The 97499-nt window shown below is 60.7% G+C and carries 97 protein-coding genes and 3 tRNA genes; 57 read left to right on the top strand and 43 right to left on the bottom strand.

Annotation, left to right across the window (positions count from 1 at the left end; translation table 11 throughout):
- Positions 1-461: 461 nt before the first annotated feature.
- From dnaN to ACTJJW_RS12490, 9 genes are all read left to right on the top strand, one after another.
- Positions 462-1607 carry a DNA polymerase III subunit beta gene (dnaN, locus tag ACTJJW_RS12450; RefSeq protein ID WP_462645117.1) on the top strand — a complete coding sequence of 382 codons (1146 nt, stop codon included), beginning with the start codon at positions 462-464 and terminating at the stop codon, positions 1605-1607.
- Between the two features lie 3 nt (positions 1608-1610).
- Positions 1611-2507 (top strand): phosphogluconate dehydrogenase (NAD(+)-dependent, decarboxylating), encoded by an 897-nt coding sequence (gene gnd / locus ACTJJW_RS12455; protein ID WP_462645119.1) that lies wholly within the window; start codon positions 1611-1613, stop codon positions 2505-2507.
- A gap of 12 nt (positions 2508-2519) precedes the next feature.
- Positions 2520-3683, top strand: coding sequence for a DNA replication/repair protein RecF (recF, locus tag ACTJJW_RS12460; protein WP_462645121.1), 1164 nt, complete (start codon positions 2520-2522; stop codon positions 3681-3683).
- Positions 3676-4176 carry a DciA family protein gene (locus ACTJJW_RS12465; protein ID WP_462645122.1) on the top strand — a complete coding sequence of 167 codons (501 nt, stop codon included), beginning with the start codon at positions 3676-3678 and terminating at the stop codon, positions 4174-4176. Before recF ends, ACTJJW_RS12465 begins: the two co-directional genes overlap by 8 nt.
- Before the next feature lie 165 nt (positions 4177-4341).
- Positions 4342-6336, top strand: coding sequence for a DNA topoisomerase (ATP-hydrolyzing) subunit B (gyrB, locus tag ACTJJW_RS12470; RefSeq protein ID WP_462645124.1), 1995 nt, complete (start codon positions 4342-4344; stop codon positions 6334-6336).
- A 59-nt stretch (positions 6337-6395) separates the two neighbouring features.
- Positions 6396-8972, top strand: a complete 2577-nt coding sequence (gyrA, locus tag ACTJJW_RS12475; protein ID WP_462645126.1) for a DNA gyrase subunit A — start codon at positions 6396-6398, stop codon at positions 8970-8972.
- Entirely contained in the window at positions 8965-9375 is a 411-nt protein-coding gene (locus tag ACTJJW_RS12480; RefSeq protein WP_462645128.1) for a DUF3566 domain-containing protein, read from the top strand. Before gyrA ends, ACTJJW_RS12480 begins: the two co-directional genes overlap by 8 nt.
- Positions 9376-9423: 48 nt before the next feature.
- Positions 9424-9497, top strand: a tRNA-Ile gene (locus tag ACTJJW_RS12485).
- A gap of 29 nt (positions 9498-9526) precedes the next feature.
- Positions 9527-9599 (top strand) — tRNA-Ala (locus ACTJJW_RS12490).
- A gap of 295 nt (positions 9600-9894) precedes the next feature.
- Here ACTJJW_RS12490 and ACTJJW_RS12495 read toward each other — a convergent pair.
- Both ACTJJW_RS12495 and ACTJJW_RS12500 read right to left on the bottom strand, forming a co-directional pair.
- The gene (locus ACTJJW_RS12495) at positions 9895-11067 is read right to left on the bottom strand and encodes an ice-binding family protein (RefSeq protein ID WP_462645130.1); all 1173 of its coding nucleotides are present in this window, start codon (positions 11065-11067) and stop codon (positions 9895-9897) included.
- A gap of 241 nt (positions 11068-11308) precedes the next feature.
- Complete coding sequence (locus ACTJJW_RS12500) at positions 11309-11854, bottom strand: hypothetical protein (RefSeq protein ID WP_462645131.1); 546 nt, start codon at positions 11852-11854, stop codon at positions 11309-11311.
- A 133-nt stretch (positions 11855-11987) separates the two neighbouring features.
- Here ACTJJW_RS12500 and ACTJJW_RS12505 point away from each other — a divergent pair, with 133 nt between their 5' ends.
- Positions 11988-12527: a peptidylprolyl isomerase gene (locus tag ACTJJW_RS12505; protein ID WP_462645133.1), complete on the top strand. Its 540-nt coding sequence runs from the start codon at positions 11988-11990 to the stop codon at positions 12525-12527.
- 125 nt (positions 12528-12652) lie between these two features.
- A complete protein-coding gene (locus tag ACTJJW_RS12510; protein WP_462645135.1) occupies positions 12653-13369 on the top strand; it encodes a rhomboid family intramembrane serine protease in 717 nt (238 codons plus the stop codon).
- A 59-nt stretch (positions 13370-13428) separates the two neighbouring features.
- On the opposite strand, the gene ACTJJW_RS12515 is transcribed toward ACTJJW_RS12510, so the two are convergent.
- Positions 13429-13659, bottom strand: a complete 231-nt coding sequence (locus tag ACTJJW_RS12515) for a cell division protein CrgA (protein ID WP_462645137.1) — start codon at positions 13657-13659, stop codon at positions 13429-13431.
- An 81-nt stretch (positions 13660-13740) separates the two neighbouring features.
- Between ACTJJW_RS12515 and ACTJJW_RS12520 the strand changes: the two genes are divergently transcribed.
- The 3 genes from ACTJJW_RS12520 to ACTJJW_RS12530 are packed head-to-tail and all read left to right on the top strand — an operon-like array spanning position 13741 to position 15304.
- Positions 13741-14514 carry a class E sortase gene (locus ACTJJW_RS12520; RefSeq protein ID WP_462645139.1) on the top strand — a complete coding sequence of 258 codons (774 nt, stop codon included), beginning with the start codon at positions 13741-13743 and terminating at the stop codon, positions 14512-14514.
- Positions 14514-14672, top strand: coding sequence for a hypothetical protein (locus ACTJJW_RS12525; protein WP_462645140.1), 159 nt, complete (start codon positions 14514-14516; stop codon positions 14670-14672). The genes ACTJJW_RS12520 and ACTJJW_RS12525 overlap by 1 nt, the downstream gene beginning before the upstream one ends.
- Positions 14669-15304, top strand: a complete 636-nt coding sequence (locus ACTJJW_RS12530; protein WP_462645142.1) for an anthranilate synthase component II — start codon at positions 14669-14671, stop codon at positions 15302-15304. The genes ACTJJW_RS12525 and ACTJJW_RS12530 overlap by 4 nt, the downstream gene beginning before the upstream one ends.
- Before the next feature lie 78 nt (positions 15305-15382).
- On the opposite strand, the gene pknB is transcribed toward ACTJJW_RS12530, so the two are convergent.
- From pknB to ACTJJW_RS12570, 8 genes are all read right to left on the bottom strand, one after another.
- Entirely contained in the window at positions 15383-17107 is a 1725-nt protein-coding gene (gene pknB / locus ACTJJW_RS12535) for a Stk1 family PASTA domain-containing Ser/Thr kinase (protein ID WP_462645143.1), read from the bottom strand.
- Positions 17108-17177: 70 nt separating this feature from the next.
- Complete coding sequence (locus ACTJJW_RS12540; protein ID WP_462645145.1) at positions 17178-18860, bottom strand: protein kinase domain-containing protein; 1683 nt, start codon at positions 18858-18860, stop codon at positions 17178-17180.
- On the bottom strand, positions 18857-20311 hold the full coding sequence (locus ACTJJW_RS12545; RefSeq protein WP_462645147.1) for a peptidoglycan D,D-transpeptidase FtsI family protein: 1455 nt from the start codon (positions 20309-20311) through the stop codon (positions 18857-18859). The genes ACTJJW_RS12540 and ACTJJW_RS12545 overlap by 4 nt, the downstream gene beginning before the upstream one ends.
- Complete coding sequence (locus tag ACTJJW_RS12550) at positions 20308-21753, bottom strand: FtsW/RodA/SpoVE family cell cycle protein (RefSeq protein ID WP_462645148.1); 1446 nt, start codon at positions 21751-21753, stop codon at positions 20308-20310. Before ACTJJW_RS12550 ends, ACTJJW_RS12545 begins: the two co-directional genes overlap by 4 nt.
- Positions 21737-22981 carry a Stp1/IreP family PP2C-type Ser/Thr phosphatase gene (locus ACTJJW_RS12555; RefSeq protein WP_462645150.1) on the bottom strand — a complete coding sequence of 415 codons (1245 nt, stop codon included), beginning with the start codon at positions 22979-22981 and terminating at the stop codon, positions 21737-21739. The genes ACTJJW_RS12550 and ACTJJW_RS12555 overlap by 17 nt, the downstream gene beginning before the upstream one ends.
- 4 nt (positions 22982-22985) lie before the next feature.
- Positions 22986-23495, bottom strand: coding sequence for an FHA domain-containing protein FhaB/FipA (locus ACTJJW_RS12560; RefSeq protein WP_462645152.1), 510 nt, complete (start codon positions 23493-23495; stop codon positions 22986-22988).
- The gene (locus ACTJJW_RS12565; RefSeq protein ID WP_462645154.1) at positions 23492-24208 is read right to left on the bottom strand and encodes an FhaA domain-containing protein; all 717 of its coding nucleotides are present in this window, start codon (positions 24206-24208) and stop codon (positions 23492-23494) included. The genes ACTJJW_RS12560 and ACTJJW_RS12565 overlap by 4 nt, the downstream gene beginning before the upstream one ends.
- A 79-nt stretch (positions 24209-24287) precedes the next feature.
- Positions 24288-24980: a M23 family metallopeptidase gene (locus ACTJJW_RS12570; RefSeq protein WP_462645156.1), complete on the bottom strand. Its 693-nt coding sequence runs from the start codon at positions 24978-24980 to the stop codon at positions 24288-24290.
- A gap of 240 nt (positions 24981-25220) precedes the next feature.
- Between ACTJJW_RS12570 and ACTJJW_RS12575 the strand changes: the two genes are divergently transcribed.
- Positions 25221-25304 (top strand) — tRNA-Leu (locus tag ACTJJW_RS12575).
- Between the two features lie 220 nt (positions 25305-25524).
- Here ACTJJW_RS12575 and ACTJJW_RS12580 read toward each other — a convergent pair.
- Together ACTJJW_RS12580 and ACTJJW_RS12585 are read right to left on the bottom strand one after the other, a co-directional pair.
- Positions 25525-27471: a hypothetical protein gene (locus ACTJJW_RS12580; RefSeq protein ID WP_462645158.1), complete on the bottom strand. Its 1947-nt coding sequence runs from the start codon at positions 27469-27471 to the stop codon at positions 25525-25527.
- A complete protein-coding gene (locus tag ACTJJW_RS12585; RefSeq protein ID WP_462645159.1) occupies positions 27468-28772 on the bottom strand; it encodes a hypothetical protein in 1305 nt (434 codons plus the stop codon). The genes ACTJJW_RS12580 and ACTJJW_RS12585 overlap by 4 nt, the downstream gene beginning before the upstream one ends.
- A 341-nt stretch (positions 28773-29113) precedes the next feature.
- Here ACTJJW_RS12585 and ACTJJW_RS12590 point away from each other — a divergent pair, with 341 nt between their 5' ends.
- Complete coding sequence (locus tag ACTJJW_RS12590) at positions 29114-29887, top strand: hypothetical protein (RefSeq protein WP_462645161.1); 774 nt, start codon at positions 29114-29116, stop codon at positions 29885-29887.
- Here the strand turns inward: ACTJJW_RS12590 and ACTJJW_RS12595 are convergent.
- The 4 genes from ACTJJW_RS12595 to ACTJJW_RS12610 form a co-directional block, all read right to left on the bottom strand.
- Positions 29884-31095 (bottom strand): hypothetical protein, encoded by a 1212-nt coding sequence (locus tag ACTJJW_RS12595; protein WP_462645163.1) that lies wholly within the window; start codon positions 31093-31095, stop codon positions 29884-29886. The two genes, ACTJJW_RS12590 and ACTJJW_RS12595, sit on opposite strands and share 4 nt — an antisense overlap.
- A complete protein-coding gene (locus ACTJJW_RS12600) occupies positions 31095-31940 on the bottom strand; it encodes a serine/threonine-protein kinase (RefSeq protein ID WP_462645165.1) in 846 nt (281 codons plus the stop codon). Before ACTJJW_RS12600 ends, ACTJJW_RS12595 begins: the two co-directional genes overlap by 1 nt.
- A gap of 616 nt (positions 31941-32556) precedes the next feature.
- Positions 32557-33408 (bottom strand): pyridoxal kinase PdxY, encoded by an 852-nt coding sequence (pdxY, locus tag ACTJJW_RS12605; protein WP_462645167.1) that lies wholly within the window; start codon positions 33406-33408, stop codon positions 32557-32559.
- 185 nt (positions 33409-33593) lie between these two features.
- Positions 33594-34253, bottom strand: a complete 660-nt coding sequence (locus tag ACTJJW_RS12610; RefSeq protein ID WP_462645168.1) for an alpha/beta fold hydrolase — start codon at positions 34251-34253, stop codon at positions 33594-33596.
- A gap of 38 nt (positions 34254-34291) precedes the next feature.
- Between ACTJJW_RS12610 and ACTJJW_RS12615 the strand changes: the two genes are divergently transcribed.
- The 3 genes from ACTJJW_RS12615 to ACTJJW_RS12625 are packed head-to-tail and all read left to right on the top strand — an operon-like array spanning position 34292 to position 36266.
- Positions 34292-34750, top strand: coding sequence for a helix-turn-helix domain-containing protein (locus tag ACTJJW_RS12615; RefSeq protein ID WP_462645170.1), 459 nt, complete (start codon positions 34292-34294; stop codon positions 34748-34750).
- Between the two features lie 23 nt (positions 34751-34773).
- Positions 34774-34989, top strand: coding sequence for a helix-turn-helix domain-containing protein (locus tag ACTJJW_RS12620; protein ID WP_462645172.1), 216 nt, complete (start codon positions 34774-34776; stop codon positions 34987-34989).
- Positions 34986-36266 (top strand): HipA domain-containing protein, encoded by a 1281-nt coding sequence (locus ACTJJW_RS12625; protein WP_462645174.1) that lies wholly within the window; start codon positions 34986-34988, stop codon positions 36264-36266. The genes ACTJJW_RS12620 and ACTJJW_RS12625 overlap by 4 nt, the downstream gene beginning before the upstream one ends.
- Before the next feature lie 96 nt (positions 36267-36362).
- On the opposite strand, the gene ACTJJW_RS12630 is transcribed toward ACTJJW_RS12625, so the two are convergent.
- Positions 36363-36989 (bottom strand): hypothetical protein, encoded by a 627-nt coding sequence (locus tag ACTJJW_RS12630; protein ID WP_462645176.1) that lies wholly within the window; start codon positions 36987-36989, stop codon positions 36363-36365.
- A gap of 188 nt (positions 36990-37177) precedes the next feature.
- Between ACTJJW_RS12630 and ACTJJW_RS12635 the strand changes: the two genes are divergently transcribed.
- Genes ACTJJW_RS12635 through ACTJJW_RS12650 form a run of 4 tightly spaced genes read left to right on the top strand, consistent with a single transcriptional unit; the run spans position 37178 to position 40530 of the window.
- On the top strand, positions 37178-37699 hold the full coding sequence (locus ACTJJW_RS12635; RefSeq protein ID WP_462645178.1) for a DoxX family protein: 522 nt from the start codon (positions 37178-37180) through the stop codon (positions 37697-37699).
- Between the two features lie 29 nt (positions 37700-37728).
- The gene (locus ACTJJW_RS12640) at positions 37729-38790 is read left to right on the top strand and encodes a type III polyketide synthase (RefSeq protein WP_462645180.1); all 1062 of its coding nucleotides are present in this window, start codon (positions 37729-37731) and stop codon (positions 38788-38790) included.
- A gap of 13 nt (positions 38791-38803) precedes the next feature.
- Positions 38804-39334, top strand: coding sequence for an isoprenylcysteine carboxyl methyltransferase family protein (locus ACTJJW_RS12645; RefSeq protein ID WP_462645292.1), 531 nt, complete (start codon positions 38804-38806; stop codon positions 39332-39334).
- Positions 39331-40530, top strand: a complete 1200-nt coding sequence (locus ACTJJW_RS12650) for an NAD(P)/FAD-dependent oxidoreductase (RefSeq protein ID WP_462645182.1) — start codon at positions 39331-39333, stop codon at positions 40528-40530. Before ACTJJW_RS12645 ends, ACTJJW_RS12650 begins: the two co-directional genes overlap by 4 nt.
- 33 nt (positions 40531-40563) lie before the next feature.
- Here the strand turns inward: ACTJJW_RS12650 and ACTJJW_RS12655 are convergent, their stop codons facing one another.
- The 5 genes from ACTJJW_RS12655 to ACTJJW_RS12675 all read right to left on the bottom strand — a co-directional run bounded on the left by ACTJJW_RS12655 (position 40564) and on the right by ACTJJW_RS12675 (position 45087).
- Positions 40564-41226, bottom strand: coding sequence for an HAD hydrolase-like protein (locus ACTJJW_RS12655; RefSeq protein ID WP_462645183.1), 663 nt, complete (start codon positions 41224-41226; stop codon positions 40564-40566).
- A 30-nt stretch (positions 41227-41256) separates the two neighbouring features.
- Entirely contained in the window at positions 41257-41952 is a 696-nt protein-coding gene (gene nucS, locus ACTJJW_RS12660; protein ID WP_462645185.1) for an endonuclease NucS, read from the bottom strand.
- Between the two features lie 74 nt (positions 41953-42026).
- Complete coding sequence (locus ACTJJW_RS12665) at positions 42027-43319, bottom strand: type II toxin-antitoxin system HipA family toxin (RefSeq protein WP_462645187.1); 1293 nt, start codon at positions 43317-43319, stop codon at positions 42027-42029.
- Complete coding sequence (locus tag ACTJJW_RS12670) at positions 43312-43608, bottom strand: helix-turn-helix domain-containing protein (RefSeq protein WP_462645189.1); 297 nt, start codon at positions 43606-43608, stop codon at positions 43312-43314. The genes ACTJJW_RS12665 and ACTJJW_RS12670 overlap by 8 nt, the downstream gene beginning before the upstream one ends.
- Before the next feature lie 102 nt (positions 43609-43710).
- Positions 43711-45087 (bottom strand): MFS transporter, encoded by a 1377-nt coding sequence (locus ACTJJW_RS12675; protein WP_462645191.1) that lies wholly within the window; start codon positions 45085-45087, stop codon positions 43711-43713.
- A gap of 74 nt (positions 45088-45161) precedes the next feature.
- Here ACTJJW_RS12675 and ACTJJW_RS12680 point away from each other — a divergent pair, with 74 nt between their 5' ends.
- Together ACTJJW_RS12680 and ACTJJW_RS12685 are read left to right on the top strand one after the other, a co-directional pair.
- The gene (locus ACTJJW_RS12680; protein WP_462645193.1) at positions 45162-47129 is read left to right on the top strand and encodes a M13 family metallopeptidase; all 1968 of its coding nucleotides are present in this window, start codon (positions 45162-45164) and stop codon (positions 47127-47129) included.
- The gene (locus ACTJJW_RS12685) at positions 47123-48037 is read left to right on the top strand and encodes a serine hydrolase (protein WP_462645195.1); all 915 of its coding nucleotides are present in this window, start codon (positions 47123-47125) and stop codon (positions 48035-48037) included. The genes ACTJJW_RS12680 and ACTJJW_RS12685 overlap by 7 nt, the downstream gene beginning before the upstream one ends.
- 83 nt (positions 48038-48120) lie before the next feature.
- Here ACTJJW_RS12685 and ACTJJW_RS12690 read toward each other — a convergent pair whose 3' ends face one another.
- Positions 48121-49353: a glutamyl-tRNA reductase gene (locus ACTJJW_RS12690; protein ID WP_462645197.1), complete on the bottom strand. Its 1233-nt coding sequence runs from the start codon at positions 49351-49353 to the stop codon at positions 48121-48123.
- Between the two features lie 17 nt (positions 49354-49370).
- Here ACTJJW_RS12690 and hemE point away from each other — a divergent pair, with 17 nt between their 5' ends.
- The 11 genes from hemE (at position 49371) to ACTJJW_RS12745 (ending at position 58807) form a co-directional block, all read left to right on the top strand.
- Positions 49371-50429, top strand: coding sequence for a uroporphyrinogen decarboxylase (hemE, locus tag ACTJJW_RS12695; RefSeq protein ID WP_462645199.1), 1059 nt, complete (start codon positions 49371-49373; stop codon positions 50427-50429).
- A 4-nt stretch (positions 50430-50433) separates the two neighbouring features.
- On the top strand, positions 50434-51711 hold the full coding sequence (locus ACTJJW_RS12700; protein ID WP_462645201.1) for a protoporphyrinogen/coproporphyrinogen oxidase: 1278 nt from the start codon (positions 50434-50436) through the stop codon (positions 51709-51711).
- A 57-nt stretch (positions 51712-51768) separates the two neighbouring features.
- Complete coding sequence (hemQ, locus tag ACTJJW_RS12705) at positions 51769-52449, top strand: hydrogen peroxide-dependent heme synthase (RefSeq protein ID WP_462645203.1); 681 nt, start codon at positions 51769-51771, stop codon at positions 52447-52449.
- Positions 52446-53597, top strand: a complete 1152-nt coding sequence (locus ACTJJW_RS12710) for a ferrochelatase (protein ID WP_462645205.1) — start codon at positions 52446-52448, stop codon at positions 53595-53597. Before hemQ ends, ACTJJW_RS12710 begins: the two co-directional genes overlap by 4 nt.
- On the top strand, positions 53594-54508 hold the full coding sequence (gene hemC / locus ACTJJW_RS12715; RefSeq protein ID WP_462645207.1) for a hydroxymethylbilane synthase: 915 nt from the start codon (positions 53594-53596) through the stop codon (positions 54506-54508). Before ACTJJW_RS12710 ends, hemC begins: the two co-directional genes overlap by 4 nt.
- Positions 54505-55500, top strand: coding sequence for a porphobilinogen synthase (gene hemB / locus ACTJJW_RS12720; RefSeq protein ID WP_462645209.1), 996 nt, complete (start codon positions 54505-54507; stop codon positions 55498-55500). The genes hemC and hemB overlap by 4 nt, the downstream gene beginning before the upstream one ends.
- Entirely contained in the window at positions 55497-56909 is a 1413-nt protein-coding gene (gene hemL / locus ACTJJW_RS12725; RefSeq protein WP_462645211.1) for a glutamate-1-semialdehyde 2,1-aminomutase, read from the top strand. Before hemB ends, hemL begins: the two co-directional genes overlap by 4 nt.
- Positions 56910-56988: 79 nt before the next feature.
- Positions 56989-57348 carry a YtxH domain-containing protein gene (locus ACTJJW_RS12730; RefSeq protein WP_462645213.1) on the top strand — a complete coding sequence of 120 codons (360 nt, stop codon included), beginning with the start codon at positions 56989-56991 and terminating at the stop codon, positions 57346-57348.
- A 7-nt stretch (positions 57349-57355) separates the two neighbouring features.
- Positions 57356-57784 (top strand): phage holin family protein, encoded by a 429-nt coding sequence (locus ACTJJW_RS12735; RefSeq protein ID WP_462645215.1) that lies wholly within the window; start codon positions 57356-57358, stop codon positions 57782-57784.
- Complete coding sequence (locus ACTJJW_RS12740) at positions 57784-58011, top strand: DUF3618 domain-containing protein (RefSeq protein ID WP_462645217.1); 228 nt, start codon at positions 57784-57786, stop codon at positions 58009-58011. The genes ACTJJW_RS12735 and ACTJJW_RS12740 overlap by 1 nt, the downstream gene beginning before the upstream one ends.
- 43 nt (positions 58012-58054) lie before the next feature.
- Positions 58055-58807: a uroporphyrinogen-III synthase gene (locus ACTJJW_RS12745; protein WP_462645219.1), complete on the top strand. Its 753-nt coding sequence runs from the start codon at positions 58055-58057 to the stop codon at positions 58805-58807.
- Here ACTJJW_RS12745 and ACTJJW_RS12750 read toward each other — a convergent pair.
- The 4 genes from ACTJJW_RS12750 to trhO form a co-directional block, all read right to left on the bottom strand.
- Positions 58804-59211, bottom strand: coding sequence for a DUF1304 domain-containing protein (locus ACTJJW_RS12750; RefSeq protein WP_462645221.1), 408 nt, complete (start codon positions 59209-59211; stop codon positions 58804-58806). The genes ACTJJW_RS12745 and ACTJJW_RS12750 overlap by 4 nt on opposite strands.
- An 83-nt stretch (positions 59212-59294) precedes the next feature.
- Positions 59295-60284 carry an MDR family oxidoreductase gene (locus ACTJJW_RS12755; RefSeq protein ID WP_462645223.1) on the bottom strand — a complete coding sequence of 330 codons (990 nt, stop codon included), beginning with the start codon at positions 60282-60284 and terminating at the stop codon, positions 59295-59297.
- Positions 60285-60318: 34 nt separating this feature from the next.
- Entirely contained in the window at positions 60319-61344 is a 1026-nt protein-coding gene (locus tag ACTJJW_RS12760) for a 6-phosphofructokinase (protein ID WP_462645225.1), read from the bottom strand.
- A 50-nt stretch (positions 61345-61394) separates the two neighbouring features.
- On the bottom strand, positions 61395-62282 hold the full coding sequence (gene trhO / locus ACTJJW_RS12765) for an oxygen-dependent tRNA uridine(34) hydroxylase TrhO (RefSeq protein WP_343923292.1): 888 nt from the start codon (positions 62280-62282) through the stop codon (positions 61395-61397).
- Positions 62283-62310: 28 nt separating this feature from the next.
- On the opposite strand from trhO, the gene ACTJJW_RS12770 reads away from it, so the two are divergent.
- Complete coding sequence (locus tag ACTJJW_RS12770; protein ID WP_462645227.1) at positions 62311-62562, top strand: helix-turn-helix domain-containing protein; 252 nt, start codon at positions 62311-62313, stop codon at positions 62560-62562.
- Positions 62563-62578: 16 nt separating this feature from the next.
- Here ACTJJW_RS12770 and ACTJJW_RS12775 read toward each other — a convergent pair whose 3' ends face one another.
- Positions 62579-62980 (bottom strand): hypothetical protein, encoded by a 402-nt coding sequence (locus tag ACTJJW_RS12775; protein WP_462645229.1) that lies wholly within the window; start codon positions 62978-62980, stop codon positions 62579-62581.
- 212 nt (positions 62981-63192) lie between these two features.
- On the opposite strand from ACTJJW_RS12775, the gene ACTJJW_RS12780 reads away from it, so the two are divergent.
- From ACTJJW_RS12780 to ACTJJW_RS12840, 13 genes are all read left to right on the top strand, one after another.
- Complete coding sequence (locus ACTJJW_RS12780; RefSeq protein WP_462645231.1) at positions 63193-64470, top strand: ABC transporter substrate-binding protein; 1278 nt, start codon at positions 63193-63195, stop codon at positions 64468-64470.
- 155 nt (positions 64471-64625) lie between these two features.
- The gene (locus ACTJJW_RS12785) at positions 64626-65600 is read left to right on the top strand and encodes a carbohydrate ABC transporter permease (protein WP_462645233.1); all 975 of its coding nucleotides are present in this window, start codon (positions 64626-64628) and stop codon (positions 65598-65600) included.
- The gene (locus ACTJJW_RS12790) at positions 65597-66442 is read left to right on the top strand and encodes a carbohydrate ABC transporter permease (RefSeq protein ID WP_462645235.1); all 846 of its coding nucleotides are present in this window, start codon (positions 65597-65599) and stop codon (positions 66440-66442) included. Before ACTJJW_RS12785 ends, ACTJJW_RS12790 begins: the two co-directional genes overlap by 4 nt.
- Positions 66443-66480: 38 nt before the next feature.
- Entirely contained in the window at positions 66481-67896 is a 1416-nt protein-coding gene (locus ACTJJW_RS12795; RefSeq protein ID WP_462645237.1) for a GH1 family beta-glucosidase, read from the top strand.
- Positions 67897-67951: 55 nt separating this feature from the next.
- Positions 67952-68980, top strand: a complete 1029-nt coding sequence (locus ACTJJW_RS12800; protein WP_462645239.1) for a LacI family DNA-binding transcriptional regulator — start codon at positions 67952-67954, stop codon at positions 68978-68980.
- An 82-nt stretch (positions 68981-69062) separates the two neighbouring features.
- Positions 69063-69998: a DNA-3-methyladenine glycosylase family protein gene (locus ACTJJW_RS12805; protein WP_462645241.1), complete on the top strand. Its 936-nt coding sequence runs from the start codon at positions 69063-69065 to the stop codon at positions 69996-69998.
- A 210-nt stretch (positions 69999-70208) separates the two neighbouring features.
- Positions 70209-71294: a hypothetical protein gene (locus tag ACTJJW_RS12810; protein ID WP_462645243.1), complete on the top strand. Its 1086-nt coding sequence runs from the start codon at positions 70209-70211 to the stop codon at positions 71292-71294.
- The gene (locus ACTJJW_RS12815; protein ID WP_462645245.1) at positions 71287-72126 is read left to right on the top strand and encodes a hypothetical protein; all 840 of its coding nucleotides are present in this window, start codon (positions 71287-71289) and stop codon (positions 72124-72126) included. Before ACTJJW_RS12810 ends, ACTJJW_RS12815 begins: the two co-directional genes overlap by 8 nt.
- 9 nt (positions 72127-72135) lie before the next feature.
- Positions 72136-73044 (top strand): endonuclease/exonuclease/phosphatase family protein, encoded by a 909-nt coding sequence (locus tag ACTJJW_RS12820; protein ID WP_462645247.1) that lies wholly within the window; start codon positions 72136-72138, stop codon positions 73042-73044.
- A 67-nt stretch (positions 73045-73111) separates the two neighbouring features.
- Entirely contained in the window at positions 73112-73660 is a 549-nt protein-coding gene (locus ACTJJW_RS12825) for a thioesterase family protein (protein WP_462645249.1), read from the top strand.
- Positions 73661-73727: 67 nt separating this feature from the next.
- Positions 73728-74453 carry a response regulator transcription factor gene (locus ACTJJW_RS12830; RefSeq protein ID WP_462645251.1) on the top strand — a complete coding sequence of 242 codons (726 nt, stop codon included), beginning with the start codon at positions 73728-73730 and terminating at the stop codon, positions 74451-74453.
- Positions 74450-75421 carry a sensor histidine kinase gene (locus tag ACTJJW_RS12835; RefSeq protein WP_462645253.1) on the top strand — a complete coding sequence of 324 codons (972 nt, stop codon included), beginning with the start codon at positions 74450-74452 and terminating at the stop codon, positions 75419-75421. The genes ACTJJW_RS12830 and ACTJJW_RS12835 overlap by 4 nt, the downstream gene beginning before the upstream one ends.
- A gap of 160 nt (positions 75422-75581) precedes the next feature.
- A complete protein-coding gene (locus tag ACTJJW_RS12840; protein WP_462645255.1) occupies positions 75582-75926 on the top strand; it encodes a hypothetical protein in 345 nt (114 codons plus the stop codon).
- Between the two features lie 113 nt (positions 75927-76039).
- Here the strand turns inward: ACTJJW_RS12840 and ACTJJW_RS12845 are convergent, their stop codons facing one another.
- Positions 76040-76933 carry a LysR substrate-binding domain-containing protein gene (locus ACTJJW_RS12845; RefSeq protein ID WP_462645257.1) on the bottom strand — a complete coding sequence of 298 codons (894 nt, stop codon included), beginning with the start codon at positions 76931-76933 and terminating at the stop codon, positions 76040-76042.
- Positions 76934-77060: 127 nt separating this feature from the next.
- On the opposite strand from ACTJJW_RS12845, the gene ACTJJW_RS12850 reads away from it, so the two are divergent.
- Together ACTJJW_RS12850 and ACTJJW_RS12855 are read left to right on the top strand one after the other, a co-directional pair.
- Positions 77061-80531, top strand: a complete 3471-nt coding sequence (locus tag ACTJJW_RS12850; protein WP_462645259.1) for a proline dehydrogenase family protein — start codon at positions 77061-77063, stop codon at positions 80529-80531.
- Between the two features lie 72 nt (positions 80532-80603).
- A complete protein-coding gene (locus ACTJJW_RS12855) occupies positions 80604-81416 on the top strand; it encodes an aldo/keto reductase (protein ID WP_462645261.1) in 813 nt (270 codons plus the stop codon).
- 20 nt (positions 81417-81436) lie between these two features.
- Here the strand turns inward: ACTJJW_RS12855 and ACTJJW_RS12860 are convergent, their stop codons facing one another.
- The 6 genes from ACTJJW_RS12860 to ACTJJW_RS12885 all read right to left on the bottom strand — a co-directional run bounded on the left by ACTJJW_RS12860 (position 81437) and on the right by ACTJJW_RS12885 (position 86431).
- Positions 81437-81832: a GntR family transcriptional regulator gene (locus ACTJJW_RS12860; RefSeq protein WP_462645263.1), complete on the bottom strand. Its 396-nt coding sequence runs from the start codon at positions 81830-81832 to the stop codon at positions 81437-81439.
- Between the two features lie 35 nt (positions 81833-81867).
- Entirely contained in the window at positions 81868-82542 is a 675-nt protein-coding gene (locus ACTJJW_RS12865) for a hypothetical protein (RefSeq protein WP_462645265.1), read from the bottom strand.
- 278 nt (positions 82543-82820) lie between these two features.
- Positions 82821-83705, bottom strand: coding sequence for an ABC transporter permease (locus ACTJJW_RS12870; RefSeq protein WP_462645267.1), 885 nt, complete (start codon positions 83703-83705; stop codon positions 82821-82823).
- Entirely contained in the window at positions 83702-84613 is a 912-nt protein-coding gene (locus tag ACTJJW_RS12875) for an ABC transporter ATP-binding protein (protein WP_462645269.1), read from the bottom strand. The genes ACTJJW_RS12870 and ACTJJW_RS12875 overlap by 4 nt, the downstream gene beginning before the upstream one ends.
- A gap of 106 nt (positions 84614-84719) precedes the next feature.
- Positions 84720-85151 (bottom strand): hypothetical protein, encoded by a 432-nt coding sequence (locus tag ACTJJW_RS12880; protein ID WP_462645271.1) that lies wholly within the window; start codon positions 85149-85151, stop codon positions 84720-84722.
- Positions 85148-86431 carry a serine/threonine-protein kinase gene (locus ACTJJW_RS12885; protein WP_462645272.1) on the bottom strand — a complete coding sequence of 428 codons (1284 nt, stop codon included), beginning with the start codon at positions 86429-86431 and terminating at the stop codon, positions 85148-85150. Before ACTJJW_RS12885 ends, ACTJJW_RS12880 begins: the two co-directional genes overlap by 4 nt.
- Before the next feature lie 298 nt (positions 86432-86729).
- On the opposite strand from ACTJJW_RS12885, the gene ACTJJW_RS12890 reads away from it, so the two are divergent.
- From ACTJJW_RS12890 to ACTJJW_RS12905, 4 genes are read left to right on the top strand one after another with little or no spacing between them, the layout of a single operon-like run.
- Positions 86730-87143: a luciferase domain-containing protein gene (locus tag ACTJJW_RS12890; RefSeq protein WP_462645274.1), complete on the top strand. Its 414-nt coding sequence runs from the start codon at positions 86730-86732 to the stop codon at positions 87141-87143.
- A gap of 27 nt (positions 87144-87170) precedes the next feature.
- Positions 87171-88358 (top strand): MFS transporter, encoded by a 1188-nt coding sequence (locus ACTJJW_RS12895; protein ID WP_462645276.1) that lies wholly within the window; start codon positions 87171-87173, stop codon positions 88356-88358.
- 52 nt (positions 88359-88410) lie between these two features.
- Positions 88411-89559 carry a zinc-binding dehydrogenase gene (locus tag ACTJJW_RS12900; protein WP_462645277.1) on the top strand — a complete coding sequence of 383 codons (1149 nt, stop codon included), beginning with the start codon at positions 88411-88413 and terminating at the stop codon, positions 89557-89559.
- A gap of 51 nt (positions 89560-89610) precedes the next feature.
- Positions 89611-89976, top strand: coding sequence for a cupin domain-containing protein (locus tag ACTJJW_RS12905; RefSeq protein WP_462645278.1), 366 nt, complete (start codon positions 89611-89613; stop codon positions 89974-89976).
- Between the two features lie 99 nt (positions 89977-90075).
- On the opposite strand, the gene ACTJJW_RS12910 is transcribed toward ACTJJW_RS12905, so the two are convergent.
- The 5 genes from ACTJJW_RS12910 to ACTJJW_RS12930 all read right to left on the bottom strand — a co-directional run bounded on the left by ACTJJW_RS12910 (position 90076) and on the right by ACTJJW_RS12930 (position 94502).
- Positions 90076-91269 carry a Fic family protein gene (locus ACTJJW_RS12910; protein WP_462645280.1) on the bottom strand — a complete coding sequence of 398 codons (1194 nt, stop codon included), beginning with the start codon at positions 91267-91269 and terminating at the stop codon, positions 90076-90078.
- Positions 91270-91474: 205 nt separating this feature from the next.
- A complete protein-coding gene (locus ACTJJW_RS12915) occupies positions 91475-91837 on the bottom strand; it encodes a hypothetical protein (protein WP_462645282.1) in 363 nt (120 codons plus the stop codon).
- Between the two features lie 74 nt (positions 91838-91911).
- A complete protein-coding gene (locus tag ACTJJW_RS12920) occupies positions 91912-92337 on the bottom strand; it encodes a cupin domain-containing protein (RefSeq protein WP_462645284.1) in 426 nt (141 codons plus the stop codon).
- Positions 92338-92343: 6 nt separating this feature from the next.
- On the bottom strand, positions 92344-93771 hold the full coding sequence (locus ACTJJW_RS12925) for an NAD(P)/FAD-dependent oxidoreductase (RefSeq protein ID WP_462645294.1): 1428 nt from the start codon (positions 93769-93771) through the stop codon (positions 92344-92346).
- 293 nt (positions 93772-94064) lie between these two features.
- On the bottom strand, positions 94065-94502 hold the full coding sequence (locus ACTJJW_RS12930; RefSeq protein ID WP_462645286.1) for an Lrp/AsnC family transcriptional regulator: 438 nt from the start codon (positions 94500-94502) through the stop codon (positions 94065-94067).
- Between the two features lie 103 nt (positions 94503-94605).
- On the opposite strand from ACTJJW_RS12930, the gene ddaH reads away from it, so the two are divergent.
- The gene (gene ddaH, locus ACTJJW_RS12935; protein WP_462645287.1) at positions 94606-95442 is read left to right on the top strand and encodes a dimethylargininase; all 837 of its coding nucleotides are present in this window, start codon (positions 94606-94608) and stop codon (positions 95440-95442) included.
- Between the two features lie 117 nt (positions 95443-95559).
- On the opposite strand, the gene ACTJJW_RS12940 is transcribed toward ddaH, so the two are convergent.
- Together ACTJJW_RS12940 and ACTJJW_RS12945 are read right to left on the bottom strand one after the other, a co-directional pair.
- Positions 95560-96000 (bottom strand): nitroreductase family deazaflavin-dependent oxidoreductase, encoded by a 441-nt coding sequence (locus ACTJJW_RS12940; RefSeq protein ID WP_462645289.1) that lies wholly within the window; start codon positions 95998-96000, stop codon positions 95560-95562.
- A 32-nt stretch (positions 96001-96032) separates the two neighbouring features.
- Positions 96033-97241 carry an MFS transporter gene (locus ACTJJW_RS12945; RefSeq protein WP_462645290.1) on the bottom strand — a complete coding sequence of 403 codons (1209 nt, stop codon included), beginning with the start codon at positions 97239-97241 and terminating at the stop codon, positions 96033-96035.
- Between the last annotated feature and the right edge of the window lie 258 nt (positions 97242-97499).

Here is a 97499-nt window from a genome sequence, read left to right on the forward strand (position 1 = left end):
AGGAAGAAGCCGAGCCGAGCTACTACGACACCAACACAACAGCCGAAGAAGGCCTTTGGGCCAGATCAGGATGGGCCGGCCGGGCATGACACGCCCAAAGCCATCCACACGTTTTGGCCTATAAGCCAAAATTAGCTATTTCTACTTGGGGATAACTTGGGGATAACTCCTCCAACTCGCCGGAAACATTGTTGATCACCAGACTCGTTCTGTGGAATCGAGAATTCTTGTTGTTCGAGTTTCCACGACTGAGTGAACATTTCTCCCCATGTCGTCAACAACTCACACGGTTGTAGTTTCCAGTAGTTACAGGAAATCCGATGAGTTATTCACAGAATCCACAACGGTTAAGAGTGTGACCTTTAACTAATGAAATTTGAATCCCCAATAACCTGTGGTTCGCAAGTGGATGGGCTGTGCCAGTATTAACGGCCAGAGCTTAATCCGGTTAGGGGTAGTTCATGAAGTTTCAGGTTAATCGTGATGTCTTCAGCGAGGCGGTTTCGTTTGCAGTCAAGCTGCTGCCGCAGCGTACGACGCTGCCCATTTTGAGCGGTGTGCTGATCGAAGCGACCGATGAAGGTCTGACGCTGTCGTCGTTTGACTACGAAGTTTCCGCTCGAACCCAGATTACAGCTGAAGTTGATGAGCCTGGTCGTGTGTTGGTTTCCGGCAAGCTCCTTGCAGAGATTGCAAGCCGACTTCCCAATGCCCCCGTGCGTTTTAGTACAGAAGACAACAAGATCACCATTGCCTGTGGCACCGGTCACTTCACCCTGTCGAGTATGCCGGTCGAAGAGTATCCGACACTTCCTCAAATCTCCGACCGTGTGGGAACGCTCAAGGCAGATCTCTTCTCAGCAGCCATTGCCCAAGTCGCTGTTGCCGCATCACGAGATGATGTCACCCCGGTCATCACCGGAGTACAGCTCGAAGTCTCACAAAATAATATTTCGCTCGTCGCCACCGACCGTTACCGTGTCGCCGTGCGTGACATCGAATGGGATGCCGGCGAATCCGGTGTCGAGTCGGCTACCGCACTTGTTCCCGCAAAGACTCTCGTGGAGGTCGGAAAGACGTTCGGAAACAGCGGAGAGATTTCAGTCGCTATTACGAGCACTGACGAACGCGAGCTAATAGCGTTCCAGGCGGACAAGAAAACAGTTACCTCGTTGCTCATCAAGGGCAACTTTCCACCGGTCCGCAGGCTCTTTCCCGAGACTGTGGATAACTTTGCCGTGATGAACACGGCCGAGCTCATCGAAGCGGTTCGACGAGTGTCGCTCGTGCTAGAGCGTGAAGCTGCTCTTCGGTTTACCTTCACCACGGAAGGTGTCACCCTCGAAGCCATCGGATCCGAACAGGCCCAAGCATCCGAGACCATCGATGCGTTCCTGACTGGCGATGACACTGTCGTTTCGCTCAAGCCTCAATTTTTGATCGACGGTCTCAGTTCGGTGCACTCCGAGTTCGTACGCATTTCGTTCACGAAGACGGAAAATCCGAACAAGCCTGGCCCTGTTCTCATCACAAGCCAGTCGTCAAAAGACCAACCAGGCAGCGACAACTACAAGTACTTGCTGCAACCCAACCTGTTGTTGAGGTAACTCATGGCTGACACCACACACGTAGGAATAATTGGGCTCGGCAAAATGGGCGGAAACATGCGTGAGCGCATGCGGTCCAAAGGTCTTACCGTCACCGGGTATGACCCCAACCCCGAGGTTAGCGATGTCGCGAAACTCTCTGACCTCGTGGATGCGCTGCCGGTACCGCGAATTATCTGGGTGATGGTTCCCTCCGGCGCTGTTACAGATTCTGTAATTACAGAGGTGGAAGCCTTGCTCGATGCCGGTGACCTTGTGATCGACGGCGGAAACACGCGCTTCACTGACGATGAGATTCATCGTGAACAACTTGCTGCCCGCGAAATAGCATTTGTGGACGTTGGAGTTTCCGGCGGAATCTGGGGCCTCGAGAACGGTTATGGGCTCATGGCTGGCGGAGCAACATCCGATATCGAGCGAGCAATGCCGATCTTTGATGCGCTTCGCCCCGAAGGACCACGCAACGAAGGATTCGTTCATGCCGGCCCGGTTGGTGCTGGACACTATGTGAAGATGGTGCACAACGGCATCGAATATGCCCTCATGCAGGCGTGGGCTGAGGGATTCGAACTCCTCGACAGCCGCAAGGACCTTGTAAAAGACGTGCCCGGGTCATTCAAGGCCTGGCAGCGCGGAACAGTTGTGCGCTCCTGGTTGCTCGAGCTGCTAGTCAAGGCGCTCGAAGAAGATCCAGATTTTGCCGATATCGCGGGCTATGTCGAAGATTCGGGGGAGGGCAGATGGACTGTGCACGAGGCACTGAATCAGGCCGTCGCTGTGCCAACAATCAGTGCCGCAATCTTCGCTCGGTTCGTTTCACGCCAAGACGATTCGCCGTCGATGAAGGCGGTTGCTGCTCTCCGCAACCAGTTCGGCGGGCATAGCGTCCGCGAGAGTTAAGCTTTCGTTGCGATGCTTATAACCCATGTTGAGCTTAAAGATTTTCGTAATTACGAGACTCTCGGGCTAGAACTCAGTTCTGGCCCGACCTTGATTATCGGCTCTAACGGTCAAGGAAAAACGAATCTCGTCGAAGCGTTGGGGTTTCTCAGCAGTCTAAGTTCACACCGGGTCTCTACCGATCACGCGATGGTTCGGCAGAACATGGATGCGGCGATCATCCGAGTGCGACTGGAACATAACGAGCGAAAGTTCTTGGCTGAAGTGCAGATCAACCGCACCGGTGCCAACCGTGCACAGATCAATCGCTCGGCAATTCGCACGCGAGAACTTCCTCGCTACTTCTCGAGCGTATTGTTTGCTCCCGAGGATCTTTCTCTAGTTCGCGGAGAGCCATCGGGGCGCCGCAGGTTCATCGACGACCTTCTTGTGCTGCGCTCTCCTCGGTTCAGTGGTGTGATGTCTGATTACGAACGTGTGGTCAAACAGCGAAATATGCTACTGAAGTCGGCGCGAGCATCCGGTGTGCGTGATACCCAACTCAGCACTCTCGATGTGTGGGATGAGCGGCTCGTGGAATTCGGCGCGGAAATCATTAGCGCTCGCAGTGCACTTGTTGCGGATTTGAGTCCCGAGGTATCCAACGCATATGAACGAATCGTTGGTGCGGATCATGGTGCCTCACTGGCTAATTCACTCAGCATCATCTCGCGCCAGGATGATTCCGACAGCACTGTAGCGACTAATGAGGTTGGCGAAGTAATTTCGGTCGCTGACGCGACAACCGCATTCACGACGGCACTCGAGTCGGTGCGCAAGGCGGAGCGTGACCGCGCCATAACGCTGGTCGGTCCCCACCGCGACGACCTCATTTTCGGCCTCAATGGCCTGCCGGCGCGCGGTTATGCGAGCCATGGTGAATCGTGGTCGTTTGCCCTTGCCCTAAAGCTGGCATCGGCCGAGCTTCTTCGGCGGGATTCCGCTGCGGGTGACCCGGTGTTAATTTTGGATGATGTGTTTGCCGAACTCGATCAGTCGCGTCGCGAAAGGCTTGCCGCATCAATCTCGGGCTTCGAGCAGGTTCTGATCACCGCAGCAGTGTTTGGGGATGTGCCGGAGAGTCTTGCGGCGAACGTCATCCAGATCCGTGCCGGGAAGGTGGTCATCGATGAATGATCGCGATCCTGCCGTTGATGAACACGTTGCTGTCTATTTGCGGTTCCGAGAAGTTTTTGGTGATCCGACGAAGCGCTCGTACATGGCACGCAAGCGCGACCAAAAGCAGCCGGGAACGAGTGTTCCTTTTGCTCCCGGCCGCGATCCGCACGGACTCGGCGATGTAATGGATAGCCTCACAAACAACATGGGGTGGAGTTCTCCACTGGCTCGCTCTGAGCTGATGTTGGGGTGGCCGAAAATTGTTGGCGAAGAGACTGCAGAGCACTCTGAACCGGTCGGAATCGAAGAGGGTGTACTCATCGTGCGCTGTGATTCGACAGCCTGGGCCACGCAGTTGAGGTTGATGCGTTCACGCATCTCAACCACGATCGCGCAGCAGTACCCAGAAGCGGGAGTCGACTCGGTGCGCTTTGAGGGCCCGAACGCCCCTTCGTGGAAAAGAGGCCCCAGATCAATTCCAGGCCGGGGCCCGCGCGATACTTACGGTTAGCAAGGCAAATTAGGTCACGCGACTAAAGAAACTCCCGTAGAACGCAATTTGGCCGCCGCCAGCTCGCGGAATTTGGTAGAATAGCGGGAGCCGTCAGACGCACCTCCTTCTGGAGTACCAGCTCTGAATGGCGAGTGTGAACTAGCGGCAGGAGCCTAACTTCAGATGACATCGACGCCCGAAAACGACGTGCCCGAGAATTCGATAATTTCCACCGGTCATGTTGCCGCTGATAGCTATGGCGCCGATCAAATCCAGATCCTTGAGGGTCTCGAAGCGGTTCGCAAGCGCCCCGGTATGTACATCGGTTCTACCGGTCCCCGCGGTTTGCACCACCTCGTATACGAGGTCGTCGACAACTCCGTTGATGAGGCTTTGGCCGGCTACTGCGACACCATCAACGTTTGGCTTCGCAAAGACGGTTCCATTCGGGTGCGCGACAACGGTCGAGGCATCCCCGTTGATCTCAACCAGCAGGAGCAGAAGTCCACGGTTGAGGTCGTGATGACCATGCTGCACGCCGGCGGAAAATTCGGCGGCAGCGGTTATGCGGTATCCGGTGGTCTTCACGGTGTGGGTATTTCGGTTGTTAACGCGCTGTCCGCCGAAATCGACACCGAGGTTCGCCGACAGGGTCACGTCTGGCGAATGAGTTTCGCCAACGGTGTGCCCACGAGCCCACTCGCCCAGGGCGAAAGCACTGACGAAACCGGAACCCAGCAAACCTTCTGGCCAAGCAAAGAGACTTTTGAGACCGTTGAGTTTGATTTTGAAACTCTGCGTGCGCGCTTCCAGCAGATGGCCTTCCTTAACAAGGGACTGCGCATCACCATCACCGACGAGCGCGGTGAAGAAGAAACCAGCGAAAGCTACATGTATGAGCGCGGCTTGGTCGACTACGTCGAGTACCTCAACAAGACCAAGAAGAACGAGCTCATCCACCCCGATGTTATTGCGTTCGAGTCAGAGGATAAAGAAAAACGCATCTCTCTCGAGGTCGCGATGCAGTGGACCGCCGGCTACACCGAAAGCGTTCACACCTACGCGAACACGATCAACACCCACGAGGGTGGAACTCACGAAGAGGGCTTCCGTGCAGCACTGACCACTCTCGTCAATCGCTATGCGCGTGAGAAGAACATCATCAAGGAGAAAGACGAAAACCTCTCCGGTGATGACGTTCGTGAAGGTTTGACGGCAGTCATCTCGATCAAGCTCGGTGAACCGCAGTTCGAGGGCCAGACCAAGACCAAGCTCGGCAACACTGAAGCGAAGGCATTCGTTCAACGCATCGCCGGTCAGCAGCTCGGTGACTGGTTCGATCGCAACCCCACTCAGGCGCGCGATGTCATCCGCAAGGCTATTCAGGCATCCCAGGCACGGCTCGCTGCACGCAAGGCTCGCGAGCAAACTCGCCGTAAGGGCTTGCTCGAGTCGAGCGGAATGCCCGGAAAGCTTCGCGACTGCTCGAGCAAAGACCCTTCACTTTCTGAGATTTTCATGGTTGAGGGTGACTCGGCTGGCGGTTCCGCAGTTCAGGGCCGCAACCCAGAGTTCCAGGCGATCCTTCCGCTGCGAGGCAAGATCCTCAACGTAGAAAAGGCGCGCCTCGATCGTGCGCTCGGCAACGCCGAAGTTCAGGCCATGATCACGGCATTCGGTGCCGGTGTTGGCGAAGACTTCGACCCTGAGAAAGCTCGGTACCACAAGATTGTTTTGATGGCCGATGCGGATGTCGACGGCCAGCACATTACGACGCTGCTGTTGACCCTGTTGTTCCGTTACATGCGCCCACTCATCGATTTGGGTTACGTCTACCTTGCGCAGCCACCGCTGTACCGACTCAAGTGGAGCAACGCCCAGCACGAATACGTATACAGCGATGCTGAGCGTGACGCTCTCACGGAGATGGGCCTCTCGGCAGGTAAGCGCATGCCAAAGGACAACGGCATCCAGCGTTATAAAGGTCTTGGTGAGATGGACTACAAGGAACTGTGGGAAACCACGATGGACCCCGCCACCCGCACCTTGCTTCAGGTCACTTTGGATGACGCGGCTGCCGCCGACGATATTTTCTCGACCCTCATGGGCGAAGACGTTGAGTCTCGCCGAAACTTTATCCAGCGCAACGCCAAAGACGTCCGCTTCTTAGACATCTAGCTCGAGCAGAGCACTCGGCGCCCGCATTCGCGACTGATACAGACTGGAACTGAAACTCAATGGCTGACGAAGAAACTCCGAAGAAGACCTTCGAAGACGCGCCCCTTGATACGCGTCACGACAAGATTAACCAGGTTGATCTCCAACTGGAGATGCAGCGCTCATACCTCGACTACGCAATGAGCGTCATCGTGGGCCGTGCACTTCCTGAGGTGCGGGATGGATTGAAGCCCGTGCACCGTCGCGTTATCTACGCGATGTATGACGGCGGCTACCGCCCAGACAAGGGTTTCTCCAAGTGCACCCGTGTCATCGGTGATGTCATGGGCCAGTTTCACCCGCACGGTGACTCGTCTGTTTACGACGCGCTTGTACGTTTGGTTCAGCCGTGGAGCCTTCGATACCCGCTGGCTCTTGGCCAGGGCAACTTTGGTTCGCCCGGTAACGATGGTGCTGCTGCCCACCGTTACACCGAAACCAAGATGGCCCCGTTGGCCATGGAAATGGTTCGGGATATTGAAGAAGACACCGTCGACTTCCAAGACAACTACGACGGCCGCACGCAAGAGCCGACAGTTCTCCCCAGCCGCTTCCCGAACCTGCTCGTCAATGGTTCCGTGGGCATCGCGGTCGGTATGGCCACGAACATCCCGCCGCACAACCTCCGCGAGGTTGGCGAGGGTGCACTCTGGCACTTGGCTCACCCTGAGGCCACTAAAGAGGAACTCATTGAAGCGTTGATTCAGCGCATCAAGGGCCCCGACTTCCCGACCGGTGCACAGATCTTGGGCATCAAGGGGATTCAGGATGCGTACCGCACGGGCCGTGGTTCGGTCACGATGCGTGCCGTAGTGAACGTCGAAGAGCTGCAGGGTCGCACCTGCCTCGTTGTCACCGAGCTGCCGTATCAGGTAAACCCCGACAACTTGGCACTGAAAATTGCCGACCTGGTCAAGGATGGCAAACTCGCCGGCATCGCCGACATCCGCGATGAGACCTCGGGTCGCACCGGTCAGCGGCTGGTTATCGTGCTCAAGCGCGACGCCGTTGCAAAGGTTGTTCTCAATAACCTCTACAAGCACACGCAGCTGCAGGAAAACTTCGGCGCGAACATGCTCGCGATCGTTGACGGCATCCCACGCACGCTGTCGGTTGATGGATTCATCACCGCATGGGCAACTCACCAGATCGAAGTGATTGTTCGCCGCACCGCGTTCCGTCTGCGCAAGGCCGAAGAGCGCGCTCACATTTTGCGCGGCTACCTCAAGGCGCTCGACGCGCTCGACGATGTTATTGCACTAATTCGTCGTTCGGCGACTGTGGAGGATGCCCGTGAGGGGCTCATCACTCTGCTTGAGATCGACGAGATTCAAGCACGCGCCATTCTCGATATGCAGTTGCGTCGGCTTGCTGCCCTCGAGCGTCAGAAGATCATCGACGAGCACGACCAGCTCGAGCGCGAGATCGTTGAGTTCAAGGCGATCATTGCCAGTGAACAGCGCCAGCGTGACATCGTCAGTGAAGAACTCACCGACCTACTCGCCAAGTACGGCGACGACCGCCGCACCGAGATCATGCTGGGTTTCGATGGCGACATGAGCATGGAAGACCTCATCCCCGAAGAGGAGATGGTGGTCACTGTTACGCGCGGCGGCTACGTCAAGCGCACCCGCAGCGACAACTACCGTAGCCAGCACCGCGGTGGCAAGGGAGTCAGGGGTGCCCAGCTGCGCGCGGATGACATTGTCGATCACTTGTTTGTCACGACCACCCACCACTGGTTGCTGTTCTTCACTAACACCGGTCGCGTGTACCGGGCGAAGACGTACGAACTTCAAGAGGGTGGGCGCGACGCGAAGGGCCAGCACGTTGCCAACTTCTTGGCGCTGCAGCCTGGCGAAGAGATTGCACAGATCCTCGACATCCGTGACTACCAAACATCCACCTATCTCGTACTTGCAACGCACAAGGGTCTGGTCAAGAAGACCGCTCTGGCGGAGTACGACACTAACCGCAGTGGCGGGATCATTGCCGTAAACCTGCGCGAGGGCGATGAGCTCGTCTCGGCGATGCTCGTCGAGAGCTCCGACGATGTCTTGCTGGTATCTCGCAAGGGAATGTCGATTCGGTTCACGGCATCGGATGAGGCTCTGCGCCCGATGGGGCGTTCAACCTCGGGTGTGATGGGGATGAGCTTCCGTGAGGATGACCGTCTGCTCAGTGCAAGCGTCGTTCCTGATAGTGGCTACGTATTCGTGGTCACCGAGGGCGGCTTCGCCAAGCGCACCTCTGCCGATCAGTACCGTGTTCAGGGCCGCGGCGGCCTGGGCATCAAGGTCGCCAAATTGGATGGTGCACGCGGCGATCTCGCGGGCGCCTTGATGGTCGGCGACGAGGATGAAGTTCTAGTGGTTCTTGCCAGTGGCAAGGTGGTACGCTCTTCTGTCGCTGAGGTTCCGGCCAAGGGCCGTGACACTATGGGCGTTGTCTTCGCTCGCTTTGCAGCCGAAGACAAGATCATTGCTATCGCACGAAATAGCGAACGAAATCTAGAAAACAAAGAACGTGAAGCTCAAGACGATAGCGTTCTGAGCGAAGATGCCCCTGCTGGGAAGGACGAGTCGGTAGATGAGTAGTGTCGCAGAGAAGTTGCAGCGCAAGTCGCAACGTCAAACATCGGTAAAACAGGTTCGACTCAAGCTGGTCTACATCGACTTCTGGTCAGCAGTTAAATTTTCGTTCCTAGTGGCGATATCGCTCGGAATTGTTCTTGTTGTAGCAACGATGCTCGTGTGGATCGTTCTCAATTCCACAGGCATCTTTGGCAACTTGGACAGCATTTTTCGGGACGTTCTGACTCAGGACAGCAACTTCAGTGTGACGAGCTCGTTCTCGTTCGGCCAGGTTGCTCTGTTCTCGGTTGTTGTTGCGTTGCTCAACACTCTGGTCGGTACAGCGCTGGGTGCGATTGCGAGTATGCTTTATAACTTCAGCGTTCGACTGACCGGTGGAATCCTCGTGGGTTTCACTAACAACTAGTCGATTACGTCAAACGGACAAGATGCGATACTCTCGTATCTGCCCAACGGGGGTATAGCTCAGGCGGTTAGAGCGCTTCGCTGATAACGAAGAGGTCCGTGGTTCAAGTCCACGTACCCCCACGGGAATCTTCACAAGAGATTCCTTAATTGGGGCCTTAGCTCAATTGGTAGAGCGCCTGCTTTGCAAGCAGGAGGTCAGGGGTTCGATTCCCCTAGGCTCCACAGTGTGATGTCTCAGGACATTGTGAATGGCTGAACCCCCGGTTTCGGGGGTTCAGCCATTCTTCGTTGGGGCTGCTAGCGCTGCTTCGAGTCGAGGGCACAGAGGCGGCGGTGGCTGGAATTTCTCGGTTCAGGGCGCGCTGCGGGCGTTGCTGGTTGCCGCAGTCGCCGAACGAGTCCAGGATCCACTGACGGCCCTGATGAGAACTTCGTACTTGCTCACCGCTCACGACAAAAGAACCCGGCCGATGGCCGGGTTCTTCTGTTTGGTTGTGCCAGCAGTCAGGCGTTCCCGCTATGCGGTGGGACGGCTGGAGTGTGAAGCCCTCGTATGGAACCGCCTGACGAAGATGACCGTTGCGCCGGTGATCACGAGCAAGAGCGCCACCAGTAATGGTCCCGCAGGGTCGGTGCCGGTCGCCGCTAGGGTGGCGTCTGCCGCAATTACGGATGCAGAAGCTATCGTGAGCGTGTACGTTGCGGTCGAATCCGGTGCTGTCCCGTTACTCGCAGTCACGGTAAAGGTGAATGACCCACTTGTCGTGGGAGTGCCGGAGATCACTCCGGTAGTCGCGTCGAGTTGGAGACCTGCCGGAAGCGAACCGGATGTCACGGTGAACGTGGGAGCGGGTGTCCCGGTCGCAGTAATCGTGTGCGTGTACGGTGTGCCGGCTGTAGCGGAAGGCGGTGCGGTCGAACTGATTACGGGACTTGTAGAGATTGCGCCGAAGGTAGCACTGCAGCCTGTTGGCACGGTGACCTGATTGGTATCGAGGGTAACCGCCCCCGTCCTCGCCAACAGTCGGCCCTCGATGCTCGCGCTGGTGACAGCAGTGATGGATTGCTGTGCCATGATCGTGCCGACGAAGAAGGAGTTATCTCCCAGCGTGGCCGAGCTTCCGACTTGCCAGAAAACGTTACACGCAGTGGCGCCCCCGGTGAGGGTGATGGTGCTGACAGAACTAGTGATAAAGGTACTCTCCGCCTGAAACACCCACACGGATGACGCGCTGCCGTCTAGAGTGAGGTTTCCTGAAAGGGAGAGTTCACCGCCAGCATAGACACCCGGGGTGAGGGACCGGCCAGTGAGATCGCCGAGACCGGATTCGGTCGGTGTCAGACTGGCCGCGGCATTGAACGCGGTCGTCAGGTCGCTCTGCGCTTGGGCGGCAACCGCATCTGCCACGTGTTCGGTGCCAGTAAAGGTGCCGTTCGGTGGAGTACTGAAGCCGGTGATCGAGGTGCCAGGACTGACCCCAATGTCGCCGGTGATTACCGACGGCCCGGTGTTCGTCAGACTGCTTGCAGCGAGAACGCCGAACGGCGCCGCTGCACCGAGGTCGATTGGACCATCGATCGTTGTCGCGGCTTGGGATGGCCCAACACCCAGCAGAACTAAGCCGATAGCTACCGTTAGGACGGTCGTCGCGAATAGGCCGCGTCTGATTAAGAAATGGTTGTTACTCAAGAGAGCCCCCCCCGCGTTCGAACAGGTAATTGGCTCTACAGAAAGACACCCCTGTGCGTAGCCCCCGTCGCTGGATAATAGCACATTGATCGGTTTTGACGCGATAAATCTAAATTTGTTCTGAGTACTGCGCTCGAGCTCGAGCACGAGCGGCAAAAGTAAGTTCAGGCCCGGTTCGAAGAGAACCGAGCCTGAACTTACTAAGAGGTTTTGGGGCTACGCCGTATGCGGCGACTGAAGACTATGCTGCCTCTGCTTCGTCGTCGATCCACAGGTCGTCGTCGGCGCGCAGCGTCTGCCATGCGGCGTACGCGACACCGACAGCAGCGACAACACCGATGCCGATGAGCACGTAGCGACCGAATCCGGCTGACTTGGGCTGCGGCTTGACGAGGCCGGTCTTTTCACCGGCGGTCGCGGCGAGGCCGGATACGCGAGCAAAAGCATCCCGAACCTGCTGGTTCTTGGCGACTTCGAGTGCGGCAAGCGCTGTGCCGAGCGCTGACGTGACAGCGGGCAGAACATCGCCCTTGATCTTGCTCTTGGTGCTTTCAGCCGCTGAGCGGGCACCAGCGATCGATGACGACACAACGGGCTTCACTCGAGAGTCGAGAGTGTTGTGAATCTTGGGGCTGACCTCTTCACGGGCGTAGTTAGCGGCCTGGTGGCTCGCCTCACGTACGACTGCAGAAGCGTGCTCAAGCAGTTCCCTCTGATCAGTCCACAGGTCTTCGGCTTGACCCCTTAAGCGTTTGAGTTCTTTCCGGCGTTTGCGAGTTAGTGCCACGGGAAACCTCCAAAGATGGTCGAACAGTTCTCCCATACTGCCACGCTGGGTTCAGAGTGCGCACTGCTTTGCCTGTGAGCACCCTGAGTAACCCGGATCGTGGGCACAGGTTGGTTATGTAAGAATTGACCTTATGTCTCAACACACCGCCGTTGCCACAATTAAGACAAACCTCGGAGAAATCCGTCTCAACCTTTTCGGCAATCACGCGCCGAAGACTGTTGCCAACTTTGTAGGTCTCGCTAAGGGCGAGATCGAGTGGACTCATCCGTCCACAGGCCAGAAGACCACTGCGCCTCTTTATGACGGCGTTATCTTCCACCGCATCATCAAGCAGTTCATGCTTCAGGGTGGCGACCCGCTCGGTAAGGGAATCGGCGGACCCGGCTACAACTTCGACGACGAGATCCACCCCGAGCTCAACTTTTCGGCCCCCTACATTCTTGCGATGGCAAACGCCGGCACGCGTGGAGGAAAGGGAACGAACGGTTCGCAGTTTTTCATCACCACCGTTGCCACCCCATGGCTGCAGGGCAAGCACACGATCTTCGGCGCCGTAGTCGATGACGAGTCCAAGAAGGTTGTCGACGCGATCGAAGCTGTTGACACCGATGGTGGCGACAAGCCGCTCAAGGACGTCGTTATTGAGAGCGTCACGATCGACGAGGTCTAACCTTCGTGACGTCATCGCCGGATGCCAGCGGCAATAATTGCTATCGGCATCCAGATCGGCAGAGTTATACCCTTTGCCAGCGATGTGGGCGCACCGTATGCCCCAGCTGCCAAACACAGGCAACTGTGGGCGTACATTGCCCAGAATGCATCAAAGAGGCTCGCGCTAACGGGCCCAAGCGCAAGCCGATTCTTGTACGGGCGGCTCGCGCCTCAACTGGCAAACCGGTCGTCACGTACACGCTGATTGCGCTGACGGTTGCGGTATTTCTGCTGCAGATCATCCCTGGCAGCCCTGTGACGTTCGCGCTCATCTACTTCCCTGTGCTCACAGAGTTTGAGCCGTGGCGCATGATCACTTCTGCGTTTCTTCACTCGACGAACTCGATTTTTCATGTCGGGTTCAACATGTTTACGCTGTTCATCTTCGGCAGGGTTCTCGAGATACCACTCGGCCGTGCACGCTTCCTCGCGCTCTATCTGATTAGCGCGCTAGGCGGTTCGGTGGCAGTGCTACTGATGGCGGAGCCGCGGTCAGCCGTGCTCGGAGCATCCGGTGCCATCTTCGGAATCGTGGCTGCGTTCTTTGTGATTCAGCGACGCATGGGCGTGAACAATCGCGTGCTGCTGATCGTTCTCGTCATCAACCTGGTTGCCGGGTTTATTCCCGGGCTCAACATTTCATGGCAAGCCCACGTGGGCGGTCTCGTCACGGGTGCGCTTCTTGCACTCATCTTCTTGCGCCAACGCAACAAGGTCTCGGCAATTCCCGAGGTCGCGCTGGTCGCGCTGACTGTCGTTGGCCTGATCGCCGTGACTCTCGTGCGGATCTTAGTTCTATAAGTGACTAAAAGTTATCCACAGGGTTATTAACACTGGGTATAACTACACGCGTGTAATTTCTAGCGCCAGCGGGTGGTCATCAGGAATCCCACGAAAAGGATGCCGAAGCCCACGAGAATGTTCCAGTTGCCGAGCGAGGCGATAGGAAATTGCTGGTTGCTGACGTAGAACACAATGATCCACGCAAGGCCGATCAGCATGAAGCCAAACATGACGGGTTTGAACCACACCGCGTTGGGTGCATCCTCAGCTGGACGCGACGGTGAGTTTTCTACAGAGTTACGGGCCATGCAAAATATTCTAGCCGGTACGCACTGAGTGCCGGTTGGCCGCGCGGAAAGCGAGCAGCCACTGCACGTAGAATTGTCGTTATGGTTCTCGAAGACGGTCGGCGAATACGCCGCGGCGCGAAGCCGCCCCGCCCTGTCTCCGTCATCGGAATCCTTGGTGAAATCTTCATTACCGCCGGCGTCATCGTGCTGCTCTTTCTGGTGTGGCAGACCTGGGTGAATAACATTGTTATGAGCAACGCCCAGCAAGACGATGCTCAAGAACTGAGCCAAGAATGGAACAAGGGCGAAGCGACCAAGCTCGCCCCTGACGAGCGCGCCGACCCTGGTGTTCCCGTTGTAGCCACAGCGCCTGCACAGGCGGTCGCTTTCGGAACGCTTATTGTTCCCCGATTCGGTGCTGACTACGCGCGCCCGATCGCCGAGAGCGTGAGCCTCCAGCAAGTGCTCAACACCCAAGGTGTTGGGCATTACGCGGGAACCCAGATGCCGGGAGAAATCGGCAACTTCGCGGTAGCCGCACATCGCACCGGTTTCGGCGACCCCTTCCTTGACATCGACAAACTTCAGCTCGGCGACAGCCTCTACGTTGAGACTGAAGCAGGCTGGTATCGCTACGTGTTCCGATCGCTCGAATATGTTCTGGCAACCGGTGTCGGCGTTCTCAACCCTGTGCCGCAGTTCGATGGGGCTGTCGCGAGCGATCGCCTCATGACATTGACAAGCTGCAACCCGATCCACACTGCCGACGAACGCATTATCGCCTACGCCGTCTACGACACCTGGTACCCGCGCTCAGAAGGCGCACCAAGCGAGATCGCGGCAATCGCCCAAAACCTTGAAGGAGCTGGCTAATGTACGCTGCCCTCTGGCGTGTGCTTCCCGGACCAACGATCGTACGCATCCTGATCCTGCTGCTGTTGGTCGCGGCAATTGTGGCCGCACTCTTTGTGTGGGTGTTCCCCTGGGTGCTGCCGTTCGTGACCCCGCTGGATGCGACGGTGCAACAGTGACCCGCATCCTCGTCGTGGACAACTACGACAGCTTTGTTTACACGCTCAACGGTTACCTGCTTGAGCTGGGCGCCACCACCGAGGTGCTGCGCAATGACGCATTCAGCGCGGATGATGCGGCCGATGCAATTGCTGAATACGACGCTGTGCTGCTCTCGCCCGGTCCCGGCACCCCTGCCGCCGCTGGAGTGAGCATCCCGATCGTGCACGCGGCTCTCGCGTCAGGTCAGCCGCTCTTGGGAGTGTGCTTGGGCCACCAGGCAATCGCTGAAGCACTCGGCGCGACCGTCACGCACGCCGATGAGCTGATGCACGGTAAGACGTCGCATATCGAGCACGACGACAGCCTCATCTTTCGTGACATGCCGCAGCCATTCACGGCCACCCGCTATCATTCGTTGGCGATTGTCGATGGCACGGTTCCCGATGAACTGCAGATCACCGCGCGCACGCCCGGTGGAGTGATCATGGGAGTGCAACACGAGACTCAGCCGGTGTACGGCGTGCAGTTTCATCCAGAGTCGGTGCTCACCGAGGGCGGTTACCTGATGCTCGGCAACTGGTTGTCACGCGTGGGCATGCCCGATGCACCAGCATTAGCCAAGACGCTGACGCCACTCGTTCATAACTAAGAACCGTCTGCGGCCACCGCGGTTGCGGTGCTGCTGTGCCTGCCGTGCCGCTAGCGCCAAAAGTACCAGCCGCGTAGATTATCCGGCGCAGTACTGCAACGTGACTGAGGACTTTTGTGGCTGATCGCCGATGATCGACTGGTAGTTCACAGTGTTACCTGAGCAACTGAAGTCTGCGGTTAGCCTGACGCTCAGCTGAAGAGCCGTGAGCGTGGTGTTAGCTTCGCCAATGTCTTTGCCTGTGACAGACGGAATTTTAACCAAACCGTTCGAGACTACGAGGTTCACTGTCTCACCTTCACGGATGACCGTGCCGTCGGAGGTGCGCTCCGCATCTCCGCGCGGGTCAGAACTAATGACGGTGCCCTTCGTGAGGTTGGGCGAATACGTTTGCGAACTTGTGCCATAGACGAGTCCGGCAGACTCCAACAGCTTGATCGCGGCAGCCTCTTGCATATTACTGACGTTGGGAACCGTCACTGTAGCGCGGCCCTGCGAGACAACTACTTCAATTTCGAGCCCGGGCGGCACCTTTTGTCCTGGACCCGGATCGGTGCGGATGATGACATCCTCGTCGACGGTTTCACTGGCCTGGTTGATGCGCTTGGGAACGAGGCCAACCTCTGTGAGCAGCGCTTCACCCTCGTCATAGGTCATGCTGGCAATATCTGGCACATCCACGGCACTCGTTCCGCTGAGGTGTGCTGTGTCCAGACTGAAGGCCCAGACCACAACGGTGACAATGACGACAGCCATCAGTGCGATGCCACCCCAGATCCACGCAACCGGTGGACGATTCTGGGTGCGAGGCGTGCGATCATTTTGGTCGACCGCAAGCTGGCGGAAGGTCGCATCGCTACCAGCAGTCGCGTTCGGGTTTACCCCAAACAGTGTTGCGGTGAAATCGGTGGATGCCAGCTGCTTGCGCGCCGGAACAGCACCGGCCGCCGCTGCCTCAACATCGGTGCGGAACTCTGCCGCACTTTGGTAACGGTCGAAGCGATCCTTGGAGAGCGATCGCAGCACAACGGCATCGAGGGCGGGAGACACCGCCGCGGTGGACGTGCTTGGCGGAATCGCCTCGGAGTTGACGTGCTGGTACGCCACCGCGACCGGGTTTTCTCCGGTGAACGGGGGTTGCCCGGTGAGAAGTTCGAACAGAACGACGCCGGTGGAATAGAGATCGGAGCGGGCATCCACACCTTCGCCGCGTGCTTGCTCTGGCGAGAAGTACTGCGCGGTGCCGACGATGGCACTGGACTCGGCGATGGTGGCGGCCGAGTCGGAGACGGCACGGGCGATGCCGAAGTCCATGACCTTCACTTGGCCACCCGTGGTGACCATGATGTTGCCTGGCTTGATGTCGCGGTGCACAACACCTGCGCGGTGCGAGTACTCCAGCGCAGTAAGAACCTGCGAGACGATTCGGGCAGCTTCGGCGGGAGCGAGAGCGCCTTCGGCAACGATGTCTTTCAGTAGACGACCGTCGACGTATTCCATGATGATGAACGGGATGAGCGTCTCGTGCCCCGAGGGGTCGATGACTGACTCTTCGCCCGCATCAAAAATGCGCACAATCGTGGGATGCGCCATCTTTGCTGCATCGTGAGCTTCGCGACGAAAACGGGTGCGGAATGCAGGATCGTTGGCCAGTGAGGGCTTGAGTAGCTTGATCGCTACCCGACGCCCGAGCCGTGAATCCATGCCAAAATGAACATCGGCCATACCGCCGTGGCCGAGCAATTCGCCAATTTGGTATCGCCCAGCGAGCTGGCGTACGCCCTGTGCAACGCCTTCGCTCACTAGTGACTCTCCTGTATATTGTCGCGGAAACTACCGCCTCAGTCTATCCGCTGCCTCCAGGGACAGTGGCTCACTCAACGGTGACGATGACGGGTTCTGACGGGGGCGATTCCATGTCTGTGCATAGTGCGCTGTACGTGATTGTCGTCGTCTCCCCTGACGTTGCGGGGAGCTGGATATCGAACCCAGAGCTGTTCGGATCCTGCCGGGAAGAGCCTGTGTCGGGTCCGCCCTGAATGAGGAAGTTGAACCCCGAGAGTGGATGACCGGCGGGGCATCCCTGATAGGTCGCCCACTTCACGGTCACAACAGCATCTGGGGCGTAGGGACCCGCCGGTTCAAGGGAGTTCGCCTGTGGCTGGGTCGGTGTCGGCGTGACCGCGACCTTGTCGTAGAAGTGAACCGTGATGGTCTCGCCCTTTTTGACGTTGCCAATTGGGGTTGCTTGGTACGAGAGTCCGACCTGTTCGGAGGTTTCTGCAGCTTTACCCAGCTGCGCGTCGAGTTTGAGTTCTTTGTCCGCGAGAATCGACTCAACTGCGCCTTGCGTGCGACCGAGCAGTTCATCTTCGGTGAGCTCAACCCTTTCGGTAGTGGGCGTCGCTGACGGCGTCGACGCACTCGAGGTGGGGGCAGCGCTGGAGGAGGTGTTCTGGACAGGTTCTTCATCATCTTGAGGTGCCAACAGAGCGATGATCGCACCGATCAACACAACAGCAAGCAAGGAAATGAGCGCGACGATCGGCCAGGTCCACGGATTGCGCTTCTTCGGCTCTTCGACAGTTTCGGTCGAGGTGACGCCTGCAACACCAGCAGCGCCCGCAGTGGTGAGAACGCGCGTTGCTTGGGTGGCGTTACCGTAGTTGAGTCCAACGGTGGCGGCGTGAGAGTTGTCGCCCAAGATTCCGGGCACAGCGGCGGCGGCGGCGGCAACGTCCCCACGACGCAACGACTGTGCTGCACGGGAGAGATGCGAGGCGGATGCCGGACGATCGCCGGGCGACTTAGCCAGGCAGGCGTACACAAGGTTGCGAACCGGTTCGGATACTGTCATTGGCAACTCAGGCGGAGTCTCATTGATCTGAGCCATTGCGATCGCGACTTGCGATTCACCCGTGAAGGGTCGACGACCGGCAAGGGCTTCGTAGGCGACAATACCGAGCGAATAGATGTCGGTCGTGGGCGAAGCGGGGTGGCCGCTGGCCTGCTCGGGAGACAGGTACTGCACTGTTCCCATGACCTGACCGGTAGCGGTGAGCGGCACCTGATCGGCAATACGGGCGATACCGAAGTCGGTAATCTTTACACGGCCTTCTGGCGTGATCAGCAGGTTTCCGGGCTTGATGTCACGGTGTACGAGGCCGGCGGCGTGAGCAGCCTGGAGCGCGGCAGCGGTTTGGGCCACCATGTCGAGCACACGGTCGGGGTCGAGCACGCGTTCGCGTTCGATGATGGCACTGAGTGCTTCACCGGGAACGAGCTCCATGACGAGGTAGGCGCTGCCGTCTTCTTCGCCATAGTCAAAGACGTTGGCGATGCCCTCGTGGTTGACGAGTGCGGCGTGACGCGCTTCGGCACGGAAGCGCTCCAAGAATCCCGGGTCACCGAGGTACTCGTCCTTGAGGATCTTGATCGCAACCGTTCGACCGATCACGAGGTCTGTGGCCTGCCACACCTCGCCCATGCCACCAATCGCTACGCGACTGGAAAGCTGGTATCTGCCCCCGAATGTGAGCCCGCTGGTCGGTCTCATCTGTTTAGCACCGCCTCTAGTACTTGACGCCCAATTGGTGCGGAGATGCCGCTTGAGGTGCCGGACTGTCCAAGCCCACCACCATCTTGGACAACTACCGCCACTACAACTTCTGGATCATTTGCCGGCGCGAATCCAGTGAACCATAACGTGTACGGTTCCCCTTCTCCGTTCTGTGCTGTGCCGGTTTTACCTGCGACCTCGACCCCATCTATTCTGGCACTGCTCGCGGCACCGTTATTGACCCCATCCACCATCATCTGGGTGAGTGCGGCCGCGGTTTGCGGGCTGAGCGCCTGACCAAACAGTGTCGGATCAAAGGACTGAATAGTTGTGAGATCGGATGCCATGATGCTCTCAACAAGATTGGGTTGCATCAGTGTGCCGCTGTTGGCGATGGCCATTGACACCATTGCCATTTGAAGCGGGGATGCGCGAACGCTGGATTGACCGAATGCCGAGAGCATTGTCTGCGGGCGGTCGAGTGCGCGAGGGTAAACACTCTCGGTCGAATCGAGAGGAACCGAAACGCTCTCGTTGAACCCGAACTTATTGGCCTGGTCGCGGATGGTTGTCGCGCCGAGTGCGTCACCCAACTGTGCGAATGGGATGTTGCATGAAAGACGGATGGCGGTAGCAATCGTTGCCGTGCTGCCGGAGCCACAAGTGCCCCTGTCGGCGTTGCTGATCTTGAACGTGCTCTCGGGCAACTGCAGTTCTGCTGGGTTCGGGAATGAGCTGTCGGCCGTGAACTCGCCGCTCTCTAGGGCGGCCGCAGCGACGACTAGCTTGAAGGTGGAACCGGGAGGGTCCAACGGGCCAGCAAGTGTGCGGTTGAAGAAGGGGGCATTCGGATCGTTGAGGAGGCGCTCGTAGGCATCGATCACAGCAGTGGTGTTGTGTACGGCAAGCTCGTTGGGGTCGAAGGTCGGCTTCGACACCATGGCAAGGATCTCGCCAGTCTTGGGCTTGATCGCGATGACCGCACCCTTGTCGTCGCCGAGAGCATCCCATGCCGCCTGCTGAATAACAGGATCAATGGTTAGCTCAACTGCGGCACCGGTGGGGTTTTGACCGGTGAGAATCGAGTTGACCTGATCGAAGAACTGATCGTTGGATGACCCACTCAAGTAGTCGTTGAGCGAACTCTCAAGACCGGTGTTGCCCTGATTGAGCGTGAGGTAGCCAGTGATGGGCGCGTAGAGCTCGCCCTTCGGGTACACCCGCAAGAACTTGAACTCGTCATCGACGGGTTCTGAGAGAGCAATGGGCTCGCCATCGACGAGGATCGGACCACGCTCGGCCGAGTAGCTTGCATAGAGAGTGCGCACATTGCGACCATCCGCCTGCAGGCTGTCTGCGGTGACCACCTGAATTATAGAGCTCGAGATAAACAAGCTCACGAACATGAGCAGCACAACGGTGCTCACACGCTTGAGTTCGCGGTTCATTGTCCAACCACCAATCGGTTCTCGATGGACGGCTCAATAACCAGTTGCGGTTGGTGGCGCACCGTATCGGACAGTCGAAGCAACAACGCCGCAATGATCCAGTTGGCAACGAGCGAAGAACCGCCGGCAGCCAAGAAGGGTGTTGTGAGTCCGGTCAGTGGGATCACTCGAGTGACACCACCGATGACAACGAAGACTTGCAGGGCGATCACGAAAGCGAGACCGACACCCAAGAGGCGGCCGAAATCGTCTTGACCGGCAAAGCCGATGCGGAATCCACGAGACACAAACAGAAGGTACAGCGCCAAAATTGCGAAGATGCCGATAAGGCCCAACTCTTCGCCGAGTGCAGAGATGATGTAGTCGCTTTCGGCGAGGGGAGTGATCTGGGGGCTGCCGCGTCCAAGACCAGTGCCAATAAGCCCGCCGTCTGCGAGACCAAACAATCCCTGCACTAGCTGGTAGCTGCCGCCCGTCGCATTGTAGACATCCGGGTTGAAAGGATCGAGCCAGGCATCGATGCGACCAGCGATGTAGGTCAGGAAGCGGCTGGCAACGAAGGCGCCCCCCAAGAACATGGCCATTCCGAGCAGGATCCAGCTGGAGCGGCCCGTGGCGACATAGATCATCACAAGGAACAGTCCGAAGTAGAGCAGGGCGGTACCCATGTCGCGTTGGAAGATCAACACCAGCATGGATGCCACAAAGACCACGATGATTGGGCCGAGATCGCGGGCACGGGGGAACGTCATGCCCAACACTTTGCGACCCACCATGGAGAGCGAGTCGCGTGCCGACACCAGGTATCCGGCGAAGAAGACGGCCAACGCAATCTTGGCGAGCTCGCCTGGCTGGAACGAGAACGCACCAACCTCGACCCACAAGCGTGCACCGAATCGCGTTGCACCGATCCCGGGCGCGAGGGGCAACAACAGAAGGGCAATACCACTGAACATGGCGATGTAGCGGTATCGCTGCAGCACCCGATGATTCTTGATGATGAGCAGAACCGCCATCGCGATGACGATGGCAATAGCCGTCCACGTGATCTGGCGGACGCCGCCGCTCGACCAACCCGTGGTCTCATTGGCCAAGTCGAGTCGGTAGATCATTGCGATGCCGAGCCCATTGAGCACGGTGATGATCGGCAGAATCAGCGGATCGGCATCCCGAGCAGTGATCCGCAAAGTGATGTGCATCGCGAAAACAAGCACCCCGAGCAGTCCGGAGAGGCCCAGCACGGTGAAGCCGAGATGTCCGATTGCGCCCAGTTGAACGAGAGCAATCGATCCGAGGTTGATAGCGACCGCAAGAATCACCAGCAGCAGCTCAAGATTGCGCAGCCGAGCAGGCACCCGCAGCTTGAGGCGGATGCTTTCGGTAATCGCTCGCGGGCCGGCCGAAGCCGAGGCGCGAACGTCGTGGTTAGGGGACTCGAGCATCAGACAACAATCTCACTATGCGGCGGGCATCGTCGAGGTCGCGCGCGTTGATCGTGTTCTCGACACTGGCGCGGCGATAGAGGGGCAGATCCACAACTCGTACATCGGTGATTTGGTAGACGTGCGACATCGAGATGGGGCCGATGTCTTGCTGCACACCCTGATAAATCGCGACCTGACCATCGTCGGCACCCACGTAGTACTGCAGTTGCGTGTACTGGTAGCCGCCGACGAGCCCGCCAACAATTGCGGCGACAGCGATCGTGATGAATGCGATCCAGGAGATGCGGCGACGGCGAACCCGGCGACGGTCTTCACGGATGATTGCTTGGTAGTACTCGTCAGACTCGGGTTCGAAGTGGCTGTCGTCTGGCTGCGTTGCCTTCAGCGGGTGTAGCAGCAGGTTGGGAAGACGAACCGGCTTCTTCGCGATTGAAGGCTCGAATGAGAGTGGAGATGCGGCCGCACCAACCATGATCGGTGGTGTGCGTGCCGACGTCTCGTCATCGCCGATATCGACAAGTACAACGGTGACATTATCGGGGGCACCCTGATCGAGGCTGGCCTGAACGAGACGTTCGGTAGCAGCATCCGCATCGGTGACGCGGCGCAAGGTTGCCGCAATCTTGTCTTCAGCGACAAAACTGCTCAAACCATCGGAACACAACAGCCAACGGTCGCCCGGCTTGGTATCAAAAACTTCGGTATCGATTTCGGGAGACGCATCCACATCGCCTAGGACACGCATCAACACTGACCGACGCGGATGCACGGCCGCCTCCTCTTGCGTGATGCGACCGCTCTCGACCAGACGTTGCACGAACGTGTGGTCGTGGGTGACCTGCGTCATTGTGCCTTCGCGCAGCAAGTAGATGCGCGAATCACCGATGTGCGCCATGGCCATCTTGTTGCCAACACGCACCATGCCACTGACCGTTGTGCCCATACCGGTGAGCTCGTTGTGCTCAATAACCGTCTCAGACAGGATGTTGTTGGCTGCGAGTAGAGTGTCGTGCAGGATTTCTGCTGCTTCTTCTGCGCTCGTAAAAACCCGGTCAGCTTCAACAACGTGCTTGACGGTGATCGCTGAAGCTACATCGCCACCAGCGTGACCGCCCATGCCGTCCGCGACAATAAAGAGGTGGCTGCCGGCGTAAGCAGAGTCCTGATTATTTGTGCGGACACGACCCACGTGGGATGCGGCAGCACTGTTGCCCGACATGGCCATCCAATTACCGTCGCAGTTCGAAGCTGGTAGTGCCGATCTTGATCGGCGTATTCAGCGGAATCGGCGTTGGAACGCTCACACGCTGGCCAGCCAAAAAGGTGCCATTAGTGGAATCAAGGTCCTGAACAACCCAGCTATCAGCCCAGCGCAACAGGCGGGCGTGATGGGTCGACGTGTAGTCATCACGAATCACCAAACCAGATTCGCTCGAACGACCGATCGTCAGCTGCTCATCGGGCAGCGAAATCTCAAGACCCTCTTTGGAGCCAGACACGATCACAAGGCGCGTGGCATCGAGAGAGTTGCCGACGGCGGGAGCCGGTGCCACGGGTCGGGTGGGCTGTGCGGCGGCGGGAGCTGAAGGCGCTGGCGCCTGAGATGTGCTTTGCACGGGCATTCGGCGCACCTTCTCGCCGAAGAGGTCGGAGCGTAGTGCGTAGACGATGGCGAAGATGAAGCCCCACATGATGGCGAGGAAGGTGACGCGCAACAGCAGGAGGGTTAATTCACTCATAGGGTGAACCCCCGGTCGTCGCGGCGATCAGAGGGCTGGTCGACATCTGCGGATTGGGCAAGCACACGGAATACGATACGGGTTCGACCGATATCTATCACGGATTCTGGCGCGAGTGGTGCGCGAGAAACAGGAGATCCGTTCAATTTGGAACCATTTGTGGAGTTGAGGTCGTTGACTTCGGCTCGTGTCCCGTCCCACAAGATTTCGACATGTTTGCGCGAGATACCGTTGTCGTCGACGGTGATGTCGGCTTCGCTGCCGCGTCCAATGATGGTGCGTGAGTGTGTGAGTGGATGCCGTGTGCCATTGATCTCGAGCACGGGCGTCCAGGCGACGGTGCCTTCGACACTTACCGAGTCCACTTCGATCATTCCCTCGCTGAGGGAGTCGTCGGGGGCGAGGGTGATGGTGATTCCGCCAGAAAATGAGTAGCGCTGGGTCGTGGCGTGGCGCTGCACGAGTTCGGTGAGCTCGGAGATAAGCGTTGACCCGAGCCCGGACATCCGTTCGTAGTCGCCTTGGCTGAGGCGCACGCTGAAGTTGTTGGGTACGAGGATACGGTCGCGTGAGACTACGGCGGCCTGCGTGTCGAGTTCGCGGCGCAGGGCGCTGGTGATTTCGACGGGTTGCAGTCCACTTTTGAAGGTCTTGGCGAATGCGCCGTTGACGGCACGTTCGAGACCTCGCTCAAAGTTGTCCAGAAGACCCACAGCTCTCCTTGTAATTGCCCGTTGCGGTACGTCGATGTTAGCCGTTATGGGTGGCTAACCCGTTACCGACGCCGAGTAATTAGGGTAGGAGCCCCCTCGGATCGACACGTGTGCCGTTGACGTAGGTCTCAAAGTGGAGGTGGGCGACGGTGACGTAGCCGGTGCTTCCGCTCAATCCGACGGGGGTTCCTGCGGCGACTGTTTGGCCGGGGGAGACCATCTGCGAGCCTTGAATCATGTGCGAGTAGAGGGTGGAGACTCCGCTGCCGTGATCGATCTTGACGTACTGGCCCCAGCCGCCACCGTAGGTGACCTCTGTGACGACGCCGGGCGATGCGGCAACGAGTGTGACACCGGCACCGGTCATGATGTCGATTCCGCCGTGGAATTCTGATCCACGGTATCCGAAACCGTCGTTGACAGGGGCGTTTGCTGGCCACATTGCGAGGAATCCGGCGAATGCGCCGCCGTAGGATCCTGCGAAGGAACCTGAGGGGCCTGCGGGAGCAGAAGGGGAGTAGACGGGAACGACAGGCTCAACTACTAGCTTCTTGACCTTGATAGCGTCGCGGGCTGCGGGGCTGATTTCGGCATCTGCCGACGAAGCGAACGACTGACTGGGCACAGATGCCTCGGCCTCAGTAGCGGCGACAGCAGTTGCTTGCTGCAGAACGTCGGATGCGGATGCTGCGGAGGCAGTGGACGGGAGGTCTCGAGACGACGGCTCCATATATGCTGCGGCTGGAACGGTCACGCTTACGAAGACGGCCATGATTGCGCTGAGTGTCAGCAATCGTTTCACGCGGTTACCCCCAGGGGTGTGGTCTGTGCACTGCCTAGTTTCGGCAGTTCGGGATCATGTCTGGTTTAATCCGAGGCTCCAAGCACACGGACAGCAAACAACTCTATATGACTAGTCTGTGAATCGTTAGTGAATTGATGCAAGAGCCCGAGTCGTTGATGAGCTGTGCGCTGTGATAATCTCACTCAGTTGAGTGTTAACTCGACCCACGCGTGAGTGGCGGAATTGGTAGACGCGCACGGTTCAGGTCCGTGTGTTCGAAAGGACGTGGGGGTTCAAGTCCCCCCTCGCGCACATAGGTGAAGTGGGACTCTAGGTCCACTTGATCTGGGACATTACGGAAACGGGTGCTGAGTTCGGGAGAAATCCTGCTCGGTGCCCGTTTTTTCGTGCCCGTGACGCGCTCCAAGAGGGCGCGAGGTGCGTGAAGTGGCCAGACACGCGAAAAGCCCGCCCAGAGGGCAGGCTGATGCGTACTGGCGAAACGGTGAGCAAGAGACGACTGGCGGTGAGCCTATTCGGTCTTTGGGGGCGGGTCTTCGTCCAGGGCGGATACAGCGGCCGAGATAGCTGACGCTGCGTGCTCATCCAGTATTTCTTCGTCGATGGGCGTGAAGAGGGCGTGACGATTCTTTGAGGTCGTGGCTCCTGCGCGCGCGAGGCCGAAGATGAAGGTTTCGATTTTGCGGATGTTGGCGTGGACGACGACGAGCGCGGCGGCGACCGCGGCGAAGGTATTGCCTCGGGCGCGTCGCTTGCTTCCGTCTTCGATGTTCGTAGGACTGTTGTCCTTGACGTAAGAGTTGAACCCTTCAACAGTCGAGCGGAGGCCGTACCAGCGATGCCACTTCGGCTCCCGGTGGGCGAGTGGCTGCTTGTATTTGAGCCCTGCGGCCTTTGGAATAGTGATGGTTCGTTTTTGTTGTTTGGGGAGTTCTTCACCGGTATTGGCGTCGTAGAGGTCGTACATCGCCGGGTCCGGGTAGATGAATCGCTGCGAGCCGTCTGGGGCCGCGACGCCCTTGGCTTTCAGCCTGTACTGAAGGCGAAGTTCACGTCTCTGGTCTCGCAGCTCGCGGAGCCGGCTGCGGCTGCTCACGGTCATGCGCTTCGGCTTCTTCAGTTTGTTGTCGAGCGCGACTGCCTCGCGGTAGTCGCGCTCCGCATTCGCGAGCACTTCCGGCATGTTGGCGACATACCACTGGCCGTCGATGAGATTGACGTCCCTATGTGTGGCCTGAATACCGAGCTCAGTCCACTTGTAGTCGAATACTGGGAGCCAACCGTGCCTTCGCGCGGGTCCTTGCAACTCCTCTGGGAGTGCCTTCGGGAGGTAGCCGCGGTCGACCATCAGGTACTTCTTCGGAAAATTGCGCGAGGAGATACTGTCGAGAAGCCGCTTCGCCTCAAACTTGTCAGCGCCTGGGCGATGGTGATGAAACCCGATGGCGAGCAAGGGAAAATCGGCCACTTCGCCAGGCGCGTTGGCGGTCATGACGGCGAGCTCCGCTTCGAGCGCGAATGCCCTACTCGTCGACCCTGGCTCTTCGCCGTCGTGCGACTCACCTCGGCCCCACATGCCCGCGTCGTAGTTGATTGTTCGAATGGGTGATTTCCAGTTGATGCTTGGCTTTCGTTTGTGTGGCGCGACGGTGCCGGCAGCTTCAGCTGCCTCTCTGTCAAGCTGGCGCTCAGCCTCCCACTTCGCGTCCACGTCGGCATCTGCCAGTTGTTTCGCTTGTTGTTGGTCGTTTTCCAGAATGGCACGAAGAATCTTTCGCGAGACGCCGGATTGTCCCTGCATGCGAAATTTCGTGCCATCGATAGCGAGATTTCCCTGATAACGGTCGAGGATGTCCTTGCGTAGGAATCGAACCGAGCTGTCGATGAGTTCGTTGAGGAAGAAGTGGAGTCGTTCTTCCTTCTCCCTGAGTTCCTCCTCCCGGTTCTTGCGGTCTTCCACAATCGCGAGGTAGGCCTCGACTGTGGGGATTTTGAAGCGACTGCCTGGAAGTGGGTCAATCATTCTCTCCAGGCGTCGCTTCGCATGGAAGAGTCGGTCCATCCACTGCTCGTGGGTTCCCTCCATCCTTTCGATTCCGATGGCGGCGAACTGCTTCTTGTTCATCCGACGAGTGAGGGTGTTCGCCATATCGCTGAACAGCACCCCCCGGCCCTCCTGAACATGGATGAGCATTAACACCAGCAGCGTCACGACACTGACCGTTGGGGTCCAGCCGGGTGCATCTCCATGGGGACGCTTCGTTGCCTTGCGAGCACGGTCTGCTTTCTTCCAAGCGATGAGAGCGTTGACGATTGACGGGCGCGCAATGATTCGCATCGCGTCGTTGATGTAAGCGGTGGGCACAGACCCCTGCGTAGTGCGTTGTCGCGTTGATATTGAGGTGCCATAGGCGTGTTGGGAGAGGTCCTCGGCGAGGGCCCGGTCGGCTGCGGTCATCGACGCGCCTCCGCCCGCAGGTGCAACCGATACTCGGTCGAATTGAGTTCGGGGACGAACTGGAGGTAGCGAGCCAAGTTCTCGAATTTAGATACGCCGGCCGCTTCCATCAGCGCGCGCATGTCCGACCGCATCCTGAGGTGGGTCACAACCCACGTTGCCCGTAGGCGGTTGCTTCGAGGTCGGATGTCGCCGATGCTCCGGCTGACGAAATTAGAAAGGAGGTTCTTGTACAGAGTGCGGTCGGCGTTGCCGAACAAGAACTCATCGTGTGCCAACCCCTCGACGGTCTGACGAAGCAACGGCTCCCACTCGGCGAGCATTGGAACGAATCGGGTCCCGTCTGGTGTGGGGACGATGACCAAGACTCCCTCGCCATCTATGACCACGTCGCTGCGTCGGATAGCAGCAACCTCGATGGCTCGAAGTCCAGCACCCATGCAGAGGCACAACATCGACCGCGCCTTCCGGCGCATGATTTCCGTTCTCTGTCCGTTCGCCCAGTGCTTCAGCGATTCGACCTCCGACGTCGTGTACGGTTCGATGCCCGTGCGGCTGTTCAGGGCCGTCATCGGTCGCGGCGTCTGTGTTGGCAGGAGGACTTCCGTCACCCGCAGGAGCATGCTGCGATAGTTTCTGAGCGTTCCATCGGCAAGATGTTTCCGATTCGACCGCACATAGTGCTCGATACTCGACCGCTGAAAGAGCACCGCGGCGTTGAGGGGCAATCCGGCAATACGGGTCCAGTTGACGAAGTGTGTCACCGTCACGAGCAGCCGATGCGCTGTGTAGGCCGTCTCCGGGGCGGCGGTAGCAACGACGTCGCGGACGAAGGTTTCTATTTCGGCCCAGCGCTCTGGGTCGAGGCGGGGTCGGTAGGTGTGGATACGAATTCGAGCCTCCTCGCCGCATCGGTGGTAACTACCACCGATAAGTGAACGGGATGCCTCCGACATTCCCTCGCGCGAAGCGCCGATGACTGTGGCTAGGCTGGCGGTATGTCCCCGCGACCAAGACGTCTCACCCCAAGAGAGTTCGGTGAGTCGTTCCCGGCCGACCATCTCGACGATGGGGCCGCCGAGATTGCTAGGCTCACCGTTCTGAACCTTATCCAGGCCATTGGGAGTCGCTCGCTTCGCGAGGTCGGCGAAGCCACCGGCGTCGACCGCACCACCATCGCGGAGTTCATCGCCGGCAATAGCTGGCCGGACATTGCCACGCTCGCGAAGTTGGAGGTCGGTCTCGACGTCGAGTTGTGGCCGCGTCTCCACCGCTGACGTTTGGATTTCGTTAGGTGTCATGCAGGCTCTATGCATGCCTTATCGGATCGGCTGGACCCAAGCGTGGGGATGTGTCCACGGCGAGCTGAGTTTGCTGTGGCGGATGTCGCCCCATCGGCACGGAAGGGCGATGCTGCTCGTGCTCGTGCCGTTCGGGTTCCCTTCCCTTTTCCCTTCATGTGGCCAAGCACATGTCTTACCGCCCTCGACGTTGTCGTCGGGTTGCAGTAGCCTCGCAACACAAGCCGAGCGAGACCCACTGGAGCCGTGCACATCGCAGGTGACGGAAAACCGTCGACTCCCAACTAGCATTAGTGTTGATCGCCGCGGGATAAAGGTGAACGACGGCCAGGAGGCAACGTATGACGATACTTGCACGTACTCCCGCCTCTCGATTCCGGTACGAGTCCGATCTCGTCGATATCCTTCGAGACCAACTCCCACGCCTTGTGTTCAGCAACACCAGCCACGCCGATGTCGAGACATTCACTGAGGTACCCGCCGTCCGAGGAGTGCCGGACCTGGCTTCGGTTCGATTCGATCGTGCGGCGATAGCGCAACGTCGCGAGCTCGGGATCCGGCCACTTGGCTCCGATGTAGAGGTGCGCACGGTGCTCGCAATGGGCCGGCGCCCGAAAACCCTTGCAGAGCTCGCGGCTGGAATCCGATCAACACCGGAGTACATGCGTCGCGCAGTGCTCCCCATGTTGATTGATGGCGGGTGGGCGCTATCAACGACAGATGGCAAGTTCGCCCGCGTAACCGGCGCCGAACCTGTCATGCGACGTGTCATCACGGTGGAAGCGAAGCTACGCGACTGGCATGGCGCGCTTTCCCAAGCCCGCCGACAGCGGCTGTCGGCCGACGACGCCTACATCGCTCTCGAACCGTCGGCAGTCGCCGCCGCTGCTAACGAGCTCGCGTACGTCGCCGAGTCCGGAATTGGGATCATCATCGTCGATGCCGCGACGTCGGAAGCGCGCGTGTGGGCACGTCCTAAGCAACGGCTCCAGGCCGCGCAGTCGGCTGTGGGTCGGATGCTTATTGCCGAGCGTTGCTTGGAGATGTTTGAACGCGGCGAACACGAAGGTCAGATCCATCCGGTCTTCGGATGGACTCGTCCAGACGACCGCTAGGCCATCAGATCCTTCCACATCGGGAGTTGCGTCGGATTGTTCAGACCAGCCGGCTGGTCGGCGCGCCGGAGGTCCGCAATGAACTTCGTCGCAGCAGTAACCTCGCGTGACGCCTTTGCTTCTGGGCGTTTGCCCTTTAGTTTCGCTTGCAACTCCGCGACGGCCATGAGGTAATGGAGCCCTGCGAGCTCCCGAGAGTGTCCATCGACGTCGATTTCGAGCGAGAACGGTGTGTCCAGCTTCGCGTGCGACGCGAACGCCGACAGGCGGTCGAACTCCGAGAACTCGATCGTGTGCAGCAACTGGGAGTCGAAGTAGCGAGGAATTGCGGGCGGCGGCCGCTGTCCTTTTCTGCCGCCCATGATGCGCTGGCGGGCGAACGCCTGCTCTGGCCATGCTTGGCCAGTGGAGAACCCGGTTGCACCGAGAGCTGTCGCAACCCATCCGGTGAGCCCAGTGTTGGGGAGGAACAACTGCTTGTCTTCTAGCGCGCAGAGAGCGGCGAGTTCGCGGTATCCGGCGAGGACCGCGGGGTCTGTCAGCTGGCCGTAGCGGACTGGCACTTCTGGCCAATAGAACCGTAGATACCAGAGCTGTTCGTTGCTCTCGACGATCTCTTGCAGCAGCATCGCGCGCAGGGCGTCGTCGACGAGCCAGCGCCAGTCGAAACTCAGGTTCACCATCATGGCGGAGGTCGAGCCGACGTAGGAACGGCTTTCGGCGACGAAGTTCATCGCCCTGGCCAAAGATTTGGTTGCATGGGCTGCGTCAACCCATCCTGACGCCGACAGGGTGACGTTGGCGCCGAGATCGCTTTGGGTATCCAGGGCCAGTTTCACCCATCTGGGCTTTGGTTTTTCTGGCATGTCCATCAACGCTGACCAGTCGTCGTTGAACTTCGCGCCTGCGCCATCCCAGCTGGAGGTCGTCGCGAAATGTAACTCGGGGTCCACGAGGACGAGCGGTGCGATGCCGCAGCTGGCGACGAACTGCTCCACGGCTTTCCGCTTGTGAGTGTGCACCGGGGCGACTACACCGATTCCGAGCGATGGTGAATGCAAGCCGCTGATGTACCCGAGGGCTTCAGGAACCCTTTTCGCGTATTGGAAGCTCTTGTGTACGAGGAACGTTGGAACGTCGCCCGCGAGAATCGCGGCGAGCGGGACGGGGGTGGCCGCCGTTGTTGAAACTGCGTCTGTGCTACTCATTATGCGGCCAAGTCCTCTAGATCGGTAAGGGTGCGACGGGCGCTGCCGCGCTGATACTCGTGGTCGGACAGCATGCGGGTGACCAGCGCTTCGAGTTCGATCGGCACGTGCTCCGGCATCGGACGGGGGGAGCCAACGATCAAGTCCGCAAGGTCGTCAATGAGGAGGCCATCGGTCCTGACAATGTATGGGTGCTTACCAGTGAGAAGGGTATAGAGGAGCACGCCGCACGCCCAGATATCGGAAGCCTTCCGGGCCTTCTCGCCTCGTAGCTGCTCCGGCGACATGTAGGCGACGGTGCCGACACGCGCCGGGTAGGCAGTGAAGGTCTCGTCGACCAAGCCCCGGGAGAGCCCGAAGTCGATGAGGACGGGCCGGCCCCAGTCGCCGCCTCTGAGGATGATGTTTTCGGGTTTGATGTCGCGATGGATGACGTCCACGGCGTGGAGTTCATCAACGGTGCGCATGAGACCCCGGGCGAACAGAATGACTTGTTGTACGCTTGGCGATCCAGATTCGCGGAGGTTTTGGCCGACGCTACCGCCGTTGAGGTGCTCGCAGACGAGTACGGTGCGGGACGCGTTTCCGAAGGCGACATCTCGGACATCTATGAGGTGAACAATGCCGTCGGAATCGAACTTTCGAAGTCCTGCCGTCTCCCGATCGACGAGGCGAAGATTGAACTGCTCGGCGTGCAAGATCTTCACGGCGTAGTCGCCGACGACACCGTTGATGTCGGTCGAGCAGATCTGCCAGGTCTCTCCGAAGCTGCCCGATCCGAGGAATGCGACAGAATCGCAATCGAACGCCGCGGCGACTTCTTCTGTAGTCAGGGAAGTCGTCATCAATTGTCCGGTCGTCGGTCGAATGCGGCCGCGAGAAGCGGCAGCTGGCTGCGTGAGCTCTTGTCAATATAACGGATTCAGGCTAGCGTTCATAGTCCCCACGCCGAGGCACGGCGAGAGGGTGCAGTGGCCTGTAGGCCCCTCTAACCCGCAGCCGGTTCGAAATTGGTTCTCTTGATTACCGGCAGGCGGGTGCACGGTTGTGATCGGATCGTTCGCCCTGCGAAGGTCAGCTGGCTAGCGCTGACCCCTCATGCCGGTTGGTCGGATTCACAGACGCGAGCCAACCGGATCTCTTCAACCCCGAGCGAAGGATGCAGGGAGCCCGCCGGTAAAGACGCGGACGAGTAACACGAAGCACTGCAACAGCGCCAAACACGGGGTCGGGTTCGCTGCCACGCAGCAATCATCTGAATGAGTTTGGAATTTTCAGTCCGAATCTTTGGACTTTCCGGATTCGCGGAACGAAACAGCCCAATGATTGCAAGGCAGAAACTAAACTCCCACCTCTTCACATAAGTTAAGGCATCCTGCGGCACTCGGTTGAGAGGTTGCGGATCTGCCTACATAAGAAAGGCCCACCAACCGGCGGGCCCTTCTTATGTCGTGGCGTTGTCTAGCGCACCTCGCGAACGGTGAACTGCATCCGCGGCTCTGCGTAGAACTCTTGAGATTCGACGAGCTGTAGTTCGCGCTCGCCCGACTCGACAGTCTTGGCGAGCAGGTCGAAGACGCTTGAGGCGGTGCGGGCGAGGGCGTCTGCAGCATCGCCGGTGCGTGTGAAGTGCGCGGTGAAGAGGGCGGCGGTTACGTCGCCGGAACCGTTCGCCGTTATCGGCAGTTGCGGGGTCTGCACGATCCAGGCGCCGGCATCCGTGACCACCATCATCTCGATCGTGTCGTCTTCGCGGTCGGGTCGTTCGACGCTCGTCACCAGAATCGTGCGAGGCCCCATAGCCCGGGCGAGATCTGCGGATGCGAGTGTCGACTCGATGGTGTCTGGGTCAGTGTCGGTGAGGAACCCGAGCTCGAACTGGTTGGGCGTGATGATGTCGGCGACAGGAACCACGCGCTCACGGAGCAGGATGGGGATGGTGGGGGAGACGAAACATCCGGATTTCGCGTTGCCCATCACGGGATCGCACGCATAGAGAGCGTTCGGGTTCGCAGCCTTGACCCGGGCGACGGTATCGATGATGACATCCCCGATTCCTTCGCCACCCTGATACCCCGACAACACAACGTCGATCTGGGGAAACACTCCGCGGTCTTCGATGCCGGCGATGACCTCTGACACATCGCTGGGGTCGATCATGGGTCCGCGCCACGCGCCATAGCCGGTGTGATTCGAGAAGTTGACCGTATAGACAGGCAAAACCTCAACGCCGATGCGCTGCAGCGGGAACACTGCGGCCGAATTGCCGACGTGGCCGTACGCGACCGCTGACTGAATGGAGAGGAACTTCATTAGAGAATCTTCCCACCTTCTGGGATTCGCTTGGAGCGAGGGACCTGTGAGGAGTGTGTTTGTGCGGCAAGCGTCTCCCGCTGCGTGGCTGAAAGCGCAGGGGTTCGCGCGCTGTCAACGAGAGCTTTGCTGGTACAGCCAGCTCAGCGCATCCGCGTTGAACAAGCGCGGTGCTTCGATGGGTACTAGGTGGCCGGCGTCAGGGAAGATGACGACGTCAGGATCACCGGGGAGTAGCGATGCGAGCTCAGTGGCCTGTGTGCTCGGAATCCATGGATCTTGTTCGCCCCAACCCACTCAGCATCAAGAGCAGGCCCTCCTGCTCCACGAATGTATTCGCGGACTAACGCGCGATGCAATGGTAGGGGCAACGCCGAGAACACCTGATGATTCTCTGCCACCAGACGAAAAAAGCTGGATCCCCAAGGATCCAGAATGACAGTGTCGAGCAAGTAGAGGGAAGCGAACTCGGCATCTTCCAGCAGGTGGGCGCCAAGGGCAACTGCGCCCCCGATGTCGTGAGCGATTAGATGGGGGCGCTCTAAGCTCCAGTGCTTCAGCAGAGTTGCCAGCCGATGCCCTTGCGTGCGGAGGTCGACAGCGTCATCTGCCGAGCCGATGGAGGCTCCGTAACCAGGCATGTCCCAGAGGAAAACGCGATAGCGCTCACTGAGGAACTCAGCAAGATGCGCCCATACATGAGCTGACCATGGGGTCCCGTGACACAACACCACATCTTCTGCCGGCCCAAGAGTAGAGGGCTCGAAAACATAGGTAGCGATCATCTCTTCGCCGACGTTCACGTATGTCGGCGACGGGAGGGCCTGCTCATCGAAGTCATTCACACACTCAAGACTGAAAACTTCAGGTCGGCCTGAAGTCAATGTGCAATTATGGGCGAGTGAAGATTGGGTCTGCCGCCGCGCGAATAGGAGTCGCAACCCACGTTCTGCGGCACTGGGAAGACGAGAAAGTCGTGGTTCCCGACCGCGCAGCTTCAGGGCATCGTGAATACACCAAAGAGCACGTTCAACGCCTCCGGATGGTGCAATCCTGTCAGGACGTTGGCTTGAGTTTGGCGGAGATCCGTAGAGTGCTTCACCGTGGAGACAAGGGGCGGGATGCCGTCATTGACGATCGCCTCACCGCAATATCTAGACAGAAGCAAAAGCTAGAAGCCGCCGAGCTTTTTCTGAGTCACGTGAAGGGCTGTCGACACGATCTGACGACGCGATGTGAACGCTGCACCGAGTATGCCCAATCTGATCGGTCTGTGAAACGGCTCAGCGGTGCCCCAGTCCCACCAGCGCTTGTGCGTTATAAGTCACTAAGAGTAAAGTGACGTAGAACGCACAGGAGGCAGCGATGAGGATACGAGCAGCGAGCGACTTCGGTGCGCTTGTCGCAGAGCGCCGGGAATCGCTGGCGCTGACCCAGAGCGAACTTGCCAAACGTGCGGATGTCACACGCGAGTGGGTCGTGCGGCTTGAGAATGGAGCATCCGCCGTCACCACACACCGACTGCTGCGGGTGCTCCGCGAGCTCGACCTCGAAGTGACCGTGAGCGAGCTCGAGCGGTGACCGAGAACCTGAGCGTGTACCTTGACGGTGCCCCCATCGGCACGCTCACCCAAAGCGCGAGTGGCAGCATCACCTTCCAGTACGACGACGAATATCGGCGCAACCGCACTTCCACACCACTATCACTCTCTATGCCGCTCGTGCGTGCATCACACAAGAATCGGTCCGTCCGTGCTTTCCTTCACGGTTTGTTGCCTGACAGTGACGGGCGTCTGGCCGAGCTTGGCCGCGAATACCGGGTATCGCCAAACAACCCATTCGCGCTTCTGGCGCATGTCGGGCGCGATGCTGCTGGCGCTGTGCAGATCCTTCCTGAGGGCGACGACAGCCCGGATGCCGCAGCCAGACACGGCGATGTCACAGAGCTCGATGAGAACGAATTCGGTGCGGTCATCGCTGACGTCATAGCCAACCGAGAGACCTGGGGTCGCCGCGAAACGAACGCACGCTGGAGTCTTCCCGGTGCGCAACCAAAGATTGCCCTCTTCCGTACGGCGCAGGGCGCTTGGGCTGTGCCGAATGACTCCACGCCGACCACACACATCATTAAGCCTGCTGTTCCGCCCTATTCGAACCATCACATCAACGAGTTCATGACAATGTCAGCGGCTCGACACCTCGGGTTGCATGTCGCGAACGACTTCATGATCACGACAGATCGCGACGACCACGCTTTTGTCTCCGAACGCTACGACCGTGCAGAACACAACGGTCGGTGGTGGCGACTCCACCAAGAAGACTTCTGCCAAGCGATGTCTGTGCCGCCACTGAACAAATACCAGCGAGACGGCGGGCCGAGCATCAATCAGATCGCACAACTCTTTCGTGGTCTCCCCGATGCGCAGGACCGCGCGCTTAACGCGACACGTTTCTACGACGCAATCGTCTTCGCCCTTGCCTCGCAGGGAACTGACGCTCACGCTAAGAACTACTCCCTCATGCTTGACGGCGACCGGGCAACGATGGCGCCCCTCTATGACCTCGGCAGCCACGCGCCCTACCCCACACGAAACAATCAACCCGTCGAGTTGTCGATGGCGATCGACGGTGAGTATCGGATGAGTGCGGTCGGCATCGAGGATGTGGTTGCAGTCGGCGTGAAATTAGGTCTCGAGCGCGACTACGCGAGCGAACGAGCAGACGAGCTCACCCGCGGAGTAGCCGATGCCTACGAGATCGCCGCAGACGAGGCCCGAGCACAACTCGGTAGTGACGAATTCATCGGCGAAATGGTATCGAGTATTCGGGACTATGTAACGGTTCGTGGCTGGTCTTAGCCAGCGGGAGGTCGCCCGCCGCCCCAGTTTCACCAGCGTGCACCCAGTACGTGACTTCTTGCGGTAGCCCACCAGTGCGGGCTGACCCATGGTGGCTCAGCCGTGCAGCGTGTCACTTTTGGCCCGTCGAGATGCGCGCCCGCGAATTAGCGAGCGGATGTGTAGTGCGAGCAACACTGCGAGCAAAGCGAAGGTTGTGGCTTCGAGGGCGGACGTCTGAATCCAGGTGAAAGGAACCAGAACTTCCGGAGGAACGGGCGGGAGGAACTCGGGTAAAAGTCCATTCATCCCGAGCACGCCACCCCGGTAGGGGCGCTCGGTGAACACCATCGCCGAAATCATGATCGCGGCGACTGTCCCCACGAACGCATACGAGTGCGCGCTCGTACTCCACCCCCGCGGCTGCTCACGTCGCGGAGAAAACGACAGCACAGCAACGGCAACGAGAATGCCCAGAGCGATCAGCTGAATCCACGGCGTCTCGCTGCCGATGAACCGCGCTACGGAATTGTTGAGATCGATCACTACGCCCCACTGGAGGCCGTGAGTTTGGATCGCGAGATAACCAGAAACGAGGAGATAGAGCACAGCGCCGAAGACACCGGCGACAATAGCGAGCGTAATCCGCAACGGCGGAGCCAACCGGCCGCGCGGAGGTGAGGTCGGCGCATCAGCGGCCGACTCTGCAGCACGTGCATCCGATTCGGTCGACCGCGTTGTCATGTGCCCCATTTTCACCGTAGTTTCGTGTGTTTTTCGTAGCGAGCTGATCGTCACCGCTCACACAAAAATGATGATGACTCCACTCGACCGTAGCAAGGATCCGGTATGGCCGAAACTGCCTGCGAACGTGAGCGCGCCCACGAGGCAGCACTCGGCAGACGCCAAGCCCGACTCACCACAATGGTCGGATGGAGCAGACACCAGAGCGTGCCGAGTCGGCCGCCTCCGCCGAGCAGGCCGCCGCTGGCGACTCAGCCGCTCTCGCTGAACCCTCCCGCGCAAGCCGCATCGGCCGCCGGGTCGGACGTATCGCACTCGGCGCATCCCTCGTGCTGGCAGGTATTGGCCACCTCACCTTCGCGCGCGAAGACTTTCAGGGGCAGGTGCCCGACTGGCAACCGTTTGATCCCGACTTCGTGGTCGTCGCATCCGGAATTGTCGAAATCGCCCTCGGCAGCGCGCTTATCTTCGCCAAGAAATACCGCTCGCATGTGGGTTGGGTTGCCGCCGCTTTCTTCATCGCCATCTACCCTGGCAACATCTCGCAACTGGTGAACCACGTCGACTCGCTCGGACTCGATACCGACCTGAAACGGTGGATCCGGATGCCGTTCCAACCAGTACTGATCGCCTGGGCACTGTGGTCTACCGGTGCGTGGCGCGCGTGGCGTGCCACCCGCCGAAACGACGACCCCGGCGTCAGTGCGTGATATTTTCACTGGATGAGCAGAGTCGCAGCATGAGCAGAATCGCAGCAGTCGCTCCGGTTGTGCCGGAGTACAGTTACAGCCAAGCCGAGATCACGGCTGAACTTGCGCCGCTGCTCGCAGGCAGTCCCTCCCATCATGCGGTCATTGAGCGGATGCACGGGGCCAGCGGCATTCAACGTCGGCACACCGCCCTTCCGATCGAGCGATATCGTGATCTCGGCAGTTTTCGCGAAAGCAACAACGAGTTCATTCGCGTTGCCACCGACCTGCTCGACCGGGCACTGACCACGGCGCTCGCGGATGCCGGACTCACCCCTAGCGATGTCGACTTCGTCATGTTCACCTCCGTCACGGGCGTTTCGGCACCCTCGATCGACGCACTGCTGATTCCGCGGTTGGGGTTGCGGCCCGACGTGAAACGAGTTCCCTCGTTCGGCCTGGGCTGTGTGGCGGGGGCCGCGGGTCTGGCCCGCGTGCATGACTATTTGGTCGGGCATCCGGATGAAGTCGGCGTTTTGTTGAGCGTCGAACTCTGCTCGCTGACCCTGCAACGCGACGACCAAACCATGGGTAACTTTGTGGCCACCGGGCTCTTCGGCGATGGCGCTGCGGCCGTCGTGATGGTGGGGGAGAACCGCAGCGAACCCGGCCCGCGCATTGTTGACACCCGCAGCACGTTCATCGCCGACAGCCACGACGTGATCGGATGGAACGTGGGCGGCACCGGCTTCGAGATCGTGCTCACCGCGGGCGTCGCCGACGTGATTGAGAACAGCTTTCCCACAGAGGTCAGCGATTTTCTGGGCCACAACCAACTGACGATTGCGGATGTCGACACCTGGTTGGCGCATCCGGGTGGCCCTCGAGTGCTTGAAGCGTTCGAGACCTCGCTCGGGTTAGAACGTAGCGACTTGCAGAGCAGCTGGGACTGCCTTGCCCGGGCCGGAAACCTCTCCTCCGCAGCAGTGTTGCATGTGCTTGCGGATGCCATGAACGCCGACCCCGCGCCGGCACCCGGAAGTGCTGCCCTCGCCTTCGCTCTCGGCCCGGGCGTGAGCGCTGAATTCGTTCTCTTAGAGTGGCCAACATGAGTAAGTGGCCAACATGACCGTGATTGCCTACATCGCCCTTGTGCTCGGCACCGGCATGGAACGCCTCTATGAGTTGCGCATCTCGGAGCGTAATGCCACCGCAGCCTTCGAACGCGGCGGTCGTGAGTATGGGCAGAAACACTTCCCGTGGATGGTCGTTCTGCACACCGGCCTGCTGGTCGCGTGCGTCGCCGAAGTACTCATCGCCGACCGACCGTTTCTGCTCTGGCTCGGAATCCCGATGCTCATCATCACCCTGTTGAGCCAAGCAGCCCGCTACTGGATCATCAACTCGCTCGGCGCCCAGTGGAACACCCGCGTGATCGTCGTGCCCGGTGCCGGGCGTGTGCAGAACCGCGGGCCTTATAAGCTGACCTGGCTGCCGCATCCCAACTACCTTGTTGTCGCCATCGAGGGCATTGCGCTGCCGCTCGTGCACACCGCCTGGGTGACCGCGATCGTTTTCACTGCGCTGAATGCGGTGCTGCTGTTGGTGTTCCGGATCCCGACCGAAAACCGGGCTTTGCGCGAACTGACGCCATGAGCGCGGCGGGCGAGGGCTGGGTCGACGCTGCCGAGAGTGATGCGAGTACGGCGCCTGCTGCGGCGTTACCGGGCTCCGACGTTGTCGATGTGATTGTCGTCGGTGGTGGGCCCGTGGGTCTTGCCGCCGCAATCAACGCGCGGATGCACGGCCTCACCGCCCTCGTGATCGAACCCCGCGCCGGCACCATCGACAAAGCCTGCGGCGAAGGAGTCATGCCTGGCGCTGTTGCCGAACTCGCCGCCCTCGGCGTGCGCCCGCACGGACGAACCATCGCCGGCATCAGTTATCAGGACGGCACGCGCACGGCCGAACATCGCTTCGCCGGGGAGGCCGCAATCGGTGTTCGTCGCACCGAACTGCATCGGGCGCTCGCCGAACGTGCGGCCGAACTCGGGGTGCGGGTCGAACACGGCAAGGTTGAGGCGGTCGAGCAGCGGCAGGCCGGGCCCCGCCTCGACGGCGTCGGCCGTACTGCCGCCGACAGCTCCGGGGAAGCGGCAGCGCAGAGTGGCGCGGTATCCGCGCACCTCGCCGACGGTCGCACCATCGAGGGGCGGTGGATGCTCGGCTGCGATGGCCTGCATTCCACAGTGCGTGAGCTGGTTGGCCTGGCTACGCGCCCTCGCCGCGTGAGGCGACATGATTCTCGGCGGTTCGGCATCCGGCAGCACTTTGAGGTTGCACCGTGGACTGATCTGATCGAGGTGCATTGGGCGCCCCATGCCGAGGTGTATGTGACTCCGGTCGGCGACAACGAAGTGGGCGTCGCGGTGTTGGGGCGGCGAGGAACCTCATTCGATGACGCACTGGCGAGTGTGCCCGCGCTTGCCGAACGGTTACGCGACGCGAAGCCAGCCTCGAGCACGCGCGGGGCAGGCCCGCTGTTGCAGAACACTCGCGGTCAGCGCGCAGGCCGAGTGCTGCTCGTCGGCGATGCTGCCGGATACGTCGATGCGATCACGGGCGAGGGCATCCGGCTGGGACTGGCAGAAGCTCGCGCCGCAATCGAGCGCATCGTTGCTGGCGAACCGGAACGCTACGAACGCGAATGGCGTCGCATCACCCGTGACTTCCGGATGCTCACGACCGGGCTTGTGGCAGCAGCAAACTCACCTCTGCGCGCCGCAATTGTGCCGCTCGCCGCGCGACTGCCACGGCTTTACGGCCGCATCGTGGAGAGTCTCGCCCGCTAGGGGGTCGGCCGGCACCTAAGTGCAGCGCGCCCGCTAGCTAGGAAGCAGCAGCGGCAGCAGTTCTTCTGCCTTCGACACGACTGCGAGCGATCCTTCTGATTCGCCGGCGTTGCCGTAGCCCCACTCAACATAAATGGTGGGGATGCCATGCTCGGCTGCACCCGCAATATCGTAGTCGCGGTCGCCGATCATCACCGGGTTACTCACGTCAGCACCGATCATCTTCAGGCGCGTGATTGCCTCAGCCACAACATCCTTCTTAGCGCTGCGGATCTCATCGATCGACGCACCCGCCAGGACACGGAAATACTGGGTGAGGTTGGCATGATCCAGGATCACGGATGCCGGAAACTCGGGCTTCGAGGTCGCCAGTGACAGCGGAATCCCAGTCGCGTGCAGCTTCTTCAAAACTTTGCGCATGCCGGGGAAAATGTCACTGCCGTTGGCACTGTTGCCTTCCATATAGTGGCGGCGGTAGATCGACAGCGCCTGCGCAGATTCGACAGCAGTGAAACCGGCGAAGTCGCGGAACGAGTCGAGAATGGGCGGGCCAACATACGAGCGCAGCTCTTCTTGCGAAGGAATCGGGTAGCCCATCTCTTCAAACATGAAGGCGAGCGACGTCGTGATTCCGGGCGCAGAGTCAGCGATCGTGCCGTCGAGGTCAACGAGAATGCAGGTCCAGTTAGTAGCCATTTGCATCCAGCCTAGGCTGCGTTCCTGAACCTAGAACAATCGCATGTTGGGGTCATCGAGTCCGCGCATCTCGTCATAATCCAACAGCACACAGCGGATACCGCGGTCCTTAGCAAGAGTGCGCGCCTGTGGCTTGATTTCCTGAGCCGCAAACACGCCAGCAACTGGAGCCAGCAGCGGGTCGCGGTTCATCAACTCGAGGTAGCGGGTCAACTGCTCAACACCATCAATGTCACCGCGACGCTTGATCTCCACAGCGACGCTTGCGCCTTTTTCGTCGGTCGCGAGAATGTCGACGGGCCCGATCGCTGTCATGTATTCGCGGCGCACAAGGCGGTAGTCGTCACCCAAAATGTCGATGTGTTCGGCCAGTAGCTTCTGCAGGTGGGCTTCGACGCCATCCTTTTGCAGTCCGGGGTCGACGCCGAGCTCGTGGTTGGTGTCGTGCAGGATTTCGTGAATCGAGACGATGAGCATGTCGGCCGACTTGGTGTGGGCGACTTTCCAGATTTCGGTGACCCCGGCATCCGACTGCTCGGTTTCGGGCTCAATCGTGGAGAGCAGGCAGGGTGGGCTCATCCAGTTGAGAGGTTTGTATGACAGCGCGTCGGAGTGCACGAGCACACTGCCGTCAGCCTTCAGCAACAGCAATCGTGTTGCGAGGGGAAGGTGGGCGCTGAGACGCCCGGCGTAATCAACGGAGCATCGAGCTATGACAAGTCGCACCCGATGAGCCTAACGGTGCGCGGCGGGCGGTTGCGATTCGCCGCAACCCGAGCGGGCAGCCGGGACAACTAAAGTCACAGTTTTTCTTTGGGCGCGCTAATCTGACTGCCTTCAGCCAGCCGCTTGGCATTCCAGCTGAGCCGCTCGACGACATCCGGGTCAACCTCGCTCGGTGGGGTGACGGATGCTTGCGCGTCAACGAACTCGCGAAGAGTCGCGTGGATCACGCGGTCGATCGTGTCGGTGCGCAGCACTGACCAAGATGCGGCCTCGCGGGCAATACTTTCGGCGCTCACCTTGCGGTGGTCGAAATCGCCATCGATCGCCATCGCCATATCCCAGCTGATGCGACCTGCCTGAAAGAGATTGGGCACAGCGTCATACAACTCCGAAAGACGCGTGCCATCACTCTCGTGCACGAAGCCCACATTCTTGGCGTGCGCATCGTTGTCGCCGATGAGCACGTGAAAGATAAGCTGCCGCAGCCACTGCGCGGTCTCAGCGAGTGCGTTCGGGAGCGAGCCGGTGATCTCCGCAATTTTGCGGGCGCTGGGGGGTGCCGGGTTCGTTGGCCACTGTGAGTCTTGGAACTTGATCTCTGAGTTTTGCCAATCGAGCCCGAGAGCTTGGGCAGCATCCTCTTGATGAATGAGCGACACGGCGGTGCCGTCGACCACGCGGTCGAAGCGCTCGATAGACAGAAACGCGGTCTGTCCAACGTTCATGAGTTCACTGCCGAACTGGGAGAGGCCCATCGCGCGAGCGAGTTGGTGGCTGTAGTACTCGTTGTAGATCTGGTGGGGCCGCGATTGAAGTTGTGGTTTGAGGATGTGCGTCGAGTGGGCACGGCCGTGAGGTTCATGCCACTGGGAGTCGAAGCGGGCGAGCAGTAGTTTTGGTTGAAATCCGGGCAGCATCGAACGACTGTCATCTTGGATGCCCAGATCGTGACGCTCTACCGCTTGCGTGAGGCGTTGGGCAACGGTCGTGTCATCAATTGCTGTGTAGCGGGGAATGTATGGGCTGATTTCATCGGGTGTTCGAAACGTCAGCGCACCGCCAAGTGAGCCGCCGAATTCGCGAAGTAGGGCGAACAGATCACCGTGATCAATTCCGCGCGCCGCCGCCATCGCTTCACGATGATTGCCATCGGGGGTGTATCCGCCGAAGAAATTGGATGCGAGGGCGCTGTCGGGCTCGCGGCCAGGTATCGAGGTAAACGACTCTGTGAGGGTGACGGCCCCCGGCGTGTAGCCGCTATCCCAGTGGAATCGCACTCGATTCTTCTGGTGGCGTCGGCCCTGCGCGAATGGTACGACGTCACCGAGGTAGTCGTCGTGGAGGAAAACCGCGAGAGTCTCAGCCATCGGTGGTTCCTGCGCCGTTGGGTGCCTCTGCATGACCAGGAGCAGTCGTGCCGGGTTTTGCTGTCCCGCCGGGGGTGTAGGTCACGTTGATAGTGATACCGAGCGAGTTCATGGCGCGGAGCAAGCGCGTGATGTAGAGATTGGGGCGGCCATTTTCGAGATCTTGGAGGTACTGGCGCGTGATCTCGAGTTCGTCGGCAAGCTCATCTTGGCGCTGGCCGCGGGATTCTCGCGCCGCTTTGATGACAGCGCCGAAGTCTCTAAATCTTGTGACGGTGATTGTGGGCACGGTGTGTTCCTCCGTTCTCAAGCATGGCGTGATGCCGGGATATCCTTGCACACCAGCATGCCAGAATATTCTTGCAGACACAAGTGCCGCAATATTCCGGCGTTAGGGACGCTCGTCGCCCGACGCAGCAGCAATGTCCTCGGCCGACACGATCTGCAGTTCCGTCGTAGCAAGACTGACGGCAGCGGATGTCGTACCCGGCGAAGCAAAATCGATGACGTTGCGAGAGTGGCGGCCTGCCAACTCGCGGGCGGCAGGGGAAAGCAGTCCCGAGAGTACGGTGAGCACGACAATCACGAGCAGTGCGTTCAGCACACCAACCTGGTCGCTGAGTAGGCCAATCATGGGCGGACCAATCAGGGTTGCGCCGTAGGCAATGGTGGCGACGACGGTCACTCGCGCGGTGGCACGTTTGGGATCGTCGGCGGCGGCCGAGATTCCGACCGGGAAGCCGAGTGCCGCACCAACACCCCAGAATGCGGTGCCGACAATGGCGAGGGGAACGGTGGGCGAGAAGATCACCAGCAGCAGACCGACCGCGGCGAATCCGGCGGAAGAGCGCAACACGGGAACTCGCCCGAAGTGGTCAAGGGCGCGCACTCCGAGGAAGCGAGTCGCGGTCATTGCGGTGACGAATACGCCGAACACGAGGGTGCCGATAGCGTTGTCGAGTTCGTAGCCATCGACCATGGCGAGCGCGAGCCAGTCGACTGCGGTTCCCTCGGCGAAGGCCATGCCGAGCACGATAATTCCCACGATCAGGGTGCGCGATTCGAGCCACGCGCTGCGGCGCTTGGGGGCCGCCAGCTCACCCGAGGCGATCTTGATCTCCTGGGTGTTGGGTGGGGCATCCGCGAGTGTTTCGGGAAGAACCCAGCGAAGCACGATCGCGCCGCTTGCGAGAGCGATAACTGCAACGACAGTCAGGTGGAACTGCAGCGGAACGTGAAGCGCTTCGGCGATAACCCCGAGCCCGGCACCTGCCATCGTGCCAAGACTGTAGAAGCCGTGCAGGGTCGGCATTGTTGCCCGACCGAGTAGACGTTCATTGGCGGCACCCGAGAGGTTGATCGCGACGTCGTAGGCGCTGTAGGCGAGTCCAAGAACGACGAGCGAAGCGAGCGCACCAACAAAGCTGCCAGCGACGCCGATGAACAGCGCGATGGCGGCGAGAGACGTCGTGAACAGCGTGATGCACGCAAGAATGACCGGGCGGGCGCCGAATCGCTCAACAAGGCGCCCGGAGAACAACAGACCAAAGATTGAGCCGAATGCGAGCCCAAAAAGCAGAACGCCAATTTCTGAATGGCTCGCATCAAAGACATCCCGCACCGTGGGGATGCGGCCAACCCAACTCGCGAACGAGAGACCAGCAAGAGCGAAGAGGGTGGCAATCGCATTGCGCCACGACAGCACTTGGCGGTGGGTGAGGCCGTGCGGGTAATGCGGGGCCGTCGCAGCCGAGTCAGAGGCGGTCATTGCTTAATAGTAGGGCTCTCCACTGGTCTCACATTCGCAGCAAACGCTTGAGGAGAAGGCTCTAGGCTGTGTGCATGAGTGCCGAATCGTCATTACCTTCAGGAATTGCTGTCCACGATCTCGATCCGAAGGTTCGCCCTCAAGACGATCTCTTTCGCCATGTGAATGGCGCGTGGATTGATCGCACCGAGATCCCCTCAGACAAGGCGCGGTACGGCTCGTTCATGGTGCTGGCCGAAGAAGCTGAGGCAGCTGTTCGCGACATCATCATCGAGTCGCAGTCGGCAGAGCCCGGCACCGAAGCGCGCAAGGTCGGCGACCTCTACGCCAGCTTCCTCGACGAGGCGCGTGCCGATGAGCTGGGTGCAACGCCTATTGCCCCGCAGCTTGCCGAAGCAGCAGCCGTCGATTCCATCCCGACTCTGCTCAGTACCCTCGGGCGTCTCGAACGCGGCGGCACGAGCGGCTTCTTCCAGCTTTTCGTCGACAACGATCCTGGCAACCCCGAGCGCTACCTCGTCTTCATCGAACAGGGCGGCCTCGGCCTCCCTGATGAGTCGTACTACCGCGAAGAGAAATTCGCCGACGTGCTCACCAAGTACGGCACCTTCATTGAGCGGATGCTCACCCTCGCCGGCTTCGACGCTCCCGCAGAACGTGCCGCCCGCATTGTCGCCCTCGAAGTTCAGATCGCGTCAAAGCACTGGGATAACGTCGCCAACCGCGACAGCGAAAAGACGTACAACCCGATGGCCTGGCAGTCAGCCAACGACCTCACGGGTGCGATCGACCTCACCGTGTGGCTCGACGCCATCGATGTTCCTGACCACGCCCTCGACGAGGTTGTCGTGCGCCAGCCCAGTTTCGTTGAAGGGCTCGAGTCGATATTGAGTGACGACAACCTGCAGTCCTGGAGCGACTGGCTGGCTTGGCAGGTCATCCGCACCAACGCCGCCTACCTTTCGGGCGATTTCGTCGAAGCCAACTTCGACTTCTACGGCCGCACCCTCTCGGGTACTCCCGAAATTCGCGCCCGCTGGAAGCGTGGCGTATCGCTGGTTGAAGGCGTACTGGGTGAAGCCGTCGGCAAGATTTACGTCGACCGTCACTTCCCGCCGACCGCAAAGTCGGCAATGGATGTGCTCGTAGCCAACCTCGTAAAGGCCTACCGCCAGTCGATCACCCACCTCGAATGGATGAGCGCCGCCACCCGCGAGCGTGCCCTCAGCAAGCTCGACAAGTTCACCCCCAAGATCGGGTTCCCCGAGAAATGGCGCGACTACTCCACCCTCGAGATCAGTGTGGACGATCTGGCCGGCAACATGAGGGCAGCCAACGAGTTCGAGTTCCAGCGTGAACTCGGCAAGATCGGCAAGCCGCTCGACCGCGACGAATGGTTCATGACCCCGCAAACCATCAACGCCTACTACAACCCCGGTTTCAACGAGATCGTGTTCCCCGCCGCCATCCTGCAGTACCCCTTCTTTGACGAGGGTCGGGATGACGCAGCCAACTATGCGGCGATCGGTGCGGTAATTGGCCACGAGATCGGTCACGGCTTCGACGACCAAGGCGCCAAGTATGACGGCGACGGTCGTCTTATCGACTGGTGGACCCCCGAAGACAAGGCCGCATTTGAAGAGCGCACCACGTCGCTCATCGACCAGTACAACGCCCTCGCCCCCGCTCAGGTTCCCGAGCACCACGTCAACGGATCACTCACTATTGGCGAGAACATCGGAGACCTCGGCGGACTCGCAATCGCGTGGAAGGCGTACATGATTTCCCTCGGTGGCGCCGAACCACAGGTCATTGATGGCCTCACTGGAGCACAGCGATTCTTCATGTCATGGGCTCAAGCGTGGCAGCAAAAGGGTCGCGACGAAGAGGTGATTCGCTTGCTCGCAATCGACCCCCACTCGCCAAACGAGTTCCGGTGCAACCAAATTGTTCGCAATATCGACGCCTTCTATGAGACATTTGGTGTTACTGAATCCGATTCGTTGTGGCTATCCCCGAAAGATCGGGTCACTATTTGGTAGAGATTGAGCAGACTCGAGAACGCCGAAATCGCATTCGCGCACCTCGTGTAGCGAAGCATGCCGGGACTGGCGAAGCACCTAACTTCACCAGCACCTTTGCAGCGCTCGGAAAACTCAAACTCGGCAACGCCGGAGTGAAGGTATCGGCCAGTGCTGTCGACATAAACACTGGCAAAACCGTGCTCAGCATCGATGACCGAGTGGCACTTCCCACTGCGAGCATCGGCAAAATTCTGCTGCTCATCGAAGTCGCGGCACGCTTCGACCAACGCGAATTCGCACCCTACGGCATCCTCGATAAAGCGCCAGGAGCATCCGTCGGTGCTGCCGGGCTCTGGCAGCACCTCCAGGCACCCTCGTTACCCGTCGTCGACCTTGCAGCGCTCGTCGGAGCCACTAGCGACAATCTCGCCACCAACATCCTTCTGCGACTCATTGGGTTGGATGCCGTGCGAGCCCGCACCGAATCGCTTGGCCTCACTAGGACCGCACTCCTCGACCTCTCGCGTGACACCCGCGGCCCTGACGACGCACCCCAACTCTCGGTGGGTTCCGCGATCGAGCTCAGCTGGCTCTTCGGCGCGCTCGCCCGCGGCGAAATCGTCAACTCAATCGCCAGCCAACGAGTGCTTGGCTGGCTCTCCCTTAACACCGACCTGTCACTCGTGGCGAGTGCCTTCGGGCTCGACCCCCTCGCTCATCGGGGAGCCGACCACAACACCCTGCTGGTGAACATGACCGGCATCGATCGAGGCGTGCGGGCAGAAGCCGGCGCGCTCAGAGGCAGTAAGCGTGCGGTTGCCTATGCGGCATCCATCCAATTTGATGACACCAGTCTTCACGCACGCCTGCGGGCCATCGAAGCGATGCGCGTCTTCGGTTATGACCTGCTGGAGTACGTGCACTAACTGCGGAGCACGAGGCACTCAGTGTTGATCGGGGTACTGAACTCGAACGCTTTCATGGCGAACCTCGACGTTGATCGGTGAAGCTACGCGGTATGTGGCCGCGCGGTGTCGGTTGCTTCCGTCGGTCGCTCGACGGGGATGCTGTAAAGCGCAGCAAGTGCGGCATCGAACTCGGCGACCCGACCGTCAGCCGCAAACTCGCGGGCACGAACAGATGGGCCATGCAGCAGTACGCCGCCGAGGTGACGTAGGGCCGAAATAGTTTCCTCGCCGGCTCCACGTGCAGTGGCGCGAGCGATCTCGGCCTCCAGTAGGGCGAAGTGGTGCTTGCGCAGGGCCACAATCGCGGGCTCTGCCTGGCTTTCGGCAGCGAATTCGTGGGCGGCCGTGCGAACCAAGTCGCGGGCATCCGCGTGTGCGTTCAGCTCTTCGAGCGGTGCGTGCAGGCCGATCGTTTCGAGGTCGAGCAGATCAACACCATCGAGTTGGCTAACGGCGGGGTCAACGTTGCGGGGGAGCCCCAGGTCGAGCACGAGGCACTTGCTGGTGGCTGAGAAGCGCTCGGTGCCGAGCACGGCACTCACGGTACAGGTGACGATCACGTCAACGTCGAAGTCTTCACTTTGGGCGAGGCTGTGCTTGAGCGCGAACGCGGCATCGCGGCCCGAGGGGGAGAAAACGCGCAGGTCGAGGGCGCCCTTATCGCGCAGGGCGTTCACGGTAGTGACCGCGTAGCGACCGGTTCCGACCACGAGCACGCGTGTGGTCGACCAGTCGGCGATGCGGCTCGACGCGAGTTCGAGAGCGAGGCGCACGAGCGACTTGCCCGAACCACCAATGGCGGTGCTGTTCTTGATGCCGCGGCTGGTGTGGGTCGCGCGCTGGAAGAGGCGCTCAAGGTCGCGAGTGGTGGTGCCGTCCGCACGAGCCTGATCGAGAGCCCGGCTAACCTGCCCCGAGATTTCGGCTTCACCGATCACCACGGATTCAAGACCCGAGGTCACCGCAAAGAGGTGAGCTGCGGCATCCGCACCCTCATGCACGGCAATGGATGCTCGCAGAGTGTCGATGCTCACGCCGCTTCGCTCGCTCAGCGATTCGAGAAGCGAGCACACCGTGACGGCGGATGCTGCGGTGAGCGGTTCTTCAACATCGAGGTACGCCTCAAAGCGGTTGCAGGTGGCAACAACAACGGCTCCAGCAACGAAATCGTTGGTCGAAACGAGGTCGGTGGTGGCCGCCGGGGCGACCTCAGACAGACTTTCGAGTACGTCTAAGCTCGCGTTGCGGTGATTTGAGCTAAGACACAGGAGCACAACCTAATGTTAACCCCGTGACCCTGAATTCTGACCACCCACTTCTCGACGGCCGCACAGCTAACTCGCCTATCATCCGGGCCTACCGGGGTGACCGCCCCGAAACGACCCCCGTCTGGTTCATGCGTCAGGCCGGCCGTTCACTGCCGGAGTACCGCAAACTGCGCGAAGGCAACGAAATGCTTGAGGCATGCCTTACGCCCGACCTTGCCAGCGAAATCACCATGCAGCCGGTACGTCGCCACAAGGTTGATGCCGCAATCTTCTTCAGCGACATTGTTATTCCGGCGAAACTTGCCGGTGTTGAGGTCGAGATTGTTCCCGGCCGTGGCCCCGTTTTCGCCAACCCGATTCGCACGGCGGAGGATGTCGCGAAGCTGCGACCCATCGATCCGGCTGCGTTTGCTCCCATTCGCGAAGCAGTCGCCCAAACCGTTGCTCAGTTGGGCACGACTCCGCTCATTGGTTTCGCTGGAGCCCCATTCACTCTCGCGTCGTACCTCGTTGAGGGTGGCCCGAGCAAAGACCAGCAGCGTGCCCGCACGCTCATGTATTCCGACCCACAGACGTGGGCGACCCTGCTCAACTGGTGTGCTGACATCGCTGGCGAGTTCTTGATCGCGCAGGTTGAGGCGGGTGCTTCGGCCGTTCAGCTCTTCGACTCCTGGGTCGGTTCACTCTCGGAGCAGCAGTACGTGCGCCGGGTTGCGCCCCACTCAAAGCGCGCCTTCTCTCATCTGCGCGGCTATGAGGTTCCGAAGGTTCATTTCGGTGTCGGCAGCGGTGAAGTGCTGCAGGCCATGCACTCCATTGGTGCCGACGTTATGGGTGTCGACTGGCGCATCCCGCTCGATGAGGCTGACCGTCGCCTCGGTGGCGGAATCCCGCTGCAGGGCAACATCGACCCCGCACTGCTCGGTGCGCCGTGGCATGTGCTTGAAGCGCACGTGCGCGACGTCATGAACCGAGGTCGCGTTGCCCCCGCCCACGTCGTGAACCTTGGCCACGGCGTCGGCCCAGAAACCGACCCCGACGTGCTCACCAAAATCGTGGAGCTCGTTCACCAGGAAGGCTAGTGCCGTGAGCACCACAGAATTCACCGTCGTTGGCGGCGGAATCGCCGGGCTTGTGACCGCCCGCAAACTTGCGATGGCGGGGCGAACAGTGCGCCTCATTGAGGCAAGCGATCATCTTGGCGGAACCGTGGCATCCCACCGCGTCGGCGGTATCAACTTGGATGCTGGAGCCGAGAGCTTCGCCACCCGCGGCAATACTGTTGCTGATCTCGCTCGCGAACTCGGGCTTGGCGACGACATCATGTCACCCGGCGACGAGGGAGCATGGCTGCAGCCCGTGGATGGCGCGGCCCTGCCCCTGCCCAGCACCGGCATCTTGGGGATCCCCGCGACCCCGCTCGATGCGCAGACGATTGCAGTATTGGGGCTGACTGGCGCGCTGAGGGCACAGCTGGATTCGCTGATTCCGTGGTTTGGGCGCCGCGCCGACATCTCGCTTGGTGCTCTCGTGCGTCGGCGCATGGGCAAGGCCGTAGTAGAAAAGCTCGTCGCGCCGGTCGTGCACGGCGTGTACTCCCTGCACCCTGACGACCTTCCGCTCGAGCGGGTCGCGACTCTCACGGAGCGCCTCGCCCTGCATGGTTCGCTGGCGGCAGCGGTGCGATCGATGCGTGAGGCGATGCCAGCCGGAACAGCGGTTCAGGGCATCCGCGGCGGAATCAACCGACTCGTGACCGAACTTGCAGCCGACCTCACGACCTATGGCGTGATCGTCGAATTCGAGCGCCGCATCGAGAGCGTTGAGGCACTCGCCGAACTTGACGGCACCGTGATTGTTGCCGCCCCCGGCATCCTCGCTCCCATGCGGGGACGCACCGTGACGCTCGCCACTCTCGTGCTCGATGCGCCAGAGTTGGATGCCGAACCCCGCGGATCTGGAGTGCTGGTTGCGCCAGGCTGCACGGCGGTTTCCGCTCGCGCGCTCACGCATGCGACAGCGAAATGGCAGTGGCTGAAGGAGTATGCGGAGGGCCGCCATGTCGTGCGCCTCTCGTACAATACCGAACCCGAGAACCTGGCCGAGGTTGCCCGTCACGATGCCGAGATTCTGCTCGGGGTGTCACTCCCGCCCGAATCGGTTCTCGACTTTGCTCGCCAACACTGGATTCGCCCCGCAGCGCTCGCGGCATCAGAGCGAACGGATGGCGTGGTTGTTGTCGGTGAAACTGTTGGCGGAACCGGGTTAGCCGGCATCATCACGCACGCCAACGCCACGGTCGACCGACTGTTGGCGCCCACCGACGACGACGCAGAGCCTGAAGAAGAGGAAGCGCTAAGCTAGTTAGGTTCGCCTAATACCAAGGTATTTTCCCAGTTTGCCTAGAAGGCGCGGGAGAGAATGGAAGAAATGACTGACGGAGACAAGGCCACCGAAGTTTTGGGTTACACACTGTGGGCGGTGTTCCGTCGCGACCCGCACCGCCCGGCTCCTGCCGGAAACCTTGCGTCAGCGGTTGCCGCAGTCGAAGCACGCGGTGTCACCATTCGCGGTTTCTATGATGTCTCAGCAATGCGCGCCGATGCTGATCTCATGATTTGGCTGCACGGTGACAACCCCGAAAACATCCAGTGGGCACTGCGCGAACTGCGTCGCAGCGAGCAGCTCTCCACACTACTTCCCACGTGGAATGCGATGGGCGTGCACCGCGATGCTGAATTCAGCAAGAGCCACATGCCCGCGTTCATGCGCGGCAAGGAGCCCGAGGCGTGGGTCACCGTTTACCCCTTCGTGCGCAGCTATGACTGGTACCTGCTGCCCGATGCCGAGCGAAGCAAAATGTTGCGCGATCACGGCATGAAGGGCTCTGAGATGCCCCAGGTGCTCGCCAACACTGTTGCGAGCTTCGCCCTCGGCGACTACGAGTGGATGCTCGCGCTCGAAGCCCCCGAACTCGTCGACCTTGTCGACCTCATGCGTCACTTGCGCCAGACCGAAGCCCGCCGTCATGTGCGCGAAGAGATCCCCTTCTATACGGGGCGTCGGATCTCGCTTGAGGAGATCGCTGAGGTGTTGGCGTGACCCGCATTCTTGCAGCAACGGATGCCGCAGCATCCGGTCCAGAACATGTCGAGGAGGCCGTGGCCTACGACGCCATTCTGCTCGCCAGTTTTGGTGGGCCTGAGGGTCAAGACGATGTCATCCCGTTCCTGCGTAATGTCACACGTGGACGAGGCATCCCCGAGGAACGCCTCGAAGAGGTCGCTCACCACTACCGCGCGTTTGGCGGAGTGAGCCCGATCAACGACCAGAACCGCGAGCTGAAGGCCGCCCTCGAAGCTGAGCTCGCTCGCCGCGGAATCGACCTGCCCGTTGTGTGGGGAAACCGCAACTGGAACCCCTACCTGAGCGACGCCCTCACCGAGGCGAACGAGCGTGGCTACAAGAAGCTCATCGCCGTCGGCACGAGCGCCTACAGCTCGTACTCGAGCTGCCGCCAGTACCGCGAAGACTACGCAATCGCGCTCGAAGAAACCGGCCTGCTCGGCACGATCCAAATCGACAAGGTTCGTCAGTTTTTCGACCACCCCGGTTTCGTGCAGCCCTTCATCGACGGTGTGCGCGACGGGCTCGCCGAGGTTGCCGCCACGGGGGTCTCGCCCGAGAAGACGCACGTGCTGTTCACGACGCACTCGATTCCGTCGATGGATGCCGCCAAGAGCGGCCCAGAGTCTCGGGGTTTCGGAGCGGGTGGCGCCTACGCAGCGCAACATCTCGTCGTGGCAGAAGTAGTGATGGCGGCTCAAGACAGCGCGCCCGCGCACAGCCTTGTGTATCAGTCGCGCAGTGGCCCGCCCTCGATGCCGTGGCTCGAGCCAGACATCAACGATGCGATTGATGAGCTCGCCGCTGACGGCATCGAAGCGGTCGTCATTGTGCCGGTCGGATTCATTTCCGACCACATGGAAGTGAAGTGGGATCTCGACACCGAGGCGCTCGAAACTGCGGAAGGCCACAACATGGTTGCCGTTCGCGTTCCGACACCTGGCGTGCATCCGGCGTTCGTCACAGGTCTTGTCGACCTCGTGTTGGAACGTCGCGACGGAGTGCCGGTGGCAGACCGCCCCGCACTGACAAACATTGGGCCCTGGTACGACGTGTGTCGTCCGGGGTGTTGTGAGAATGTGCGGCTCGGCTTCAAACCGGCAGCCGCGGGGGTAGCACCGTGACCGTAATTCGTATTGGCACGCGGGGGAGCACCCTCGCGATGGCGCAGACCACCACGGTGGCTCGCGCACTCGAAAACAAGACTGGCGTCGAGACGGAAATCATCCCGATCTCCACGCAGGGTGACCGCTCAACAGAGTCACTCTCGCTGATCGGTGGCCAGGGCGTGTTTGCGAACGCGCTTCGTGACGCGCTGCTCGCAGGCGAGTGCGATGTTGTTGTGCACTCGTTGAAAGATCTGCCAACGGCCGACATCCCTGGCCTCACGATTGCTGCCGTGCCCAAGCGCGCCGACGAGCGCGACGTTGTGTGTGCCCGCGACGAGCTGACGCTCGAGACCCTTCCCGCTGGCGCCCGTGTTGGCACCGGCTCGCCGCGTCGCCAAGCACAGCTGCGTTCGCTCTACCCCGAGCTTGAGGTCGTTGATCTGCGCGGCAACATCGACTCACGCCTCAACAAAGTCACCGACGGACACTTGGATGCCGTGATCCTGGCAGCGGCAGGCCTCGCCCGTGCCAGTCGCTCGGCCGCAGTCACCGAACACCTCGGCATCGATGGCTGGCCCACTGCACCCGGCCAGGGCGCCCTCGCGATTGAAGTGCGCACCGGCGAAGAGAAACTTGCCTCAGTGCTCGACCACCGCCCCAGCCGCACCAAGACAGACGCCGAACGCTACGTTCTCGCCTTCCTTGACGCCGGATGTTCGGCTCCCCTCGGAGCGCACGCCGTCATTGATGACGGTCTCTTGTTCTTGGATGCGCGCGTCTACGCCCTCGATGGCTCCCGCTACCTCACCAGCTCTCACGCGCTCTACGTCAACGATGTCGAGGATCCGGCGCGCGAGGCAGCACAGCGGGTCGCCGACGAACTGCTGGCACAGGGCGCAGGGGACTTGACTGGGGCTCGGGCGTGATCATCCGCCCCCGCCGTTTGCGGTCGACCCCGGCGATGCGTCGCCTCGTCGCCGAAAACCGCACACACCCCAGCCAGCTGATCTTGCCGATGTTTGTGCGCGAGGGGTTGAGCGAACCGGTTCCGATTAGCTCGATGCCGGGCGTGCAGCAGCATTCGCTCGACTCGATGCGTCGCACAATTACTCAGGCCGCAGAGTTAGGCATTGGTGGTGTGATGCTGTTCGGCGTTCCCGAGCACAAGGATGCAGAGGGTTCCGGCGCGATCGACCCCAATGGAATCCTGAACGTTGCCACGCGCGCTGCTGTTGCCGAAGCCGGTGACGCCCTCGTGGTGCAGACCGATCTCTGCCTCGACGAGTTCACCGATCACGGTCACTGCGGGGTTCTGCGCGAGCGCACCCACCCCGTGACGGGCGCGGCCGAGCTGATCGTCGACAACGATGCATCTCTTGAGCGCTACCAAGAAATGGGCGTTGCTCAGGCCGAAGCTGGCTCGCAACTGCTCGGTCTCAGCGGAATGATGGATGGGCAGGTCGCCGCAGTGCGCGATGCTCTCGACGCTGCAGGCCACAGCGACACCCCCATACTCGGTTACGCCGCGAAGTACGCCTCCGCGTTCTACGGCCCCTTCCGTGAAGCCGTGCAGTCGTCGCTTGAGGGCGACCGCCGCGCCTACCAACAGAACCCGGCCAACCGTCGCGAAGGCATCCGCGAAGTCGAACTCGACATCGATGAGGGTGCCGACATCGTGATGGTCAAGCCCGCCATGAGCTTCCTCGACGTGCTCGCCGATGCTGCCGCAGTGAGCAGCGTTCCGGTGTGGGCGTACCAAGTCTCGGGCGAATACGCGATGATCGAGGCCGCCGCAGCGCACGGTTGGATCGACCGTCGCCGCGCCATCGAAGAATCGGTGCTCAGCATCCAGAGGGCCGGTGCCGAAGCGGTGCTCACCTACTACGCAACAGAACTCGCAGAATGGCTACGCCGATGAGCAAAACCACCCCAAGCACGACCCCCGCAGGCAATACGCCCGCAGCAGCCAGCGCCACCAACCAGCAGTCGTTTGACCGCGCCCGCGGCGTCTTGCCCGGTGGCGTCAACTCTCCCGTGCGCGCCTTCGGCTCGGTCGGCGGAACGCCCCGCTTTTACGTAGAGGCTTCTGGCGCGTATGTCACGGATGTCGAGGGCCGCTCCTACATCGACCTCGTCAACTCCTGGGGCCCAGCGATCCTGGGCCACGCTCATCCCGAGGTCATCGATGCTGTTCAGCAGGCGGCGTCGCGCGGCCTCGGCTTTGGAGCATCCACTCCCGCTGAGACCGAGCTCGCCGAACTCGTGCGTGCCCGCATCAGCGTCGGCGGCGTAAGCCCGATCGAACGCCTGCGTCTCGTCTCAACCGGCACCGAAGCGACCATGACGGCCATCCGTTTGGCCCGTGGTGCTACCGGTCGCCGACTGCTCGTGAAGTTCGCCGGTCATTACCACGGCCACTCTGACGGACTGCTGGCTGAAGCCGGTTCAGGACTGGCAACGCTCTCGATGCCCGGCTCGGCCGGCGTTACTGCAGAGACCGCAGCCCAGACTCTGGTAATTGAATACAACAACGTTGCTGCTCTCGAGCAGGTCTTCGCCGAGCACGGTCACGACATCGCCGGCATCATCTTTGAGGCTGCCGCCGCCAACATGGGCGTCCTGGCACCGCAGCCCGGCTTCAACGAGATGATCGTGCGCATCGCTCATGAGCACGGCGCCCTCGCCATCAGCGACGAAGTTCTCACCGGCTTCCGGGTCGACCCCGCTGGCTACTGGGGCTTGGATGCTCGCGCGAGCACGAATGCCAGTGCGAACGCCAACGCGGGCAGCGCACGCTGGGTTCCCGACCTCTTCACCTTCGGCAAAGTCATCGGTGGTGGGATGCCGTTGGCCGCGTTGGGCGGTTCGGCTCGCATCATGGAGTTGTTGGCTCCCCTCGGTCCCGTCTACCAAGCTGGCACCCTCAGCGGAAACCCCGTCGCCGTTGCAGCGGGCCTCGCTACGCTGCGGCTCGCCGACGACGCCGTGTATTCCCGCCTCAACGAGGTTGCCGAAACCCTCTCCCGAGAAACGTCTGCCGCGCTCTCCGCCGAAGGCGTTGAGCATGTTGTGCAACACGCGGGCAACCTGTTCTCCTTTGTGTTCAGCCCGACCGAGCCGCTGAACTTCGCTGATGTGAAAGCGCAGCAGGGTTACCGTTACGCACCGTTCTTCCACTCGATGCTGGAGTCGGGGGTGTCTCTGCCTCCGAGTGTGTTTGAGGCGTGGTTCGTTTCGGCAGCCCACGACGACGGCGTGGTTTCGAAGATCGTGGAGGCACTACCCGCCGCCGCGAAGGCTGCTGCTGCGGCATCCGCCCCTCAGTAGCAGAAAATCCTGACCACGGTCTGCAGCTATCGCGAGTATGTTGGAAGAACCATCCGGCAAAAAGAAAACGGAGTTCACCATGAAGGGCAAGATCCTCCTAGTAGTAGGACTCGGCATCGGCTACGTGCTGGGAACCCGCGCAGGTCGCGAGAAGTACGAAAAGATCAAGACCACGGCGGCCAAGCTGTGGAACGATCCCCGCATCGCGGAACAGCGCCACAACGCTGAAGACTTTGTGAAAGATAAAGCCCCGGACGTCGCGGAGTTTCTCACCGACGGCGCCAAGAAGGTCGTAAAGCAGGTCTCGAGCAGCAGCAGCAAGAGCAACAGCAAGAGCTCGCCGGCCAAGTCGACAACGACAAGCAGCGCTGCCAAGAAGCCTGCCGCCAAGAAGTCTTCGTCAACGGCATCCTCGACGAAGTCAACAAACTCAAAGTAGGGCTGCCATGTACGGTGAATCGCCGAAAACAGACCCACAGCGCGAACCCAAGCGGTCGTTAGCCGCACTCATCGTTGACGTGCCCCGCCTTCTCGGCGAGCTCGTGCGCGGCGAAATTGAGTCCCTCAAGCAGGAGATGGCTTCCAAGGTCAAGAATGCGGGAATCGGTATCGGCCTGTTCGCGGGTGCCGCATTCTTTGCGCTATTTGCACTGATGGTACTGATCGCTGCAGCCGTTCTCGGCTTTGCCGAGGTGGTCCCTGCGTGGGCGGCCGCGCTGATCGTTGCGGGCATCCTGCTGGTCATCACCGCGATCCTGGTGTTGATCGGAGTCAGCTTGGTCAAAAAGGGAACGCCGCCAGCACCCACCGAAACGATCGAAAGTATTAAAAGCGACGTTCGTGCCATCAAGGGCACACGCAAGCGGAGGTCATGATGTCTGAAAAAGTAAGCGACAACATTGAGCAGGCACGCGCCGAACTCGAACGAACACTTGACGCAATTGAAGATAAGTTCAATGTCGGCAAGCGTGTCGACGAGGTTGCTACCCGCGTACGAAGCTCCTATGAGAGCAATCCACTGCCCTGGATTATCGGTGCAGCGGCCGCAGCAGTCTCGGTTGTTGCCGTGGTTGCATGGGCAATTTTGAGCGACGACGACTAGTTCGATTAGCGTCTGACTCCCCAACAGGTGGAGTATAGAGAGCATGGCAAGCAAAGCACTCGATGGTTTGCGCGTGCTCGTTCCACGCGGAGGCAATTGGGGCGACAGCGTCGCAGCATTACTGAGGGATCACTCAGCAATTCCGGTGATCGCACCGCTCATCAATTTCGCACCCTCAGAGAACGTCCCCGCGCTCGCTAACGCGTTCCACGAACTCAATGATGGTCAGTTTGATTGGATCGCAGTCACGAGTGCGACCACGGTCGATGTGTTGAGCGTCAGCGGTGTAAAGATCCCGAAGAACACCAAGATCGCCGCCGTGGGTGAGACTACGGCGGGTGCGTTGAGCCTAGCCGGGCATCGAGTGGATTTCGTTCCTGAGTTGGATAATTCTGGTCGCGGCCTCGTCAAAGAGTGGCCCGACCGCACCCCAGGTCTTCGCGTGCTGACGCCGCAATCCAATCTCGCCGACACTACGCTGCCAGACGGCCTCGGGGCGCTCGGCATCGACGTTGTCAGTGTCTCCGCGTACACCACGGTCGGTGTGCCGGTGTCTGACAAGGTGCGTGAGGATGTTGCATCCGGTCGCATCTCTGCAGTGCTCGTGAGTTCGGGGTCGGTCGCCCGACAGGTGGCAGAACAACTGGCGCCGCTGCCCGAAACCACCATCGTGGCGTGCATCGGCCCCCGCACAGCATTCGATGCTCGTGCTGCCGGCCTCACCGTGCACGTGATCGCCGAAGACCGATCGAGCCAGTCTCTCGTCGACGCTCTTGCGGAGTATGTGAGCCGCTAGCCCAGCGTCAGAGCCAGCACGAGGAAGATGATGCCCAGCAACGGCGGAACTCCCTGAATGGCGGCAGCACGTGCCATCTTCGGCTGAGATGTGATGAGCACGACGGAGGCGAGCAGCATGCTGAGCGCCGCAAACATGGCCAGGGCGATGCCTGCCGACCAGAGGTTGAGCGAGCCCATCATCACGAGTCCGGTTCCGGCTCCGAGTGCGAGAAAAGCGTTGTAGAAGCCCTGGTTGTATGCCCACGGCTTGATGAGCGCAGCCTCTTCTGCGCTGTGCACCCCAAAGGTTTTCTGCACGCGAGCCTGGTGCCACAGCACACTCTCCATGAAGAAAATCATGATGTGGATGAGCGCGGCAAGGAAGACAAAGGCTGAGCCGAGAATGGCCGGAACAGTGTTCATGCTTGAAAGTGTGACACAGCGCTGTCGTGCGTGCTCGTGTTTGGTCGCTTGCGCTCGCTTGCGGTCGCTTACGTCGGCTCCGGTTAGGCGCGCACGTCGACCACCGTGCGGCCACGGGTGCGACCGGCGATGATGTCTTCGCCAGCAGCGATGGTGTCACTCAGCCCGATCACGGATGTGGTGCCGTCCAAGATGCTGAGGTCGAGATCGCGTTCGAGACGATTCCAGGCCTCGAGGCGCAGCTCGCGTGGAGTGAATACGGAGTTGATGCCCACGAGGCTTACGCCGCGCAGAATGAACGGCATCACGCTCGTGTGTAGGTCGCTTGACTGAGCGTTGCCGCACGCGGTCACTGTTCCGCCGTACTGGGTGGCGGCGATCGCGGAGGCGAGGGTCGCGCCGCCGACAGCATCGATGGCACCGTTCCAGCGCTGCTTCATGAGTGCGCGAGGCTCAGCACTGAGTTCGGCGCGATCGATGATCGTCGTGGCGCCCAGTTGACGCAGGTAGTCGTGTTCGCTGCTGCGACCGGTCGATGCCGTCACGCTGAAGCCGAGTCGGCTGAGTAGGGCGATCGCGATAGACCCAACACCGCCGGCCGCACCGGTGACGAGCACGTCTCCCGTGACGCCGCCACGTTCGAGGGCGAGCACCGAGAGCATCGCCGTGAACCCGGCTGTGCCAATTGCGGCCGCCTGCTTATTGCTGATTCCTTCGGGCACGGGAATCACCCAGTCGCCGGGAACACGCGCGCGTTCCGCGTAACCACCATGGTGGGTTTCACTGAGCCCACAGCCATTGACAAGTACACGCTGACCAGCACTAAAGCGCGGATCGTCGGATGCCGAAACGACCCCGACAAGGTCGATCCCCGCGATGAGGCGAGACTCGCGAACGATGCCTGGCCTGCCCGTGAGGGCGATGCCGTCTTTGTAGTTGAGACTTGAGAACTCGACATCGATCGTGACGTCGCCCGGCATCAGGATGCTGTCATCCAGTTGCTCAGAAAGCTCGACGTGCGCCGGAGCTTTCGGGTCGGACCCGTTCTTGGTTACTTCGATTCCACGCCACATGCTGCCAGCCTAGGACTACAGGCTGAATATCGCTTTAGCCAAAGAGAATTGATGCCTCGTCGTACCGCGACTGCGGCACCGTGTTGAGCTTGCCCAGGGCATCCTCGAATGCGACGTTGGTGATCTCGGTTCCGCTCAGCGACACCATGCGACCCCAACGACCGTGGATGACCGCGTCGACTGCCGCCATGCCGTAGCGGGTGGCGAGCACGCGGTCATAGGCGCTGGGTGTTCCACCGCGCTGGATGTGACCAAGCGTGGTCGATCGAGTTTCGAGTCCCGTGCGAGCTTCAATCTCGGGTGCTAGCTGGTCGCCGATTCCGCCGAGTCGGGGGCGCCCGAAGGCGTCGAGGCCACGCTCGGAGTGGGCGTCGTCCATGGTGTCGAGGGTGAATCCTTCGGCGACAACGATGAGGGGAGCGCGACCGCGATCGCGAGCGGAAGTAACCCACTCCACGATCTGATCCATGCTGGTCTTCTGTTCAGGAATGAGGATGGCGTGTGCGCCGGCGGCCATGCCCGAGTGCAGGGCGATCCAACCGACGTGACGACCCATTACCTCGGCGACCATGCAGCGGCCGTGGGAGTCACCGGTGGTGCGCAGGCGGTCCATGGCATCGGTGGCGATCTGGGTGGCAGTGTCGAAGCCGAACGTGTAGTCGGTGGCGGAAAGGTCGTTATCGACAGTCTTGGGGACTCCGACAATCTTGATGCCGGCATCCGTCAACCGCTTGGCAGCAGCGAGGGTGCCTTCGCCACCGATCGCGATGAGCGAGTCGACGCCGAGTCGCTTCATGTTTTCGCGCACGGTGTCTACACCGTTGGTGCCCTCGAAGGGGTTGGTGCGCGAGGTGCCCAGGATGGTTCCACCCTGTTTGGAGATGCCCTGAATGTCTTTGCGTTCGAGGGGCATGATGTCGCCTTCTACGACGCCGCGCCAACCGTCTCGGAATCCGACGAACTCTTTGTCGTAGACCTGAGTGCCCTTCAGCACAATGCCACGGATTACCGCGTTCAGCCCGGGGCAGTCGCCACCGCTGGTCAGGATCCCAATCTTCATGCAACTATCATGGCGCATTTTGGCTGTAATCCGAGCCACGGGCTTCAGAACTAGACGATAGCGACTGCTGCGGCGATCGGATGCGCGGCACAGGCTGTGGTCGGTGCGTGTTCGTCGCACACGACAAACTGCTCGCGGCACGACAGAATGTGACAGTTTTCGATTCGCTTGGTGGCTGCACCGCACTGGTAACAGCGACCGATGGCTGGGGTGTCTGCCGTGAAGTCGATCGCCATGCGCTTGTCGAAGACGTAGAGCGATCCATTCCAGAGGCCGGAGTCGCCATATTTTTCGCCGTAGCGAACGATGCCGCCATCGAGTTGGTAGACCTCGCCGAATCCGCGACTGCGCATGAGAGAGGAGAGCACTTCACAGCGGATGCCGCCAGTGCAGTAGGTGACGATCGGCGTGTCTTTGAGGTGGTCGTACTTGCCACTGTCGAGTTCGGCGACGAAGTCGCGGGTGGTGTCAACATCCGGAACTATCGCATCAGTGAACTTGCCGATCGCGGCTTCGATGGGGTTGCGGCCGTCAAAGAAGGTGACGTCTTTGCGGGCAACGAGCTCGTGAAGCTCTTCGGGGCTGAGCTTCGTGCCACCGCCGACGACACCGTTTTCGTCAACCTGAAGTTCGCCGGGAGCACCGAAGCTGACGATCTCGTCGCGCACCTTCACGCTCAGACGTGGGAAGTCGTTGCCGATGCCCTCGCTCCATTTGAAGTCGATGTTTTTGAACGCCGGGTACTCACGCGTTTTGCGGATGTAGCGCTTCACGTCGCGCAGCTCGCCGCCGACGGTGCCGTTCATGCCATCTTTGGAGAGGATGATGCGACCGCCGAGCCCGAGAAACTCACAGAGGTCGCGCTGCCACAACCGCACAGCCTCAGGGTCGGCCAGCGGCGTGAACACGTAGAAGAGAAGGATCTTAGGAACAGCCACGGGGCAAGTTTACGGCTGTTGGCTGGGTGTGGCGGCGGCAGCGCATATCCTTCACGTCTTCACCGGGAGTGTTGATGGCGACTCTCTGAACGCGAACATCATCGCCGACGAACTCGGGGTGAGTGCGAGCAACGTCTACCGTTACCTCGACCAATTGGTCGAGGCGGGCGTGCTGCAGGGATTCAAGATCCACCGCCAGGGACGTTTCTGGCGGGTAGACGAAATCCTTCGAGCGCTCGACGCGTTCGCGGCTCGAGCTGGTCGCCGTGACCGGACCTGACTCATTCGTTTACTCCTTAGTCCGCGGGTTCGCTCTCTCTGTAGTTCCAGAGTGCGCGTGTGTCCTCACGCTCGGCGAGCATTGAAGCGTACTGCTGACGAAGGTAGCTCGGACGGGTGAGGTCTCGTGCGACGAATTGCCAATAGGTCAGCTGCGCTTCGGGGAAAAGCTGGGCCCAGAGGTGAGCGGCGTACAGGCTACTCACGACCACGATGGTCACCACGAACGCCATCGCGGCGCCGTAACCTACCCACGGTGTAAGTTCTCGGTTCGGCTGAATGTTGGGCCAGACCACCAAGTAGGCGATCAAAACGAATCCGCTCACCATCGGCAATGCGCGCATCCGGGGCACGGTCGCGAGCGCCTGAAAAATTCCCAAGCTGGCACCCAACGATGTCATTACGAATATCCACATCATGAGTGAAACTCTACGTCAAAGGTGGCCCACGTTCTAGATGCCACGACTCGGTGGAGTTGTGAGTTTGTGAGAGCGCTCTCTTGACAATTACAGCGACAGTCCCCTAACGTAACTCTCACACTTGTGAGAGCGCTCTCGCAGAATTTCAGCAGAGCTCTCCGAGGATCACCACATCCCATCCAGGCACCACCCGCACACACAAAGGAGTGACCGTGAAGCGTTTCCCGCGCACAAAATTCGTCGTCGTCGTCGCCGGCGCAGCATCCATCGCCCTCATCACCACAGGCTGTTCGGCAGGCACCGACTCAGCTACGTCGGCCGGTGGCGATGTCACACTGACCGTCGCCACGTTCAACGAATTCGGTTATGACGACCTCTTCGCTAAGTACGAGGAGGCAAACCCGAACGTGACGATCAAGCACAAGAAGGCCGCAACGACCAACGAGGCACGCGACAACCTCACGACTCGCCTCGCTGCCGGCAGCGGACTCAGCGACATCGAAGCTATCGAGGTCGACTGGTTGCCTGAACTCTTGCAGTACTCCGACCAGTTCATCGACTTGGCTTCCGCCGATGTCGACGGTCGCTGGCTGGACTGGAAAGAAAAGGCAGCGACGGATGCCGACGGTCGTCTCATCGGCTACGGCACCGACATCGGTCCAGAGGCTGTTTGCTACCGCGCAGACCTCTTCAAGGCAGCTGGCCTGCCCACGGATCGCGCCGAGGTTGCCGACATGCTCGGGACTAGCTGGGACAGCTACTATGCTGCCGGCGAGAAGTTCGTCTCTGCTGGTACGAACGTCCCCTGGTTCGACTCCGCCGGAGCAACCTGGCAGGGTGTCGTCAACCAGATCCCGAACGCCTACGAGGAAAATGACGGTACCGTCATTGCCACCGAAAACCCCGAGGTTCGCAAGGCTTATGACAGCGTTCTCGCCGCCAGCAGCTCGCTTTCAGCGCACCTCTCGCAGTGGAGCGATGACTGGACCGCCAGCTTCCAGAATGACGGCTTCGCGACCATGCTCTGCCCAGGCTGGATGCTCGGCGTAATCTCCGGAAACGCTGACGGCGTTGCCGGGTGGGACATCGCTGACACGTTCCCCGGTGGCGGAGGCAACTGGGGCGGCTCGTACCTGACCGTACCGACCCAGTCGAAGAACCAAGAAGAAGCCCAAAAGCTCGCAGCTTGGCTCACCGCCCCTGAGCAGCAGCTCAGTGCGTTCGCTTCGAAGGGAACCTTCCCGAGCCAGATCGACGCTCTTGCGAGCGACGAACTTCTCGGTGCCACGAACGAGTTCTTCAACAATGCGCCGACCGGTGAAATTCTTGCCAACCGGGCCGCAGCCGTTGACGTAACACCGTTCAAGGGCGCGAAGTACTTCGCGATCAACGATGCCATGCAGCAGGCGATCACTCGGGTTGAAGACGGCCTGATGTCGGCCGACGAGTCCTGGGCACAGTTCGAGACTGACGTGAAGTCGCTTGGCTAAGTAGCGACACTTCGGTGGTCGGGCCTCGGGCAAGTCTCGACAAGCTCGACCACCGATGCTCGACCACCCGCGCCACACCGCAGGCGCCGCACCACCGGCGCTCGACTAGAGCGCCCACCACCGCGCCCCACGACCGCGAAACGTAAGGACAACCGATGACCGCCGCGATCGACGTGGATGCCCGGAGCATCCGCCGCATTGCCCTCAATCACCGTCTCAGCCGGTGGGATGTGCGCTTCTCTCCTTACCTCTACATTTCGCCCTTCTTCATTCTCTTCGCACTGGTCGGGCTGTTTCCTCTGCTGTACACGGCGTGGGTCTCGGTGCACGACTGGAACCTGATTGGCGGTCAGGGCGAGTTCGTCGGCATCGATAATTACGTCACGGTGCTCAGCCAGTCGTACTTCTGGACCTCGCTGCGCAACACCTTCAGCATTTTCCTGTTCTCCAGCGTTCCGCAGGTACTCCTCGCGATGGGCATCGCCGCGTTCCTCGACTACAACCTGCGCGCAAAGACTTTGTGGCGCATGGGTGTACTACTGCCCTACGTCGTCGCCCCTGTCGCGGTCGCCCTCATCTTCAGCAACCTCTTCGGAGACCGGTTCGGGCTGATTAACGAAATTCTTGGCGGCCTTGGCATTGACGCAATCCGCTGGCACGTTGATGTCATCCCGAGCCATCTTGCGATCGCCACCATGGTCAACTTCCGTTGGACCGGCTACACCACCCTCATCTTCCTTGCCGCCATGCAGGCCGTTCCCCGCGACTACTACGAGGCCGCGATTATCGATGGGGCTAATCGGCTGCGCACCTTCTGGTCGATCACCGTTCCGCTGCTGCGTCCCGTGATCATCTTCGTCATCATCACCTCGACAATCGGCGGACTGCAGATCTTCGATGAGCCGCGGATGTTCGACCAAGCAGGCCAGGGCGGAGCCAACCGTCAGTGGCAGACGCTCACCCTCTACATTTATGAGCTCGGCTGGGGCCAGCGCAACTTTGGCCGTGCATCGGCCGTGGCCTGGCTGCTCTTTCTCGTGATTATCGTGATCGCCATTCTGAATTTCGTGATCACCCGCAGGATTGCCGGCTCCACCGAACGGCGTATCCGTACGAAGGGCAACCGATGAATAAGAACCGTCAGGGCGGCGGCCACGACCGGCGCCCGGGATTCTGGGTCTACGGAATCCTGATCGCTGTGCTCTTCGGCTCAGCGTTCCCCATCTGGTGGTCGTTCTTGATCGGCAGCCAAGACGCTGCTGCAATCAATCAGAACGGCATCAACTGGATTCCGGGCGGCAACTTCATCGCCAACGCCGCCAAAGTGATCGACACCATCCCGTTCTGGACCGCTCTGATGAACAGCATCATTGTCTCGTCCAGTGTCGCGCTCAGTGTCGTGGTGTTTTCGACTCTCGCAGGCTATGCGTTCGCCAAGCTGAAATTTCGCGGGCGGGAAGGCCTGCTGATTTTCGTCATCGCGACTATGGCCGTGCCGACGCAGCTGGGCATCGTTCCTCTGTTCATCGTCATGTCTCGCCTCGGCTGGACGGGAAGTCTCTGGGCTGTCATTGCGCCAGCCATGGTGACCGCATTCGGCGTGTTCTGGATGACCCAGTACCTGCGCGATGCGCTTCCCGACGAGCTCATTGAAGCGGTGCGAATGGACGGGGCGTCGATGATCGGTAGCTTCTGGCACGTTGGTCTCCCCGCCGCGCGCCCGGCCGCAGCGATGCTGGCGCTGTTCACCTTCATCGCCACGTGGACGAACTTCTTCTGGCCGTTCATCGTGCTCGACCCCGGCAACCCGACGTTGCCCGTCGCGCTGCAGCAGCTGCAGGCCGCGCACTACGTCGACTACTCGCTCGTGCTCGCCGGCGTCGTGCTCTCGATCATCCCGCTGATCCTCGTCTTCATCTTCCTCGGCAAGCAACTGGTTGCCGGAATCATGCAGGGCGCGGTCAAGGGATGACCATGCAGGAGTATTCGACAGTGACTAAGAATGAGAACATGACTACTACCGACCCCCGCGCCTTCCCCGCAGGATTCCTCTTTGGTGCGGCTACGGCTGCCTACCAAATTGAGGGCGCGACCCACGAGGATGGTCGAACAGATTCGATCTGGGATGCATTTAGTCGCGTTCCTGGGGCCGTGATCAACGGAGAAAGTGGCGAGATCGCGTGCGATCACTACCACCGCTATCGCGATGACGTGGCTCTGATGAAGGACTTGGGGTTGCAGACCTACCGCTTCTCAACGTCGTGGTCGCGCGTGCAGCCCGACGGCGGCCCGGTCAATCCGAAGGGGCTCGACTTCTATTCGCGCCTCGTCGACGAACTGCTCGCTGCGGGTATCAAGCCGTGGCTGACCCTGCACCACTGGGACCTGCCCCAGGCGCTCGAAGATAAGGGTGGCTGGGCCAACCGCGACACGTCATTCCTCTTCCGCGACTATGCGCTCAACGTGCACGATGTCCTCGGCGATCGCGTCGATGTGTGGACGACGCTCAACGAACCCTGGTGCTCCTCCTTCCTCAGCTACACGGCGGGTGTTCACGCGCCCGGCAGACAGAGCAAGCAGGCAGGGCTCGTCGCTGGCCATCACCTCCTGCTTGGACACGGTCTCGCTGTCGAAGCGCTGCGTGAACGCGACCCGAAGCTCGAACTCGGCATCACTCTCAACCTGACTGTTGCCAAGCCCGTCGATCCTGCCAGCCCCGGCGATGTGGATGCTGCCCGTCGCATCGACGGACAGTTCAACCGATTCTTCCTCGACCCAATTTTTCGCGGAGCCTACCCCGACGACCTGCTTCAAGATGTTGCGGGCCTGGGTCTCACCGACGTCATTCACGACGGAGACCTCGACCAGATTAATCAACCGATCGACGCCCTGGGCGTGAATTATTACCATGGCGAGTTGGTGAGCGACCGGCCAGCCGAACATCCACTGCTGGGTGAAGCCCCCACCGACCGGGCAACAAGTTCCCCGTTCCCCGCGGCCGACGGCGTCTTCAACCACCCGCAGGGACTCCCGCTGACCGCAATGAACTGGGAGGTGCAGCCCGACGGTCTGCGCGAACTGTTGGCTCGCGTCGATAGCGAATACGCTCGGCCGGCAGGTACGAAGCTCTACGTCACCGAAAATGGCGCCGCCTACGATGACACCGTTGATGCGGATGGCGGGGTGCGGGATGTCGAACGCACCGAGTTCCTCCGGTCACACTTGGGGGCGATCCTTGACGCCATCGATGAGGGGGTCGACGTGCACGGCTACTTCTACTGGTCGCTGCTCGACAACTTCGAGTGGGCGTGGGGCTACGAGAAGCGCTTCGGTATTGTGCGGGTCGACTACGAAACGCAAGAACGCACGATCAAGGACAGCGGTCTGGCCTACGCGAAAATCATCCGCGACCGGGCTCTTTCCTAACGGGCGAGCCTGCACTATGGAGAGGGCACCTCGTGTGCACAAATAGACTGGGGTCATGACAACCTCAGTGCGCCAGGAGCGCCCCGCGCAGCCCACCTTGGAGATGGTGGCTGCAGAGGCAGGGGTGTCGCGGGCGACTGTGAGCCGAGTGGTGAATGGATCGACAAAGGTGAACCCGGAAATCGTCGCCGCCGTGAACACCGCGATCGAGCTTCTCCACTACATGCCCAACCGAGCCGCTCGCTCGCTTGCCAACCGCCGAACCCAGGCACTGGCCCTCGTCGTACCCGAGGACATGACCCGATTCTTCGGGGACCCGTACTTCGCGGCGATCGTTCAGGGGATCACTCGTCGGCTCGATGAGAGTGACTACACACTCAACCTGCTCGTCGCCTCAAGCGACCCTCGGCATAAGACCATGCGCTACCTGCGTTCGGGCAGCGCTGATGGGGCCCTAGTCATCTCGCACCACACAGGCGATGACTTCGTGGCCGAACTCGAAACAACCATGCCGGTCGTATTCGGTGGGCGCCCCGAGGATGATGACGACACGGATGCGTATTTCATCGACGTTGACAACGCCGCGGGCGCCGAGACGGGCACCCAACACTTGCTCGACATCGGTCGTCGTCGTATCGGCTCGATCACCGGACCAATCGACATGTCCGCCGGCATTGACCGACTTACTGGGTTCCTCCGCACTCTCACGCGTGCTGGTCTCGCCACGGATGCCATCGAGCACGCCGACTTCTCGGTCGCCGGAGCTGCGTCAGCCACCCGCAAGCTGCTTGAGCACTGCCCTGACATCGACGCCCTGTTCGTAGCGAGCGATCTCATGGCAACAGGCGTGCTTGATGTTCTGCGCGAGCAGGGGCGCGCCGTGCCGCGGGATGTGGCCATCGTGGGATTCGATGACAGCCCGGCTGCGGCATCCGCCGCCGTGCCTCTCACGACAGTGAGTCAGCCGTCTGAAGAGATGGGCTTCGCCATGGCAGACACACTGCTGCGGCTGCTGAGTGGAGACACGACCGTTCCGCACCGCACCATCATGCCGACGTACCTTGTGGTGCGCGACTCCGCGTAGGCCAGCAGCCTCGCGCGGACCGACCGCGTTATGCAGCGCGACCGCAAATGCGTTATCGGAGGCACCGAGTACTCTCCAAGCAATGAACTTTGCGCTCGCCACGGACCAGCCCGTGCGCACTCGCTTTGCGCCCGTGCGTGCGGTTGATGTGCGCGCAACCCTGCAACCGCTCAAGCGCGGTGCTGGCGATCCGACGATGCGAGTGGATGCCACGGGAACCTGGCGAACGATGCTCACCCCCGCAGGACCGGCGACTTTGCACCTCGTGCAGCAGCAGTCGCAGGTGGACTGCACCGCGTGGGGCGCCGGAGCTGAGTGGGCGATCGAGAGTGTTCCCGAGCTGTTGGGGGAGGGCGACAACTGGAGTGATTTCGATATCTCCACGCTCCCGTTCGCCGCCGAGGCGCAACGCCAGAACCCTGGCCTGAGGTTGACCCGGACCAAGCTCGTGTTTGAGGCGCTCGTGATGGCCATTCTTGAGCAGAAAGTCACGGGCATTGAGGCGAAGCGGGGGTGGCGCATCCTCGTCACTAAGCACGGTTCGCCCGCTCCGGGGCCTGCGCCGACCGGAATGCGGGTTGTGCCGCCGCCGAAGGGCTGGGCCCAGATTCCGTCGTGGGAGTGGCACCGTGCGGGAGTCGGACCTCAGCGTTCGGCAGCCGTGATGCGCGCGACTCAGGTTGCGGCATCCTTGGAGCGCACCGCCGACTGGGGCCGTGGCGGGGCGCGAGTTGAGAGCGCGTTGCGGTCAATCGTGGGCGTTGGCGTGTGGACGGCCGCCGAAACCATGCAACGCTCCCATGCCGACCCCGATAGCCCCAGCGTTGGCGACTACCATCTGGCTGCGGTCGTGGGTTGGGCGCTGATTGGCGAACCTGTTGATGATGACCGGATGCTCGAGCTCCTGGAACCCTGGCGCGGCCACCGCCAACGCGTCGTGCGACTCATCACGGCATCCGGCTTTCGCAAGCCCATGTTTGGGCCGCGGATGACGATTCAGGATCACCGGGGGCACTAGCGGTGAGCGTGCGCGCAGCCTAGAGCGCTGGGTCCTTCTTCAGCCGAGTTGCATTCGCCCTGCCGAGGCTTGCGGCCTTCTATTCATGAATCTAGTTAGTTCCGGTGCCAGCGGAACGCTAGTATTTTCTGAACAATCTGTATAGAATGTTCACGAAACATCCGTATTCCGCTGTCGACAGAACAGTGGTGATCCCCGAACGAGGTACTCATGCAGGACAGCGATCCCCAGTCGACCACAGAAGTCGTCCGTCGCGCTGTGGCGCTAGTTGTGGATCGATTGCCCAGCGGATGGAAAAGTGTACCCGGCACTGAGACGCGAGACACTGCAGGCCCGCGGGTCGATGCGTCCATTTGCATCACAGCGCCAGATGGCAGGGAAATCACACTCGTCATCGAAGGCAAGAAAGTGGTGGATCGCCGTGACGTTTCCCAGATTGCCGAACGGATACGGGCGATCAGCGGTCTAGGTGATGTGCCAGTACTCGCCGGTCGCTATCTCTCGCCCCCGGTTCGCGAGGCCCTCACCGAACAGGGAATCTCCTACGTTGATGCCACCGGTAACATGCGCATCACCGGCGCATCACCCGCGATCTACCTTGCCGACCGCGGCGAGGATCGAGATCCATGGCGTGGTACCGGCCGTCCGAGAGGGACACTCAAAGGTGACCCAGCCGCACGGGTCGTGCGCGTGTTGCTCGACTATCGGCGGGGATGGCGCATACGTGATCTCATCGAAACGTCGGGCGCATCAACCGGGGCGACCTACCGTGTGCTCGACTACCTGCAGCTTGAGGGACATGTTGAGAAGCAGGGCGACGAGTATCTCGTGGAGAACTGGGAGATGCTGCTGCGCGCATGGAGCAAAGACTCCCCACTCTCCACAACGAATCGTGTGGCGCAGTTCCTCGAGCCGCGCGGTGTCGAAGCGCTCGAAAAGAGATTGAGTAACGGGCTGGATCAACGATATGCAGTGACAGGTTCCCTCGCCGCCCAAGAATGGGTTCAGTATGCACCGACTAAGGCAGCCTACATCTATGTTCCGTCTATCGAATTGGCTGCTACGGAATGGGGCCTCCGCCCAAACACGACGGCACCAAACGTTTTCCTGGTAGAACCTAAACAGCCCAATGACGTCGTCTTCGAGAACACGAAAAAGGGTACAAACGGAATCACCCTCGCCGCGATCACGCAGGTCGCCTCCGATCTTCTCAACGGACCCGGCCGAGAACCAGCCGAAGGCGAAGCATTGATCGAATGGATGCAAAAAAACGAAAGTGAGTGGCGTCATGGCTAATGAAGTGGTGATGGCGCGAACCGCACTCCTCGACGCGCTCGAGGCACTGCACGAGCATCTCGATGCGGTGATCCTCGTTGGGGCACAAGCCGTTTACCAGCACACCGGAGATGCGAAAGTTGCCCTCGCCGAGTTCACGACCGACGGCGATCTCGCTATCGACCCGGACCTTCTGGGCAGCGATCCCCTCATCGAGGACGCAATGATGGCTGCAGGCTTCAGCGCAGACCCGCGCGAAAGCGCCGTTGGAACGTGGCTCGCTGGCAACGGGGTTCCGGTGGACCTGATGATTCCGGATGCAGTCGCGGGCTCTGGTCGACGCAGCGTCAATGCGCCACCCCACAACTCGAAGTCGATGCGACGTGCGAGGGGTCTCGAAGCCGCACTCGTTGACAACTCAAAACGTACGCTCGAAGCGCTCGATCCCGCCACAGACTCACGCAAATTCGTCATCTCGATTGCCGGACCAGCGGCATTGATCGTCGCGAAGCTGCACAAGATCAAGGATCGAATCGGTGTTCCCTCACGCCTCGACAATAAAGATGCTCACGATATCTACCGGATGCTGGTCGCCATAGAAACAGAACTATTGGCCCGCGATTTCACGACCCTTCTCGCGACACCAATCAGCGAACCGACAACTCGTGAGGCTGTGGAACTGCTGCGGGTGCTGCTCGCCGATGGACCGGATGCTACTGGTAGCCGGATGGCCGGCGCAGCCGAAGAGATCGTTGGCGATCCTGTTGCGGTGTCTGAGAGCGCGAGCCTTCTGGCACAGGATCTGCTGGATGAGCTTGATGTGATATCGCGGGAACTCCAGGCCGCACCATAAACTGGGAATATGACTGGCAGCTCAAGCCGACGGCCGAGACGTCTCTCGGCGTTGGCGCCAGAGCGCGAGCCCCAATTGGCGTTCCCGCCTAGCGGTAGCGCCCTGATCGGTCCTGTCGAGGCTCCGGGTCTTCATGTGATGACCTACAACATCCGTCGCTGTATCCCGAAGCTTATGCCGCGCAGCCCCGACCTCTGGAAACACCGCCAGCCCCTGCTGAAACGTCTACTTACCGCCGAGCAGCCGGTGCTGCTCGGCGTGCAGGAAGCCCTCTTCCATCAGGCCAAGTTTGTGCGTCAGGCGCTGGGGGAGCATTATCGCTCGATCGGATACGGTCGAGAAAAGAACACCGGCGGCGAAGGTTGCCCCATCTTTTATGACTCGCGGCGCCTGCAGGTAGTCGAGTGGCGACAGACCGCACTTTCCGACACCCCCAATGTTCCGGGCTCGACCTCCTGGGGTAACCGCACCCCCCGCGTCGTGGTTGAGGCGATCTTCCTTGACCTCGCCACCGGCATCCAGCTCCAGGCCGTGAACACCCACCTCGATCACAAATCTCGAACCTCGCGGCTGCGCTCCGCCGACGCACTGAGAAACATTGTGCAGGCGTCACCACATCCCACGATCATGACCGGCGACTTCAATACGGATGCTGACACTGACCCGTACGATGCGCTCACCGGTCAAGGTTTGCTCGTCGACACGTGGGACACGACGGAGAAACGTCTCACGCAGGTGTGGGGGACGTTCCCCAACTATGGCCCGCCGAGGCATGACCGTAAACGGATCGACTGGATTCTCGCAACGCCCGGCATCACCACGGGGAAAGCGGGCATCAACGTCACACGGTACGAAGACGGGTGGCCCTCGGACCATGCGCCGGTGCAGGCCGTGGTGCGACTTACCGGGGATGAATAGGGCAACTCACTAGAGGTTCCGCACAAACGATTTACAGAGTCGATCACGATTCACATAATGTGATGACGTGAACCTGATCTTCCGCACCATCTTTCATCGCATCCTCAGCCCGCGTCGTTCGCCGTTGGGCGTCAGGGACGTCGGAAGTCTGTCGTTTCGGGTGCTGCCGACCGATATCGATGTACTGCGCCACATGAACAACGGTGTGTACTTCTCGATCATGGATCTTGGGCGCATGGACCTGCTGATTCGCGCCGGAAGCTGGCAGAAGCTCTCAGCCAAGGGTTACTACCCCGTGATGGCTAATGAGACCATCAGCTTTCGCAAGTCTCTTGACCTGTGGAAGAAGTTCGATCTCGAGACGCGCGTTGTTGGCTACGACGAGAAGGCTGTCTTCGTTGAGCAGCGATTCGTTGTTGAGGGCCAGGTCTATGCGCAGGCGATGACCCGCGCGCGGTTCTTGAAGAAATCAGGCGGCACAGTAAGCGTTGCCGAACTGCTGGAGACCATCGGATGGGATGCCCCGGCACCCGCAATGCCCGACTGGGTTCAGGAGTGGGCCAACCATGTTGCGCTGCCCGTCAGTCGCGTTGAGGCCCCCAGCGTCTGGGAGTAGGCGCGCCGAGACCTCTCTCACGTGGATCTCATTCGGGCAGCGGTAGCCTCAGGCGAGAGGGGGCGGCATGAAGGTGTTGATCATTGAGGACGACGTGCGCCTCGCCGACGTGATTCGGCGCACCCTCGGCGAGGCAGGGTACGCAACCCACGTCGCCCACGATGTGCCGGGCGGTATCGAGGCGTTCGAAGTAGATGCCACCTACGATCTCGTGGTGCTTGATCTGATGCTTCCCGGGCCGGGCATCGCCACCGATGAACTCGGCGGCATGAAGGTATGCCGACGCATCCGTGAAATCGACACCAGCGTGCCTGTGCTCATGCTCACAGCGCTTGACGGGATGCGCACCAAAGTTGAGGGGCTCGACGCGGGTGCCGACGACTACCTCGTGAAGCCGTTCCACCTTGTCGAGTTACTCGCCCGGGTGCGTGCGCTGCTGCGGCGCTCACCGCAGGCGCAGTCTCCGGTGCTTTCCGTGAGTGGTGTCACACTTGACGCATCGACTCGCACCGCAGAGCGTGATGGACGGCGTATTCAGCTCACGGCCAAGGAGTTTGCCGTGCTTGAGTACCTCATGCGCAACGCTGGACGCATCGTCAGCAGCACCGAACTCATCGACCACGCGTGGGACAGCAACTACGAAGGATTTAGCAACGTCGTGCAGACGTACATTCGCTACCTGCGTCAAAAGCTGACAGCCGGGGGCGAACCAGATGTGATCGAGACGCGGAGGGGATCGGGTTACGTGATCGAACACAGCGCGACGGACCAGCAGTCAGGGTTGGGTTCATGATCTTCCGCCGCGCAGTCCGCCTTCTCACCCTCGCCTATACCGCGGTGCAGCTTGTGTTGTTCGGGGCGTTTGCGCTCGCCGTGTACTTCTATGTGATCGGCACCTTCGATTTCGACACCGCCGAGGTACAGGGTGAGGGCGGTTTGGCGGGCGCCGAGCAGGGATTCGAGACGCTCAGAAGCGCTCTGGTCGTGATCTACGCGGCGCTAGTGCTGGTCGTTCCGATCTCCAGTTGGTTGATGGCGCGCGCGGCGATCGCCCCGGTACGTCGCAGCTACGAACTACAGCAGCGGTTCGTCGATGGGGCCTCGCACGAAATGCGCACCCCGCTCGCGGTTGTCCAAGGCGAACTCGAACTCGCACTCACCCGTTCGCGCACGCCCGCCGAATATGAGCGGGCGATCCGTGTGGCTGCTGACGCGACCGCCGGGTTGGTTCGGCTCACGAACGACCTCCTCCTACTCTCGCGGGGGGATTCGAACGAACTTGCCGAGTCATTTACCGAGGTCGAGATTGACGTTCTGGTCGCAGAGGTCGTTACCGAGGCATCCGCTCGACAGCCCGCCCTTGCACCCATCACCGTCGATCCGGCAGTGGGTGGGCTCGGAACTGAGCCCACCAGCGTGCGAGCACGTGGCAGTGAAGAGTTGCTGCGCCGAGCGATCAGCAACCTCATTGACAACGCGCGCAAGTTCACCCCAGCAGAAGGGACGGTGCGCGTGAGCGCCCACGTGCTCGGCACGAGCGCAGTCATCGAGGTTCGGGACACTGGAATCGGGATGTCTGCCGCCGATCTCGCCCACGCCCGCGATCGCTTTTGGCGCGCCGATGCTGCTCGCAGCCGCGAGGGACACGGTCTCGGGCTCGCGCTCGTTGACGAGATCGCCCGTGCACACGGTGGGAGTCTCGGCATCCGCTCCGAGCTGGGCGTCGGCACAGTGGTGACTCTGCGGATTCCGCTTCGCTGATCGTTAAGCGTCGCTAACCTCCCGCTTCGCTGACATCAACGGCGCCTTGCCTGTGCCGTGCCTGACGACTTTGTGACTCTCATCTTGATCTCACGGCCAGATTCGTAACGTTGTTGTGTGGCCGCAGTACCGCTGCCAATACCAACGAAAGGATCAACTCATGGAGAAGAAGACCAAGGCAATTGGTGGGGCAGCGCTCGCGATCGTGCTGGCACTCGCCGGGGGCGCGACGCTCACCGCAGCAGCACAGGCTCCACAACCCACCAACCAGGTGCAGCAGACCGACAACGGCACCGACGACGGCATCGAGGACGGCACCAGCGATGGCGAAACTGCCGACGATGATGCCATCGAGAACGAGACGACTGACGGCGAGACCGCTGACGACGGCGTCGAGGACGGCACTAGCGACGGCGAGACCGCTGATGATGGCCCCGGCGCCCAGAATGAAGACACTAGCGACGACGTAAACGGCGTTGAGGTCGAAGACGGCACTGCCGACTAACCTCCAGGCTCAGCGTCTTGCGGGCGGGTCGCACCTTCGGGCGCGGCCCGCTTCGTCGTGTCGCGGGCAACAACTGGTCAGCACCCGTGCGGGTGGGTCAGTCGAGGGTTCCGCTACTCGGGGGCTAGCGCCTGAACGACCTGTTCGAGCACAGCTCGGCACGCCACGATTGATGGCCGGCTGACGCTCGAGTCGCGCACTGAGGTGAAAACGGTTCGGCGCGGTAGGCCCGGCATGGGGCGCAACGCGACAGTTGGTGTGCGGGTGCCCCACACAAGGCCCGGCAGGATTGCGGTCGCGTGGCCGGATTCGACGAGGCGGATGTGGGCCTGAAGGTCGGCGGTTTCGAAGCGTACGTCGGGTTCGATTCCCGCTCGCCGGCACTGCTGTTCTGCCCAGTGACGGGATGCGGTGCCGCGCGGTTCCATCACCCACGCGCTGCGGGAAGCGTCGGCAAGGGTGCTGATTCCACTGTCGATGGGTACGGCAAGGGAGAGCTCGTCGGCATAAAGCGGGATCATGTCGAGGTCGGGATGCCGGGGTGCTGCGTGCCCGGGATACTGTTCGGCGATCACGAGGTCGAACTCGCGGGTCCAGGTCTCGAAGAGTGCGCTTTCGGGTTCGCGCTGGGTCATCTCGATGCGCAGTTGGGGGTGTTCGTTTGCGATAGCGCTGAGGGCTTGGGGGATGATGCCGAGGGCCGCCGATTGGAACACGGCCAAGCGCACGGTTCCGCGCACTTCGGTGAGGGAGGAATGGATCTCCGCTTCCATCAATTCAAGGCGTTCGAGGAGGGCAACGGTGTGCTCGACGAGCAGCTCTGCTTCGGGGGTGAGTTGCACGCGTCGGCCCGCTTTAACCAGCAGTGGAACCCGTGCTTCTTCTTCAAGGAGGGCCAGTTGTTGGGAGACTGCAGAGGGGGTGTAACTGAGTGCGCTGGCTACCGCGGCGATGGTTCCGCGCAGCTTGAGTTCGCGCAAAAGTCGTAGTCGTCGAACGTCGAGCATTTCTCCACCAATCGTTAATTTATTCTAACGTAAACCATGCGAATTCCGTCGCTTTTGCTAAAGGCAGTATGGGGTTCACACTGAGAGTTCCAGCCATTACCCCGTTCGGAGGCCTATTCTCGTGAGCATGTCAACTCTTGCCGACAACCTCGATGCATCACACCAGCAGATTGCCGACCAAACGGTAACTACGGTTCGCCGGTGGCTGGCAGAAAGTGAAGAGTTTCCGACCGATGCGAGTGCTACCCGCCTCGCCGGAGTACTGAAGGATCCCAACGGTCTCGAATTCACCCTCGGCTTCATCGACACTGTTGTGCGCCCCGAAGACGTGCGCGTCGCCGGCCGCAACCTTGAGCGACTCACCCACATTATTCCGGCGTTCCTGCCGTGGTACCTCCGCTTCGCCATTCTCGTCGGTGGTGGCTTTGCGCCACTGCTGCCCTGGGTGATCGTTCCCATCGCTCGCCGCGTGCTCCGCGGCATGGTCGGGCACCTCATCATCGATGCGACCCCCGCCCACCTCGACAAGGCACTCACGCACTTACGTCGCGATGGTGTGAACCTGAACCTCAACCTCCTCGGCGAAGCAGTACTCGGCGACGATGAGGCAGACAATCGTCTCGCCGGAACGCGTGCACTCTTGCAGCGGGATGACGTTGACTACGTCTCCATCAAGGTGTCATCGGTTGTGTCACAGCTTTCCATGTGGGCCTTCGAGGAGACCGTAGACCGTGTTGTCGACCGCCTCACCCCGCTCTACCTTCTCGCGCTCAAGTCGCCAGAGAAGAAGTTCATCAACCTCGACATGGAAGAGTTCAAAGACCTCGACCTCACGATCGCGGTATTTGAGAAGCTGCTCGACCAGCCAGAACTGCTCGAACTCGAAGCAGGTATCGTGCTGCAGGCCTATCTGCCTGATGCCCTCGGCGCGCTTCAAGAGCTGACCGAGTGGTCGATGGCTCGTCGCGCTCGCGGTGGTGCCAGCATCAAGGTGCGCGTTGTTAAGGGCGCTAACCTGGCCATGGAGCACGTTGATGCAGTAACCCACCACTGGCCGATGGCCACCTGGGGCACCAAGCAAGACAGCGACACTCACTACAAGCGCATGCTCGACTGGGCATTCACCCCTGAGCGCACGGATGCTGTGCGCATCGGTGTTGCAGGACACAACCTGTTCGACATTGCCTTTGCGTGGCACCTCGCTCAGGAGCGTGGCGTCACCGCAGGCATCGAGTTTGAAATGCTGCTCGGAATGGCCACAGGCCAGGCCGAAGCGATCAAGCGCGATGTCGGCAGCCTGCTGCTCTACACGCCCGTCGTTCAGCCGACCGAGTTCGACTCCGCGATCAGCTACCTCGTGCGCCGCCTCGAAGAGAATGCGAGCACCGAGAACTTCATGTCTGGGCTGTTCGAGCTCTCCAGCAACGAAGACATCTTCATTCGTGAACAAGACCGCTTCTTGGCATCGCTGGCGAACCTGGACTCCACTTTTGAGGCATCCAACCGCGTACAGGACCGCGCAGAGCCTGCTGCCCTAATCGGCGATCGCCCGTTCAACAACGTCGCAGACACCGACCCCGCCATTGGCGACAACCGTGTCTGGGGCCGGGCAATCCTGGAGCGCAGCGCTGACTCGCAGCTCGGGATCGACACGATCAAGGCTGGCGCTGTCACCACGACCGAGCAGATGAAGAGCATCATCGATTCGACGAATGCCGCCGGACACAACTGGGGTGGCATGCCCGCAGCTGAGCGTGCCGCAATCCTGCACCGTGCCGGCGACGCGATCGAGACCTCGCGTGCTCAACTCATCGAGATCATGGCTCACGAGGCAGGCAAGACGATCGCCGAAGGTGACGTTGAGGTGAGCGAAGCAATTGACTTCGCGCACTACTACGCTGAGCGTGCCCTCGACCTTGAGAAGATCGAAGACGCGAAATTCGTGCCTTCAGCACTGACCGTTGTTACCCCGCCGTGGAACTTCCCCGTCGCGATTCCTGCAGGCAGCGTGCTCGCAGCACTCGCTGCCGGCAGCGCTGTCATCATCAAGCCAGCCAAGCTTTCGCAGCGTAGTGCTGCAGTAGTCATCGAAGCGCTGTGGGCAGCCGGCGTGCCGCGCGAGGTGCTCATCCTCGTTGACCTCAAGGACCGCGAACTCGGTCGCACACTGATTGCCGACCCGGCCGTCGACCGCGTCATCCTGACGGGTGCGTGGGAGACCGCAGCAATGTTCCGCTCCTGGCGTCGCGACCTGCCGATCCTCGCAGAGACCAGCGGCAAGAACGCGATCATCGTGACCCCGAGCGCAGACCTCGACCTCGCGGTTGCGGATGTCACCAAGAGCGCCTTCGGTCACGCTGGACAGAAGTGCTCGGCAACATCGCTCGTGATCTTGGTGGGCTCAGTCGGCAAGAGCGCGCGCTTCGAGCGCCAGCTCATCGACTCGGTGCGTACGATGCGCGTTGGCCTTCCGCAGGACCCACTCACCACGATGGGCCCCCTTGTTGAAGCAGCTCAGGGCAAGCTCCTTGGCGCCCTGACCACTCTCGCTTCCGGTGAGAGCTGGCTCGTGAAGCCTCGTCAGCTTGACGACGAAGGTAAGCAGTGGACTCCCGGTGTGCGTACCGGTGTTGCTTCCAGCAGTGAATTCCACCTGACCGAATACTTCGGACCAGTTCTCGGCATCATGCGCGCCAAGAACCTCACCGAAGCAATCGAGATGCAGAACGCTGTGGATTACGGACTCACTGCGGGCATCCACTCGCTCGATTCAACCGAGGTAGCTCGCTGGCTCGATGAAGTGCAGGCCGGAAACGTCTACGTGAACCGGGGAACCACGGGGGCGATCGTTCGCCGCCAGCCCTTCGGCGGTTGGAAGCGTTCGACGGTCGGTCGTAGCGCCAAGGCCGGTGGCCCCAACTACCTGCTGACAATGGGTGAGTGGGAAGCCGTAGAGCAGCCCACCGCTCGCGACATTCAGGTTCGTGGCCTCAGCGACGAAGTCTCGTCGGTAATCAAGAAGGCCCAGGCGGGCATGGAGTTCGCCGAGTTCGACCGTGTGCGCCGCGCCGCCGAAAGCGACCAGCGTGCTTGGGAAGCTGAGTTCGGCGTCAGCCGCGACGTCTCCGACCTCGGTGTGGAGCGCAACGTCTTCCGCTACCGTCCGGTGCCGGTCACGATCCGCCTGTCTGAAGGAGAGCCGCTCGGCCACCTGGTGCGTCTCATCGCCGGTGCCGCTCGCGTTGGCTCGACCCTTTACATCAGCTCGGCCGTTCCGCTGCCATCGCTGCTCACCGAATCGTTCGAGTCGGGCAACGCTGCAGTATCGGTCGCCGAAATTGTTGTGGAGTCGGATGCTCGATGGATCGAGCGTGTTGCTCGCGACGAGCTCAACACGAGCCGCGTTCGCCTCATCGGTGGTTCACCAATCGACTTGGCCGAGGCTGTTGAGGGCCACCCCGATGTCTCCGTTTGGTCGGGGCCGGTTACGACTTCGGGACGCGTTGAACTGTTGATCTTCGTGCACGAGCAGTCGCTGTCGATCACCGCACACCGCTTCGGAAACCCCGACCCGGCCATGGCCGCGCTCGAGGTCTAACAACGTAGGTAACCGGGTCGCGCACGCAGCGCGTCTCGGTGAAATATGGTGGCCGTCGTTTAGCCTAAGAGGATGATTCCTTCGATACCGCTGAACGACGGCCACAGCATTCCCCAGCTTGGCCTCGGCACCTGGCCCCTGAGTGATGCCGAAGTTGCAATCGTCGTTCCGACAGCGATCGAACTCGGCTACCGCCACATCGACACCGCCGTGCGCTACGGCAACGAAGTTGGCGTTGGCGAGGGCATCCGGCGCAGCGGTATTGATCGCGATGAGTTGTTCGTTACGACCAAGCTCGACGGCGACTTTCAGGGTGATGACCGCGCCATTGACGGGCTCCGCGGCAGCCTCGAACGCCTTGATCTTGAATACGTTGACTTGCTACTGATTCACTGGCCGCGGCCAGAACTCGGTGAGTTCCTCTCGACGTGGCGCACTTTTGAGAAGCTGAAAGCCGAAGGGTTTGCCCGCTCGATCGGCGTCTCAAACTTTAAGCCAGCCCACCTTGATGTGCTCTCGGATGCTGCAACCACTGTTCCCGCAGTCAATCAGGTTGACCTGTCGCCGACCAACGCTCGCCTGGCCGAGCGCGCGTACCACGACTCCCGCGGGATCGTCACGGAGGCGTGGAGCCCGATCAAGGGCGTTCTCGACCAGCCCGTGTTGCTCGAAATTGCGGAAAAGCACGAACGTTCAGCAGCTCAGATCGCGCTGCGTTGGCACCTGCAAAATGGGCTCGTCGCGATCCCGAAGTCGATCAACCCTGAGAGGTTGGCCGACAATATTGCGATCTTTGATTTCGAGCTGGATTCGCGGGACCTCGAAGCGATAGCGGCAATCGACATTCCGGGGTCAGGCGTCGACTCCGACGTCATCGGGCACTAGCTAGCGCATCCGAGGTATCGCTAGCGCTTGAGGGCGATACTGACGAAGCGCAGGGCTTCATCGGCGCTCACGCCGAGTTCGGCAGCGCGGTCGGCGTAGACCTTGGCTTCGAGCTGGAGTCGGGCCGCGGCATCGCCGGGGCGTGCTTTGACGACGGTGCCGTTGCGGCCGCGTGAGCGAAGAAAGCCGTCGGCTTCGAGTTCGCGGTAGGCGCGTGCCACAGTGTTCGGGGCAATGCCGAGGTCGCTGGCGAGTTGCCGCACGGTAGCAAGCTTGGTGCCGGCGAGCAGTTCGCCGCTGGCGATCTGGGCGATGGCTTGAGCTTTGATCTGCTCAAACGGCGGAATGGACGCAGAGGTATCGATCTCGAAAGTCACAGCACTTTCGGTCGGTGTGCGACGCCACGAATCAGCCATGCTCGATTCTCTCACACGGGGTTGCTGGGACGACGTCAGATGCGTGTCCCGAAGGCGAGTACGACGTGCGGAAGATGATCACGTGCCACTACCGCGGTCAGTATGCGATCGCCGAGGTCAACTCCGACCGCGTAGACGTTTGGGTCGGTATCGATATGCAAACCCGGAACTTCACTACCGTCGACCGTCACCATTGCCCGTTCGATGTGTTGCTCGGCGACGGGCGAATCAAGGTTCCCGGGGAAGCCGCCCACCACACGTTGCTCGCGAAACGTATTCATCAGGATGTGGTTCGTGTGCATAACCAAAACCGACTCCGGTGTTTGCCATTCCACATTGAGCACGCGGGTGGTCATCACCGCCTCCCATAACGCTGGGTAGCGCGCGAGTCTCCGGTGTTCAAGCATCCACTCGGGCATCGGTTTGACCGGCTCTTGCTGCAACGAGTCGCGTTCTTGGTCGCTCAAGTCTGCAAGGTTGATTGGATCGCTCGGGTCCTTAGGGTTTCTCCACAGCGTGTAGCTGATAGCCACGGATTCAAGGATGACCGCACTCCCGTTCTTGGATGAGCCAATGGTTCCTACCCCGAGTTCGGACAGGGAAGACTGTTTGGTGAACCCGATCACTGGAGCCCCAAACATTTCTGCTGCGGAATCGACGGTCGGTGGCGGGGGAAAGTCCTTCGGTTCGCGGTCTGCAGTGGGTCTCAATTGCCGCAGCTAACGGCCTTCGTATTGATAGCTGAAGTGAACCCTGCGTAGCGAACCACTCGCCGGTCAGCGGACTGCGCAGCTGGCCGTCAACAACACGCATCCTCAGGTCGGTACGGGCGAACGTCGACCTGAGTCGAACGCGTGCTCTTGTGCATCTCCCCATTGTGCTGCCAACGACGCGGGCGCCACTAGGTCAGTCCTGTGCCACTCGTCTCCTTCAGCCGCGATAGTTACGCGACTAGAGGAGACGAGCGAATCCTGCACAGTTGAAAACCCTAGGCGTCGCGACGCTTGATGAGCATGGCCGCAGCGGCGAGCAGCACCACAACCCAGCCCACCAGCACTAGGAAGCCCTGCGTGGGGTCGAGGGTGAGCACGTCCGGAGCGGTCAGCCCGGCTGGCGGACCTCCAGCGAGGGTGCCGTCACCGATGGAGAACATGAGCGCGCCGGCACTGGACGGCAGGAACACCGAGAGGTTCTGGATCCAGGTGGCCTGGGTGATGCTTGAGACGATCGCGAGCACGGTCGGCACCACCAAGATGAGTCCAAGCGCACTCGCAATGCCGCCGGCGCTGTTGCGCAGGATCGCGCCGAACGCGAAGGCCAGCAGGGCAATGAGGGTCAGGTAACCGGCCCCACCAACGAGAGCACGCAGCACTTCGCCATCCAGAAGCTGTGGGTCAATGCCCTTGCTCGAGAGTATCGGCACCGTCACGAGCGCCGTCACCAAGATCGAGACAAGGCTCACCACGAACGTAGCTACTGCCAGAACCAGCGCTTTTGCGAAGAGCGCTGGCAGCCGGGCGGGAACCGCAGCGAATGTGGAACGGATCATGCCCGTCGTGTACTCACCGCTGATGATGAGCACGCCAAGCACTGCCGCAACAAGCTGCGTGAAGTTCACACCGAGCGTTGCCACCATCACGGTGAAGGATTTCTGCGATTCAAGGTCAAGTGCCGGACCGTTTGCGTTGTCGAAGGTAGCCGCCAGCAGAAGACCGAAACCCACCGTGAGCAGTACGAAGATCGCGAACGACCACCGGGTAGACCGCAGAGTACGCAGTTTGATCCACTCCGAGCGCACAACGCGGGGGAAGCTTAGACCTGTTGTGCGGTGACTTGTCGAAGCGTGGGAAGCCTCAAGGGTGGAGTTGGTCATCGGGAAACCTCCGAATGGTATTCGACGTCGTCTTGCGTGAGTTCTAGGTAGGCGTCCTCCAAGGAGGCGGCCAGAGGAGTGAGTTCGTGCAGCACAATGCCAGCCTGAGCTGCTGCCTCACCGATCTGAGCGGATGCCAGACCTGCAACGTTCAGAAGGTCACCTTCGATGTTGGTGATTGTCGCGTCGCTGCCGGAAAGCCGATTGGCCAGCTCGGCGGCCTGGGGTGTGCGCACGCGCACAGCGGTGCCCGCTGCGATAGCCAGAATCTCACTCACAGGGGCATCCGCGATGATGCGGCCGCGCCCGAGCACGATGAGGTGGTCTGCGGTTTGAGCCATCTCACTCATGAGGTGGGAGGAAAGAAAGATCGTGCGACCCTGCGATGCGAGGTGTCTCGTGAGCTTGCGCACCCACATGACGCCTTCGGGGTCGAGGCCGTTGACTGGCTCATCGAGGATTAGTGTTTGTGGGTCGCCGAGAAGCGCGGCAGCGATTCCGAGGCGCTGGCCCATACCGAGAGAGAATCCGCCGACGCGTTTCTTCGCGACAGACTCTAGTCCGGTCATTGCGATCACTTCATGCACGCGAGCTTTGCCGATGCCGTGCGTTGCAGCCATAGCGAGCAAGTGGTTGTAGGCACTGCGCCCGGTGTGGATTGCCTTGGCATCGAGCAGTGCGCCGACTTCGTGCATGGGGTTGCGGTGCTCGGCGTAGCGTTTTCCGTTCACGATGACGGTGCCAGAATCTGGGCGATCGAGTCCGATGATGGTGCGCATCGTGGTGGACTTGCCGGCGCCGTTCGGGCCGAGGAACCCGGTAACCAGCCCGGGACGGATAGTCGCGGTGATGTTATCGACGGCGGTCTTGGCGCCGTACCTCTTGGTCAATCCTTGAATTTCAATCATGTCTTCAATTGTAGCGGCCCTGTTAGCCACCAGCGTCCTCCGGGCGGATGATCTTGCATGCAGGAAGGTAGTCCTCAGGCCTTACGTCGCTCGTTTCAACCAGGTCCTAATCGTCCTTTTTGTCCTGCTTATCTTCTTTGTCTTCTTTGTCGTTGCCCTTGTCTCCCGACTTACCAGGGTCCTTCTCGGTCTGTGTTGGTTCCGGTTCCGGTTCGGGTTCGGGCAGTGCGGCGGTGAGGTCGGCACGGACGAGGTCGATTGACGCCTGAATTCGGGCACTCCGATCAGCGCTTATCGCGCCGGTCGCTGTGTCTTCCTTTAGCTGTGCCTCGAGGGCGTCAAGAGCGGCGAGGGCGCCAACGGGGTCGCCCGCGGCAGCCGCCTCAGTAACGAGTGAAACAGATTCCTGCATTTTCAACGCTGCGGAAGAGTCGAGCTCGGGCTCGGTCGGCGCACACCCGGTGAGCGCTGCGGTGACCAGCATCGCCGCGCACGATACAGCGACGAATCGAGCGGCCACATGTCTCAAAACGCTCATGGTGTCACGCTTTCCTGAAGCTGTTTGAGGTGTGTTCCAAGCTCGCCAGATACCTCCGGATAGGTCGGCGCGGGTGCAGCGGCCGGAGGCTGGGAGTTCGACCAAGCGACCGCACCAACCGTCGCGGCAATGACCACGACGGCAGCAACGGCGAAGCCGATGGTCTTCTTGCCGATCGTCCCGAGCGGTCGTTTCGGTGCTGCGACCCTCGGTTTCGGGCTACTGGGCGGCGGAGTAGTAACGCGTGTTTGTGCCTGGGTCGGTGCTCCTGGCCGTTTCAACACCTCGGTTGCTCCGGTCGCTACCGCGGTATACACCTTGGTTGCCTGTAGCGCCGTTCCGTCGTCACCGTCATTGCCGGGTGAGTTGATCATGCCGATCGGGGCCACGAAGTTCGCATCCGTGCCCTCGTGCGAGCTGGCAAGCTCTCGCATCGCGACGGCGACCTCCATCGGCGGCGGCCGATGTTCAGCATCGAGTGCTGTCATGTTCGTCAGAAGGTGGGCCCAGACCTCGCCTAACGTGTCCGGCACGGTCGGCGTGCTGTTCAGTCGTGCGCTGATCGTTTCGATGGTGCTTCCGGGGAAAGCTTTCTCGCCGGTCAGGGCTTCCAACAGCACGAGACCGAGCGAGTAAACATCGGATGCTCCTGCCGTCTCGGTACCCCGTGCTTGTTCCGGACTCAGGTAGCTCGCGCTGCCGATGATGATGCCTGTCGAGGTCAGTCTGCTTCCGTCGACTAATCGGGCGATGCCGAAGTCGGCGAGTTTCGCGTGGAATTGGCGGCCGGGAAGTTCCGAATGCGCCAGCAGGATGTTGGCCGGCTTGACGTCCCGGTGCACGATTCCCCGGCCGTGCATGTAATGCAGGGCCTCCGCGATATCGGCGCCGAGATGCGCGACCAGCCCCGGCGGAAGCGGCGCTGTCATCACCTCGCCCAGGTTCGGCCCGTCGACGAATTCCATGACAAGAAACACGCGATCAGCGGTCTGAGTCTTCTCAGTGCCCGCGTCGAATAGAGTCACCAGTGCATGGTGGTTGAGCGCTGCGAGGGTGTCGATTTCATTGTGTTGGCGGCTTATTTCGTCGGGGTCGGCCATCCCGGGCAGCATCAGCTTTACGGCGACTTCACGCGGCAGGGACTGATCGGCGGCGCGGTACACCGAAGCCATACCCCCGCGGCCGATAAGACTGGTTACGCGATAGCGGCCACCGATCACGCTGTCGATGATCTCATCATCCGTGTTCGAGGATGGTCGAGCAGATTTGCCAACCGGCACGAGAACCTCCTAAGTCCTGACCAAGCGATTCTAGACGAGTTGGCCGGGTGTCGTCGATGGCGCGATTCGTCGTTGCTCAGATCAAGTTTATGATCTGTTTGATGTCTTCTATCGTGGATTCTCGCCGGTATTGTCCGGCTAAGTCAGGGTCGCGCATCGGCATACCAACACTTAGGTTGCTAGCCGTTGGAATGAGAGGAAGCAGGTCGCGGAAATTAAGGGTTCGAGCGCCAAGGTATCGGCAGTGCACTGCTCGGTCAGATCCCACGACGTCGGCGCGGTGCCGTAGGTTCGAAGTGTGATCACGGAACACCGAACGGGCGAACGCCCGCGAGTGTCGACCGAAGGTCCTCAGGCACAGTTGACTCAGCAAGCGTCACCAGAACTCTGGGGCCAACTGGTCGCTCGCACCTTCGGGCTGAGCTCAGTTATCGAGGGTCGCAGCCAAGTTTCTCCGGCATCCTCACGGGCGGTGTTCTTGCTCGACAGGGTGGAGGAGCGCGCTCCTGAGACGTCGCTTGCACCAGGGCAGCGTCTTGAACCGGTGCACCTACACGGCGTATTCGACACGAGTCTGCACCTCTGCCTTCCCTCCAACCGCGGTCAACAGCTGACGGAACTGGGCTGGGGGGAGCCACACCAGTATGAGGATTTCGAGTGTTGCGATGGCAGTCGACCAGACGTTCATCCCCGAAAAACTCGTCGCACTTGATCGACACTCAGTGGAAGTAGTGACCGTATGACCGCAATTGCCACCCCGACGCAACTGAAGGCTGCCGCCGTCGCGACGTTCATCGTGTTCGGTATCAATGGGCTCGTGTTTGCCAGTTGGGCGGCCCGCATCCCTGCGGTCACCGAGACCTTGAACATCACTCCTGGGCAAATGGGAACCCTGCTTCTTTGCGTGGCGGCCGGTTCTCTCATCGCTTTGCCCACTGCCGGTTACGTAACAGGCAGAATCGGCACCGCCAACACTGTTCGCGCTGCCGGCCTGGTGGCAGCCCTCGCTGGAGTCGGCATTGCGTTATCGCTCGCCGCCGAGTCTGTTCCGGCAACCGCAATCTCCCTGTTCTTCTTCGGCATCGGGGTCGGGCTGTGGGATGTCGCCCAAAACATAGAGGGCGCCGACGTTGAGCACAAACTCGGCCGCACCATCATGCCGCAGCTCCATGCAGCCTTTAGCGGTGGGGCATTCGTTGGCGCACTGATTGGTGCCGGGCTCTCCACTATCGGTATCGGACTTCCTGCCCACCTCTTAGTCATCGCTGTCGTCGTCGCCGCAACGACCTTCGTGATCCCCAAGTACTTCCTGGCGCGCATCCCGGCAGCTCTGGAGCCATCTGGAGAAGCCACAGCTCCGAAGGCTCGCAGTGCCTGGAGCGATGGCCGCACCCTGTTGATCGGCGTCGTGGTGCTCGGAGCCACTCTCACGGAGGGTGCCGGAAACGACTGGATCGCCAAAGCCGCCGTCGACGGACTTGACGTCACAGAATCCAACGGCGCCCTCATGTTCGCCGTCTTCGTTTTGGCGATGACCGTTATGCGCTTCTTCGGCGGCAGAGCGATTGACGCCTACGGCCGGGTACCCGTGCTTCGGGCCAGCATGGCAGCGGCAGCACTCGGCCTCAGCCTCTTCGTTCTGGCAGGAAACCTCTGGCTCGCCATGGTCGGCGTCGCGCTGTGGGGCATCGGGGCGGCGCTCGCGTTCCCGATGGGGATGTCAGCAGCGGCGGATGATCCGAAGCACGCGGCCGCCAGAGTTTCGGTTGTTTCTACCCTCGGCTACATCGCCTTCCTCGCCGGCCCACCACTGTTGGGGTTCCTCGGCGACGTCGTCGGGATCAGGATGGCACTTCTGGTGATCGGGATCCCCATTCTGGTTGCACTAGTGCTGGCTGGCGCGGCGAAACCCTTGCGCGACTGCTGAGCGAGTTGGGCAGAGATGCCGGCGCTACGGGCCTTCCTGCGAGACTGGTGTCATGAGCCAGCGACCCAATACTGACGCCGCCCACCCGAACGCGGCCACGATGACCGCCGTCGTAACCACGGGTGTTGGTGACTTTGGTCGGCTTGTTGTGAGCGAGGTCCCCAAGCCAGCGGCCGGACCGGGAGAGGTGCTCGTTCAGGTGCTCGCAGCTGGCGTGAACAACACCGACATCAATACGCGACTTGGCTGGTACTCGTCGACCGTGTCGAGCGCCACCAACGAATCATCCGACGGGATTGACGGTCTGGGGGAGGGTCGCGCTGACGGTGGCTGGAACGGGGCAACACCGTTTCCGCTCATCCAAGGTGCAGACTGCTGTGGCCGTGTTGTCGCGGTCGGTGCCGGAGTCGATCAGAGCATCGTCGGTGCACGCGTGCTCATTCGGGCGTGCATGCCTCTCGGCCCGGCTGGGTCAGATGAGACAGAGTGGCTCGGCTCTGACCGTGACGGTGCATTTGCGCAGTTCACCGTTGTTCGGGCCCGCGACGTGTTCCCCGTCGAGAGCCCCTGGAGTGACGCCGAGCTCGCAACTATTCCCTGCGCCTACGGCACTGCGGAAAACATGGTGAGCCGAGCCGGCATCACCGCGGGCGCCCGCGTGCTGGTTCCCGGAGCATCCGGGGGTGTTGGGTCGGCCGTCGTGCAACTCGCGAAACGACGGGGCGCCTACGTCATCGGTATCGCGAGCGCCGCAAAACACGACCGGGTCATCGAGATTGGTGCCGACGAGGTGTTCGAACGCGGGCACGACCATATGGCGCAGCTTGGCGCGAAGAGTGTCGACGTCGTGATCGATAACGTCGCAGGCGCAGAGTTTGGCAACATGCTCGCACTGCTGCGCCACGGTGGCGCCTATGTAACGTCGGGCGCGATTGCCGGCCTCATCGTTGAACTCGACCTTCGGTTGCTCTACCTCGGAGATTTGCGGCTCATTGGCTGCACCGCGTGGGACGATCACGTGTTCGCCGATGTTGTGTCGTACGTCGAGCGCGGCGAGATCCGCCCACTTCTCGAGCGCACTTACCCACTGCATGAAATTGTCACCGCACAGCGCGACTTTCTGGACAAGCGCCACGTCGGAAATATCGTTCTGATTCCGCCAGAATCGAGCGGCCGACCCGCGACGGAACATGCTCCGTAAACGGTCGTGAACGTAGCGGCAGCTCGGAAATCGCGCTGCTAGCGTTAGCCCATGTCAACCGCCGCATCCAGTCTCACCACTGCACTCGCTACCGTTACCGAGCACTGGCAGCCACACCGGGTGGCGAGTGTCAACGATCACGACGTCAAGATCGTGAAACTGCAGGGCGAGTTCGTGTGGCACAGCCACCCCGAGACTGATGAGCTGTTCTTGGTCGTGGAGGGGGAGCTCACGATCCAACTGCGGGACCGCGACATTGTGCTCGGCCCCAACGAGCTCTATGTGATCCCCCAGGGCGTCGAGCATTGCCCGAAGGCTGAGCAGGAGGTATCCGCCGTCATTATTGAACTCGGCGGAACCGTAAACACAGGAGATGTCGGCGGCGAGCGAACCTCGCCGTTGCGGGAACTGAGCTAGTCGATGGCTACAACCCGCGAGGGACGCCGCAAGCCCACAACCGCGGTGCGCGGTCGTGACCGAGTAGCGGCTGCGCGCAGTCGATGTGTGTCGTCTGAGCTATGCGTCGACGGCGGCTGCAATGCGCGCTCCGAGATCCTCAAGCTCCGCAAAGACGTCCGTTGCGACCCACACCTTGTCGCGCTTTCGGTTCGTCACCTCATGGATGACTTCGTCCCGCTCCAACCGGTCCATCGCTTCGTAGATGCTAGATTCTGCGCTGCCCGTCAGGCGAGTCGCGTCGTCAGCCGAAAGCACGGGGTGGTCGAGCAGTAACTGGAGCACATTGGCGGCGGCACTTCGCGCCCGCGGACGGCTGAGCGTCGCCCAATGGGCAGGCAGCTCCTGAAGCCTCACAGCGGAGACCGCGGCTTCGGTGCACGCGATCTGCGTGGATTTGGCGACACTCTCAACAAACGGGTCGACTTCGGCACTTCGGTAGCCGTTCACTAGGTCGAAGTAGCCCTGTTGGTTAGCGACCATCGCTGAGGCGATCGGTACGACAACGACTGTCGTCAAACCCCGCCGACGGATGACCGCATTGATCAACGCGCGGCCGATGCGGCCATTGCCGTCGGTGAAGGGGTGAATGGATTCGAACTGTGCGTGGACGATAGCGGCTTGGGCGAGAGCCGGGATGTCGTCACGGTGTGCAAAGCGCAGCAGATCCTCCATGTAGCCCGGAACTGTGTCAGCTGGCGGCGGCACGTGCACGGCGCCTCGTGGCGAATAGTCACTGCCTCCGATCCAGTTCTGCATTGTGCGGAGTTGCCCGGCATACCGTCCGTCGGACGAGTCGTTCACCATGAGAGTGTGGTGTGCGCCAAGGATCGAGTCCAGGCTGATGCCGCCGGATCCTGCCGCGTTGACCATCTCCTCGATCGCCGCCGCGGCGGCGACCATAGACACTGCGCTCTCGTTCGCCTTGATGCCGGCCAAAGCGCGAGCATAGTCCGAGGGACTTGCCTCGATATGCTCGATTTTCGAGGAGGCGACCGACTCTGTGCGGATCAGGAACTGGCTCAAGGTCTGCAACTGGGTGCCGGCGCCAGCGTCCAAAGCGACCACGGCGCGGTCGGCTACGTCGAGCAGACGAATGAGGTTGCGGGGCGGCGAGTAGCTGAGATTTGCAATCTTTGGGGGCAGCGATACCGTGACCTCGGAGAGCATCCTGTCTTCACGCGGTCCGCGAGCAGAGCCGGACTTCCAGGGGATCGTGGAGCTCGTGTGAATGGGCCACGTTCGTGGCTTCATTTCCCGCTCCGCGATGCGGTCGGTGCGGGTCGAACCCGTGCTGGCGTTCTCGGCAAGCGATTGCCTAAAGCTGTCGGAAGGTGCGTCAGATCGAACACGGACTAAAGTCTATGCTATTCCGGCTTAGGCAAACAAGTCGGAATAGCGGAAAGAGTGTTCCGACTTAGCGAACCGCCTTGGCTCGGAGACGGCCTGCTCCGCGCTGTTACGGCTTTTCGTCGACAATTCCCACGAAGCGGCTGCCGATTCCATCGATCTCGGAGCGGTACATTCCGTCAGCGGCAGGCGGCAGCTCATCGGCTGAGTGCCAGTCGCACGTGAGGTACGTGAAGGCCGGCCACCACTTCTTGGGCCGCGCTGCCTCAGTGAAACCGCAGACCGTGCACGTGAGCTGAGCCCAGACAGGCCGCTTGCCCGTGCGATTCGCGCGCGACTGCACAAGCCACGCTGGTGGGTTGGTCTCGAGCTCAGTGAACTCTGCCTCAGACATACGAGTCGGGATGTCGTGCCTCCTGGCCATCTCCAGCGGGATGTCTAGGCGAAGCGCGGCTTCCCGTCGTGTGATCATGCTCCTACGCTACGCGGTTTCGATACGACCTGTGGGTCACCCAACCGGCCGACGCAACCGGCCGACGAGCTGCGCTAGCTGACGTAAATCTTGCGCAGGGTTTCGGTCACTGTCCACGTGGTCTGCAGGCCAGCGATGAGCCGCACGACATCGCCGGGGCCAACAACGATCGTGCGATCATCCGCAGCGAAATGGATGCTGGCACGCCCGCTCACGACAACAAAGACTTCATCTTCCTCTGTGTCAGTTGCGGTGCCAACGCTCATCTCCCAGATACCGATCTCGGTGTCGCCGAGGGTATCAAGCACCGTGTAGCCCGCGGTCGGGAGTCCCTCCACAACGCACGCGGCATCGAGTGCGTCGTGCGTGACGGCCACTGCACTTGCGTCGAGTGGCTGGCCGGGCGTGAGGGCGCCGTCGGAGCTGGCCGTTGCCGCTGAAGCACCGTCTGCGTCAGAACCGGCCGCAGCCGAACCGGCCGCTGAATCGAGATCAGACATGTTGTCCTAGGAATCGAAGCCAAGACCGAGCGCATCCAGGGTCTTGAGAATCACGTTGCGACGGCCCTGATTATGGTCGGCCTGATTGAGCGACCAGCGGGTGGCATTGATCCCGAGTGAGGCGATCGGTTCGGGAGGGAAGGGCAGCGGCATCTTCTTCACCATCTCGAGTTCGGTGCGCTCGGTGGTGAGTCCGTCGAGCTTGTCGAGCATCACCTGGGCTGCGAAACGAGTCGCCCCAACGCCGAGCCCGGTGAAGCCCGCCGAGTAGGCAACACGCCCGTTGCGGGCGGTGCCGAAGAAGGCGCTGAACTGGGTTGAGGTGTCGATGGCGCCAGCCCAGCGGTGGCTGAACTTGAGACCCTCCAGTTGAGGGAAGGTCGTAAAGAAGTGGCTGGCCAGTCGCTCGAAGCTCTCGGGACGGTGCTCGTACTTGTCGCGAACCTTGCGACCGTAATGGTAAATCGCATCATATCCTCCGAAGAGAATACGATTGTCGGCACTGAGCCGGTAGTAGTGAAACTGGTTGGCCATGTCGGCGAGACCCTGACGGTTCGACCAGCCGATGGAGGCGAGCTGTGCGGGGCTCAAGGGTTCCGTCATGAGCACATAGTCGTAGACGGGAACCGTGTGCAGGCGCGCACGCTTGAGCAAAGACGGGAACGCGTTGGTCGCGAGTGCAACCCTGATGGCACGCACCGAGCCCTTTCGGCTGTGTACGACTGCGGCATCCGTTGGGCCACCGGATGTCTCAACCTCGCGCACAGGAGAGTTCTCAAAGATCTCGACACCGAGTTCGCTCGCGACTCGCGCCAACTCACGCACGAGCTTTGCCGGGTGCACGAGGGCATTGATGCGTTTGTTCCAGACCGCTGCGAGGTAGGTGGGCGAGTTCACTTCGGCACGCACAGCTGCTTCATCGAGAAAGATGGTGTCGTCGTCGGTCTTGGTTTCTTTGAGCCATTCGATTTCGTGCGGTTCAATGGCGAGGTCGAGCCAGCCAGTGCGTTCGAAGTCGCAGTCGAGCCCTAACGATTCAACGCTCGTCTCAATTTCGTCGAGATTCTGCATGCCGAGTCGTTCAAGCTGGTTGTATTCATCGGGCCAGCGGCTCCTACCATTTTCTTCACCGTGGGTGAGGCTGGCTGCACAGAATCCGCCGTTGCGTCCGGAGGCCGCCCAACCAAGTTCGCGGCCCTCAAGCAGCACGACTTTCGCGTCAGGGTTCCGCTGTTTGGCGAGCACGGCGGTCCACAGCCCGAGGTACCCGCCACCCACGATTGCGAGGTCGGCAGTGATCTCGCCGCGCAGTGCCGGAAACTCTTGCGCATCCTTCACGTCGTCGATCCAGAACGGCTTGTGAACCGAACCATGGAGCGCATGACTGATCATGGATGCTGCTGGTGGGTTTCTTTCAAAAACTACTTTGCCCACGGGGCACGTTCCCTTCTCGTGAACCCGATTTCGGCCACTGACCGCACGTGCAAGCTGATGTTTCTGGGGTGAAATCGTCACGTCGCTGTGCGCCTCCGTGGTCGCATAAGTGATTCGCGACCGTTGCCCTAGTCAATCGGATTTCGCTGCGAATTGCAACGATACGCATGGCATTATCCGTATTTAGGAACGGAATTAGTCGTTAATGCCCGCTTCTGCTGCGGAAAATCGCACGATGTTAGTTGCTGACGACGTGAAGTGAAGAGACGGTTTCACTGCCTCGGGCTCGGTAGCTACTCGTAGCGGCGGTGAATCAAGCGCGACAAGACGATGGAGCTGCGAGTGTTGTCGATGTTGGTTGCGGTGCGCAAGCGTTCGAGAGCGATTTCAAGCGAGTGGATGTCGCGCGAGCGCATATGTACGACAGCGTCGGCTGATCCACTGACTGTTCCGGCATCCACGACTTCAGGGATAGCGCTCAGGATTCGCTTGAGTTCGCGAGGAGCCACGTTGCCGCGACAAAACAGCTCCACGTAGGCTTCGGTGCCCATGCCGTCGACGGCTGGGTCAACCTGGATGGTGAAGCTGCGAATCACTCCGCTAACCACGAGTCGATCGACGCGACGTTTGACTGCGGAGGCGGAAAGGCCCACCGCTTCCCCTATATCGCCGTAGCCGGCGCGAGCATTGAGGCGGAGCATGTCAATGATTCCTGCATCCAGCTTGTCCATTACCCCACTCTACGGCGAAATATTGTGCGCTGACGAGCCATTGCGCGGAATAAGTGCGCATATTGCCGAGACATTGCGGATAGGTGCGTGAAACACTGGAGCTATGACGATCACCGACACCGCATCGACCACACCTGCTCGCCAGGCAACCGCGAAGACCGTGCTGATGTGCCGTCCCGACTTCTTTACGGTCAGCTACAGCATCAACCCGTGGATGAATCCAAACGACCCTACCGACACGAGCCTCGCTGTGAAGCAGTGGCAGACGCTGTACGACACTTACATCGAGCTCGGCTTTGACGTTCACCTCATCGACCCCATCGACGGACTGCCTGACATGGTCTACGCCGCAAACGGCGGATTCGTCATCGACGGCAAGGCCTACGGCGCACTCTTCACTTATGACGAGCGCAAAGCAGAAGGTCCTGCATACATGGACTGGTTTGGAGCGAACGGCTTCACCGTCGCCGACCCTGTCAACGTCAATGAGGGCGAAGGCGATTTCCTGCTCGTCGGCGACAATATCCTTGCAGGCAGGGGCTTCCGCACTTCGGTCGAAAGCCACCGCGAGCTCGCAGAAATCTCGGGCCGCAACGTTGTCTCCCTCACCCTCATTAACCCCAGTTTCTACCACGTTGACACTGCCATTGCGAAGCTCGATGACACCAACATCGCCTATCTAGAGAGTGCCTTCGACGAGCCCTCTCTCGAAAAACTCCGTGACCTGTATCCTGACGCCATCCTCGCTACTGAAGAGGATGCGGCAGTGCTCGGGCTCAACTCCTACAGCGACGGCTACAACATTGTCATCGCCGCTCGCGCTAAAGACTTCGAGCGTCAGCTCAAGGAGCGCGGCTATAACCCCATCGGCGTCGACCTGTCTGAGCTGCTGCTGGGTGGCGGCGGCGTCAAGTGCTGCACGCTGGAACTGCGCCGCTAGGCAGCGCTTCTCAAGCCCCTAGATCACACCCCTGATCGCACGAGTGGCCCGCGCTAGTTGCGCGGGCCACTCGTGTTTGTGTAGGTGGTTTGGGTGGCGTGAGCGCTCTTTGTCGGCTTAGCGCTCTTCGCAGATGACCACTGGGATGTCGCGCGTGGTCTTGGTCTGGTACTCGGCGTAGCGAGAGTTCGCGGCCACGATCTGCGGCCACAGTTCGGCCTTCTCTGCCGCGTCTGCTGTGTGGGTGTGCACGTTCAGGGTGCGCCCGCGCACGGTGATGGCGGCATCCGGGTGGGCTACCAGGTTGCGGTACCAGAGTGGGTCGCGATCGTCGCCACCCTTCGAGGCGACGAACACCCAGCGGCCGTTGCCGTGCACTGGCGCCGTCAACATTGTGGAGCGTTGGATGCCCGACACTCGGCCCGTAGTGTGGAGCTCGACCGAGGGCATGCCTCCGAGCGTCCAGCCGAGGCGACCGCCAGAGACGGCGAGCACCGCGCGGTGCACGCCATTCATCAGTTTCATCAGGGCGTCGCTGAGTCGGGGGCGATGGGTCATGCTCCTATTGTCTCGCGATGCAACCTGCTTGTTCACTTCAGGGCACGACTATGTGGTGGTCGAACGAAGACAGCCAGTACCGCCACGGCGAGGGGGAGGATGGCGAACGTGACAGCGGGAGCGGTGAAACTCCCCGTGATGTCAACGCCCACGGACAGCGCAATGGGGCCGAGAGCTGTCGATGCGAGCCCGATGGCCGTAGCGAATCCACGAATCGAGCCGATGTGGGCAGTGCCGTAGTAGCGAACGTAAGCCGCGGCTTCCATACCGCGCAGGCTGCCGCTGGCCGCGCCGAGGGCGAGCCCGTACAGTACCGCGGTCCAGCCAGCGGAGACGACCGGCAAGAGCAGCAGCGAACCCGCCAGGGTGAGCATCGAGAAGACGACGAACACTTTCGGGCTAACGCGGTCGATGAACACTCCGACGAGTAACGTCGCAGCAATCCCTGTCACGGTTTGGGGAAGGAAGTTGGCCGCTGCCTCGAACGGAGTGAGCCCCCGCTCCCCGAGAAGCGCAATCTGATGAAAAGCCAGTGCCGTACTGAGCATCCCCGACACGGCGAGCGACGCGGCGATCACCCAGAACATCCCGGTGTGCACCGCTTCGCGCAGCATCCACGATTCCCGATGAATCACAATCTGGGCCGTCGACAGTTCTTCGAACTGGTGGGCCGGTCGGCTGCGGCCCGGCAGAATCAGGGCAAGCGGAATTACCACCGCCGCGATGGCCAGCGCCTCCCAGCGCCAGGCTGCCTCGATGCCTACGGCGGAGATGAGACGCTCTAATCCGACCGGGGCAAGCGAGATTCCTGCGGAACCAATCGCGCTCGTCACGCCCAGAGCTAGCCCTCGATGCCGGGTGATCGTTCTTGCCACAGCAGTCGTCGCTGCCAGGCTAAGCGCACCCTGGCCGAGCATCCGAACCCCAATGAATCCGGCGGTCAACTCGCTAATGTTGCCCACAAAACTCAGTGTGAACAAGACGCCGGCAAACAGTACCCCGATGGCGACGGTAACAGAGCGTGCACCGAATCGGTCCAGTGCGCGGCCGACGAACGGTTGCGCCGCAGCCCCGATAATCGTGCCGACAAAGTAGCTTGCCGAGATGCCGGTCCGAGAGATGTCGAGTTGCGAGATGAGTGGGTCGGTGAATACTGACAGCCCTGCAGTTTGGCCCGGTGCGGTCATCACAGAGAGGACGCCCGCAGCTGCAACGAGTGTTGCCCACGGCAGCCATCTCATCGGCGCGCGATGGTTCTTCCCAGAAGACCCCGCGCTAGAGGAAACCAATCTCACTACGTCCTTCCGGTACCGGCTGTCGGCGTTTGCCATGAGTCGAAGAAGATGCCGTCGGGCCCACCCGTTCCGCGTCACCCCGAGTTCTAAACGGAAGCGCAACACCTCATAGGTTGTGGTTGTTCAGATCACACCGAGAGGGGTTGCGCTTCCTTGACCGCACAATACCGACATTTGACGTTGGAAGACCGTATCGAGATCGCC

This window comes from Rhodoglobus galactosidasius, from assembly GCF_054957775.1.

What these genes read in the sequence shown, in the direction of transcription:
- dnaN (WP_462645117.1), top strand. Translation starts at nt 462, where the DNA reads ATGAAGTTTCAGGTTAATCGTGATGTCTTCAGCGAGGCGGTTTCGTTT.
- gnd (WP_462645119.1), top strand. Translation starts at nt 1,611, where the DNA reads ATGGCTGACACCACACACGTAGGAATAATTGGGCTCGGCAAAATGGGC.
- recF (WP_462645121.1), top strand. Translation starts at nt 2,520, where the DNA reads ATGCTTATAACCCATGTTGAGCTTAAAGATTTTCGTAATTACGAGACT.
- ACTJJW_RS12465 (WP_462645122.1), top strand. Translation starts at nt 3,676, where the DNA reads ATGAATGATCGCGATCCTGCCGTTGATGAACACGTTGCTGTCTATTTG.
- gyrB (WP_462645124.1), top strand. Translation starts at nt 4,342, where the DNA reads ATGACATCGACGCCCGAAAACGACGTGCCCGAGAATTCGATAATTTCC.
- gyrA (WP_462645126.1), top strand. Translation starts at nt 6,396, where the DNA reads ATGGCTGACGAAGAAACTCCGAAGAAGACCTTCGAAGACGCGCCCCTT.
- ACTJJW_RS12480 (WP_462645128.1), top strand. Translation starts at nt 8,965, where the DNA reads ATGAGTAGTGTCGCAGAGAAGTTGCAGCGCAAGTCGCAACGTCAAACA.
- ACTJJW_RS12505 (WP_462645133.1), top strand. Translation starts at nt 11,988, where the DNA reads ATGTCTCAACACACCGCCGTTGCCACAATTAAGACAAACCTCGGAGAA.
- ACTJJW_RS12515 (WP_462645137.1), bottom strand. Translation starts at nt 13,659, where the DNA reads ATGGCCCGTAACTCTGTAGAAAACTCACCGTCGCGTCCAGCTGAGGAT.
- ACTJJW_RS12520 (WP_462645139.1), top strand. Translation starts at nt 13,741, where the DNA reads ATGGTTCTCGAAGACGGTCGGCGAATACGCCGCGGCGCGAAGCCGCCC.
- ACTJJW_RS12525 (WP_462645140.1), top strand. Translation starts at nt 14,514, where the DNA reads ATGTACGCTGCCCTCTGGCGTGTGCTTCCCGGACCAACGATCGTACGC.
- ACTJJW_RS12540 (WP_462645145.1), bottom strand. Translation starts at nt 18,860, where the DNA reads ATGAGACCGACCAGCGGGCTCACATTCGGGGGCAGATACCAGCTTTCC.
- ACTJJW_RS12545 (WP_462645147.1), bottom strand. Translation starts at nt 20,311, where the DNA reads ATGAACCGCGAACTCAAGCGTGTGAGCACCGTTGTGCTGCTCATGTTC.
- ACTJJW_RS12550 (WP_462645148.1), bottom strand. Translation starts at nt 21,753, where the DNA reads ATGCTCGAGTCCCCTAACCACGACGTTCGCGCCTCGGCTTCGGCCGGC.
- ACTJJW_RS12555 (WP_462645150.1), bottom strand. Translation starts at nt 22,981, where the DNA reads ATGGCCATGTCGGGCAACAGTGCTGCCGCATCCCACGTGGGTCGTGTC.
- ACTJJW_RS12560 (WP_462645152.1), bottom strand. Translation starts at nt 23,495, where the DNA reads ATGAGTGAATTAACCCTCCTGCTGTTGCGCGTCACCTTCCTCGCCATC.
- ACTJJW_RS12570 (WP_462645156.1), bottom strand. Translation starts at nt 24,980, where the DNA reads ATGGCCGTCTTCGTAAGCGTGACCGTTCCAGCCGCAGCATATATGGAG.
- ACTJJW_RS12580 (WP_462645158.1), bottom strand. Translation starts at nt 27,471, where the DNA reads ATGACCGCAGCCGACCGGGCCCTCGCCGAGGACCTCTCCCAACACGCC.
- ACTJJW_RS12585 (WP_462645159.1), bottom strand. Translation starts at nt 28,772, where the DNA reads ATGACACCTAACGAAATCCAAACGTCAGCGGTGGAGACGCGGCCACAA.
- ACTJJW_RS12590 (WP_462645161.1), top strand. Translation starts at nt 29,114, where the DNA reads ATGACGATACTTGCACGTACTCCCGCCTCTCGATTCCGGTACGAGTCC.
- ACTJJW_RS12595 (WP_462645163.1), bottom strand. Translation starts at nt 31,095, where the DNA reads ATGAGTAGCACAGACGCAGTTTCAACAACGGCGGCCACCCCCGTCCCG.
- ACTJJW_RS12600 (WP_462645165.1), bottom strand. Translation starts at nt 31,940, where the DNA reads ATGACGACTTCCCTGACTACAGAAGAAGTCGCCGCGGCGTTCGATTGC.
- pdxY (WP_462645167.1), bottom strand. Translation starts at nt 33,408, where the DNA reads ATGAAGTTCCTCTCCATTCAGTCAGCGGTCGCGTACGGCCACGTCGGC.
- ACTJJW_RS12615 (WP_462645170.1), top strand. Translation starts at nt 34,292, where the DNA reads ATGTGCAATTATGGGCGAGTGAAGATTGGGTCTGCCGCCGCGCGAATA.
- ACTJJW_RS12620 (WP_462645172.1), top strand. Translation starts at nt 34,774, where the DNA reads ATGAGGATACGAGCAGCGAGCGACTTCGGTGCGCTTGTCGCAGAGCGC.
- ACTJJW_RS12630 (WP_462645176.1), bottom strand. Translation starts at nt 36,989, where the DNA reads ATGACAACGCGGTCGACCGAATCGGATGCACGTGCTGCAGAGTCGGCC.
- ACTJJW_RS12635 (WP_462645178.1), top strand. Translation starts at nt 37,178, where the DNA reads ATGGAGCAGACACCAGAGCGTGCCGAGTCGGCCGCCTCCGCCGAGCAG.
- ACTJJW_RS12640 (WP_462645180.1), top strand. Translation starts at nt 37,729, where the DNA reads ATGAGCAGAATCGCAGCAGTCGCTCCGGTTGTGCCGGAGTACAGTTAC.
- ACTJJW_RS12645 (WP_462645292.1), top strand. Translation starts at nt 38,804, where the DNA reads ATGACCGTGATTGCCTACATCGCCCTTGTGCTCGGCACCGGCATGGAA.
- ACTJJW_RS12650 (WP_462645182.1), top strand. Translation starts at nt 39,331, where the DNA reads ATGAGCGCGGCGGGCGAGGGCTGGGTCGACGCTGCCGAGAGTGATGCG.
- ACTJJW_RS12655 (WP_462645183.1), bottom strand. Translation starts at nt 41,226, where the DNA reads ATGGCTACTAACTGGACCTGCATTCTCGTTGACCTCGACGGCACGATC.
- ACTJJW_RS12665 (WP_462645187.1), bottom strand. Translation starts at nt 43,319, where the DNA reads ATGGCTGAGACTCTCGCGGTTTTCCTCCACGACGACTACCTCGGTGAC.
- ACTJJW_RS12675 (WP_462645191.1), bottom strand. Translation starts at nt 45,087, where the DNA reads ATGACCGCCTCTGACTCGGCTGCGACGGCCCCGCATTACCCGCACGGC.
- ACTJJW_RS12680 (WP_462645193.1), top strand. Translation starts at nt 45,162, where the DNA reads ATGAGTGCCGAATCGTCATTACCTTCAGGAATTGCTGTCCACGATCTC.
- hemQ (WP_462645203.1), top strand. Translation starts at nt 51,769, where the DNA reads ATGGAAGAAATGACTGACGGAGACAAGGCCACCGAAGTTTTGGGTTAC.
- hemL (WP_462645211.1), top strand. Translation starts at nt 55,497, where the DNA reads ATGAGCAAAACCACCCCAAGCACGACCCCCGCAGGCAATACGCCCGCA.
- ACTJJW_RS12730 (WP_462645213.1), top strand. Translation starts at nt 56,989, where the DNA reads ATGAAGGGCAAGATCCTCCTAGTAGTAGGACTCGGCATCGGCTACGTG.
- ACTJJW_RS12735 (WP_462645215.1), top strand. Translation starts at nt 57,356, where the DNA reads ATGTACGGTGAATCGCCGAAAACAGACCCACAGCGCGAACCCAAGCGG.
- ACTJJW_RS12740 (WP_462645217.1), top strand. Translation starts at nt 57,784, where the DNA reads ATGTCTGAAAAAGTAAGCGACAACATTGAGCAGGCACGCGCCGAACTC.
- ACTJJW_RS12745 (WP_462645219.1), top strand. Translation starts at nt 58,055, where the DNA reads ATGGCAAGCAAAGCACTCGATGGTTTGCGCGTGCTCGTTCCACGCGGA.
- ACTJJW_RS12750 (WP_462645221.1), bottom strand. Translation starts at nt 59,211, where the DNA reads ATGAACACTGTTCCGGCCATTCTCGGCTCAGCCTTTGTCTTCCTTGCC.
- ACTJJW_RS12755 (WP_462645223.1), bottom strand. Translation starts at nt 60,284, where the DNA reads ATGTGGCGTGGAATCGAAGTAACCAAGAACGGGTCCGACCCGAAAGCT.
- ACTJJW_RS12760 (WP_462645225.1), bottom strand. Translation starts at nt 61,344, where the DNA reads ATGAAGATTGGGATCCTGACCAGCGGTGGCGACTGCCCCGGGCTGAAC.
- ACTJJW_RS12775 (WP_462645229.1), bottom strand. Translation starts at nt 62,980, where the DNA reads ATGATGTGGATATTCGTAATGACATCGTTGGGTGCCAGCTTGGGAATT.
- ACTJJW_RS12785 (WP_462645233.1), top strand. Translation starts at nt 64,626, where the DNA reads ATGACCGCCGCGATCGACGTGGATGCCCGGAGCATCCGCCGCATTGCC.
- ACTJJW_RS12790 (WP_462645235.1), top strand. Translation starts at nt 65,597, where the DNA reads ATGAATAAGAACCGTCAGGGCGGCGGCCACGACCGGCGCCCGGGATTC.
- ACTJJW_RS12795 (WP_462645237.1), top strand. Translation starts at nt 66,481, where the DNA reads ATGACTACTACCGACCCCCGCGCCTTCCCCGCAGGATTCCTCTTTGGT.
- ACTJJW_RS12800 (WP_462645239.1), top strand. Translation starts at nt 67,952, where the DNA reads ATGACAACCTCAGTGCGCCAGGAGCGCCCCGCGCAGCCCACCTTGGAG.
- ACTJJW_RS12805 (WP_462645241.1), top strand. Translation starts at nt 69,063, where the DNA reads ATGAACTTTGCGCTCGCCACGGACCAGCCCGTGCGCACTCGCTTTGCG.
- ACTJJW_RS12810 (WP_462645243.1), top strand. Translation starts at nt 70,209, where the DNA reads ATGCAGGACAGCGATCCCCAGTCGACCACAGAAGTCGTCCGTCGCGCT.
- ACTJJW_RS12815 (WP_462645245.1), top strand. Translation starts at nt 71,287, where the DNA reads ATGGCTAATGAAGTGGTGATGGCGCGAACCGCACTCCTCGACGCGCTC.
- ACTJJW_RS12820 (WP_462645247.1), top strand. Translation starts at nt 72,136, where the DNA reads ATGACTGGCAGCTCAAGCCGACGGCCGAGACGTCTCTCGGCGTTGGCG.
- ACTJJW_RS12830 (WP_462645251.1), top strand. Translation starts at nt 73,728, where the DNA reads ATGAAGGTGTTGATCATTGAGGACGACGTGCGCCTCGCCGACGTGATT.
- ACTJJW_RS12835 (WP_462645253.1), top strand. Translation starts at nt 74,450, where the DNA reads ATGATCTTCCGCCGCGCAGTCCGCCTTCTCACCCTCGCCTATACCGCG.
- ACTJJW_RS12840 (WP_462645255.1), top strand. Translation starts at nt 75,582, where the DNA reads ATGGAGAAGAAGACCAAGGCAATTGGTGGGGCAGCGCTCGCGATCGTG.
- ACTJJW_RS12845 (WP_462645257.1), bottom strand. Translation starts at nt 76,933, where the DNA reads ATGCTCGACGTTCGACGACTACGACTTTTGCGCGAACTCAAGCTGCGC.
- ACTJJW_RS12850 (WP_462645259.1), top strand. Translation starts at nt 77,061, where the DNA reads ATGTCAACTCTTGCCGACAACCTCGATGCATCACACCAGCAGATTGCC.
- ACTJJW_RS12855 (WP_462645261.1), top strand. Translation starts at nt 80,604, where the DNA reads ATGATTCCTTCGATACCGCTGAACGACGGCCACAGCATTCCCCAGCTT.
- ACTJJW_RS12860 (WP_462645263.1), bottom strand. Translation starts at nt 81,832, where the DNA reads ATGGCTGATTCGTGGCGTCGCACACCGACCGAAAGTGCTGTGACTTTC.
- ACTJJW_RS12870 (WP_462645267.1), bottom strand. Translation starts at nt 83,705, where the DNA reads ATGACCAACTCCACCCTTGAGGCTTCCCACGCTTCGACAAGTCACCGC.
- ACTJJW_RS12875 (WP_462645269.1), bottom strand. Translation starts at nt 84,613, where the DNA reads ATGATTGAAATTCAAGGATTGACCAAGAGGTACGGCGCCAAGACCGCC.
- ACTJJW_RS12880 (WP_462645271.1), bottom strand. Translation starts at nt 85,151, where the DNA reads ATGAGCGTTTTGAGACATGTGGCCGCTCGATTCGTCGCTGTATCGTGC.
- ACTJJW_RS12895 (WP_462645276.1), top strand. Translation starts at nt 87,171, where the DNA reads ATGACCGCAATTGCCACCCCGACGCAACTGAAGGCTGCCGCCGTCGCG.
- ACTJJW_RS12900 (WP_462645277.1), top strand. Translation starts at nt 88,411, where the DNA reads ATGAGCCAGCGACCCAATACTGACGCCGCCCACCCGAACGCGGCCACG.
- ACTJJW_RS12905 (WP_462645278.1), top strand. Translation starts at nt 89,611, where the DNA reads ATGTCAACCGCCGCATCCAGTCTCACCACTGCACTCGCTACCGTTACC.
- ACTJJW_RS12910 (WP_462645280.1), bottom strand. Translation starts at nt 91,269, where the DNA reads ATGAAGCCACGAACGTGGCCCATTCACACGAGCTCCACGATCCCCTGG.
- ACTJJW_RS12915 (WP_462645282.1), bottom strand. Translation starts at nt 91,837, where the DNA reads ATGATCACACGACGGGAAGCCGCGCTTCGCCTAGACATCCCGCTGGAG.
- ACTJJW_RS12920 (WP_462645284.1), bottom strand. Translation starts at nt 92,337, where the DNA reads ATGTCTGATCTCGATTCAGCGGCCGGTTCGGCTGCGGCCGGTTCTGAC.
- ACTJJW_RS12930 (WP_462645286.1), bottom strand. Translation starts at nt 94,502, where the DNA reads ATGGACAAGCTGGATGCAGGAATCATTGACATGCTCCGCCTCAATGCT.
- ddaH (WP_462645287.1), top strand. Translation starts at nt 94,606, where the DNA reads ATGACGATCACCGACACCGCATCGACCACACCTGCTCGCCAGGCAACC.
- ACTJJW_RS12940 (WP_462645289.1), bottom strand. Translation starts at nt 96,000, where the DNA reads ATGACCCATCGCCCCCGACTCAGCGACGCCCTGATGAAACTGATGAAT.
- ACTJJW_RS12945 (WP_462645290.1), bottom strand. Translation starts at nt 97,241, where the DNA reads ATGAGATGGCTGCCGTGGGCAACACTCGTTGCAGCTGCGGGCGTCCTC.